This is a genomic window from Escherichia sp. E4742 (genome assembly GCF_005843885.1).
Taxonomy (GTDB): domain Bacteria; phylum Pseudomonadota; class Gammaproteobacteria; order Enterobacterales; family Enterobacteriaceae; genus Escherichia.
On record NZ_CP040443.1, the window covers coordinates 461,374 to 576,716 of the forward strand.

At 51.9% G+C, this 115,343-nt stretch carries 96 protein-coding genes and 2 pseudogenes (2 of these 98 only partly in view); 31 read left to right on the forward strand and 67 right to left on the reverse strand.

All coding sequences use genetic code 11. From position 1 onward, the window contains the following. From eutB to maeB, 14 genes and pseudogenes are all read right to left on the reverse strand, one after another. Positions 1-278: the start of an ethanolamine ammonia-lyase subunit alpha gene (eutB, locus tag FEM44_RS02260; protein ID WP_000769975.1), read on the reverse strand. It extends 1,084 nt beyond the left edge of the window; only the first 278 of its 1,362 coding nucleotides appear in the window; it begins with the start codon at positions 276-278; the stop codon falls past the left edge of the window. A gap of 11 nt (positions 279-289) precedes the next feature. Further along, positions 290-1,693 (reverse strand): ethanolamine ammonia-lyase reactivating factor EutA, encoded by a 1,404-nt coding sequence (gene eutA / locus FEM44_RS02265; protein WP_135521618.1) that lies wholly within the window; start codon positions 1,691-1,693, stop codon positions 290-292. Further along, the gene (gene eutH, locus FEM44_RS02270; RefSeq protein WP_135521616.1) at positions 1,690-2,916 is read right to left on the reverse strand and encodes an ethanolamine utilization protein EutH; all 1,227 of its coding nucleotides are present in this window, start codon (positions 2,914-2,916) and stop codon (positions 1,690-1,692) included. Before eutH ends, eutA begins: the two co-directional genes overlap by 4 nt. Before the next feature lie 116 nt (positions 2,917-3,032). Next, entirely contained in the window at positions 3,033-4,220 is a 1,188-nt protein-coding gene (gene eutG, locus FEM44_RS02275) for an ethanolamine utilization ethanol dehydrogenase EutG (protein WP_135521614.1), read from the reverse strand. Next, a pseudogene (gene eutJ / locus FEM44_RS02280) lies at positions 4,210-4,928 on the reverse strand (ethanolamine utilization protein EutJ). The gene eutG and the pseudogene eutJ overlap by 11 nt, the downstream one beginning before the upstream one ends. Before the next feature lie 10 nt (positions 4,929-4,938). After that, positions 4,939-6,342: an aldehyde dehydrogenase family protein gene (locus FEM44_RS02285; protein ID WP_135521612.1), complete on the reverse strand. Its 1,404-nt coding sequence runs from the start codon at positions 6,340-6,342 to the stop codon at positions 4,939-4,941. 11 nt (positions 6,343-6,353) lie between these two features. Then, a complete protein-coding gene (gene eutN, locus FEM44_RS02290) occupies positions 6,354-6,641 on the reverse strand; it encodes an ethanolamine utilization microcompartment protein EutN (protein WP_135521610.1) in 288 nt (95 codons plus the stop codon). 106 nt (positions 6,642-6,747) lie between these two features. After that, positions 6,748-7,041: an ethanolamine utilization microcompartment protein EutM gene (gene eutM, locus FEM44_RS02295; RefSeq protein WP_000387713.1), complete on the reverse strand. Its 294-nt coding sequence runs from the start codon at positions 7,039-7,041 to the stop codon at positions 6,748-6,750. A 38-nt stretch (positions 7,042-7,079) separates the two neighbouring features. After that, complete coding sequence (gene pta, locus FEM44_RS02300) at positions 7,080-8,096, reverse strand: phosphate acetyltransferase (RefSeq protein ID WP_135521608.1); 1,017 nt, start codon at positions 8,094-8,096, stop codon at positions 7,080-7,082. Further along, positions 8,093-8,896: an ethanolamine utilization cob(I)yrinic acid a,c-diamide adenosyltransferase EutT gene (gene eutT / locus FEM44_RS02305; RefSeq protein ID WP_135521606.1), complete on the reverse strand. Its 804-nt coding sequence runs from the start codon at positions 8,894-8,896 to the stop codon at positions 8,093-8,095. Before eutT ends, pta begins: the two co-directional genes overlap by 4 nt. Next, positions 8,893-9,594, reverse strand: a complete 702-nt coding sequence (gene eutQ / locus FEM44_RS02310) for an ethanolamine utilization acetate kinase EutQ (RefSeq protein WP_135521604.1) — start codon at positions 9,592-9,594, stop codon at positions 8,893-8,895. Before eutQ ends, eutT begins: the two co-directional genes overlap by 4 nt. Further along, complete coding sequence (gene eutP / locus FEM44_RS02315; RefSeq protein WP_135521602.1) at positions 9,569-10,048, reverse strand: ethanolamine utilization acetate kinase EutP; 480 nt, start codon at positions 10,046-10,048, stop codon at positions 9,569-9,571. The genes eutQ and eutP overlap by 26 nt, the downstream gene beginning before the upstream one ends. A 12-nt stretch (positions 10,049-10,060) precedes the next feature. After that, positions 10,061-10,396 carry an ethanolamine utilization microcompartment protein EutS gene (eutS, locus tag FEM44_RS02320; protein ID WP_000356956.1) on the reverse strand — a complete coding sequence of 112 codons (336 nt, stop codon included), beginning with the start codon at positions 10,394-10,396 and terminating at the stop codon, positions 10,061-10,063. A 287-nt stretch (positions 10,397-10,683) separates the two neighbouring features. Continuing rightward, positions 10,684-12,963 (reverse strand): NADP-dependent oxaloacetate-decarboxylating malate dehydrogenase, encoded by a 2,280-nt coding sequence (gene maeB, locus FEM44_RS02325; protein ID WP_135521600.1) that lies wholly within the window; start codon positions 12,961-12,963, stop codon positions 10,684-10,686. A gap of 286 nt (positions 12,964-13,249) precedes the next feature. On the opposite strand from maeB, the gene tal reads away from it, so the two are divergent. Beyond that, complete coding sequence (tal, locus tag FEM44_RS02330) at positions 13,250-14,200, forward strand: transaldolase (RefSeq protein ID WP_135521598.1); 951 nt, start codon at positions 13,250-13,252, stop codon at positions 14,198-14,200. A 20-nt stretch (positions 14,201-14,220) separates the two neighbouring features. Further along, positions 14,221-16,224 (forward strand): transketolase, encoded by a 2,004-nt coding sequence (gene tkt, locus FEM44_RS02335; RefSeq protein ID WP_135521596.1) that lies wholly within the window; start codon positions 14,221-14,223, stop codon positions 16,222-16,224. Between the two features lie 95 nt (positions 16,225-16,319). On the opposite strand, the gene FEM44_RS02340 is transcribed toward tkt, so the two are convergent. The 3 genes from FEM44_RS02340 to aegA all read right to left on the reverse strand — a co-directional run bounded on the left by FEM44_RS02340 (position 16,320) and on the right by aegA (position 20,111). Further along, the gene (locus FEM44_RS02340; RefSeq protein ID WP_135521594.1) at positions 16,320-17,363 is read right to left on the reverse strand and encodes a DUF1176 domain-containing protein; all 1,044 of its coding nucleotides are present in this window, start codon (positions 17,361-17,363) and stop codon (positions 16,320-16,322) included. 125 nt (positions 17,364-17,488) lie between these two features. Continuing rightward, positions 17,489-18,064, reverse strand: a complete 576-nt coding sequence (nudK, locus tag FEM44_RS02345) for a GDP-mannose pyrophosphatase NudK (RefSeq protein ID WP_000193711.1) — start codon at positions 18,062-18,064, stop codon at positions 17,489-17,491. Positions 18,065-18,131: 67 nt separating this feature from the next. Next, positions 18,132-20,111, reverse strand: a complete 1,980-nt coding sequence (aegA, locus tag FEM44_RS02350) for a formate-dependent uric acid utilization protein AegA (protein WP_135521592.1) — start codon at positions 20,109-20,111, stop codon at positions 18,132-18,134. 205 nt (positions 20,112-20,316) lie between these two features. Here aegA and narQ point away from each other — a divergent pair, with 205 nt between their 5' ends. Next, positions 20,317-22,017 (forward strand): nitrate/nitrite two-component system sensor histidine kinase NarQ, encoded by a 1,701-nt coding sequence (narQ, locus tag FEM44_RS02355; RefSeq protein WP_135521590.1) that lies wholly within the window; start codon positions 20,317-20,319, stop codon positions 22,015-22,017. Between the two features lie 163 nt (positions 22,018-22,180). Next, a complete protein-coding gene (gene acrD / locus FEM44_RS02360; protein WP_135521588.1) occupies positions 22,181-25,294 on the forward strand; it encodes a multidrug efflux RND transporter permease AcrD in 3,114 nt (1,037 codons plus the stop codon). 98 nt (positions 25,295-25,392) lie between these two features. Here the strand turns inward: acrD and ypfM are convergent, their stop codons facing one another. After that, positions 25,393-25,452, reverse strand: coding sequence for a protein YpfM (ypfM, locus tag FEM44_RS02365; protein WP_001386977.1), 60 nt, complete (start codon positions 25,450-25,452; stop codon positions 25,393-25,395). 378 nt (positions 25,453-25,830) lie between these two features. Here ypfM and FEM44_RS02370 point away from each other — a divergent pair, with 378 nt between their 5' ends. Genes FEM44_RS02370 through FEM44_RS02380 form a run of 3 tightly spaced genes read left to right on the forward strand, consistent with a single transcriptional unit; the run spans position 25,831 to position 27,546 of the window. Continuing rightward, positions 25,831-26,187 carry an ArsC family reductase gene (locus FEM44_RS02370; protein ID WP_135521586.1) on the forward strand — a complete coding sequence of 119 codons (357 nt, stop codon included), beginning with the start codon at positions 25,831-25,833 and terminating at the stop codon, positions 26,185-26,187. A gap of 3 nt (positions 26,188-26,190) precedes the next feature. Next, positions 26,191-27,318, forward strand: coding sequence for a succinyl-diaminopimelate desuccinylase (gene dapE / locus FEM44_RS02375; protein WP_130207439.1), 1,128 nt, complete (start codon positions 26,191-26,193; stop codon positions 27,316-27,318). Positions 27,319-27,345: 27 nt separating this feature from the next. Beyond that, complete coding sequence (locus FEM44_RS02380; RefSeq protein WP_000383836.1) at positions 27,346-27,546, forward strand: YpfN family protein; 201 nt, start codon at positions 27,346-27,348, stop codon at positions 27,544-27,546. A 127-nt stretch (positions 27,547-27,673) separates the two neighbouring features. Here the strand turns inward: FEM44_RS02380 and ypfH are convergent, their stop codons facing one another. The 8 genes from ypfH to dapA form a co-directional block, all read right to left on the reverse strand. Next, positions 27,674-28,372: an esterase gene (gene ypfH, locus FEM44_RS02385; protein WP_135521584.1), complete on the reverse strand. Its 699-nt coding sequence runs from the start codon at positions 28,370-28,372 to the stop codon at positions 27,674-27,676. Between the two features lie 73 nt (positions 28,373-28,445). Beyond that, positions 28,446-30,461: a tRNA cytosine(34) acetyltransferase TmcA gene (gene tmcA, locus FEM44_RS02390; protein WP_135521582.1), complete on the reverse strand. Its 2,016-nt coding sequence runs from the start codon at positions 30,459-30,461 to the stop codon at positions 28,446-28,448. A gap of 14 nt (positions 30,462-30,475) precedes the next feature. After that, positions 30,476-31,339 (reverse strand): KPN_02809 family neutral zinc metallopeptidase, encoded by an 864-nt coding sequence (gene ypfJ, locus FEM44_RS02395; protein WP_135521580.1) that lies wholly within the window; start codon positions 31,337-31,339, stop codon positions 30,476-30,478. Between the two features lie 146 nt (positions 31,340-31,485). Further along, positions 31,486-31,884 carry a type II toxin-antitoxin system tRNA(fMet)-specific endonuclease VapC gene (vapC, locus tag FEM44_RS02400; RefSeq protein ID WP_135521578.1) on the reverse strand — a complete coding sequence of 133 codons (399 nt, stop codon included), beginning with the start codon at positions 31,882-31,884 and terminating at the stop codon, positions 31,486-31,488. Further along, a complete protein-coding gene (gene vapB / locus FEM44_RS02405) occupies positions 31,884-32,111 on the reverse strand; it encodes a toxin-antitoxin system antitoxin VapB (RefSeq protein WP_000450525.1) in 228 nt (75 codons plus the stop codon). The genes vapC and vapB overlap by 1 nt, the downstream gene beginning before the upstream one ends. A 153-nt stretch (positions 32,112-32,264) precedes the next feature. After that, the gene (gene purC, locus FEM44_RS02410; RefSeq protein ID WP_001295467.1) at positions 32,265-32,978 is read right to left on the reverse strand and encodes a phosphoribosylaminoimidazolesuccinocarboxamide synthase; all 714 of its coding nucleotides are present in this window, start codon (positions 32,976-32,978) and stop codon (positions 32,265-32,267) included. 211 nt (positions 32,979-33,189) lie between these two features. Continuing rightward, positions 33,190-34,224: an outer membrane protein assembly factor BamC gene (bamC, locus tag FEM44_RS02415; RefSeq protein ID WP_130207447.1), complete on the reverse strand. Its 1,035-nt coding sequence runs from the start codon at positions 34,222-34,224 to the stop codon at positions 33,190-33,192. A gap of 16 nt (positions 34,225-34,240) precedes the next feature. After that, positions 34,241-35,119 carry a 4-hydroxy-tetrahydrodipicolinate synthase gene (gene dapA / locus FEM44_RS02420; RefSeq protein WP_135521576.1) on the reverse strand — a complete coding sequence of 293 codons (879 nt, stop codon included), beginning with the start codon at positions 35,117-35,119 and terminating at the stop codon, positions 34,241-34,243. Between the two features lie 146 nt (positions 35,120-35,265). Between dapA and FEM44_RS02425 the strand changes: the two genes are divergently transcribed. Together FEM44_RS02425 and bcp are read left to right on the forward strand one after the other, a co-directional pair. Then, positions 35,266-35,838 carry a glycine cleavage system transcriptional repressor gene (locus tag FEM44_RS02425; protein ID WP_130207451.1) on the forward strand — a complete coding sequence of 191 codons (573 nt, stop codon included), beginning with the start codon at positions 35,266-35,268 and terminating at the stop codon, positions 35,836-35,838. Further along, positions 35,838-36,308, forward strand: a complete 471-nt coding sequence (gene bcp / locus FEM44_RS02430; RefSeq protein WP_130207453.1) for a thioredoxin-dependent thiol peroxidase — start codon at positions 35,838-35,840, stop codon at positions 36,306-36,308. Before FEM44_RS02425 ends, bcp begins: the two co-directional genes overlap by 1 nt. Before the next feature lie 108 nt (positions 36,309-36,416). Here bcp and FEM44_RS02435 read toward each other — a convergent pair whose 3' ends face one another. Then, on the reverse strand, positions 36,417-37,478 hold the full coding sequence (locus FEM44_RS02435) for an AI-2E family transporter (protein ID WP_130214583.1): 1,062 nt from the start codon (positions 37,476-37,478) through the stop codon (positions 36,417-36,419). Between the two features lie 212 nt (positions 37,479-37,690). On the opposite strand from FEM44_RS02435, the gene bepA reads away from it, so the two are divergent. Continuing rightward, positions 37,691-39,154, forward strand: a complete 1,464-nt coding sequence (gene bepA / locus FEM44_RS02440; RefSeq protein ID WP_135521574.1) for a beta-barrel assembly-enhancing protease — start codon at positions 37,691-37,693, stop codon at positions 39,152-39,154. A 20-nt stretch (positions 39,155-39,174) separates the two neighbouring features. Continuing rightward, a complete protein-coding gene (gene arsC, locus FEM44_RS02445) occupies positions 39,175-39,534 on the forward strand; it encodes an arsenate reductase (glutaredoxin) (protein WP_130222014.1) in 360 nt (119 codons plus the stop codon). Between the two features lie 137 nt (positions 39,535-39,671). Here arsC and FEM44_RS02450 read toward each other — a convergent pair whose 3' ends face one another. The 3 genes from FEM44_RS02450 to upp all read right to left on the reverse strand — a co-directional run bounded on the left by FEM44_RS02450 (position 39,672) and on the right by upp (position 42,473). Then, positions 39,672-40,373 (reverse strand): DnaA inactivator Hda, encoded by a 702-nt coding sequence (locus FEM44_RS02450; protein WP_074399451.1) that lies wholly within the window; start codon positions 40,371-40,373, stop codon positions 39,672-39,674. A gap of 95 nt (positions 40,374-40,468) precedes the next feature. Next, the gene (gene uraA, locus FEM44_RS02455; RefSeq protein WP_135404531.1) at positions 40,469-41,758 is read right to left on the reverse strand and encodes a uracil permease; all 1,290 of its coding nucleotides are present in this window, start codon (positions 41,756-41,758) and stop codon (positions 40,469-40,471) included. 88 nt (positions 41,759-41,846) lie between these two features. Then, positions 41,847-42,473 (reverse strand): uracil phosphoribosyltransferase, encoded by a 627-nt coding sequence (gene upp, locus FEM44_RS02460; RefSeq protein ID WP_130207463.1) that lies wholly within the window; start codon positions 42,471-42,473, stop codon positions 41,847-41,849. 314 nt (positions 42,474-42,787) lie between these two features. Between upp and purM the strand changes: the two genes are divergently transcribed. From purM to ppx, 4 genes are all read left to right on the forward strand, one after another. After that, a complete protein-coding gene (gene purM, locus FEM44_RS02465; protein WP_135521572.1) occupies positions 42,788-43,825 on the forward strand; it encodes a phosphoribosylformylglycinamidine cyclo-ligase in 1,038 nt (345 codons plus the stop codon). Next, positions 43,825-44,466, forward strand: a complete 642-nt coding sequence (gene purN, locus FEM44_RS02470) for a phosphoribosylglycinamide formyltransferase (RefSeq protein ID WP_135521570.1) — start codon at positions 43,825-43,827, stop codon at positions 44,464-44,466. The genes purM and purN overlap by 1 nt, the downstream gene beginning before the upstream one ends. A gap of 172 nt (positions 44,467-44,638) precedes the next feature. Next, positions 44,639-46,705: a polyphosphate kinase 1 gene (gene ppk1 / locus FEM44_RS02475; RefSeq protein WP_130207473.1), complete on the forward strand. Its 2,067-nt coding sequence runs from the start codon at positions 44,639-44,641 to the stop codon at positions 46,703-46,705. Between the two features lie 3 nt (positions 46,706-46,708). After that, the gene (ppx, locus tag FEM44_RS02480; RefSeq protein ID WP_130207475.1) at positions 46,709-48,250 is read left to right on the forward strand and encodes an exopolyphosphatase; all 1,542 of its coding nucleotides are present in this window, start codon (positions 46,709-46,711) and stop codon (positions 48,248-48,250) included. Positions 48,251-48,294: 44 nt separating this feature from the next. Here the strand turns inward: ppx and FEM44_RS02485 are convergent, their stop codons facing one another. Continuing rightward, positions 48,295-50,538 carry a bifunctional diguanylate cyclase/phosphodiesterase gene (locus FEM44_RS02485; protein ID WP_135521568.1) on the reverse strand — a complete coding sequence of 748 codons (2,244 nt, stop codon included), beginning with the start codon at positions 50,536-50,538 and terminating at the stop codon, positions 48,295-48,297. Between the two features lie 190 nt (positions 50,539-50,728). After that, positions 50,729-50,860: pseudogene (locus FEM44_RS25395) on the reverse strand (hypothetical protein); the annotation flags it as partial. 28 nt (positions 50,861-50,888) lie between these two features. Here FEM44_RS25395 and FEM44_RS02495 point away from each other — a divergent pair. From FEM44_RS02495 to FEM44_RS02505, 3 genes are all read left to right on the forward strand, one after another. Continuing rightward, positions 50,889-51,080 (forward strand): YfgG family protein, encoded by a 192-nt coding sequence (locus FEM44_RS02495; RefSeq protein ID WP_165382789.1) that lies wholly within the window; start codon positions 50,889-50,891, stop codon positions 51,078-51,080. A 312-nt stretch (positions 51,081-51,392) separates the two neighbouring features. After that, on the forward strand, positions 51,393-51,911 hold the full coding sequence (locus FEM44_RS02500; protein ID WP_010344568.1) for a glycine zipper 2TM domain-containing protein: 519 nt from the start codon (positions 51,393-51,395) through the stop codon (positions 51,909-51,911). 15 nt (positions 51,912-51,926) lie between these two features. Continuing rightward, complete coding sequence (locus FEM44_RS02505; RefSeq protein ID WP_135521564.1) at positions 51,927-52,466, forward strand: DUF5384 family protein; 540 nt, start codon at positions 51,927-51,929, stop codon at positions 52,464-52,466. Positions 52,467-52,598: 132 nt separating this feature from the next. Here FEM44_RS02505 and guaA read toward each other — a convergent pair whose 3' ends face one another. Next, entirely contained in the window at positions 52,599-54,176 is a 1,578-nt protein-coding gene (guaA, locus tag FEM44_RS02510) for a glutamine-hydrolyzing GMP synthase (RefSeq protein ID WP_064526237.1), read from the reverse strand. A gap of 68 nt (positions 54,177-54,244) precedes the next feature. Beyond that, positions 54,245-55,711: an IMP dehydrogenase gene (gene guaB, locus FEM44_RS02515; RefSeq protein WP_001296289.1), complete on the reverse strand. Its 1,467-nt coding sequence runs from the start codon at positions 55,709-55,711 to the stop codon at positions 54,245-54,247. 161 nt (positions 55,712-55,872) lie between these two features. Between guaB and xseA the strand changes: the two genes are divergently transcribed. Further along, positions 55,873-57,240: an exodeoxyribonuclease VII large subunit gene (gene xseA, locus FEM44_RS02520; protein ID WP_135521562.1), complete on the forward strand. Its 1,368-nt coding sequence runs from the start codon at positions 55,873-55,875 to the stop codon at positions 57,238-57,240. Positions 57,241-57,299: 59 nt separating this feature from the next. On the opposite strand, the gene FEM44_RS02525 is transcribed toward xseA, so the two are convergent. The 14 genes from FEM44_RS02525 to yfhM form a co-directional block, all read right to left on the reverse strand. Further along, positions 57,300-64,550 carry an adhesion domain-containing protein gene (locus FEM44_RS02525; RefSeq protein ID WP_171022595.1) on the reverse strand — a complete coding sequence of 2,417 codons (7,251 nt, stop codon included), beginning with the start codon at positions 64,548-64,550 and terminating at the stop codon, positions 57,300-57,302. Between the two features lie 122 nt (positions 64,551-64,672). After that, positions 64,673-65,641: a SinI family autotransporter-associated protein gene (locus FEM44_RS02530; RefSeq protein ID WP_135521560.1), complete on the reverse strand. Its 969-nt coding sequence runs from the start codon at positions 65,639-65,641 to the stop codon at positions 64,673-64,675. 55 nt (positions 65,642-65,696) lie between these two features. Next, complete coding sequence (sinH, locus tag FEM44_RS02535; RefSeq protein ID WP_135521558.1) at positions 65,697-67,877, reverse strand: intimin-like inverse autotransporter SinH; 2,181 nt, start codon at positions 67,875-67,877, stop codon at positions 65,697-65,699. A 211-nt stretch (positions 67,878-68,088) separates the two neighbouring features. Beyond that, positions 68,089-68,304 carry a zinc ribbon domain-containing protein gene (locus FEM44_RS02540; RefSeq protein WP_135521556.1) on the reverse strand — a complete coding sequence of 72 codons (216 nt, stop codon included), beginning with the start codon at positions 68,302-68,304 and terminating at the stop codon, positions 68,089-68,091. A 62-nt stretch (positions 68,305-68,366) separates the two neighbouring features. After that, positions 68,367-69,842 (reverse strand): ribosome biogenesis GTPase Der, encoded by a 1,476-nt coding sequence (gene der / locus FEM44_RS02545; RefSeq protein ID WP_064526988.1) that lies wholly within the window; start codon positions 69,840-69,842, stop codon positions 68,367-68,369. 117 nt (positions 69,843-69,959) lie between these two features. Beyond that, the gene (gene bamB, locus FEM44_RS02550; protein WP_130214609.1) at positions 69,960-71,138 is read right to left on the reverse strand and encodes an outer membrane protein assembly factor BamB; all 1,179 of its coding nucleotides are present in this window, start codon (positions 71,136-71,138) and stop codon (positions 69,960-69,962) included. A 10-nt stretch (positions 71,139-71,148) separates the two neighbouring features. Beyond that, positions 71,149-71,769 carry an ancillary SecYEG translocon subunit YfgM gene (gene yfgM, locus FEM44_RS02555; protein WP_135521554.1) on the reverse strand — a complete coding sequence of 207 codons (621 nt, stop codon included), beginning with the start codon at positions 71,767-71,769 and terminating at the stop codon, positions 71,149-71,151. A gap of 17 nt (positions 71,770-71,786) precedes the next feature. Beyond that, a complete protein-coding gene (gene hisS, locus FEM44_RS02560) occupies positions 71,787-73,061 on the reverse strand; it encodes a histidine--tRNA ligase (RefSeq protein ID WP_135521552.1) in 1,275 nt (424 codons plus the stop codon). Between the two features lie 110 nt (positions 73,062-73,171). Further along, positions 73,172-74,290, reverse strand: coding sequence for a flavodoxin-dependent (E)-4-hydroxy-3-methylbut-2-enyl-diphosphate synthase (gene ispG, locus FEM44_RS02565; RefSeq protein WP_135521550.1), 1,119 nt, complete (start codon positions 74,288-74,290; stop codon positions 73,172-73,174). Positions 74,291-74,316: 26 nt separating this feature from the next. Further along, positions 74,317-75,327 (reverse strand): cytoskeleton protein RodZ, encoded by a 1,011-nt coding sequence (rodZ, locus tag FEM44_RS02570; RefSeq protein WP_135521548.1) that lies wholly within the window; start codon positions 75,325-75,327, stop codon positions 74,317-74,319. 284 nt (positions 75,328-75,611) lie between these two features. Next, positions 75,612-76,766 carry a bifunctional tRNA (adenosine(37)-C2)-methyltransferase TrmG/ribosomal RNA large subunit methyltransferase RlmN gene (locus FEM44_RS02575; protein ID WP_130207500.1) on the reverse strand — a complete coding sequence of 385 codons (1,155 nt, stop codon included), beginning with the start codon at positions 76,764-76,766 and terminating at the stop codon, positions 75,612-75,614. A 149-nt stretch (positions 76,767-76,915) separates the two neighbouring features. After that, complete coding sequence (ndk, locus tag FEM44_RS02580) at positions 76,916-77,347, reverse strand: nucleoside-diphosphate kinase (protein ID WP_000963837.1); 432 nt, start codon at positions 77,345-77,347, stop codon at positions 76,916-76,918. A 148-nt stretch (positions 77,348-77,495) separates the two neighbouring features. Beyond that, on the reverse strand, positions 77,496-79,808 hold the full coding sequence (pbpC, locus tag FEM44_RS02585) for a peptidoglycan glycosyltransferase PbpC (RefSeq protein WP_135521546.1): 2,313 nt from the start codon (positions 79,806-79,808) through the stop codon (positions 77,496-77,498). Then, a complete protein-coding gene (gene yfhM, locus FEM44_RS02590; RefSeq protein ID WP_135521544.1) occupies positions 79,809-84,767 on the reverse strand; it encodes an alpha2-macroglobulin in 4,959 nt (1,652 codons plus the stop codon). 206 nt (positions 84,768-84,973) lie between these two features. Here yfhM and sseA point away from each other — a divergent pair, with 206 nt between their 5' ends. Both sseA and timP read left to right on the forward strand, forming a co-directional pair. After that, entirely contained in the window at positions 84,974-85,819 is an 846-nt protein-coding gene (gene sseA / locus FEM44_RS02595; protein ID WP_135521542.1) for a 3-mercaptopyruvate sulfurtransferase, read from the forward strand. A 335-nt stretch (positions 85,820-86,154) separates the two neighbouring features. Next, the gene (gene timP, locus FEM44_RS25400) at positions 86,155-86,280 is read left to right on the forward strand and encodes a small toxic inner membrane protein TimP (protein ID WP_244578526.1); all 126 of its coding nucleotides are present in this window, start codon (positions 86,155-86,157) and stop codon (positions 86,278-86,280) included. A gap of 147 nt (positions 86,281-86,427) precedes the next feature. Here the strand turns inward: timP and sseB are convergent, their stop codons facing one another. The 11 genes from sseB to trmJ form a co-directional block, all read right to left on the reverse strand. Further along, positions 86,428-87,213 carry an enhanced serine sensitivity protein SseB gene (gene sseB / locus FEM44_RS02600; protein ID WP_135521541.1) on the reverse strand — a complete coding sequence of 262 codons (786 nt, stop codon included), beginning with the start codon at positions 87,211-87,213 and terminating at the stop codon, positions 86,428-86,430. Between the two features lie 117 nt (positions 87,214-87,330). Next, positions 87,331-88,614, reverse strand: a complete 1,284-nt coding sequence (pepB, locus tag FEM44_RS02605) for an aminopeptidase PepB (protein ID WP_135521539.1) — start codon at positions 88,612-88,614, stop codon at positions 87,331-87,333. A 58-nt stretch (positions 88,615-88,672) separates the two neighbouring features. Then, complete coding sequence (iscX, locus tag FEM44_RS02610) at positions 88,673-88,873, reverse strand: Fe-S cluster assembly protein IscX (RefSeq protein ID WP_000523616.1); 201 nt, start codon at positions 88,871-88,873, stop codon at positions 88,673-88,675. An 11-nt stretch (positions 88,874-88,884) separates the two neighbouring features. Continuing rightward, positions 88,885-89,220 carry an ISC system 2Fe-2S type ferredoxin gene (gene fdx, locus FEM44_RS02615; RefSeq protein WP_001124471.1) on the reverse strand — a complete coding sequence of 112 codons (336 nt, stop codon included), beginning with the start codon at positions 89,218-89,220 and terminating at the stop codon, positions 88,885-88,887. 1 nt (position 89,221) lies between these two features. Further along, complete coding sequence (gene hscA, locus FEM44_RS02620; RefSeq protein WP_001196613.1) at positions 89,222-91,072, reverse strand: Fe-S protein assembly chaperone HscA; 1,851 nt, start codon at positions 91,070-91,072, stop codon at positions 89,222-89,224. A gap of 16 nt (positions 91,073-91,088) precedes the next feature. Continuing rightward, positions 91,089-91,604, reverse strand: coding sequence for a co-chaperone HscB (gene hscB / locus FEM44_RS02625; RefSeq protein WP_000384413.1), 516 nt, complete (start codon positions 91,602-91,604; stop codon positions 91,089-91,091). 95 nt (positions 91,605-91,699) lie between these two features. Next, positions 91,700-92,023, reverse strand: a complete 324-nt coding sequence (iscA, locus tag FEM44_RS02630; RefSeq protein ID WP_000028953.1) for an iron-sulfur cluster assembly protein IscA — start codon at positions 92,021-92,023, stop codon at positions 91,700-91,702. Positions 92,024-92,039: 16 nt separating this feature from the next. Next, positions 92,040-92,426: a Fe-S cluster assembly scaffold IscU gene (gene iscU, locus FEM44_RS02635; RefSeq protein ID WP_000331707.1), complete on the reverse strand. Its 387-nt coding sequence runs from the start codon at positions 92,424-92,426 to the stop codon at positions 92,040-92,042. Between the two features lie 27 nt (positions 92,427-92,453). After that, entirely contained in the window at positions 92,454-93,668 is a 1,215-nt protein-coding gene (iscS, locus tag FEM44_RS02640) for a cysteine desulfurase (protein WP_001295373.1), read from the reverse strand. Between the two features lie 115 nt (positions 93,669-93,783). Beyond that, a complete protein-coding gene (iscR, locus tag FEM44_RS02645) occupies positions 93,784-94,272 on the reverse strand; it encodes a Fe-S cluster assembly transcriptional regulator IscR (protein ID WP_001241357.1) in 489 nt (162 codons plus the stop codon). A 268-nt stretch (positions 94,273-94,540) separates the two neighbouring features. After that, the gene (gene trmJ / locus FEM44_RS02650) at positions 94,541-95,281 is read right to left on the reverse strand and encodes a tRNA (cytosine(32)/uridine(32)-2'-O)-methyltransferase TrmJ (protein ID WP_000940019.1); all 741 of its coding nucleotides are present in this window, start codon (positions 95,279-95,281) and stop codon (positions 94,541-94,543) included. A gap of 118 nt (positions 95,282-95,399) precedes the next feature. On the opposite strand from trmJ, the gene suhB reads away from it, so the two are divergent. The 3 genes from suhB (at position 95,400) to csiE (ending at position 98,674) form a co-directional block, all read left to right on the forward strand. Beyond that, positions 95,400-96,203, forward strand: a complete 804-nt coding sequence (gene suhB / locus FEM44_RS02655; protein WP_135521537.1) for an inositol-1-monophosphatase — start codon at positions 95,400-95,402, stop codon at positions 96,201-96,203. Between the two features lie 145 nt (positions 96,204-96,348). After that, on the forward strand, positions 96,349-97,203 hold the full coding sequence (locus FEM44_RS02660; RefSeq protein ID WP_135521534.1) for an alpha/beta hydrolase: 855 nt from the start codon (positions 96,349-96,351) through the stop codon (positions 97,201-97,203). Positions 97,204-97,393: 190 nt separating this feature from the next. After that, the gene (csiE, locus tag FEM44_RS02665) at positions 97,394-98,674 is read left to right on the forward strand and encodes a stationary phase inducible protein CsiE (RefSeq protein ID WP_135521531.1); all 1,281 of its coding nucleotides are present in this window, start codon (positions 97,394-97,396) and stop codon (positions 98,672-98,674) included. Here csiE and FEM44_RS02670 read toward each other — a convergent pair. Continuing rightward, positions 98,666-99,805: a 3-phenylpropionate MFS transporter gene (locus FEM44_RS02670; protein WP_135488942.1), complete on the reverse strand. Its 1,140-nt coding sequence runs from the start codon at positions 99,803-99,805 to the stop codon at positions 98,666-98,668. The two genes, csiE and FEM44_RS02670, sit on opposite strands and share 9 nt — an antisense overlap. Positions 99,806-99,964: 159 nt before the next feature. Then, the gene (gene hcaR, locus FEM44_RS02675) at positions 99,965-100,855 is read right to left on the reverse strand and encodes a DNA-binding transcriptional regulator HcaR (protein ID WP_130214633.1); all 891 of its coding nucleotides are present in this window, start codon (positions 100,853-100,855) and stop codon (positions 99,965-99,967) included. Positions 100,856-100,990: 135 nt separating this feature from the next. Between hcaR and hcaE the strand changes: the two genes are divergently transcribed. The 6 genes from hcaE (at position 100,991) to FEM44_RS02705 (ending at position 105,727) form a co-directional block, all read left to right on the forward strand. Beyond that, on the forward strand, positions 100,991-102,352 hold the full coding sequence (hcaE, locus tag FEM44_RS02680; RefSeq protein ID WP_130258868.1) for a 3-phenylpropionate/cinnamic acid dioxygenase subunit alpha: 1,362 nt from the start codon (positions 100,991-100,993) through the stop codon (positions 102,350-102,352). Next, positions 102,349-102,867 (forward strand): 3-phenylpropionate/cinnamic acid dioxygenase subunit beta, encoded by a 519-nt coding sequence (hcaF, locus tag FEM44_RS02685; protein ID WP_135521528.1) that lies wholly within the window; start codon positions 102,349-102,351, stop codon positions 102,865-102,867. Before hcaE ends, hcaF begins: the two co-directional genes overlap by 4 nt. Continuing rightward, a complete protein-coding gene (locus tag FEM44_RS02690) occupies positions 102,867-103,187 on the forward strand; it encodes a bifunctional 3-phenylpropionate/cinnamic acid dioxygenase ferredoxin subunit (RefSeq protein ID WP_001080102.1) in 321 nt (106 codons plus the stop codon). The genes hcaF and FEM44_RS02690 overlap by 1 nt, the downstream gene beginning before the upstream one ends. Beyond that, a complete protein-coding gene (gene hcaB, locus FEM44_RS02695) occupies positions 103,184-103,996 on the forward strand; it encodes a 3-phenylpropionate-dihydrodiol/cinnamic acid-dihydrodiol dehydrogenase (RefSeq protein ID WP_135521526.1) in 813 nt (270 codons plus the stop codon). The genes FEM44_RS02690 and hcaB overlap by 4 nt, the downstream gene beginning before the upstream one ends. 9 nt (positions 103,997-104,005) lie before the next feature. Next, a complete protein-coding gene (gene hcaD / locus FEM44_RS02700; protein ID WP_135521523.1) occupies positions 104,006-105,208 on the forward strand; it encodes a phenylpropionate dioxygenase ferredoxin reductase subunit in 1,203 nt (400 codons plus the stop codon). 96 nt (positions 105,209-105,304) lie between these two features. Next, a complete protein-coding gene (locus FEM44_RS02705; RefSeq protein ID WP_135521520.1) occupies positions 105,305-105,727 on the forward strand; it encodes a DoxX family protein in 423 nt (140 codons plus the stop codon). A gap of 248 nt (positions 105,728-105,975) precedes the next feature. Here FEM44_RS02705 and FEM44_RS02710 read toward each other — a convergent pair whose 3' ends face one another. The 6 genes from FEM44_RS02710 to FEM44_RS02735 all read right to left on the reverse strand — a co-directional run bounded on the left by FEM44_RS02710 (position 105,976) and on the right by FEM44_RS02735 (position 114,905). Then, entirely contained in the window at positions 105,976-106,848 is an 873-nt protein-coding gene (locus FEM44_RS02710; RefSeq protein ID WP_135521516.1) for an aldose 1-epimerase, read from the reverse strand. A gap of 11 nt (positions 106,849-106,859) precedes the next feature. Further along, complete coding sequence (locus FEM44_RS02715; protein WP_167850648.1) at positions 106,860-107,954, reverse strand: zinc-dependent alcohol dehydrogenase family protein; 1,095 nt, start codon at positions 107,952-107,954, stop codon at positions 106,860-106,862. Positions 107,955-107,986: 32 nt separating this feature from the next. Next, positions 107,987-108,985, reverse strand: coding sequence for an ABC transporter permease (locus FEM44_RS02720; RefSeq protein WP_138158850.1), 999 nt, complete (start codon positions 108,983-108,985; stop codon positions 107,987-107,989). Positions 108,986-109,009: 24 nt separating this feature from the next. Beyond that, positions 109,010-110,521 (reverse strand): sugar ABC transporter ATP-binding protein, encoded by a 1,512-nt coding sequence (locus FEM44_RS02725; RefSeq protein ID WP_135521513.1) that lies wholly within the window; start codon positions 110,519-110,521, stop codon positions 109,010-109,012. A gap of 22 nt (positions 110,522-110,543) precedes the next feature. Then, the gene (locus FEM44_RS02730) at positions 110,544-111,527 is read right to left on the reverse strand and encodes a substrate-binding domain-containing protein (RefSeq protein ID WP_105268353.1); all 984 of its coding nucleotides are present in this window, start codon (positions 111,525-111,527) and stop codon (positions 110,544-110,546) included. A 96-nt stretch (positions 111,528-111,623) separates the two neighbouring features. Next, positions 111,624-114,905 (reverse strand): DUF5107 domain-containing protein, encoded by a 3,282-nt coding sequence (locus tag FEM44_RS02735; RefSeq protein WP_135521510.1) that lies wholly within the window; start codon positions 114,903-114,905, stop codon positions 111,624-111,626. 117 nt (positions 114,906-115,022) lie between these two features. On the opposite strand from FEM44_RS02735, the gene FEM44_RS02740 reads away from it, so the two are divergent. Further along, a protein-coding gene (locus FEM44_RS02740) for an ROK family protein (RefSeq protein ID WP_135521508.1) crosses the window boundary here: on the forward strand, positions 115,023-115,343 show its start. 873 nt of this gene lie beyond the right edge of the window; only the first 321 of its 1,194 coding nucleotides appear in the window; the start codon lies at positions 115,023-115,025; its stop codon lies beyond the right edge, outside the window.

Genomic DNA, 115,343 nt, shown 5'->3' on the forward strand with positions numbered 1-115,343 from the left:
ATGCTCCAGTTTTTAATCTGGTTGTAGGCCGTTTCGTTGACGTCGTCCTGAATCAGCCGCGTGACGCAGTCATCTTCATAGGCAATCACCGGATTATTGCGGATGTCCGCTACGGTCATTTCCGACAACACCTGCTTTGCCGCCACGCGCTCCTGCGAGCTTGCCGCTGCAACGCCCGCCAGCACATCCCCCGAACGCAGTTCGTTGGCTTTAGCCAGCACCTCTTTTACATCCTTAAACTGATATACATTGCCGAACAATGTGGTCTTTAGTTTCATAAGTCGTTCCCTCAGGAAGGAAATGCGAGTGATTTCACCGTCACCGGCACAACCGATCCGCCAAAAAGAGGCGTACCAATGTCGATATAGTCCCCCGCGCGGACAATCACTTCATCAATGACTGCCAACGGGAGTTGTTGTAGCTGTGGGCGCAACAACATGCCCAGAGCTTTACCAAAGTCCTGCCCGGCCACCACCAGCAGGGGATGCGGATTCGGAAAACGCGCGACGAAATCGACCAGCGCGTTGATGACCGTCAGTACCGCGGCGTAACGCACAGGCAGCGAGGCGGGAAGCGCCAGCACGTACGCATCAGTTTTGGGGCAAAGATCCAGTTGAATCAGTGCCTGTTGCCAGGCACTCACCAGATCCGTTTCATCAATTGGGATCGCCACCGGCAAATTACGCAGCGGCAGTTGTACGCCCTCCAGCCAGATTGTGCTGCCAGAGAGCGAAAGGGTATGTGCACCCGCGCCAATCACCGTGGCGCGCACGGTTTGCGCCGGAAACTGCACATTCATCTCACGCAGGCGCGGATGGTCATGCAGCGCCGTTGCCAGAAGCGGGCCAATATCGGCGAAACAGAACGGGTCAGCGGGCTGGTGGCGATAACATTCGCCCACGCCGCCAGAAAGCGTAATGATTTCGGGCGTAACACCTGCGGGCAGCAAACCGGTTTGCATTAATGCCTGCGCGAGCGGCGAGAGCGTTCCGTCAATCACTTCGACAATCAGTTCCGCCATCCGCCGGGTAACCTGCACCAGTTGCGCACCAGTCAGCGAACGGGCGTCGGTGCCTGCGCCGAAGCACTCATCCACAATCATCTGCCCCGGTTTATGGACGTACACCACGCGCCCCTGGCTGTCAGTTTCCAGCAGGCGACCGCCAACGTTGAGGCAGGCAGTACCACTGATTTTTCCGGCGTCGAACAGGGCGTAGTTCGCGGTGCCACCGCCGATGTCGATATTCAGTACCCGACACAGCCGTTGTTCTGAAAGGGTTTGCGCCCCGGCACCGTGACCCGCAATCACAGATTCGAGATGCGGTCCGGCGCTGGCGACGACAAAATCGCCCAGCGACTGGGAAAGCGTCATCACCGCCGGGCGAGCATTGCGGGTTTTCGCGCTTTCTCCGGTGATGATGATGGCACCGGAATCAACACTTTCCGGCGCAATGCCCGCAGCCTGATATTGCTCGAGGATTAAAGTTTTCAGCTCCGCTTCTTTTAAACCGCCCTGTTTATCGACAGGGGTAAAGAACACCGGACTTTGCCAGCTAATTTCGCGTTTGATAAATTCGTAGCGCGGCACCTGCGACACCGCCGCACGGTTAACCAGCTCCAGGTGGGAGAAGATCACCTGGGTGGTAGTGGTGCCGATATCGATACCGACGCTCAGTAGCTGGCGAGTGTTCACGATTGTGTCTCCGCTTCGGCTTTAGCTGTGGTCGCGTCTTCTTTTGGCACCAGCATCATCGCCACGCCAATCGCCGTTACGCCGCCGATCAACTTGCCGACAATCATCGGGAAGATCATGGCGTTCATGTTGGCAGCGGCGAAGCCTAAGTGGTCGCCCAGGGCGAAGGCTGCGGAAACGGCGAAGGCGCAGTTGATGACTTTGCCGCGGGTATCCATCTGCTTCATCATGCCGAACATCGGGATGTTGTTAGCAAGCGTTGCCACCATGCCTGCTGCCGCGATATTGTTCATATTCAGCACCTTACCGACGCTCATCAGCGGTTTTTCAAACCAGCGGGTCAGCAGCAGCACCATCGGATACGCACCTAACAGCACGCAGGAGATAGAGCCGATAACTTCAATGGCGCGCATCACCTCACCTGGTTTATCGCCAGGAGCCATAAAGATCGGATCAAGGCCCGGGATCAGTTCCCAGCCAAGCAAGAATTTCACCACCGCGGCAGCAAGGCCGAGGGTAATCAATGCAACGAGAAATTTGGCGAAGATCTGGAAGCCGTTGATCATTTTTTCCGGGATGAATTTCAGCCCCAGCGCCACCAGTACCGCGACGATAAGTACCGGGATCATGTTCATCAGGATCAGGGCAAAGGTGAATTCCACTGGCTGACCGTTGATTTGCACGCCGGAATACATAGCCACCAGACCACCAGCGATACAGCCAATCGGAATGGTCACAATGCCCGCCAGCACGCCGAGCGCCAGATAACGACGGTCAGAAGGTTCGATAATGCCGAGCGCCACCGGAATGGAAAACACAATCGTTGGCCCCATCATCGACCCGAGAATTAACCCAGAGTATAGCCACGCTGCCATATCACCGCCCGCCAGCTCTTTGGCGAGGAAGAAGCCGCCCATATCGCACGCCAGCAGCGTTCCGGCGAACATTGACGGGTTTGCGCCGAGCATTTCGTAAACCGGGATAATCAACGGCCCGAGTACGTGGGCCAGTACCGGTGCCAGCGCGGTCATACCCACCATCGCCAGGCCCAGTGCGCCCATTGCCATAAAGCCTTCTTCGAACTGCCCGCCGGATCCTTCGATACTTTTACCGAACTTACCGAGGAAACGAGCAGAACCGCCGAACTGCGACAGGATCCTGTCTACGGCAGCTATCAGCATAAAGAACATCATGATGTACATGATGATTTCGTTAATTCCCATCGCCTTTACTCCCTGTTAGTTGTTATTTATTGGCGGATGCGGCGTAAACGCCTTATCCGCCCTACATGTGCAATCCCGAAGGCCGGATAAGACGCGGCAAGCGTCGCATCCGGCATTTATTGCGCCGCTGCGTACAGGCCGACAATCTGTTCCAGGCTGGCGGTACGCGGGTTACTACGCAGACAAATATCTTCCTGCGTGGCCTGCGCCCATGCACCGTAATGCGCCGATGTCGCACCAACATCGCCCAGTCGTTTCCCGATCCCAACTTCCGCAATCAACTCGCTTACCGCATTAATAGCGTCACGATCGTCGGATTTTTTAGTTCGCAGCGCCCGACCAACCTGACTAAAGCGTTCACGACAAACCATCCGGTTAAATTCCATCACCGTTGGCAGCAGCATGGCGTTCGCCAGACCGTGCGGGATATGCAGCGCTGCGCCCGGCTGATGCGCCATCGCGTGGCATAACCCAAGCCCGGCGCTGGAAAACGCCATTCCCGCCATACATGAAGCCAGCAACATGCTCTCGCGGGCGGCAAGGTCGTGCCCGTAGCCCACCGCTTTCGGCAGTGATTGACCAATCATCGCAATGGCACCAATCGCCAGGCTGTCGGTAAATGGGGTGGCGTTCAGCGCGCTATACGCTTCAATGGCGTGAGTTAACGCATCGATGCCAGTCATCGCCGTCACATGCGACGGCACGCCTTCGGTTAGCGCAGCGTCGAGAATCGCGACATCCGGCATCAGCGAGGCATGTGCTAACACCTGTTTGCGCCCGCTTACCGCATCGATAATCACCGTCACGTTAGTCGTTTCAGAGCCGGTTCCGGCGGTCGTTGGAATGGCAATCAGCGGCAATCGTGGTTGCAGAACGCTGGTTTCTGACATTTTTGCCAGCGTGCTATCGGAATTCGTCACCAGCAACGCCACGGCTTTCGCTGCATCGAGCACCGAGCCACCGCCAAACGCGATGACACCATCGCAGCCTGATTCACGCAGCTGCGCCACGGCTGCGCACACGTCAGTAATGCACGGTTCGCCCACCGGACACGGCCAGAGCGTCATAGCGATACCTTTGACGGTCAGACTGCGAATCAGCCCGGCGGTCATCCCCGACTGATGCAAAAAGCCATCCGCCATCACAAACAAATGTTTCAGCCCGCGCGTTTGTGCTTCCTGCCCGCAACTGCTCACTGCGCCCAGACCACAGAGTGTGACAGGCGGGACGCTAAATGTTTTTACCCGTTGCAGATTCAGGGTGTCGAACGCCTTAAAGAGCGCGGTCTGCAATTCATTTTGCATATAGCCCCTCCGCTTTCTCTCGCCCGCTACTGGCGATCGCCAGCGGGGTCATAAACAAACTGTGCTGCGGTAAATGCACCTGTAATGTCGGGAATTGTTTGCGAAACAGTTCCGCCACGCCCGGTTGCATACAGGAGCCGCCCGCCAGCCATAAATCAGTAATGCTCTGCCCTTCAATATGCCGGGCAACAATGTCCGCCATTTTTTCGTACACCGGTTTCACCGCAGGCCAAATCTCGTCACCATGACCGCGCTTGTACTGCTCCGCCTCTTCCAGCGAAATACGACGATTTCCGGCGAGAGTCAGAGAGATGTGATGTCCGCCGGTGGCTTCATCCGCCGAGTAAGTCACCTTGCCCTGTTTCACGATGGCAATACCGGTGGTGCCGCCGCCGATATCCACGACGCCTGCGTTATCCAGTTGCAGCAGATCCGCAACTGCGGTTGGCTCATCCAGCACATGACTCACTTCCAGTCCGGCAGACTCCAGCACGTTGATGGAAATACGCGGGTCCGTACCAGGAGGAAATGAGGTCGCCGCATGGCTAAAACGGCGACCGAATTGCTGCTCAAGAGTGTCGAGATGGCGACGAACAATGGTGACAGCGCCGAAGAAATCCCAGACGATGCCGTCGCGGCATGCGTCTGGTTACACAACGTTGCCGCAGTTTGCAGTCGTGGGGCGAGCCATTGTTCGTCGTGCGCCATCGGTTACTCCTTAAACAATGCGAAACGCATCGACTAATACACAGCGACGCAGACGGACAAAAGTACGCGCGCTGGTTACACCTTCACCGGTTGGCGTGGTGATAGTCATCGTGGTCCAGCCTTCCCCGCCCAGCCCCAGCCCGGCAATGCACGGCCCGTTCTTGACGAAAATGCTGGTATCAATAGCGTTTGCCATCTGGTTCATGTTCTCGATATTGCGCGAGTGCATTGCCGCCGTGTGGTGGCAACCGCCTTCCAGTTTCACCGCCAGCGCAATGGCATCCGCCACGTTGGCGACGCGCACGACGGGCAGCACCGGCATCATCAGTTCTGTCACGGCAAACGGATGTTCTGCGGTGGTTTCCACAAACAGCAATCGCGTTTCTGACGGGACGTTCAGGCCGATTGCTGCCGCGATTTTGCCTGCATCACGACCAACCCAGTCACGGCTGACAGTGCCTTTTCCGCGCTCGTCGATATTTTTCAGCAACACAGGTTGCAGCTGCTGCGCCTGCTCTGCGGTCAGTTTCACCGCGTGCTGGCCTTCCATCAGACGCATCAGTTCATCGGCTACGCTATCAACAACAATCAGCACCTTTTCATCGGCACAGATGATGTTGTTATCGAAAGAAGCGCCTTTGACGATGGACTGAGCGGCACGGGCGAGGTCGGCGGTTTCATCCACCACCACTGGCGGGTTACCGGCACCTGCGGCAATCAGGCGTTTATTGGTGTGTTTACGCGCCGCTTCTACTACCGCTTCGCCGCCAGTCACCACCAGCAGGCCGATGCCCGGAAACTTAAACAAGCGTTGCGCGGTTTCGATATCCGGGTTTGCCACGGTAACCAGTAAGTTTTCCGGCCCGCCTGCGGCAACAATCGCCTGGTTGAGCAGCGTAATCGCGCGCTGGGAGACTTTTTTCGCCGCCGGATGCGGGGCAAAAATGACGCTGTTGCCCGCGGCAATCAGGCTGATGGCGTTGTTAATTACGGTTGCCGCCGGGTTAGTGGAAGGCGTCACCGAAGCCACTACGCCCCAGGGCGCGTTTTCAATTAAAGTCAGGCCGTTGTCACCCGTCAGCACCTGCGGAGAGAGACACTCAACGCCTGGTGTGCTGCGCGCCTGAGCGACATTTTTGGCAAATTTATCTTCGACGCGACCCATGCCGGTTTCACTGACGGCAAGTTCCGCTAAATCTCTGGCGTGTTTTTCGCCTGCTTCACGAATGGCAGCAATGGCTAACTGGCGCATTGCCACGCTCTTTAACCCTTGCTGGGCAACTTTGGCTGCCGCAACGGCGTCATCCAGGGACGCAAAAACGCCCATCTCATGAACGGCGGCGGGCGGCGTGTCACTGCTTTGCATTTTCAGCAGTACCGCTTTCACCACCTGTTCAATTTCCTGTTGATTCATGATGTTCTGCCTTATTTGTGGAAAATCACCTGACCGCCAGACACCACCTCATCGACGATGCCAATCACGCACAGATCGACCGGTGACGTTTCGCTTTTATGCGCCTGGCGGGCGGAACTGCCACTCACCAGCAACACCCACTCCCCGGTTCCCGCGCCAATATTGTCGATGGCAACGGCACACTGCCCGTCAGGTTTTCCCTGTGAATCAATCATTTCCACCATCAGCAATTTGTCATGCGCCAGTCCGTGATGGCGTACGGTACAAACAATTTGTCCAGTGACGACTGCCAGTTTCATACCCGCCTCCGTGGCGTATTTCAGGTAAAAGCTCCCCCCACCCTCCGTGGAAGGTAAAATGAAAAAGGAGAGAGCGTGACGCCCGAATCGACGTCACACAGGGTGATTACAGGTTGCTGCTGTCGCCTTTCAGGCCAATCGGGAAGACTTCTTCCAGGTCGCCGTGCGGACGCGGGATAACGTGTACGGATACCAACTCGCCAATACGCTGTGCCGCTGCGGCACCTGCATCGGTCGCGGCTTTACAGGCTGCAACATCACCGCGAACCATGGCAGTACACAGGCCGCCGCCAATCTGCTTCACGCCGACCAGTTTGACGCGCGCAGCTTTCACCATCGCGTCAGAAGCCTCAATCAGTGCAACCAGGCCCCGGGTTTCGATCATTCCTAATGCTTCCATTGTGTTTTCCTCTTTATAGGGGTCCAGAACGGGACCGTTCATTCAACCAATGTTTGTAAACTACTTTCGCGGTTCACTTCTGTCTGACGCGGTACGGCTGCCACCAACGCCAGTTCGATAATTTCCTGCACGCTACAGCCACGAGAGAGATCGTGCATCGGCGCGGCAAGTCCTTGTATCAATGGCCCGACGGCACGATATCCGCCAAGTCGTTGTGCGATTTTGTAGCCAATATTTCCGGCTTCCAGCGACGGAAAAACCATCACATTAGCTTTGCCCTGTAGCGGGCTGGTGGGCGCTTTTTGCGCCGCGACATCCGGCACGAAGGCGGCGTCAAACTGCAACTCGCCATCGACTACCAACTGCGGTGCGCGTTCACGGACGATTTCGGTCGCCTGCTGCACATTGGCAACGCAGGGGTGACGGGCGCTACCGTTGCTGGAAAACGACAGCATCGCCACGCGCGGCTCTTCTCCGGTGATGGCCTGCCAGGTTTCGGCGCTGGCAAGCGCGATATCCGCCAGTTGTGCCGCCGTCGGTTGCGGCACCACGCTGCAATCGGCAAAGCCCAACGCCGGACCGCTGTACTGTGGCAGCATCAGGAAAATGGAAGAGAGCGTTTTACAGCCAGGCTGCAAACCAATAATGCGTAATCCGGCACGCAGCACATTCGCCGTGGAAGAGAGGTTGCCCGCAATGCAGACATCTGCTTTACCGGCGCTGACCATTGCGGCGGCGAACATCAGCGGATCGGTGAGTTTTTCCAGCGCATCCGGCGGCGTTTTTTCGCCCGCACGGGCCAGCCAGCGATGGGCAAATTCTTCCCGCATTGCGAGGTTGCCATGTGGATCAATCACCTGTAGCCCATCCATCGCCACGCCGTGACTGAGCGCAAACTGGCGAAGTTCAAACGGGCTGGCGACCAGAATGGGCGTCGCCAGACCTTGTTGATACAGATATTGCGCGGCTTTCAGCACACGCTGGTCTAACGCATCTGGAAAAACCACTCTGGCGGACGCTCGCAACGCCAGTTCACGACAACGTTCAATAATCATTGCGTCTCCCCCAGTCGTAGTTGGATCTGCTTCACCGTTAGCGGCTGCTTCGTTACGCTCAGGATCATCATCACGTAAACCGTGCTGGAAAGGCGGTTCAGCGCCTGCAAGATGTCCGGGCGTAATACTTCAAAACTGCGGGTGATAAACACCTGCGCCGCTACGGTTTCGGTTTCCCGCACTTTGGTGCGTAGCAGATTCAGCAACGCCGCATCGCGTCCGTGGCTGGCTTCCGGCACCAGATGATCGTGGTCGAGATAGCGCAGCGGCTGGTGAGAAAGCCGATGCAGGTCTTCGTCAGAAAGCCCGACAATCGCCTGCCCGGCGAGCGGTTCATTCAACGCATCGGCGCGCATAATGTTGCCAAGACGCGAACGGATGTCCGCCAGCCACGGCTGCCACGGTTCCGCCAGTTCAATTTGCAGCCACACTGTCAGCGCAATGGTGCTGTCGAGAACAGCGCGAAAACCCAGGCGTGGATCACTTTTGGCAACCATTTTTTCCGCCGACAGATGAGTCAGCGTATCCGGCTTTTTTGCCACCGGCTGGCGGCACAGTTCGCAGCACGCCTGCGGATGCTCATCGCTACTGGTCAGCCCGTGAACGGGCTGCGGCTGCTGCTGTTCATCGTCAACAAACAGGCGGCCCTGCTCGTCAATAAACTTGATGCGCAGATGGCGGCTTTCCAGCAACTCCCGGGCAGAGGGCGTCAGGCGACTGTCCGCAGGGAGATGGATCTCTGCGCCTTCGCTGAGCGTATGGTTCGCTCTTAGCCATGCTTCGGTGATGAAATCTTTCATAGGGATTGCCAGTTAGCCGGCCAGGCGACATACAGGAATTTCACGCTGGATGTCGTACCAAATTCGATGCTGGATCCTTTCGGGATAAACATCACGTCGCCCGCTTTGGCGATCATGGTTTCGCCTTCGTGGCGAACATGCAGTTCCCCTTCCAGTACCATGTCGATTTCGTCGTAGTTCAGGGTCCACGGGAAGAAGGCGTTGTCCCACTGCATTAAACCAGCGGCCATACTGCTGCCGTCGTCTTCGGTCACAAGATCGGTCAAGCCCACGCAATGCGGCTCCGCGCCGTCGAAACGACCAAACTTCACGCTGCTGCCATCAATAACTTTGATGCCGCCTTTGCCCGTCACCGATTTGAAGCTCGGCTGCATTGCCCCCTGCTCCAGCGACTGCTTTTCCTTCATCACTTTTTCCATCAGTTGCGCGACCAGGCTTTCGGTAAACTGGCCTTCCGGTAGCTGGGCAATGATGGTTTCGCGGATGCGCTGGCTTTCGGTTTTATCGGCTGATGCACTGGCGGGAACGGATGACGTTACAGGCGTCGATTCATCGCACTCGGTGATGGTAAAACCCAGTAGATCCGCCACTTCGCGCGCTTCGGGGGTAATAATGCTGGCGCGCAGAACCACGGACATTGCCTGTTCGCCGCGCGCGTGTGCTTCACGAATATCATTCGCTGTGATGAGTTTTTTCACCTGCTTCCTCCTGTTCGGTGAGAGATGCCAGATAATCCACCAGTTGCTGCACGCTTTGCGGGTCATGGCTGTTTAGCGCGAAAATTGGCTCTTCAAAGCCAGTCTCAAGCAATAACTGTCGCGTTGCGGTGACGTCAGCATCCGGCATGTCCGTTTTACTGATGACGGCGATTTGCCGTTTACTGGCGCCAATATCCAGCAGCCCGGCAGGTAATCGGCTTTCTGGATCATTTGCGCCGTGGACATATATCAGCATGTCCACATCCTGTAGCGTGGTTATTAAGGCGTGATACCAACGGGGATGGCTAAAATATTCACCCGGAGTATCAATATCGCCATTATCATTAAATTCCACGGCCTGTGTTTTTCTGGCGAGGGTATAATCTCCCTGCAACGCATTAAATAACGTTGTTTTTCCTGCCCCGACGCTACCCACAAACGCAATTCGCTTCATGAATGCCTCGTATTAACTTTTGGTCATTTCACACAGCGTATAATTTAATAAACGCCCTAAACCGCTGACGGTTTGTGATAAAGCTTCTTCGACTGCGCCCACCGAGCCATAAATCACCAATGCGCCGCTGAAGCGGTCGAGAAAACCGATATGTACATCGGCAGCTTTTAATGCTAAATCACCGGCAATCATCGCTGTTTCGCCGGGAGTTAGCGTCATGATGCCAATTGCGCCAGCATCCGGAACGCCGATTTTCTTCGCCAGTTCTTCACCCGGATGCGCAATCAGATGCGCCAGCGTGACCTGTTTCCCGGGTACAAATTCCTGAATGATGCGTTCTTTGTCCATGAGTCGCCGCCTGTAAAAAACGTGCGTATATCGTGACAATTTTTCGTCAGAGTAAATAACAAAATTCGGCAAACGCGTTTAAAAGGTGAGGTGGATCACTAAGAATGGAGAGATATTTACCGTGATACATAAACTTTCATATGCAGAGCATGAATAAATATAAAGATATTACTTTATTTTTATGTCGGGTAATTTATTTGCTATTAGTAAAAGCAGTAAGACGTATTGATAATATAAAAATCGCTTACCCCGAATTACTCAGGGTAAGCGTAAGAGTTAAGAAAGAATTACAGCGGCTGGGTTTGGGCTTCAACCACGGCGAGCGCCACCATGTTGACGATACGACGCACTGACGCGATCGGCGTTAACACGTGAACCGGTTTCGCCACGCCCATCAGTACCGGGCCGACGGTGACACCTTCCGAGCTGGAAACGCGCAGTAAGTTGTAACTAATACGAGCAGCTTCCATGTTCGGCATCACCAGAATATTGGCGGAACCTTTCAGGGTACTGTCCGGCATACGGTCGTTGCGAATCGCTTCTACCAGCGCCGCATCACCGTGCATTTCGCCATCAATCATCAGCTCAGGCGCACGTTCCCTGACTAGCTCCAGCGCTTTACGCATTTTGCTCGACGACGGGCAGTCAGAAGAACCGAAGTTAGAGTGCGACAGTAAGGCAACGCGCGGCTCAATACCGAAACGACGGACAGTTTCTGCCGCCATCAGCGTGATCTCCGCCAGCTCTTCTGCGTCTGGGTCATCATTAACATAGGTATCAGCAATAAAGGTGTTACCACTCGGCAGCAACAGCGCGTTCATTGCGCCTGCGGTGTGAACGCCATCGCGATAACCAAAGACATTTTTCACTACGCTAAAGTGTTCGTGATAATCGCCCACCGTTCCGCAGATCATCGCATCGGCTTCACCACGCTGAACCATGATCGCACCGATCACCGTCGGGTTGCTGATCAGCGCACGTTGTGCCTGTTCCTGAGTGACACCACGGCGCTTCATGATCTGGAAGTATTCGCTCCAGTACTCTTTAAAACGTGGATCGGATTCGTTATTGACGATCTCAAAATCAACGCCCGCTTTGATCTGCAAGCCCAGTTTCTGAATGCGCATTTCGATCACGTTCGGACGACCAATAAGGATCGGTTTTGCCAGTCCCAGCGTTACCAGTTCCTGAGTCGCGTGCAAAACGCGCGCCTCTTCACCTTCCGGCAGCACCACGCGCTTCGGCGCTTTGCGAGCCTGGGAGAAGATCGGCTTCATAAACAGGTTGGTTTTGTAAACGAACTCGGTCAGTTTGTCGATGTAGGCGTCAAAGTCGGCAATCGGGCGCGTCGCCACGCCGGACTCCATTGCTGCTTTGGCGACCGCAGGGGCGATCTTAACGATCAAGCGCGGATCAAACGGTTTTGGAATGATGTATTCAGGGCCAAAGCTCAGATCCTGATCGCCATACGCAGAAGCCACCACTTCGCTCTGTTCCGCATGAGCCAGTTCAGCAATCGCACGTACCGCCGCCAGTTTCATCTCTTCATTAATAGCGGTTGCGCCAACGTCCAGCGCGCCACGGAAGATGAACGGGAAGCAAAGCACGTTGTTAACCTGGTTCGGATAGTCGGAACGACCGGTACAGATAATGGCATCCGGACGCACTTCTTTCGCCAGTGGCGGCAGAATTTCCGGTTCCGGGTTCGCCAACGCCAGGATCATCGGCGCGCGGGCCATTTTCTTCACCATTTCCTGAGTCAGCACTTTCGGGCCGGAACAACCAAGGAAAATATCCGCGCCTTCAATCACATCGTCGAGGCTACGTTTGCCGTCATCCACCACCGCGTAAGCCGCTTTGGTTTCCGCCATGTTCGGCTCACGCCCCTGATAAATAACGCCTTTTGAGTCGCACACCACGATGTTATGTTTTTGCAGACCCAGCGCCACCAGCAGGTTCATACAGGCAATTGCCGCTGCGCCCGCACCAGAAACTACCATCCGTACGTCGGAGATATTTTTCTCTACTACGCGTAATCCGTTGAGAATGGCGGCGGTGCTGATGATTGCCGTCCCGTGTTGGTCGTCATGGAATACCGGAATGTTCATCCGCTGGCGCAGTTTCTGTTCAATATAGAAACATTCTGGCGCTTTAATATCTTCGAGGTTGATACCGCCGAAGGTCGGTTCAAGTGCGGCGACCACTTCGATAAATTTGTCCGGGTCGAGTTCATCAACTTCGATGTCAAACACATCTATCCCGGCGAATTTCTTAAACAGAACGCCCTTACCTTCCATCACCGGTTTACCTGCCAGCGCGCCAATATTACCCAACCCCAGCACTGCAGTACCGTTAGAGATAACTGCCACCAGGTTACCGCGCGCGGTATATTTGTAGGCTTTTAACGGATCTTTTTCGATTTCAAGACAAGGCGCGGCGACACCCGGTGAATAGGCCAGCGCCAGATCGCGCTGCGTTGCCAGAGGTTTGGTCGGAGAAACCTGGATTTTTCCTGGTACAGGAAATTCATGGAAATCAAGTGCACTTTGTTTTAACTGCTCATCCATTTGGTTGTTCCTTTCACGTAACGTTCACAAAAATAGGTGTGGGCAACTGCCTCAGCCCACAACGTGGCGCACATTATTACCTTGCCGGAGCTTCGAGACTCTGAGCAAGCCCAAACTCTCCCCCATCAAATAATGTTTTGGTAATAATCCCATAACACCGATGTTACCTGCTTCATCCAGCAATACCATGCCTGTCTGCTATGCTTTTTTGATGCGTTTAGCGAAATTTCTCAGAAGTGTGAATTAACGCACTCATCTAACACTTTACTTTTCAAGGAGTATTTCCATGAACGAGTTAGACGGCATCAAACAGTTCACCACTGTCGTGGCAGACAGCGGTGATATTGAGTCCATTCGGCATTATCATCCCCAGGATGCCACCACCAATCCTTCGCTTTTACTCAAGGCTGCCGGTTTATCACAATATGAACATTTAATAGACGATGCTATTGCCTGGGGTAAAAAAAATGGCAAGACCCAGGAACAACAAGTCGTTGCGGCCTGCGACAAACTGGCAGTCAATTTCGGTACAGAAATTCTCAAAATCGTACCCGGTCGCGTGTCGACAGAAGTTGACGCACGCCTCTCTTTTGACAAAGAAAAGAGTATCGAAAAAGCGCGCCACCTGGTGGACTTGTATCAACAACAAGGCGTTGATAAATCACGAATTCTGATAAAACTGGCCTCAACCTGGGAAGGAATTCGCGCGGCAGAAGAACTGGAAAAAGAAGGCATTAATTGCAACCTGACGCTGCTGTTTTCCTTTGCTCAGGCACGGGCCTGTGCAGAAGCTGGCGTTTTTCTGATTTCGCCATTTGTCGGGCGTATTTATGACTGGTATCAGGCGCGCAAGCCGCTGGATCCGTATGTGGTGGAAGAAGATCCGGGCGTTAAGTCGGTGCGTAATATCTACGACTATTTCAAGCAGCACCGCTATGAAACCATTGTGATGGGCGCAAGTTTCCGCCGTACCGAGCAAATCCTCGCTTTAACCGGTTGCGATCGTCTGACTATCGCGCCGAACTTGCTGAAAGAGTTGCAGGAAAAAGTCTCGCCAGTCGTCCGCAAATTGATCCCGCCTTCTCAGACGTTCCCACGCCCTGCCCCCATGAGCGAAGCGGAGTTCCGTTGGGAGCACAATCAGGATGCGATGGCGGTAGAAAAACTGTCTGAAGGCATCCGCCTGTTCGCCGTTGATCAACGCAAACTGGAAGATCTTCTTGCCGCCAAATTCTAAAACCAGCCACGGAGTGTTTTATGTCCCGAAAAGACCTTGCCAATGCGATTCGCGCGCTCAGTATGGATGCGGTGCAAAAAGCCAATTCTGGTCATCCCGGCGCGCCGATGGGCATGGCCGATATTGCCGAAGTGCTGTGGAACGACTTTCTCAAACATAACCCCACCGATCCGACCTGGTATGACCGCGACCGCTTTATTCTTTCCAACGGTCACGCCTCGATGTTGCTCTACAGTTTGCTACATCTGACTGGTTATGACCTGCCGCTGGAAGAGCTGAAGAACTTCCGTCAGTTGCATTCGAAAACCCCAGGTCACCCGGAGATTGGCTATACGCCAGGTGTTGAAACCACCACCGGGCCGCTGGGGCAAGGTTTGGCGAACGCGGTTGGACTGGCGATAGCGGAGCGCACGCTGGCAGCGCAGTTTAACCAGCCAGATCATGAGATTGTCGATCACTTCACCTACGTGTTTATGGGCGACGGCTGTCTGATGGAAGGCATCTCTCATGAAGTCTGTTCGCTGGCAGGAACGTTGGGACTCGGCAAGTTGATTGGCTTTTACGATCACAACGGTATTTCGATTGATGGTGAAACCGAAGGCTGGTTTACCGACGATACGGCAAAACGGTTTGAAGCCTACCACTGGCATGTTGTCCACGAGATCGACGGCCACGATCCGCAGGCGGTTAAGGAAGCGATCCTTGAAGCACAAAGCGTGAAAGATAAACCATCGCTGATTATCTGCCGCACGGTGATTGGCTTTGGTTCGCCTAACAAAGCGGGTAAGGAGGAGGCGCACGGCGCACCACTGGGGGAAGAAGAAGTGGCGCTGGCACGGCAAAAACTGGGCTGGCACCATCCGCCCTTTGAGATCCCCAAAGAGATTTATCACGCCTGGGATGCCCGCGAAAAAGGTGAAAAAGCCCAGCAGAGCTGGAATGAGAAGTTTGCCGCTTATAAAAAGGCCCATCCACAGCTGGCTGAAGAGTTTACTCGCCGAATGAGCGGTGGTCTGCCGAAGGACTGGGAGAAAACGACTCAGAAATATATCAATGAGTTGCAGGCGAATCCGGCGAAAATCGCTACCCGTAAAGCGTCGCAAAATACGCTTAACGCCTACGGCCCTATGCTGCCGGAGCTGCTCGGTGGTTCGGCGGATCTGGCCCCAAGTAATCTCACTATCTGGAAAGGTTCTGTGTCGCTGAAGGAAGATCTGGCGGGGAATTATATTCACTACGGGGTGCGTGAATTTGGTATGACCGCCATCGCCAACGGCATCGCGCACCACGGTGGCTTTGTGCCGTATACCGCGACGTTCCTGATGTTTGTTGAATACGCCCGTAACGCCGCGCGGATGGCGGCGCTGATGAAAGCGCGGCAGATTATGGTTTATACCCACGACTCGATTGGTCTGGGGGAAGATGGCCCGACACACCAGGCGGTTGAGCAACTGGCCAGTCTGCGCTTAACGCCGAATTTCAGCACCTGGCGACCGTGCGATCAGGTGGAAGCAGCGGTGGGCTGGAAGCTGGCGGTTGAGCGCCACAACGGGCCGACGGCGCTGATCCTCTCAAGGCAGAATCTGGCCCAGGTGGAACGTACGCCGGATCAGGTTAAAGAGATTGCTCGTGGTGGTTATGTGTTGAAAGACAGCGGAGGCAAGCCGGATATTATTTTGATTGCCACCGGTTCAGAGATGGAAATTACCCTGCAAGCGGCAGAGAAACTGGCGGGCGAAGGGCGTAATGTTCGCGTGGTTTCCCTGCCCTCGACCGATATTTTCGACGCCCAGGATGAGGAATATCGCGAGTCGGTGTTGCCTTCTAACGTTGCGGCCCGCGTGGCGGTAGAAGCGGGTATAGCCGATTACTGGTACAAATATGTTGGTTTGAAAGGGGCGATTGTCGGGATGACGGGTTACGGGGAGTCTGCTCCGGCGGATAAGCTGTTCCCGTTCTTTGGCTTTACCGCCGAGAATATTGTGGCAAAAGCGCATAAGGTGCTGGGAGTAAAAGGTGCCTGATGCTGATTGCCGGATGCTGATTGCCGGATGCGACGCTGACGCGTCTTATCCGGCCTACAGCGTCTTATCCGGCCTACATGTCCACGCCATGATGTTTAACGGGTGATCCACAACGTGGGCCAGGCGTCTGGCCCATGCCAGTTATCGCAGGTCGGTTCTGCGGCGTAACGAACCAGGCGAAAACGCTGGCCGTCAAAACGCCAGCGCGCCTGAATGCCACAATCGCTTAATCCGCGACCTTTCGCTAAGGTCACCAGTTCACGCGTTTTTTCATCGAATGTTGCGTTCATCAGTTCCAGTTCATTCGTCTCCTGACCGTTGTTGAACGGCAAACGTAACCGTACCGGGCGCGAGGCCAGTGGCTTTTTACGCGATACAATCCATGCCAAATCAATGGTGTTATAGGCTCCTGCCTCACAGCTAATCATCATCAGCGCTTTATCATCGGTCAGTGCCGTAACGCTCACTTCACGACGCAACGGATCAAGCGAGCAGCGCAGACCATTCATCCGCCAGTTACCATAATCCAGCAAATCGTTACGTTCTTCGAGTGAGAGTGGCGTCGGCGTTGGGTTAACCACCGCGACCTCTTTCAGCGCAGGCGCGGGCGGTACGCTGAGCGGCGGTTCGTCCCCTTTCTTTATCCACGCGGTTTCACTGCCAACGCGCTTTTGCTGGGCATCAATAAACAACAACGCCGCTTTTAAGCCATTCAAAGAAATGGTCTGATCGCCATCGCGTAAGGTGATTGCCTTCCCTTCCTGAATCATCTGCAAAAACGCGGTAATGGTTGCCGTATCATCGGTTACTAATAACCATGGTGAAATCCGCCACTTGTCACCACTTAACGCCAGCGGCTCGCCATCTAACAGCAGCCGTGGCGCTATTTCCCCTTCCGACACATCCGGTGATTTCAACCCGCCGCGCTCAATACGTAAAACGGCGTCGGTATGCGCCCCGGCGCTGCGGCTCAGGGTCATCACCAGTCCATTATGTTCGCCAGTATTGCGCGCCACGCAGAAGTTTTGGTTATTACAAGTGACCTGCCAGTCGGAAAACGCCCGTTGCGCTGGTGCCGCCCACGCCAAAGACGTCGGCAACAAAGCGAAAAAAAAGAGAAGGAAAATGCGATAGCGCATGGACGGTACGACCCCAGAAGTTCAAACAAACAGCACAAGTCGTATCTTCGTTGCGCAGGTAGCGCGGCTCAATCGGATTTATCGGATTGAGCCAATAATAAACAACGAAATATTATTGTTATTTTTCAGTCCATTAAATGTGACGTTTGCAAATAGTTAAGCAATAACACCGTCTTACCGTCACGTATCTCGCCTGTTTTGATCATCTCCAGCGCCTGGCTGAACGGCAGCTCGAGCACTTCAATATCTTCATCTTCGACACCGCCACCGGCGTTAGCGCGCTGATTGTCACTGTATTCGGCGATAAAAAAGTGGATTAGCTCAGTCACACCGCCTGGCGACATATACAGTTCAAATAATTTGCGCACTTCGCCCACTTCATAGCCCGTCTCTTCAATCGCTTCTTTGCGAATACAGACTTCCGGTTCGTCGTTATCCAGCAGCCCGGCGCAGGTTTCAATCAGCTGCCCACTTTCATTGCCATTAACCCAGGTAGCGACACGGAACTGACGAATCAGAACCACGGTCTTTTTCTTCGCGTTGTACAGGAGGATCGTCGCACCATTGCCGCGATCGTACACTTCACGTTTATGGCGGATAACTTCGCCATCTTTGCGGGTAAGATCGTAGGTAATGTTGTGCAGAGTGAAATAGTTATCGGAGAGAATTTTGTCTTTAATGAGGGTGATTTGTTGCGTCATACCGACTCCACAGCGCGAAATGAACAATTATCTTACGCTGTGAAGTCGGGTTTGTCTGCGCAGGCTATCAGTGAGATTTGACTGATTTTACGCCTAGCCAGTCAATAATCCCCTGTGCCGCATGACGTCCTTCTGCCATTGCGGTAACCACCAGATCCGCACCACGCACGGCATCGCCACCGGCGAAGATTTTCGGATTGGTGGTCTGGTAACGGTACTGGCTTTCAACGTCCGCCACGATGCGGCCCCATTTATCCACCGTTACACCGTGCGACTCCAGCCACGGCATCCCGTGCGGGTTGAAGCCAAATGCCATGATCACCGCGTCGGCTGGCATCACAAATTCACTGCCCTCAATCGGTACAGGTCGCCGACGCCCTTGTGCATCAGCTTCGCCAAGACGCGTGCGCAGGAAACGAATCCCGCAGACGTGACCTTGTTCATTCAGCTCAATCGCCACTGGCTGAACATTAAACTCGAAGTTAGCCCCTTCTTCACGGGCGTTCTTCACCTCTTTTTTCGAACCTGGCATGTTGGCTTCATCACGACGGTAGGCACAGGTGACGTTGCTCGCGCCGTGGCGCAGCGCAGTACGCACACAATCCATCGCGGTATCCCCACCGCCCAGTACTACCACATTCATCCCGGCGGTATTAATAAATGGCTCTTCCGGTAACTCTTCAAGTCCCATCACCTGTTTAGTGTTGGCGATGAGGAACGGCAGCGCGTCATAAACGCCCGGCGCATCTTCATTGGGTAAACCCGCTTTCATGGAACGGTAAGTGCCTACGCCAACGAAGACCGCGTCGTATTGTTCCAAAAGCGAATCCAAAGAGACATCTTTACCCACTTCACAATTGAGTTCGAAGTGAATCCCCATCGCGCTGAAGATTTCCCGACGGCGTGCCAGCAGGGACTTATCCAGTTTGAAAGAAGGAATGCCGAAGGTGAGCAAGCCACCGATTTCGGGATGGCGATCGTACACCGTCACCGCCACGCCATTGCGGGTCAGAACATCCGCACAGGCCAGCCCTGCCGGACCCGCGCCAATAATCGCCACTCGCTTGTCGACTTTGGTGACATGGCTTAAGTCGGGACGCCAGCCTTTCGCCAGTGCCTGATCCGAAATGTAGCGTTCAATATTGCCGATAGTCACCGCACCGTGCTCATCGCGAATAGTACACGCGCCTTCGCACAAGCGGTCTTGCGGGCAAACACGCCCGGTAATTTCCGGCAGGGTGTTGGTCTGGTGAGAAAGCTCGACGGCAGCATCGATGTTTCCGGCTTTCACCAGTTCAATCCACTGCGGAATATGGTTATGCAGTGGGCAGGTCCATTCACAAACGCTATGCTCGCCGCACTTCAGGCAGCGCGAGGCTTCCCGTTGTGCCTGGTCGGCACGAAACGGCAGATAAATTTCATCAAAACCAGTTTTGCGCGCTTCAATCGCCAGTTTATCCGGCTCGCCGCGCGCGGGCGTTGCCTGCATTTGCTCGACTTTACTCATTACCAGCATTTCTTGTGCCGCGGTACTGGCATGCCACGGTTGATGTTCCTGCCGCGCGGTGCGCAGGCGGCGGGATTTCGCCATGCCGGAGAGTGCAGCGTCAGTGACCAGTTGCAGCGCGTCCGCCGGGCAATTCTCGACACAGGCAGGACCGTTTTCGCGCCCTGCACACAGGTCGCATTTATGCGCGGTGGCTTTAACTTTGCCCGCCGCGACGGGCGTCAGGACGATTTGCATCGTACCAAATGGACAGGCCACCACGCAGGATTTACAGCCAATACACTTTTGCTGATTGACCTGAATGCTGTCATCAACGTGGCTGATCGCGCCATTAGGGCAGCTACGGGCGCAGGGCGCATCTTCACAATGGTGACAAGTCACTGCGCTACGTTGCTGCTGATGTTTAATAACCGTAATTCGGGGGTGAAAATGGTGCTGACTCAACACGTGTTGCTCATCATTGTGAGCCATCACACAGGCCACTTCACAAGCATGGCACCCCAGGCATTGCTGACTGTTGGCCATAATAAAACGATTCATAACGACCTTCTTTTTTGGTTGTAAAAACCTTATTCTTTATATGAGTGTTGTTATTACCCGACTTACAGGGGAATCGGCAATGTTCATGTGCCCAGAAAAAGTAACTATTTCGCTATAAACTGTGGCAGATCAAATAATCCCATTGCTTATCAAATTGAGTTTCAGCGTTCTGGAACATTAATTATTTTATGTGGAGAAGACGCGTGTGATTGTTAAACGACCCGTCTCGGCCAGTCTAGCCCGGGCCTTTTTTTACATTGTGCTGCTGTCGATTCTTTCCACGGGTATCGCTCTGCTAACTCTGGCGAGCAGTTTGCGCGACGCCGAAGCCATCAATATTGCCGGATCGCTGCGTATGCAGAGTTATCGTCTGGGTTACGATCTACAACGCGGCAGTCCGCAGCTCAATGCGCATCGCCAGCTGTTCCAGCAGGCACTGCACTCACCGGTATTAACTAATCTCAACGTCTGGTATGTGCCTGAGGCAGTAAAAACCCGCTATGCGCATCTGAATGCCAACTGGCTGGAGATGAATAATCGGCTCAGCAAGGGTGATTTGCCGTGGTATCAGGCCAATATCAATAATTATGTCAATCAGATAGACCTCTTCGTGCTGGCTTTGCAACACTACGCCGAACGAAAAATGCTGCTGGTCGTCGCCATTTCTCTGGCTGGCGGTATCGGCATATTCACGCTGGTCTTTTTTACTCTGCGCCGCATTCGTCATCAGGTGGTTGCCCCGCTGAATCAACTGGTTACCGCCAGTCAGCGTATTGAACACGGGCAGTTCGACTCACCGCCGCTGGATACCAGCCTACCCAATGAACTGGGACTGCTTGCAAAAACCTTTAACCAGATGTCGAGCGAGCTGCATAAGTTGTACCGCTCGCTGGAAGCGTCAGTAGAAGAAAAAACCCGCGATCTCCACGAGGCCAAGCGTCGCCTGGAGGTTCTTTATCAGTGTTCGCAGGCACTGAACACCAGCCAGATTGATGTGCATTGTTTCCGCCATATTTTGCAGATTGTTCGCGACAATGAGGCTGCTGAATATCTGGAGCTGAACGTTGGGGATAACTGGCGGATTAGCGAAGGGAAGCCAAACCCTGAGCTGCCAATGCAGATTTTACCGGTCACCATGCAAGAGACGGTTTACGGCGAGCTGCACTGGCAAAACAGCCACGTGTCGTCATCAGAACCACTACTTAACAGCGTTTCATCGATGCTGGGACGCGGTTTGTACTTTAATCAGGCGCAGAAGCATTTTCAGCAGTTACTGTTGATGGAAGAACGTGCGACCATCGCCCGCGAACTGCACGACTCTCTGGCTCAGGTGCTTTCTTATTTACGTATCCAGTTGACGTTACTGAAACGTTCGATACCCGAAGATAATGCCACTGCACAAAGTATCATGGCCGATTTCTCCCAGGCGCTGAATGATGCTTATCGGCAGTTACGCGAGCTGTTAACCACTTTCCGACTGACGCTACAGCAGGCGGATCTCCCCTCTGCGCTGCGTGAAATGCTGGATACATTACAAAACCAAACCAGCGCCAAACTGACTCTCGACTGCCGTCTGCCAACCCTGGCGCTGGATGCGCAGATGCAGGTGCATTTGTTGCAAATTATTCGCGAAGCGGTGCTGAATGCGATGAAGCACGCCAACGCCAGCGAAATTGCCGTTAGCTGCGTCACCGCGCCGGATGGCAATCACACGGTCTATATCCGTGATAACGGTATTGGCATCGGTGAACCGAAAGAACCTGAAGGCCATTATGGTCTGAATATCATGCGCGAGCGCGCAGAACGACTGGGCGGAACGCTGACATTTTCGCAACCTTCCGGCGGCGGCACGTTAGTGAGTATTAGCTTTCGCACTGCGGAGAGCGAGGAAAGCCAGCAGATATGATGCTGCCTACTGTTCATTAAATACTGGCATTTTAGGTTCAGTATAAAAGGGCATGATAATTTACATTATCTCCTTTTTTTCTCCACGATTGGCTCGTACCTTGCCGCTACAGTGAAGCAAGGCATGCCCATAACGATACGCAGAACTACGAGGTCCTCTTTTAATGGCGAATTTCTTTATTGATCGCCCCATTTTTGCCTGGGTGCTGGCAATTCTGTTGTGTCTGACAGGAACCCTGGCCATTTTCTCATTGCCCGTTGAACAGTACCCGGATCTCGCGCCACCGAATGTGCGAGTGACCGCTAACTATCCTGGCGCGTCAGCCCAGACGCTGGAAAACACCGTAACCCAGGTTATCGAGCAGAATATGACTGGCCTCGATAACCTGATGTATATGTCGTCACAAAGCAGTGGCACCGGTCAGGCATCTGTCACCTTAAGTTTTAAAGCCGGAACCGACCCGGACGAGGCGGTGCAACAGGTGCAAAACCAGCTGCAATCGGCCATGCGTAAACTCCCACAGGCGGTACAAAACCAGGGCGTGACAGTACGTAAAACCGGCGATACTAACATCCTGACCATTGCTTTCGTCTCTACCGATGGTTCGATGGATAAACAAGATATTGCCGATTACGTTGCCAGTAATATTCAGGATCCGTTAAGCCGCGTTAACGGCGTTGGTGATATCGACGCCTATGGTTCACAGTACTCGATGCGTATCTGGCTTGATCCGGCAAAACTGAACAGCTTCCAGATGACGGCTAAAGATGTAACCGACGCCATTGAGTCACAGAACGCGCAGATTGCGGTCGGACAGCTTGGCGGTACGCCGTCGGTCGATAACCAGGCACTCAACGCCACCATTAACGCCCAATCACTGTTGCAAACGCCAGAACAGTTCCGTGATATCACTCTGCGGGTAAACCAGGACGGTTCGGAAGTGAAACTGGGTGATGTCGCCACCGTCGAAATGGGAGCGGAGAAATACGATTATCTTAGCCGTTTCAACGGTAAACCAGCCTCGGGGCTGGGGGTAAAACTGGCCTCCGGTGCGAACGAAATGGCAACGGCAGAACTGGTGATCAACCGTCTGGATGAACTGGCGCAGTATTTCCCGCCCGGACTGGAGTACAAGGTGGCGTATGAAACCACCTCGTTTGTTAAGGCCTCCATTGAAGACGTAGTGAAAACTCTGTTAGAAGCTATCGCGCTGGTTTTCCTCGTCATGTATCTGTTCCTGCAAAACTTCCGCGCTACGCTGATTCCAACTATCGCCGTGCCGGTAGTGTTGATGGGAACCTTCTCGGTGCTTTATGCCTTCGGCTATAGCGTCAACACCTTAACCATGTTCGCGATGGTGCTGGCTATCGGCCTGCTGGTGGATGACGCCATCGTGGTGGTGGAAAACGTCGAACGTATTATGAGTGAGGAAGGACTCACTCCACGCGAAGCCACACGTAAATCGATGGGGCAAATCCAGGGCGCACTGGTCGGGATTGCAATGGTGCTTTCTGCTGTATTTGTGCCAATGGCCTTCTTTGGCGGCACCACCGGGGCTATCTATCGCCAGTTCTCTATAACCATTGTTGCGGCAATGGTGCTGTCGGTGCTGGTGGCGATGATCCTGACTCCAGCATTGTGCGCCACGCTACTTAAGCCACTGAAAAAAGGTGAGCATCACGGGCAGAAAGGCTTTTTTGCCTGGTTTAACCAGATGTTCAACCGCAACGCCGAACGCTACGAAAAAGGGGTAGCGAAAATTCTCCACCGCAGCCTGCGCTGGATTTTGATTTACGTCCTGCTGTTAGGCGGCATGGTGTTCCTGTTTCTGCGTCTGCCGACGTCGTTTCTGCCTCTGGAAGACCGTGGCATGTTTACCACCTCGGTACAGTTACCCAGCGGTTCGACTCAGCAACAGACCCTGAAAGTGGTGGAACAGATCGAGAAGTATTACTTCACCCATGAGAAAGACAACATCATGTCGGTGTTTGCTACGGTCGGTTCAGGCCCTGGCGGTAACGGGCAAAACGTGGCACGAATGTTTGTCCGCCTGAAAGACTGGAGCGAACGCGACAGTAAAACAGGCACCTCGTTTGCCATTATCGAACGTGCAACAAAAGAATTTAATAAAATCAAAGAAGCTCGCGTTATCGCCAGTAGCCCGCCTGCTATCAGCGGTCTTGGCAGTTCCGCTGGATTTGATATGGAGTTGCAGGACCACGCCGGGGCTGGTCACGATGCGCTGATGGCTGCGCGTAATCAGCTGCTGGCGCTCGCGGCGGAAAACCCAGAACTTACTCGTGTGCGCCATAACGGTCTGGACGATAGCCCGCAATTGCAGATTGATATCGACCAGCGCAAAGCACAGGCACTGGGCGTTGCCATTGACGATATTAACGACACGCTGCAAACCGCGTGGGGCTCGAGCTATGTGAATGACTTTATGGATCGCGGTCGCGTGAAGAAAGTCTATGTGCAGGCTGCCGCGCCGTATCGCATGCTGCCAGATGACATTAACCTGTGGTATGTGCGTAACAAAGACGGCGGCATGGTGCCTTTCTCCGCCTTCGCGACCTCTCGCTGGGAAACAGGCTCGCCGCGTCTGGAACGCTATAACGGCTATTCTGCGGTAGAGATTGTCGGGGAAGCCGCCCCGGGCATCAGTACGGGTACCGCGATGGATATTATGGAATCGTTGGTGAAGCAATTGCCGAACGGCTTTGGACTGGAGTGGACAGCGATGTCGTACCAGGAACGACTTTCCGGTGCGCAAGCTCCGGCGCTGTATGCCATTTCATTGCTGGTGGTATTCCTGTGTCTGGCTGCACTTTATGAAAGTTGGTCAGTACCGTTCTCGGTAATGCTGGTTGTACCGCTGGGGGTTATCGGCGCACTGCTGGCAACCTGGATGCGTGGGCTAGAAAACGATGTGTACTTTCAGGTTGGCCTGCTAACAGTCATTGGTTTGTCGGCGAAAAACGCCATCCTGATTGTTGAGTTTGCCAACGAAATGAATCAAAAAGGCCACGACCTGTTTGAAGCGACGCTCTACGCCTGTCGTCAGCGTTTACGTCCGATTCTGATGACATCGCTGGCGTTTATCTTCGGCGTATTGCCGATGGCAATCAGCAACGGTGCCGGTTCCGGTGGTCAACATGCGGTGGGTACTGGCGTAATGGGCGGGATGATTTCTGCCACCATTCTGGCGATTTACTTCGTACCGCTGTTCTTTGTGCTGGTACGCCGTCGCTTCCCTCTTAAGCCACGTCCGGAATAAGCAATAAAAAAGGCGACATGCCAACGTGTCGCCTTTTTCAACTTTCTGATAAAGAACCTGTTCATCAGGTTCTTTCATTTTACCTTCTGTCCTGGTAATTACTTGCGAAGCATAACTTCGATAAAGTCTTTCCAGTTCCCCAGTTCACGTTCAATCATAACAACCTCTCTTATAATTATGGGTATTCTACGGAAACAATATACCGTGGTGAAGCTAATTTATTCGATTGCTGTGATTACTACCTCCGGGGCAAAACCTATGTAAATACTATGGCCCTGAGACAGGGATTTTTATGTGATGCAAAGCAACATTTCAACAGATTCATACGGATTCTAATACTTGCTTAATTCTGTTTGAAATACAGACAGATACCTAGGGGAATATTCTTAATAATTGCATTCAAAACGCTCACAATTATTTAATAATTGTTAAGTGAAACACCTTAATAATGTTATATTTTCTGGTATTCATTTGCAGGGGAAATGTATCGCCTGTTAAATGAGTATTTATTCTTATAAATCGAAAAAGGATTCATTATGCTTACACTTTACGGCATCAAAAATTGTGACACTATTAAAAAGGCTCGCCGTTGGCTGGAAGCCAATAACATCGACTATCGTTTTCACGATTACCGCGTTGATGGGCTGGACAGCGAATTATTGAACGGTTTTATCAACGAATTAGGCTGGGAAGCGTTACTCAACACCCGTGGCACCACCTGGCGCAAGCTGGACGAAGCCACCCGCAACAACATCACCGATGCGGCCTCTGCTATGGCATTAATGACTGAAATGCCTGCAATCATCAAACGCCCATTGCTCTGCGCGCCCGGGAAGCCTATGCTGCTGGGTTTCAGTGAATCCAGTTATCAGCAATTTTTCCATGAGGTGTAGTCTATGTCGTGTCCGGTTATTGAGCTGACACAGCAGCTTATTCGCCGCCCATCCTTAAGTCCTGATGATGCAGGATGTCAGGCAATCATGATCGACCGTCTGCAGGCAATCGGTTTTACCATTGAACGCATGGATTTTGCGGATACGCAGAATTTTTGGGCGTGGCGTGGACAAGGAGAAACCCTGGCCTTTGCCGGACATACTGACGTAGTCCCCCCTGGCGATGCCGACCGTTGGATCAATCCACCATTTGAACCGACCATTCGTGACGGTATGCTATTCGGGCGCGGTGCGGCAGATATGAAAGGGTCGCTGGCGGCAATGGTCGTGGCGGCAGAACGCTTTGTCGCGCAACATCCCAACCATAAAGGCCGACTGGCGTTTCTGATCACCTCAGACGAAGAGGCCAGCGCCCACAACGGCACGGTCAAAGTGGTCGAAGCTTTAATGGCGCGTAATGAACGGCTGGATTACTGCCTGGTTGGCGAACCGTCGAGTATCGAAGTGGTCGGTGATGTAGTGAAAAATGGCCGTCGCGGATCGTTGACCTGCAACCTCACCATTCATGGCGTGCAAGGGCATGTGGCCTACCCGCATCTGGCTGATAATCCAGTACATCGCGCAGCACCTTTCCTTAATGAATTAGTGGCTATTGAGTGGGATCAGGGCAATGAATTTTTCCCGGCAACCAGTATGCAAATAGCCAATATTCAGGCGGGAACGGGCAGTAACAACGTTATTCCTGGTGAACTGTTTGTGCAGTTTAACTTCCGCTTCAGTACCGAACTGACTGATGAGATGATCAAAGCGCAGGTACTTGCCCTGCTTGAAAAACATCAACTGCGTTATACAGTGGATTGGTGGCTTTCCGGGCAGCCATTTTTGACCGCGCGCGGTAAACTGGTGGATGCGGTCGTTAACGCGGTTGAGCACTATAATGAAATTAAACCGCAGCTACTGACCACAGGCGGAACGTCCGACGGGCGCTTTATTGCTCGCATGGGGGCGCAGGTGGTGGAACTCGGGCCGGTCAATGCTACCATTCATAAAATTAATGAATGTGTGAATGCTGCCGACCTGCAGCTACTTGCCCGTATGTATCAACGTATCATGGAACAGCTCGTCGCCTGATGAGTCGTTCTGTAAGAGGAAATAAGCATGGACTGGCTGGCTAAATATTGGTGGATTCTGGTGATTGTCTTTTTGGTGGGCGTCCTGCTGAACGTGATTAAAGATCTCAAGCGCGTCGACCATAAGAAATTTCTCGCCAACAAGCCGGAGCTTCCCCCGCATCGTGATTTCAACGATAAGTGGGACGATGACGACGACTGGCCGAAAAAGGATCAACCGAAGAAGTAAGCTGAGGGGCCGGATAATGTCTGGCGCTCAACCGTAGGCCTGATAAGACGCGTCAGCGTCGCATCAGGCATCATAGCCGGATCCGGCGTGAACGCCTTATCCGGCCTACGCGTCCGGCACCTGTCTTTTACATCATTTCAATCACATCATCATCGCCGGGCTTACCGCTGCTTAACGCTTCGTCGAAATAATGTTTCGGAATGGTATAACGCAAGTGATCCAGGGCGAATTGCATACTGCGATTGTCGATCGCATGGCCTAAATCCTCCACGATATCCAGCGTCACATCACCACCGGCACTGATTAACGCTTCCTGCGCCGCAACCGCATGCGCCAAATCGATAACCGGATCTTCACCACCATGAATCAAATGAATTGTCGTGGCTGTAGACGCGGTTTCCGGCAGGCTGGCATAGCGTCCGTTAAAAGCAATGACGCGTGAGGCAAGGCCGGGCTCGGCTTTAATACTCTCCAGCGCCATAATCGCGCCTTGTGAGAAACCGATTAGCGCCGTGGCGTTAGCCCCTACTCCGCTCTGTTTCTGCCAGTAGCGTACCGTCTCAATAAATGTCGGCATGATGGCATCTACCCGTGCCTGGCGATTCTCTTCTGTTACGCCCTGCACTGAAAACCACTGGCGCCCCGCCGGATTACCGCTCGGCTCCGCGCCACCGACACTCACCACCAGCGCATCCGGGAACAACGGTGCAAACCAACTGCCGATCTCCCCCATCGCTACCGGGTTATCGCCGACACCGTGAAAAAGCAGCAACAACTGTTGCGCAGGTTTATCCGGGCTTTGAACAACAAAATGGTCATGTTTCATGGCGAACTCCTTAACTAATGTCATTAATTTTACGCCGCTGACTCACAATGACCATGGGATAAAATTGAAGGAGTCAGTGAAAAAATTGCCATTGCGTTATGCGATCGCGCAGGCGTTCAGTGCGGGCATCATCAAGTGCGAATAGCGCCTGTGCCGCCTCTTCACGCTGATGGGCCAACAACGCCTTACGGCCTGAAAGTTTAAGTGTGGTACATAACTGCGCATCGCTGGCGTTTTTCTGTAAACGTCCGCGCAGCGCCGGTAATGCCAGTTCACTGGTTTGCAGCAGGCGTGTTAAACAGCCTAATGACGTTAAAAGCGGACGATGAGCGAAAGCAAAACCAGCCAGTTCCAGCCAGTCGCCGTCAGTAACCACGATATCGTTAAGCGGATCGACTGGAATAGTTTCGCCATTCCACTGCGCGATAATTTGCGCATCGCGGCGTAAACGAAAATGCTCACGTTCTGCCAGTTGTTTACCCGCTTCGCTAATCGGTAACAACGCCATCGCCGTATAGCAACCACTGCTGGCTTCGCGATGATTACCCATTCGCACCAGCACAAAACCACAGCGTTGCCAGAAACGCCATAATTCCTCGGTGTAGCCAAAGCTTACCGAAAGGTAGTCGAGGCCAGGCGTATATTGCAAAGCGCTGGCAATGAGCTGTTGCCCAACGCCTTCGCGCTGACGCGCCGGATGGACTGCAATCCGGCTGACCCGCCGTCCGCGCAATGTCGCCGCCTGTGGATTGCTGCCGTGCGCCGCCAGCGACTGGGCCACCAGATTACCCCGCGGGCGACGAAAACCCGCCCATACCGCCTGACTGAGTTCTTGAGATAATCCGCCCTCATCCACCAGCCACAGCGCCCCGGTGATCTCGTTTTCGCAAGCCGCCTTTAAGAAATGTTGCCCAGGCGCGTCCATCATCCGTCGCAAATCCAGTGGTGATGTCCGGTAGTGCGCACCAGATAATAACTGGTAAACCTTTAACGGCGTTTCCGGATCGCTTCGCCATAACGCCTGTTCAAAAGCGGAAATGACGATGTCACCTTGTGGTTTGTGAGTGAAGTTTTCATCGTCAAAAACCAGTGCCTCACTGACTATTTTTTCCAGTGGACAGCCCTGCGCCCAGCGGATCGGCTGCTGCAATTCAAAACGCTGAAGACGCGGGAAGCGAGCGCAAAATTTCAGCAAAAATCCTCGTCCGGTGCCTTCATAGCCCTGTACCGTTGTAGTTAACAAAGTGCGTGAGAAACGCGATACCAGCTGATGCAACAGTGGCGCAGGAATGGCTGCAGCTTCGTCAACCACCAGCCAGTCGGCTTTTTCATCACTGGCTAGTAAGGCATCTGGCGCCACAAAGCGATACTTCTCGCCCGCAAACTGCGACAGCACATCCGTTGCAGCCTTCGCAGGTGCAGTAACAATCGCACTGCCAGAGATACGGGAAATGAGTTGCCCCGCCAGCGCCGACTTACCGCGCCCGCGCGCAGCAGTTACCGCAGCCACGCCCGGCGGCATGCTCAGCAGTTGCTGTAATATGTGCTGTTGTTCTGGTTGCGGCTCGCCAGTAGCAGGACGCCAGTCTGAATAAGGAGCAAAATGCGCCAACTTGAACGGCTGATTTTGTCGCCAGAGGATAGCGTTGTTATCCGCCGCAAGTACGCGTTTGAGATGTTGGACAAAATGCGGAGTCGCAATAGGACCAGGGCAATCACTCCAGCGCAGCGAATCGACATCAGGATGGTTTTCCCATTCTTCCCACGCAGGGAGCAACAACACCAGCCAGCTTCCCGCTTTCAGCGTTCCGCTAAGTGCGGCAAAAGTGGCGGCATCAAAGCCCTGGCGGGCGTCGAATACCGCGTGCTGAAACTCGCGCCCAAGTAAAGTTTGTAGCGCTGATGGCGTACAGTGGTTTTCAGAAGCTGGCTGCGGCGAAACCCACAGCCAGTCGCCCGGTAATACGTCACGCAACTTAAGCGCATTCTCACCGCACCAGCTTCCTTCGCCGCTCAACACTAACAAGCGGCGAATCCCTTCGCGTTTCATTTGCGCTGTTAATGTGTGAAGCGCCGTCAGTTCAGCCATCCCTGCCCCGGAAGTTAAATGCTTTTACCAAAAGTATTGCATTGTGCCGGATCGCCGCTGTCGAAACCACGTTTAAACCAGCTATAGCGTTGTTGGGATGTACCATGGGTAAAGCTGTCTGGCACCACCTGCCCCTGACTTTGCTGTTGTAAACGGTCATCGCCGATGGCCTGCGCCGCGTTCAGCGCCTCTTCCAGATCGCCGGTTTCCAGAACGCCTTGCTGCTGCATGCTATGCCCCCAGACACCGGCAAAGCAGTCGGCCTGGAGTTCCATACGCACAGATAAGCGGTTGACTTCCGCTTGCGTCGCGTTTTGTTGCAGTTGACGGACTTTCGGCTCGATACCTAACAGTTTCTGCACGTGATGACCGACTTCATGGGCGATAACGTACCCTTGAGCAAAATCACCATCCGCGCCCAGTTTGTCTTTCATGTCATCATAGAAGGAGAGATCGATATAGACTGTGCCATCCGCCGGGCAATAAAACGGTCCCATAATGGACTGCCCCGCCCCGCAACCGGTGCGAGTCATTCCACGGTACATGACCAGCTTCGGTTGCTGGTAGGTCTTACCCATCTTCTCGAATTGCTGTCCCCAGGTGTCTTCCGTGGTTGCCAGAATCACCGAAGTGAATTTTGCCGCTTCGTCTTCATTTGGGCTAATTGAACGCGTTGATTGCTGTTGGGAAACGGGCTGCCCGGTCATCAATCCAGTTAAATCAACACCATAGTAGCCAGCGACCAACACAACCACCAGTAAAATTAACCCACCTTTACCGGTTGGTAAGCGAAAACCGGGACCGCCCATTGACGGACTACCGGAGCTGTTTCGCCTGTCTTCAACATTGTCACTTTCACGACGCCCTTGCCAGCGCATAGATACCTCAACAATATATTCATTATAGGAATGATCGTAGGTCGTTCAGAGGAAGATTACCACAGGAAAGCGGGAGGAAATGATGGAGGAATTAAGGCTTCATTCCACGTTATATAATTTACGAATGTTAGAAGTAAAAGAGAATGTTAGCTCCAGTCTTCTAGTCTGATTCCCGCTACTCGCTCAAACTCTCGGGTATTGTTGGTAACCACAATCAAACCGCGACTGCGAGCATGTCCCGCTATCATCTGGTCAAAAGGTCCAACAGGCCTTCCCTGCCAGGCAAGCTCGGCTCTGATTTGCCCAGTATGCGTCGCAGCAGCACTATCATAATCAAGCACTTCCAAACGAGATACGAAACCTTCAATCACCGCTAAATTGCGTTCTGGCATCTGACTTTTTTCTGCCCCATAGATAAGCTCCATCAATGTTACAGAACTTATACACATCCGGCCAGAATTCAGGTTAAAGCGATCCCTGACATGTACTGGTTTATTCTTAATAGTGAAAATACAGATATTGGTATCCAGCATGAATTTCAGCATCAGAATGATTCCCTTTCCTGCATTGCGGGTTGATCACGAATATCCATAAAATCCGCACTCACATTTTCGCCATCAAACCAACTGTCCCAGGACTCACCAACGGGAGTAATGATTCTTGTACGACCAATCGCAATAATTTCTACTTTCTTAACGTCTTCTGGCAGAGCGACCGCTTTAGGTAATCTGACAGCCTGACTGCGATTACTTAAAAATACAGTAGTTTCCATAGCCCCCCCTTCTTTGGGATATACGTTATGTATATACATATTGGCTTGGTATTGCTTTTCTGTCAAAGGGAGATAATGCGAAGTATTGTAGCGGGAGTAACGAAGACATTTAGCCGGAGCATCCTCCGGCTGAAAAATAAGCAATCAGAAAAATCAGTCCAGCTGTACACCCAGGCGGCGGGCGACGGCTTCATAGGCTTCGATCAGGCCACCGAGGCTCTGGCGGAAACGGTCTTTGTCCATTTTCTCCAGCGTTTCTTTGTCCCACAGGCGGCTGCCGTCCGGGGAGAACTCATCACCCAGCACGACTTCGCCTTTGTACAGACCAAACTCCAGCTTGAAGTCGACCAGAATCAGACCGGCATCATCGAACAGTTTTTTCAGCACGTCGTTCGCTTTGTAAGTCAGTTCTTTCATACGCGCCAGGTTCTCTTTGCTTACCCAGCCAAAGGTTTCGCAGTAAGATTCGTTGACCATCGGATCGTGCATGGCGTCGTTTTTCAGGAACAAATCGAACAGCGGTGGGTTCAGCTCAATACCTTCTTCGATTCCAAGACGTTTCACCAGAGAGCCAGCAGCACGGTTACGCACGACACACTCAACCGGCACCATATCCAGCTTTTTCACCAGACATTCGGTATCGGAGAGCAGACGCTCCATTTGAGTCGGGATACCCGCTTCAGCCAGTTTGCTCATAATGAAGTAGTTGAACTTGTTGTTCACCATACCTTTGCGATCAAACTGCTCAATGCGCGCGCCATCCCCTGCTGACGTATCATTGCGGAATTCGAGCACCAACAGGTCCGGGTTTTCCGTGCTGTATACGGTTTTCGCTTTACCACGATACAACTCAGCTTGCTTTTGCATCTTTATCACTCCTGGGTGTGAATTAACGTTTTAAAATCTTTTGCTGTCTGGTGTGCCTGTCGTTTTGTCGGCGGTGCCGTGAACGCCTTAACCGACCTACGCCGACAAACAAATTTCGTGCGAATTAACGCTAAAATCGCGTTTTTCTGCTGACGCACACGTTTGCGTATCATATCAGAAAAAAGGGCCGGATGACTCCAGCCCTGTATTTTTACTTGCTAAACGCAGCCTGGAAGACTGATACCAGTGCGTCGTTTTGGCTTTGTGTCAGCGTATGACCTTTTGGATCAATAAACTGTAAGCTGCTGCGGTTATCTAAATCACCGACCTGCAGTTTGTAGTCGCCGGATGCCAGTTCAGGATCACGGGCGCCCAGTTCCTGCCAGTCGCTGTCAGACAGTGGCTTGTAAGTTACGGCCATGCTGCCCTGTGAACGAGTGCTGTCGGTCACTTTCATGCCCACTTTTTCCAGCGCAGCAGGCAGACGTTGCCATACTACGTTGAACGGACCACGCACGACCAGCATCGGTAAACCAGTGTCGTCAGCGCCGCTTTGTACATCCATTGTTGTGGAAGCACGGTTTTGCGCCGCATTAGCCGCGTCAGTGACGGATTTATCCAGGCCAGCGGAAATGACGTTCATCATCTCAGCACTGTAACGCTGCATAGACGCCGCATCTGCAACCGGCTTGCCAGCCTGCTCCAGGTTCAGCAATTTCACCGTTACCGCCTGCTGATAACCCTGCGGTTTAACAGAGATTTGATAACGACCACGATACTGCTCGTCTTCGTCCAGACGGTTCCATTGTACCCAATCGGTGGTCAGCGTCTGACCGGCATCATCGCGTTGGGTAATGGTATAGTTTTTCGCCTGCAGCACGCTAACGACCTGCGGCCACAGAGTATTGCCACGACCATTTTCCACCAGCAGCGAAGCGGTATCGCCCGTAAACTGGGTACGCGCGCCTGAAACCAGCGCCAGCGGCTGGGCTGGTGGACGAATATCTAACGCTTTGCCAACTGCGCCACTACCGTTAGTTACCGGAATCGCATAGTCGCCGGAGGTCACCGGCAAAATCATTCCTGCCGGGGCGTGAAGTTCTGCAAGCGGTGCCGCTTCCAGGTAGGCTTCATCGCCGCTCACCTGACGCTTATAACGTGAGTCCGAACTACAGGCTGCGAGTAAAAGAACAAGCGAAACACCCGCAACCTTCGCCAGGCGCGACTTTTGTACAGAGTAAGCCATCAAATCTCCCTAAACTTTACAGCAAACCGGCATGCTTAAGCGCCGCTCTGACCGTCTCACGACCACTGTCGGTGATTGGCGTCATTGGCAGGCGCAGCGTATCGATCGCCACAAGACCCAGTTCCTTACATGCCCATTTCACAGGGATTGGATTGGGTTCGACAAATAGTTTGTTGTGTAATGGCATCAGACGCTGATTAATAACGCGTGCCTCGGCAAAATGCCCTTCTGCCGCCAGTTTGCACATCTGGGCCATATCTCGCGCTGCGACGTTAGCCGTAACGGAAATTACGCCATGACCGCCTAACTGCATGAAGTCCAGCGCGCTCGCATCATCGCCGCTCAGCAGAACAAAATCGTCTGAAACCAGCTCTTTGATCTGGTTTACCCGCGTTAAGTTCCCTGTTGCTTCTTTGATTCCGACAATATTTTTTACTTTCGCCAGACGGCCCACCGTTTCTGGTAGCAGATCGCAACCAGTACGGGACGGCACATTATACAGAATTTGCGGCAGGTCAGTATGTTCAGCGATGGCTTTGAAATGCTGATACAGACCTTCTTGCGATGGGCGGTTGTAGTAAGGGGTCACCGTCAGGCAGCCGACGACACCGCTGTTGTTGAAACGCTGCGTTAGGTTAATGGCTTCTGTGGTGGCGTTAGCACCGGTTCCGGCAATCACCGGAATGCGCCCATCAGCCAACTCCAGCGTCATCATCACGACATCGACATGCTCGTCATGGTTCAGAGTGGCGGACTCACCAGTAGTACCAACAGAAACGATCGCCGAAGTACCGCTGGCGACATGATAATCAATCAGTTTTTTTAAGCTAGCCCGACAGACATTACCTTTTTCATCCATCGGAGTAACAATCGCGACAATACTTCCCGTGAACATGGGCCATCCTCTGTGCAAACAAGTGTCTCAATGGTACGTTTGGTATGGCATTAAAAGCAAGCAAACAGAACCGTTCTGATTGTTGTATGCATGTTTTTTTTATGCTTTCCTTAGGAACATCTCACCCCCTTAAAGGAATAACCAGTTTGACACTGTCATCGCAACATTATCTGGTGATCACTGCGCTGGGTGCCGATCGCCCAGGAATTGTGAATACCATCACCCGTCATGTCAGTAGTTGCGGCTGTAATATCGAAGACAGTCGCCTGGCGATGTTGGGAGAAGAGTTCACGTTTATCATGCTGCTTTCCGGTTCATGGAACGCCATCACCTTGATTGAATCAACGTTACCGTTGAAAGGCGCCGAGCTGGATCTTTTAATCGTGATGAAACGAACGACCGCTCGCCCACGTCCACCGATGCCCGCATCTGTCTGGGTTCAGGTCGATGTGGCGGACTCCCCGCATTTAATTGAGCGCTTCACAGCACTTTTCGACGCGCACCATATGAACATTGCAGAACTGGTGTCACGCACGCAACCTGCTGAAAATGAAAGGGCTGCGCAGCTACATATTCAGATCACCGCCCACAGCCCGGCGTCTGCGGACTCAGCAAATATTGAGCAAGCGTTCAAAGCACTATGTACAGAACTCAATGCGCAAGGCAGTATTAACGTCGTCAACTATTCCCAACATGATGAACAGGATGGAGTTAATTAATGAATCCACTGAAAGCCGGTGACATCGCACCGAAATTTAGCTTGCCGGACCAAGACGGAGAACAAGTTAATTTGACCGACTTCCAGGGACAGCGTGTTCTGGTTTATTTCTACCCGAAAGCCATGACCCCCGGCTGTACCGTACAGGCCTGCGGCTTACGCGATAACATGGAAGAGTTAAAAAAAGCGGGCGTTGATGTGCTCGGTATCAGCACCGATAAACCTGAAAAACTTTCCCGTTTCGCAGATAAAGAACTGCTTAACTTTACGCTTCTGTCCGATGAAGACCACCAGGTATGCGAACAATTCGGCGTCTGGGGCGAGAAGTCTTTCATGGGCAAAACCTACGATGGTATTCACCGTATCAGCTTCCTGATCGATGCCAACGGCAAAATCGAACACGTATTTGACGATTTCAAAACCAGCAATCACCACGACGTAGTGCTTAACTGGCTAAAAGAACACGCCTGATTACTTTGCTCCATTCCGTGCTGGCTGCGCTTGCGGCCAGCACATTTCACATCCGGTGATGTAAATCACGCCCTGCGACACTCGTTTCAAAGCCCTTTTCGCTGAAGATTACTCTTGCGGGATTTGACCATCCGGCCAGGCATGGATTACTGCTTTGATTAGCGTTGCCAGTGGGATAGCGAAGAATACGCCCCAGAATCCCCACAGCCCGCCGAAAATCACCACCGATAAAATAATCACCAACGGATGCAGGTTCACGGCTTCAGAGAACAACACCGGTACGAGTAAGTTACCGTCCAGCGCCTGGATAATCAGATACACCGCGAAGCAGCTCCAGAACTCGGTGCCAGCGCCAAACTGGAATAGCGCCACGCCGACCACCGGAATGGTCACCACGAATGCGCCAATGTACGGAATAAGCACCGAGAAACCGACCAGCACCGCCAGCAGCAGCGAATAGTTCAGCCCGAAGAGTAAGAATCCCAGCCAGGTGGCGATCCCCACCACGATCATCTCCAGTACCTTGCCACGGATGTAGTTGGTGATTTGCTGGTTCATCTCCTTCCACACCTGCCCTGCCAGTCCACGGTTGCGCGGCAGCACCCGACGAACGGCATTCAGCATTTGCTCTTTGTCTTTCAGCAGGAAGAAGACCATCAATGGCACCAGCACCAGATAGACGGCAATGGTCAGCAAACCGACCAGCGAGGCGAGGGAGATTTTCACCACTGAATCGCCCATGGTAAGCATCCGGCTACGCATATTGTCAGCCATCGCATCAATAATGCCCGCGTCCATCAACGCCGGATAGCGGCGCGGCAACGTGGCGGCAAAATCAGAAAGCTTATTGAGCATGCCCGGCATATCGCGGATTAAATAAATGCCCTGTTGCCAGGCGATAGGCATGACCACAAATGCCATCAGTAGCAGGATGCCAACAAACAGGACCAGCACAATCGACGTCGCCCAACGGCGGGAACAGCCAATAGATTGCAGGCGCACAGTGGGCCATTCCAGCAAATAGGCCAGCACAATAGCCACCAGCAACGGCGCGAGTAATCCACTAAAGAAAAAGATAATGCCAAAACCGGCAACTAAAATAACCAGCAAGGCAATCGCTTCCGGGTCGCTAAAACGGCGGCGATACCATTGCATCAACATTTCGAGCATAAAGACCTTCCCTGAACCTCAAGAGGGGGATTGCGATCCGCAATTGTATCGAAATGTCACAAAAAAGACTTCGCTTTTTATGACGGATTAAGGAAACTGAAAAGCCATTTGAGTGGGCTAGTCTTCACCGTTACACTCAAAGGCGGCGCGGTGGGAACGATATTTCACAGTATCGGTCAAATGACTATCTCCAGAAATACAGGACAGAGGTTATGTTCAGGCAGTTGAAAAAAAACCTGGTTGCTACCCTCATTGCTGCTGTGACCCTCGGTCAGGTAGCCCCGGCGTTTGCCGACAGCGCAGACACCTTGCCGGATATGGGAACCTCCGCAGGAAGCACACTTTCCATTGGTCAGGAAATGCAGATGGGCGACTATTATGTTCGCCAGTTACGCGGCAGCGCGCCGTTAATTAATGATCCGCTATTAACGCAATACATTAACTCGCTGGGGATGCGTCTGGTTTCGCATGCCAATTCAGTTAAGACGCCATTCCATTTCTTTCTGATCAATAACGACGAAATTAACGCCTTTGCTTTCTTTGGCGGCAACGTAGTGCTGCATTCAGCCCTGTTCCGTTATTCCGATAACGAAAGCCAACTGGCTTCGGTTATGGCGCATGAAATCTCCCACGTCACCCAGCGCCACCTGGCGCGAGCGATGGAAGATCAGCAACGTAGCGCACCACTCACCTGGGTCGGGGCGTTAGGTTCTATTTTACTGGCGATGGCCAGCCCGCAGGCGGGAATGGCAGCGCTGACCGGTACGCTGGCGGGAACACGCCAGGGGATGATCAGCTTCACCCAGCAAAACGAACAGGAAGCAGACCGCATTGGGATTCAGGTGCTGCAACGCTCGGGGTTCGATCCGCAGGCGATGCCGACCTTCCTCGAAAAATTGCTCGATCAGGCGCGTTACTCTTCGCGTCCGCCGGAAATTTTGCTGACTCACCCGTTGCCGGAAAGCCGTCTGGCTGATGCTCGTAACCGTGCTAATCAGATGCGCCCGATGGTGGTGCAGTCGTCGGAGGATTTCTATCTGGCGAAAGCGCGCACACTGGGGATGTACAATTCCGGACGTAATCAGCTCACCAGTGATTTGCTGGATGAATGGGCGAAAGGTAACGTTCGTCAGCAACGGGCGGCGCAATATGGTCGTGCTTTACAGGCGATGGAAGCCAATAAATTCGATGAAGCACGGAAAACGCTTCAGCCATTATTAGCGGCAGAACCGGCTAATGCATGGTTTCTCGATCTGGCAACCGATATTGACCTTGGGCAACACAAAGCCAATGACGCGATCAATAGGCTGAAAAATGCCCGCGATTTACGCACCAGTCCGGTGTTGCAGCTCAACCTGGCAAACGCGTATCTGCAAGGCGGTCAACCGCAGGAAGCGGCCAATATTCTGAATCGCTATACTTTTAATAATAAAGATGACAGCAATGGCTGGGATTTGCTGGCACAGGCGGAGGCCGCGCTAAATAACCGCGATCAGGAACTGGCAGCGCGAGCAGAAGGTTATGCGCTGGCCGGGCGACTCGACCAGGCCATTTCTCTGTTAAGTAGCGCAAGTTCGCAGGTGAAATTAGGCAGCCTACAACAAGCGCGTTACGATGCGCGCATCGACCAGTTGCGCCAGTTGCAGGAACGCTTTAAGCCTTATACCAAGATGTAATTCGCATTAAAGGAAGAACAATGACCAAACAGGTAAAAATCTACCACAACCCACGCTGCTCAAAGAGCCGTGAAACGCTGAACCTGCTGAAAGAAAATGGTGTAGAGCCGGAAGTAGTGCTCTATCTTGAGACACCCGCCGATGCGGCAACGCTACGTAATTTGCTGAAAATGTTGGGTATGAATAGCGCCCGTGAACTGATGCGCCAGAAAGAGGATCTTTATAAAGAGCTGAATCTTGCAGACAGTTCGCTTAGCGAAGAAGTGCTGATTCAGGCGATGGTGGATAATCCGAAGCTGATGGAACGCCCGATTGTGGTCGTGAATGGCAAAGCGCGTATTGGTCGCCCGCCGGAGCAAGTGCTGGAAATCGTTGGTTAAGATGTACCCCTTCGGTAGCTAAGGCATATTGCCGGATGCGACGCTTGCCGCGTCTTATCCGGCCTACAAATACAATGAACTTGATTCGAGTAGGTCGGATAAGGCGCTCGCGCCGCATCCGACAATAAACGTCCTGTCTACAGCTTCAGGATCTCTTTCACAAACGGAATGGTCAACTTACGTTGTGCCGTAATCGATGCGCGATCCAGCTGATCCAACGTCATAAATAGCGTGCGCATCTCTCTGTCGAGCCGCTTCAGCAAGAAACGTCCCACATCTTCCGGCAGTTCAAAACCACGCAAACGGGCGCGTAACTGTAATGCCTGCAATTTGTCTTCATCAGAAAGTGGCTGCAACTTGTAGATTTGCCCCCAGTCGAGACGTGACGCAAGATCCGGTAACCCCAGATTCAACTGACGAGGTGGACGATCACCAGTGATCAGCAACCGTGTTTTACCTGACTCCAGAATCCGATTGTAGAGATCGAAAATCGCCATCTCCCACAACTCATCGCCAGCAATACACTCAATATTGTCGATGCAAACCAGCGACAGTTGTTCCATACCATCGAGCACTTCCGGAACAAACCAGGTGCGTTTATCCAGCGGGACATAACCTACCGCATCGCCACGCTGCGACAATTCCGCGCAAGCCGCGTGCAGCAGATGGCTGCGCCCCGCGCCTTCGCGTGCCCAGAGATAGATGTAACCGCTATGTTCCTGACGCAGCACGTTTTTCATCGCGGCCAGTAAAGAGGAGTTATCCCCCGGCCAGAAACTTGCAAAGGTTTCGTCGTCAGGAAGATAAAGTGGCAAAGAGAGCTGTGCCGGTGTGTTCAGAGATACCTCAACCAGGGATTTCACAAAATCACGAGAAGTTTACCACAGAATTCCATCATGTTTGAACCGGGCAGCATTACTGCCCGGCCGCGACATTATTTTTCTGTTATATCGGCGTCTTCTGCATCCAACACCACTTCTTCCGGACGGAGCACGCTAATCAATTTAAAGATCAGACTTAAGCCAATGCCGACGATGGTCGCCAACGCCATACCTTTCAGCTCTGCCGCACCGATGTTTACCTTCGCGCCGCTGACGCCGATGATCAGGATCACGGAAGTCAGGATCAAGTTCTGTGCTTTGTTGTAGTCCACTTTCGATTCAATAAGTACACGAATACCAGAAGCGCCGATGACACCGTAAAGCAGCAGCGAAACGCCGCCCATCACCGGCAGTGGGATCATCTGGATAGCAGCAGCCAGTTTACCAACACAGGAGAGCAGAATGGCGAAGATCGCCGCACCACCGATTACCCAGGTACTGTAGACGCGGGTGATCGCCATAACGCCGATGTTTTCCCCGTAAGTGGTGTTTGGCGTGGAACCAAAGAACCCGGAGATAACGGTCGACAGGCCGTTAGCGAACATGGAACGGTGCAGGCCCGGATCGCGCAGCAGATCTTTTTTCACGATGTTAGCCGTTACCACCAGATGCCCCACGTGTTCGGCAATAACCACCAGCGCCGCAGGCAGAATGGTCAAAATGGCAAACCACTCAAAGCGCGGCGTGTAAAAGGTCGGCAGAGCAAACCAGTGAGCGTTAATAATCGGCGTGGTATCGACAATACCCATTGCGAAGGAGAGCGCGTACCCCACCAACACGCCAATCAAAATCGGGATAATCGCCAGGAAACCGCGGAACAGAACGGAACCTAAAACCGTAACCGCAAGGGTAGTAATGGAGATAATGATGGTTTTGGAATCTGGCGTTTGCCCTTCAGCCGGGAGTAAGCCAGCCATGCCAGCGGCCACGCCCGCCAGCTCCAGACCGATGACAGCAACGATTGCCCCCATTGCCGCTGGAGGAAACAGCACATCCAGCCAGCCAGTCCCTGCTTTCTTCACAATAAAAGAAACCAGACAGAACAGCACGCCGCACATAATAAAGCCGCCCAGCGCGACTTCATAACCCAACGGCAACAGCAATAACACCGGAGAAATAAAGGCAAAGCTCGAACCAAGATAAGCCGGGATTTTCCCTTTACAGATGAAGAGATACAGCAGCGTTCCGATACCGTTAAATAACAGTACGGTCGCCGGGTTGATATGAAATAAGACGGGCACCAGGACGGTTGCACCAAACATGGCGAACAAATGTTGTAAACTAAGCGGGATTGTCTGTAAAAGTGGCGGTCTTTCACTCACCCCGATAGCACGGCGCGTCATAGTATTATCCTCTGTATATTATGTGTTATAGGCGCTTTACTCAAAAAAAAGCCGACTCTTAAAGTCGGCTTTAATTATTTTTTATTCGTTATTTCGTACCAAAGATTTTATCACCAGCATCGCCGAGGCCCGGGATAATGTATCCGTGCTCATTCAGCCCCTGGTCAATCGATGCGGTATACAGCTCGACGTCCGGATGCGCTTTTTCCAGCGCAGCGATACCTTCTGGCGCAGCCACCAGCACCAGCACTTTAATGCTGCTGCAGCCCGCTTTTTTCAGCAGGTCGATGGTCGCGATAACGGAACCACCGGTTGCCAACATTGGGTCAACGATCAGCGCCATACGCTCATCGATGTTAGAAACCAGTTTCTGGAAGTACGGTACCGGCTCCAGTGTTTCTTCATCACGGTACATACCGACTACGCTGATGCGCGCGCTCGGAACGTTTTCCAGAACACCGTCCATCATCCCCAGACCCGCACGCAGAATTGGCACCACGGTAATTTTCTTACCTTTGATCTGGTCGATTTCTACCGGGCCGTTCCAGCCTTCGATAGTGACTTTTTCCGTTTCAAGGTCGGCGGTCGCTTCGTAAGTCAGCAGGCTACCCACTTCGGAAGCGAGTTCGCGAAAGCGCTTGGTGCTGATATCTTGCTCACGCATCAGTCCCAGCTTGTGTTTGACGAGTGGGTGTTTGACTTCCACGATCTTCATACTCTTTCTCCTTTGAGGGCAGCCACAAAAAAAATCGACGGATTATACCGCCTTTTTTTAAGGCGGCAATATAATTTTCGTTGACTTTAGGCAAACCAACAACTGTTTGATAAAAAAATCACTTCACATTCAAATGGTTATTTATTTCCATTATCTCACAATACAATCATTCAATACGTTTATTTATGCGCTACTACGCTGCCTGGTAGGCAGAAAAAGGTTATGTAAAGCAGTCTCGCAAACGTTTGCTTTCCCTGTTAGAATTGCGCCGAATTTTATTTTTCTACCGCAAGTAACGCGTGGGGACCCAAGCAGTGACCGATAAAACCTCTCTTAGCTACAAAGATGCCGGTGTTGATATTGACGCGGGTAATGCTCTGGTTGGAAGAATCAAAGGCGTAGTGAAGAAAACGCGTCGTCCGGAAGTCATGGGCGGTCTGGGCGGCTTCGGTGCGCTGTGTGCATTGCCGCAAAAATATCGTGAACCTGTGCTGGTTTCCGGCACTGACGGTGTAGGCACCAAACTGCGTCTGGCGATGGACTTAAAACGTCACGACACCATTGGTATTGATCTGGTCGCCATGTGCGTTAATGACCTGGTGGTGCAAGGCGCAGAACCGCTGTTTTTCCTCGACTATTACGCAACCGGAAAACTGGATGTTGATACCGCTTCAGCGGTGATTAGCGGCATCGCGGAAGGTTGCCTGCAATCGGGCTGTTCACTGGTGGGTGGCGAAACGGCAGAAATGCCGGGGATGTATCACGGCGAAGATTACGATGTCGCTGGTTTCTGTGTTGGGGTGGTAGAAAAATCAGAAATCATCGATGGTTCTAAAGTTAGCGACGGCGATGTGCTTATTGCGCTCGGCTCCAGCGGCCCGCACTCGAACGGTTACTCGCTGGTACGCAAAATTCTCGAAGTCAGCGGTTGCGACCCGCAAACTACAGAGCTGGACGGAAAACCTTTAGCCGATCATCTGCTGGCGCCAACCCGTATTTATGTGAAGTCAGTGCTGGAATTGATTGAAAAGGTTGATGTTCACGCCATTGCGCACCTGACCGGCGGCGGTTTCTGGGAAAACATTCCTCGCGTATTACCTGAAAACACTCAGGCAGTGATTGATGAATCCTCCTGGCAGTGGCCGGCAGTGTTCAACTGGCTGCAAACAGCAGGTAACGTCAGCCGCCATGAAATGTATCGTACCTTCAACTGCGGCGTCGGGATGGTTATCGCCCTACCTGCTCCGGAAGTGGACAAAGCTCTCGCCCTGCTCAATGCCAACGGTGAAAACGCGTGGAAAATCGGTATCATCAAAGCTTCTGATTCCGAACAACGCGTGGTTATCGAATAATGAATATTGTGGTGCTTATTTCCGGCAACGGAAGTAATTTGCAGGCAATTATTGATGCCTGCAAAACCAACAAAATTAAAGGCACCCTACGGGCAGTTTTCAGCAATAAGGCCGACGCGTTCGGCCTTGAGCGCGCCCGCACAGCAGGGATCGCAACGCATACGCTTATTGCCAGTCAATTTGACAGTCGAGAAGACTATGATCGGGAATTGATGCACGAAATCGACGTGTACGCACCCGATGTTGTAGTTCTGGCCGGTTTTATGCGCATTCTCAGCCCAGCGTTTGTTTCCCACTACGCCGGGCGTTTGTTGAACATTCACCCTTCCCTGCTACCGAAATATCCCGGTTTGCATACCCATCGTCAGGCGCTGGAAAATGGCGATGAAGAACACGGTACATCAGTGCATTTCGTCACCGATGAGCTGGACGGCGGCCCGGTGATTTTGCAGGCTAAAGTTCCGGTTTTTGCCGGTGATACGGAAGATGAAATCACCGCTCGCGTGCAAACTCAGGAACATGCTATTTACCCGTTGGTCATTAGCTGGTTTGTTGATGGTCGTCTGAAGATGCATGAAAACGCCGCGTGGCTGGATGATCAGCGTCTTCCACCGCAGGGCTACGCCGCCGACGACGAGTAATCTTACGCATATTTAAAGCGCCAGCGCTACTGCTGGCCCTTCTCATTTATCCTGTAAATCGCAGGCTTCAGCAGTTTTTTTCCCCCTTTTCTGGCATAGTTGGACATCTGCCAACATTGCTCGCCATAATATCCAGGCAGTGTCCCGTGAATAAAACGGAGTAAAAGTGGTAATGGGTCAGGAAAAGCTATACATCGAGAAAGAGCTCAGTTGGTTATCGTTCAATGAACGCGTGCTTCAGGAAGCGGCGGACAAATCTAACCCGCTGATTGAAAGGATGCGTTTTCTTGGGATCTATTCCAATAACCTTGATGAGTTCTATAAAGTTCGCTTCGCTGAACTGAAGCGACGTATCATTATTAGCGAAGAACAAGGTTCTAACTCTCATTCCCGCCATTTGCTGGGCAAAATTCAATCCCGCGTGCTGAAAGCCGATCAGGAATTTGACGGCCTTTACAATGAACTGCTACTGGAGATGGCGCGTAACCAGATCTTCCTGATTAATGAACGCCAACTCTCCGTTAATCAACAAAACTGGCTGCGTCATTATTTTAAGCAGTATCTGCGCCAGCATATTACGCCGATTTTAATCAATCCTGACACTGACTTAGTGCAGTTTCTGAAAGATGATTATACCTATCTGGCGGTGGAAATTATTCGTGGCGATACAATCCGTTACGCGCTACTGGAGATCCCATCGGATAAAGTTCCGCGCTTTGTGAATTTGCCGCCGGAAGCACCGCGTCGACGCAAACCAATGATTTTATTGGATAATATCCTGCGTTACTGCCTTGATGATATCTTCAAAGGCTTCTTTGATTATGACGCGCTGAACGCTTATTCGATGAAGATGACCCGCGACGCCGAATACGATTTAGTACACGAGATGGAGGCCAGCCTGATGGAGCTGATGTCTTCCAGTCTGAAGCAGCGTCTAACCGCAGAACCCGTACGTTTTGTTTATCAGCGTGATATGCCTAACGCGCTGGTTGAAGTATTGCGTGAAAAACTGACTATTTCCCGTTACGACTCTATCGTCCCTGGCGGCCGTTACCACAATTTCAAAGACTTTATTAATTTCCCTAATGTCGGCAAAGCGAATCTGGTTAACAAACCACTGCCGCGTTTACGCCATATCTGGTTTGATAAAGCCCAGTTCCGCAACGGTTTTGATGCCATTCGCGAACGCGATGTTCTGCTCTATTACCCTTATCACACCTTTGAGCACGTACTGGAACTGTTGCGTCAGGCCTCGTTCGATCCGAGCGTGCTGGCGATTAAAATCAACATTTACCGTGTGGCAAAAGATTCACGCATCATCGACTCGATGATCCACGCTGCGCACAACGGCAAGAAAGTGACCGTGGTGGTTGAGCTACAGGCACGTTTTGACGAAGAAGCTAACATTCATTGGGCGAAGCGACTAACCGAAGCTGGCGTGCACGTTATCTTCTCTGCGCCGGGGCTGAAAATTCACGCCAAACTGTTCCTGATTTCACGTAAAGAAAACGGTGAAGTCGTGCGTTACGCGCATATTGGGACCGGGAACTTTAACGAAAAAACCGCACGTCTTTATACCGACTATTCGCTGCTGACCGCCGATGCGCGCATCACCAACGAAGTGCGGCGGGTGTTCAACTTTATTGAAAACCCATACCGTCCGGTGACATTTGATTATTTAATGGTGTCGCCGCAAAACTCCCGCCGTCTGTTGTATGAAATGGTGGATCGCGAGATCGCCAACGCACAACAAGGGCTGCCCAGCGGTATTACTCTGAAACTGAATAACCTGGTCGATAAAGGACTGGTCGATCGTCTGTATGCGGCATCCAGTTCCGGCGTGCCGGTAAATCTGCTGGTACGCGGGATGTGTTCGCTGATCCCCAATCTGGAAGGCATTAGCGACAATATTCGTGCTATCAGCATTGTTGACCGTTACCTTGAACATGATCGGGTATATATTTTTGAAAATGGTGGCGATAAAAAGGTTTACCTTTCTTCCGCCGACTGGATGACGCGCAACATTGATTATCGTATTGAAGTGGCTACGCCGCTGCTCGACCCGCGGCTGAAGCAGCGGGTACTGGATATCGTAGATATTCTGTTCAGCGATACGGTGAAAGCACGTTATATCGATAAAGAACTCAGTAATCGCTACGTTCCCCGCGGTAATCGCCGGAAAGTTCGGGCGCAGTTGGCGATCTACGACTACATAAAATCACTCGAACAACCAGAATAACCTATGCCAATACACGACAAATCCCCTCGCCCGCAGGAGTTTGCTGCGGTCGATCTTGGTTCAAACAGTTTCCACATGGTTATTGCCCGTGTGGTGGATGGCGCCATGCAGATTATTGGCCGCCTGAAACAACGGGTACACCTGGCAGATGGTCTGGGGCCAGATAATATGTTGAGTGAGGAGGCGATGACGCGCGGTTTAAGCTGTCTGTCGCTGTTTGCCGAACGCTTGCAAGGTTTCTCTCCCTCTAGTGTCTGCATTGTCGGGACACATACACTGCGTCAGGCGCTGAACGCTACTGATTTTCTGAAACGCGCCGAAAAGGTTATTCCCTATCCGATTGAAATTATTTCCGGCAACGAAGAAGCTCGTCTGATTTTTATGGGTGTGGAACATACCCAGCCGGAAAAAGGTCGCAAACTGGTTATTGATATTGGCGGCGGCTCAACGGAGTTGGTAATTGGAGAAAATTTCGAACCGATTCTCGTCGAAAGCCGCCGGATGGGTTGCGTTAGCTTTGCCCAGCTTTATTTTCCGGGCGGGGTCATCAATAAAGAGAATTTTCAGCGCGCACGCATGGCGGCTGCACAAAAACTGGAAACATTAACCTGGCAATTCCGTATTCAGGGCTGGAACGTTGCAATGGGGGCTTCCGGCACCATTAAAGCCGCCCATGAAGTGTTGCTGGAAATGGGCGAGAAAGACGGCATCATTACACCAGAGCGCCTCGATAAACTGGTGAAAGAAGTATTGCGTCATCGTAATTTCTCGGCGTTAAGTTTGCCGGGTCTGTCGGAAGAACGGAAAACGGTTTTTGTTCCTGGTCTGGCTATTTTGTGCGGTGTATTTGATGCATTAGCCATTCGTGAACTGCGGCTTTCTGACGGGGCGCTGCGAGAAGGCGTTTTGTATGAAATGGAAGGGCGTTTCCGCCATCAGGATGTGCGTAGCCGCACCGCCAGCAGCCTGGCCAACCAGTATCACATTGACAGTGAACAGGCCCGACGGGTGCTCGACACTACCATGCAAATGTACGAGCAATGGCGGGAGCAGCAACCGAAGTTGGCACATCCACAACTAGAAGCATTACTGCGCTGGGCCGCCATGCTGCATGAAGTCGGATTAAGCATTAATCATAGTGGCCTTCATCGCCATTCGGCGTATATCCTGCAAAACAGCGACTTGCCAGGATTTAATCAGGAACAACAACTGATGATGGCGACGCTGGTGCGTTATCATCGTAAAGCGATTAAGCTCGACGATCTGCCGCGCTTTACGCTGTTTAAGAAAAAACAGTTCCTGCCGTTAATTCAGCTGTTGCGCCTTGGCGTATTACTTAATAATCAACGTCAGGCAACCACGACACCGCCGACATTAACTCTGATTACTGATGACAGCCACTGGACGCTACGTTTTCCACATGACTGGTTTAGCCAGAACGCGCTGGTATTGCTTGATCTGGAAAAGGAGCAAGAATACTGGGAAGGCGTGAGTGGCTGGCGGTTAAAAATTGAAGAAGAAAGCACGCCGGAAATCGCGGCTTAATATGAAATGAAAACGGGCCAACCTGTTGCGTTGGCCCAAATGTATTACGCGCTTTCTCGAACAGGTTCCCTTTCAGCCGTAATCGCAATTAACGGCTGCGGTTCACCAATCAAAAAGCCTTGCAGGTAATCAATACCCAAAGAGTGTACGGCTTTGCGAATCTCTTCATTTTCAACATACTCCGCAACCACTTGCATTTTCTTCATTCGTGCCAGATGACAAATCGATGCCACTATCTGGTAATCCAGACTATTCGAGGCAATATTACGGATGAAGCTGCCATCAATTTTTAATAAATTGGCATTCACATTTTTTAGCCGCGCATAACTTGCGTATCCGGTGCCGAAATCATCAATAGCAATCTTGCATCCTAACTCCTGAAGATGCTGTAGTGTATTCTGTGCCTGCTTAACATTGGTAAGGGCATTACTTTCGGTGACTTCAAAGATAAGCTGCCACGCCTCTATTTGGTATTTCGCTAATAACTTACTAATTTTAACAGGAAAGCGGGCCTGACAAACTGAAGTTGGCGACAAATTAATCGCAAATCGTTGAGCGGGCATTTTCTCTTTATTTTCCGCCATAAATTGCAATGTATGTTCGATGACCCACATGTCGATACTGGACGATAAGCCAAATTCATGAGCAACCGGCAAGAAATTATCAGGATTGATGAGTTCATCATTCTCCCCTCTCATACGCAGCAAGATTTCATGATAGACATCGCCGCGCACTCCAGTAATTGGCTGGGCCATAAGGCAAAAATCGTCGTGCTCAAGCGCCTGCTGTAGCCGATTCATCATTGCCACTTTGTCTTTTAATTCTCGTTGCAGATACATTGCTCCGCGACGCTGCATATTTTCCGGGGCATTAGTCACTATAGAGAGTTCAGCAACCGTACTTAGCTCACCTAACAGCAAATAAATATGATTCACTGGCGAACGGACATAGCAATAGCTGACACCAATCTGTGGTTGCAATGGCATATCATCCCAAAAGAAACGAAACTGCTTAAGATGGTTATCCAATACGATAATGCGCTCCTGGTGAGACTCTGTATTCAGTCGCAGCGCGAGATCATTGCCAGAAAGCTGATAAACGTCTTCTCCGGGTTCCAGTAAAGGTGCCAGCCAATGTGAAAGCTTTTGTTTGTATTGGATACGCAGCATGATGCCATAGTTCTTTACCAGCATTTCCATACCGGGAATGCGTAAAAAACATAGCGCGGACCAGGGCGCATCACGCAGCGCACGATTCAAAGCGCGAACATTCGGCAGATGAACAACCGGGTCCACGTAAGCCAGCCGCTGAATGCGTCTGGTCACCGCTCGTTGACGCGTTGCCAGAACTGCCATGTAATTGACGATAAAAGAAAATACCAGATAGCTGGAGGAGGTTATGGTTAGTTGAGTGGTATACCCATGATAAAGGGGAATATAATTCTGGTAGCTATGGATACTGATCATCAGCACTATTGCCCAGAGCAACGAGATCAGCTTGTAGCCATAACGCATCGCTCCCCACATCATCAGCGGCAGCAATAACGACAAAGTATAGTTGGTGCTGAAAATTGTGCTTTTTTCATTTAAAGGCATACATAGCAGAAATAACAATGCGCCCAGAGCAAGCAACCACAGCGTGAACTCTTTTTTTGTAACCTTACTGTCAATCTGTTGTTTTAATTGAGAATAATAGCTTCGCAAATAAAATGGATTTCGTACAGAACGAATGATGAAGTAACAAAGCGGGACGCCTATCAGATTACCCACCAGCAAGGCCTGGTAATTGATTAAGGTTCCCAGATTTAAGGGCATGACGCCAACCAGATTTGTTCTGCTCGCCAGTAAACCTACAAACGCCGCAAACTGGAAGAGCACCAGAAACAACGTTGCAGGGAAAACAATCTGCCAAAAAATGCGCTGGGAAATTAAGCGGATATCACCATGTGAAACGTTGTTACGCCGGGGCGTAAACACCTTATAGCCCCCCCAACAAAGAATGATAATGATTATGAAATTAACCGTTAACGAGATCGTTTCATATAAACCAAGCTCGGCATACTTACGAACAAAAATCCCTAAAGCAATACCCGGTAATGCTGCCCAGCTAAAAAACATCATCAAGCTGATCATCAGCGCAAGCGGCAGATAAAAGAGAAAAACTTCGCCAGAAGAAATATGTGCGTAAGTATTTATATAGGCGAAAACAGGCAAGATTATAGACGGCAGGATCAGCGGAAGCCCCCACCATTTATCACGTATATTTATATAAGTTGCATTCAGTTTCATAGATGCTCAGCAGAACCCCCTACATCCTGAAAGGGTGTATTCAGACAGGCATCCCACCTGACTGCGATGGATGATTATTCATCGCTATTAAGGAGCATTGATTTTAAGTGTCATATGAAAGTTCCAATTGATATATATCAAACAAAATTACCCTAATTAATGAATTATTACGTTTATAATGTTGGCTCGTCATTATTACATCATTGTTGTAAATAATTAAATTAACTTCCATAACATTAAAACATGTATCAGCTAACGCTTTTTTACATAATGAACAATTGACCATTGCGCCCGGGTATGCCTTAATGTTAGTACCGTCCATGGCATGGACATACCTTGAGGAACCCTTTGTGAGTCAGCCAACCAGTATGCGAAAACGACACCGATTTAACAGTCGTATGACTCGTATCGTATTGCTTATCAGCTTTCTCTTCTTCTTTGGCCGCTTTATCTACTCCTCCGTTGGCGCCTGGCAGCATCATCAGAGCAAAAAAGAAGCTCAGCAATCCACACTCTCTATCGAATCCCCGGTACAACGTTAGCGGTTACCTTCGTCACCTTTACTGAACAAGACGGCTCAATGCTGTCAGACACGGTTGCTCTTTGTTGTTATCAAAGCGGCAGGCATTTATTTATCTAAATTTTTACCTCTTTGTCCTGATTTCGAATCATTCTGCAATAAGATGCAATGTATATTAGACACAATATATATGTTTCTATTATGCGTTAATGCAGATTTATTTATTCGATGAATTTAAATAAATTTAATCTATTCCTCCATAGTCTATACATTTACTTTCCTCTTTCGATGATCTTAAATGTCTTGTTTTTCGTAAAGTCTATAACAAGGAATAGTGATGAAATTTAAAAAATGTCTTCTGCCTGTGGCAATTTTAGCGTCATTCACCCTGGCAGGATGCCAGTCAAATGCTGACGACCATGCCGCCGATGTTTATCAAACTGATCAACTGAATACCAAACAAGAAACCAAAACCGTTAATATCATTTCCATTCTACCTGCGAAAGTAGCGGTAGATAACTCACAAAATAAACGGAACGCACAAGCCTTTGGCGCGCTTATTGGCGCTGTCGCAGGCGGTGTGATTGGACATAACGTAGGGTCTGGCAGCAATTCAGGTACTACTGCGGGTGCAGTTGGCGGCGGAGCCGTAGGTGCGGCTGCAGGTTCTATGGTGAATGATAAGACGTTAGTGGAAGGGGTTTCGTTAACCTATAAAGAAGGGACCAAGGTGTATACCTCTACTCAAGTGGGTAAAGAGTGCCAGTTCACAACGGGTTTAGCCGTTGTCATTACCACTACGTATAACGAAACGCGTATTCAGCCAAATACCAAATGTCCTGAAAAGAGCTAACTATCAGGAGGACTCATGAAGAAAGTTTTTCTTTGCGCCATTTTAGCCGCTGTTAGTAGCTCAGCTTTCGCCTCTTCATTACAGGATCAACTCTCTGCGGTCGCAGAAGCTGAGCAGCAAGGTAAAAATGAAGAGCAAAGACAGCATGACGAATGGGTAGCAGAGCGCAACAGGGAAATTCAGCAAGAGAAACAACGGCGCGCAAACGCTCAGGCCGCCGCCAATAAAAGAGCGGCGGCAGCAGCAGCGGATAAGAAAGCTCGCCAGGATAAACTGGACGCCGAAGTCACTGCGGATAAAAGACGCGATCAAAGTTATGAAGATGAGCTGCGCAGCTTAGAGATTCAGAAACAAAAACTGGCGCTGGCGAAAGAAGAAGCCCGCGTTAAGCGCGAGAACGAATTTATCGATCAGGAGCTGAAGCACAAAGCCGCGCAAACTGATGTCGTGCAATCTGAAGCTGACGCTAACAGGAATGTGACAGAAGGTGGCCGCGATTTGATGAAAAGCGTGGGTAAAGCAGAAGAGAATAAATCAGACGGTTGGTTTAATTAATTGATGTCAGTAACTTCAAGCCTATGATTCGTAAGGATTATGGGCTTTTTTATATTGCTGACTTTAGCCAGCAATATAAAAAACCCTCTGTAGCAACAGAGGGTTTTGTTCATTCATAGTGCAGGAATTAAATCATTCCCACTCAATAGTAGCTGGCGGCTTACCGCTGATGTCATACACCACGCGGGAAATACCGTTCACTTCATTGATAATACGGTTGGAAACGCGGCCGAGGAAGTCGTACGGCAGGTGCGCCCAGTGTGCGGTCATAAAGTCGATGGTTTCAACAGCACGCAGAGAGACAACCCAGTCATACTTACGACCATCGCCCATTACGCCAACGGAACGTACTGGCAGGAAGACGGTGAACGCCTGGCTGACCTTGTCGTACAGATCCGCTTTACGCAGCTCTTCAATGAAGATGGCGTCAGCACGGCGCAGCAGGTCACAGTACTCTTTCTTCACTTCGCCCAGCACACGAACGCCGAGGCCCGGCCCCGGGAACGGGTGACGGTACAGCATGTCGTACGGCAGGCCCAGCTCAAGGCCAATCTTACGCACTTCGTCTTTGAACAGCTCTTTCAGCGGTTCAACCAGGCCCATCTTCATCTCTTTCGGCAGGCCACCAACGTTGTGGTGAGATTTGATGACATGTGCTTTACCGGTTGCAGACGCGGCAGATTCGATAACGTCAGGGTAGATAGTGCCCTGCGCCAGCCACTTCACGTCTTCCAGTTTCAGCGCTTCCTCATCGAATACTTCAACGAAAACGCGACCGATGATTTTACGTTTCGCTTCTGGATCGTTTTCGCCAGCCAGCGCTGACAGGAAGCGATCTTCTGCCGGAACGTGAACAATGTTCAGACCAAAGTGATCGCCAAACATATCCAGAACCTGCTCTGCTTCATTGAGACGCAGCAGGCCGTTGTCGACGAATACGCAAGTCAGGTTTTTACCGATAGCGCGGTGCAGCAGCATTGCGGTTACGGAGGAATCCACGCCACCAGAAAGGCCGAGGATTACTTTATCGTCGCCCACCTGCTCGCGGATGCGGGCTACTGCGTCGTCGATAATTTTTGCCGGCGTCCACAGGGCTTCACACTGACAGATATCCAGTACAAAACGCTCCAGCATACGCATGCCCTGACGGGTGTGGGTCACTTCCGGATGGAACTGCACTCCGTAGAAGCGTTTTTCTTCGTTGGCCATAATGGCAAACGGGCAATTTTCGGTGCTGGCAACGGTGATGAAGTCGGACGGGATAGCGGTAACTTTATCGCCGTGGCTCATCCAGACGTCCAGCAGCGGTTTACCGTCTGCGGTCAGAGCATCTTCGATACCGCGAACCAGTGCGCTGTCGTTTACGACTTCAACCTGCGCGTAGCCAAATTCACGTTCGTTGGAGGCTTCAACGTGACCGCCCAACTGCATCGCCATGGTCTGCATACCATAGCAAACGCCGAATACCGGTACGCCTGCTTCAAAAACATACTGCGGCGCACGCGGGCTATTTTCTTCAGTGGTACTTTCCGGGCCGCCGGAAAGAATAATGCCGCTTGGGTTGAAGTCACGAATTTGTGCTTCTGTCACATCCCACGCCCACAGTTCGCAGTAAACGCCCAGCTCACGCACGCGGCGCGCAACCAGTTGAGTATACTGGGAACCGAAGTCCAGAATGAGGATGCGATGCTTATGAATGTTTTCCGTCATTGACGCTTATTCCGAGGCAAGTGAAACAGATAATATAAATCGCCCGACATGAAGTCGGGCGAAGAGAATCAGGAGCCCAGACGGTAGTTCGGGGACTCTTTGGTGATGGTCACGTCGTGAACGTGGCTTTCCTGAATACCCGCACCGCTGATACGTACAAACTCCGCTTTAGTACGCAGTTCGTCGATAGTACCACAGCCGGTCAGGCCCATACAGGAGCGCAGGCCGCCCATCTGCTGGTGAATGATCTCTTTCAGACGACCTTTGTAGGCTACGCGACCTTCGATGCCTTCCGGCACCAGTTTGTCGGCAGCGTTGTCGCTCTGGAAGTAACGGTCAGAGGAGCCTTTGGACATCGCGCCCAGAGAGCCCATCCCACGGTAAGATTTGTAAGAGCGGCCCTGGTAGAGTTCGATTTCACCCGGGGATTCTTCAGTACCTGCCAGCATGGAGCCGACCATCACCGCGCTTGCGCCAGCAGCGATAGCTTTCGCAATATCGCCGGAGAAGCGAATACCACCGTCAGCAATAACCGGAATACCGGTGCCTTCCAGCGCTTCAACTGCGTCAGCAACGGCAGTGATCTGCGGAACACCGACACCAGTAACGATACGAGTCGTACAGATAGAGCCAGGGCCGATACCGACTTTAACCGCGCTGCAACCTGCTTCTGCCAGAGCGCGTGCGCCCGCAGCTGTTGCCACGTTGCCGCCGATGATTTGCAGATCCGGATATTTAGCACGAGTTTCACGGATACGTTGCAGAACGCCTTCAGAATGACCGTGAGAGGAGTCGATCAGCAGAACGTCAACGCCTGCGGCAACCAGCGCATCAACACGCTCTTCGTTACCCGCACCCGCGCCAACCGCAGCACCAACACGCAAACGGCCTTGTTCATCTTTACAGGCGTTCGGTTTACGTTCCGCTTTCTGGAAATCTTTAACAGTGATCATGCCGATCAGGTGGAATTCATCATCAACCACCAGCGCCTTTTCAACGCGTTTTTCGTGCATTTTTGCCAGCACTACTTCACGGGCTTCACCTTCACGCACCGTTACCAGACGCTCTTTCGGCGTCATGTAAACGCTAACCGGCTGGCTCAGGTCGGTCACAAAACGCACGTCACGACCAGTGATGATGCCGACCAGTTCGTTTTCTTCGGTAACAACCGGGTAGCCAGCAAAGCCGTTACGCTCGGTCAGTTCTTTCACTTCACGCAGGGTGGTTGTCGGCAGCACGGTCTGCGGATCAGTTACCACGCCAGATTCGTGTTTTTTCACACGGCGAACTTCTTCAGCCTGGCGTTCAATGGACATGTTTTTGTGGATAAAGCCGATACCGCCTTCCTGAGCCAGAGCAATAGCCAGGCGCGCTTCCGTTACAGTATCCATTGCTGCGGAAAGCATAGGGATATTCAAACGAATAGTTTTCGTCAGCTGGGTGCTGAGGTCAGCAGTATTCGGCAGAACGGTAGAATGAGCAGGAACGAGGAGAACGTCGTCAAACGTCAGAGCTTCTTTAGCGATACGTAGCATGGGCAATATCTCGACCAGAGTGGTTAATAAATATTGCCGCGGCATTATACAGAGCGTAACCGATTGCATCTACCCCTTTTTGCAAATAATGCTTGCGCTCCCCGGTCAGCACGTTACTATCGATTGAATAACCTGCTGATTTAGAATTTGATCTCGCTCACATGTTACCATCTCAATCCCCCGCAATTTTTACGGTTAGTCGCCTGAATCAGACCGTCCGTTTGCTGCTTGAGCAGGAGATGGGGCAAGTGTGGATCAGCGGCGAAATCTCTAACTTTAGCCAGCCATCTTCCGGGCACTGGTACTTTACCCTCAAAGACGATACCGCTCAGGTCCGCTGTGCGATGTTCCGCAACAGCAATCGCCGGGTTACCTTTCGCCCACAGCACGGGCAACAGGTGCTGGTTCGCGCCAACATTACGCTGTATGAGCCGCGCGGTGATTATCAGATTATCGTCGAGAGTATGCAGCCAGCCGGTGAAGGCTTGTTGCAACAGAAATACGAACAGCTCAAAGCGAAATTGCAGGCTGAAGGCTTGTTCGATCAGCAGTTTAAGAAGCTACTTCCCTCTCCTGCCCACTGCGTTGGTGTGATCACCTCAAAAACCGGTGCCGCACTGCACGATATTTTGCATGTGTTAAAACGTCGCGATCCGTCTCTGCCGGTGATCATCTACCCCACAGCCGTTCAGGGCGATGATGCTCCGGGGCAAATTGTACGCGCCATTGAACTGGCGAATCTTCGCAACGAATGTGACGTGTTGATCGTCGGGCGCGGTGGTGGTTCGCTGGAAGATTTATGGAGCTTTAACGACGAGCGCGTGGCGCGGGCGATTTTTGCCAGCCGTATTCCGATTGTCAGCGCCGTCGGTCATGAAACCGATGTGACGATTGCTGATTTTGTTGCCGACCTGCGTGCGCCAACGCCATCTGCCGCAGCTGAAGTAGTAAGCCGCAATCAGCAGGAGTTACTGCGTCAGGTGCAGTCTGCGCAGCAGCGCCTCGAAATGGCGATGGATTACTATCTCGCTAACCGCACACGACGCTTTACGCAGATCCATCATCGGTTACAGCAGCAGCATCCACAACTCCGCCTTGCACGCCAGCAAACCATGCTGGAGCGCCTGCAAAAGCGGATGAGCTTTGCGCTGGAAAATCAGTTAAAACGCACGAGCCAGCAACAGCAGCGGTTAACACAGCGGCTGAATCAGCAAAACCCACAGCCGAAGATTCATCGCGCGCAAACGCGCATTCAGCAACTGGAATATCGTCTGGCTGAAACCCTGCGCGCACAGCTTAGCGCCACGCGCGAACGCTTTGGTAATGTGGTGACACATCTGGAAGCCGTGAGTCCACTGTCCACGCTGGCGCGCGGTTATAGCGTCACCAGCGCCGCCGATGGCACGGTGCTAAAGCAGGTTAAGCAGGTTAAAGCGGGTGATACGTTGACCACACGGCTGGGCGATGGTGTGGTAGTCAGTGAAGTGAGCGCCGTGACGAAAACACGCAAACCGCGTAAGAAAGTCTAAATCCCCGACCGGATGTGATGCAGCCAGCACACATCCGGTATTATTACCGCGACGAAAACTTACTGGAAGCAGGTGGCAAGGCCTGCTTTATTCATCACAGAAATACTACAATCCTGTCCCCCTGTCCCTTCATCCATTCCACATTCCCCGGCTGATAAATACGGGAAACTCGGCGAAGAAGGCCATCCCAGCGAACTAAAACCAGAATGAAGCACTGCTAAATCGTTATATGTCGGCGCGTTAGCTAAATTGCCGCACTGCTCCTCAATATCCCATTGTCGTGCATCAGCCACATGCGCAGTAGCCCAATTTTCGTAGTTCATTACCGGCGAAGAAACAGGGCTTTTCCCGGCGGGTAACTCCGTCGTCAACAAGGGCCGATGCAGTGATTTACCACTCACCATGACCATATCTGCCATATGCCCCCAGAAATGAGCCGAGGAGACGTTCGGGCTGGTGATAACGGTGAAAATAGCATCCATCGTCGCAGTGATGTTGATATTATCGTTCAGCGTTACCGTCAGTGGGGTTTTATAGCCCGGTGAATTATCCTGTTTAATCATAAACGTCGCGGTGCCGTCGGAACCAGTGGTTCCCTGAAGCAAATTACCACTATCGGTCAAGGTGACCGTAGCACCGGTTGGCGGCTGAACAGTCAGGTCATCCATTGCCGCCACATCGCCATATAAGGCCGCTCCGGCATTGCGCGGTGCTGCATCACCGCGTTTCAGGTTAAAGGTCACATTTGGCACCGGATTCCCGCCGCTGTCTTTCACGGTAACAATCAGCGGTAGTGCATCACCTTTCTTCACCATCGCCGCCTGTGTTCCTTCATCAAAAGAGGGTGAACTCAGAATTATACTGGAGACAGATACTCTCGGCGTGACCAGGCAAGCCTGATATGCTCGCGTGGCCGATGTCGATATATCGCCTGTGTTCATACTGATGGATTTATACGTTGATGTTGCCTTCTCCGTCGTAAACCAGTTATACGAATCTAATGGCCATCCTGTATTTTCAGTTAATTTACCTGCATCGTAACTATTAAAGAGAGATTGCAGGTCGCTTAATGTCGGCTGCCTTGCCATCTCGCAAGGAGCAAGTGTATTGCTATCTTTCGTACTCCAGAACAGTGCAGGCCAGTTCTCGCCATTGACGCTTCTTGATGTCAGATTTGTTGATGGTAGTACTTCATCAAACAGTTTCAGCCGCTCGAATACAACACCGTCTTTTGTGGTAACTGTCTCCGGCATATGCCCCCAATGCTGAGCTTTATCTGTATCCGGGCTGGTCATTACAGTAAACCGGGTATTCAGAGAAGAAACTTTGTCATAATCATCTGCCAATATTGCCCCAATAGATGTTTGGCTTCCCAGGGTATTATTCTGAGTTAACTCAAATTCAATCTTCCCATCATTCCCCGTGACCCCATACCATATGGACTGCCCGGTATTGCCAGAGGACGTATAAATTAATGGTATTGACGAAGAAACTGGCGATACAGGCGTTAACGCCAGATTACTCGATGCTGATGAATCTACAATATCGCCTGACCGTCCTCTTGAGAGTTCACGCATGAGCCGAACCGTGACATTTGCCGCAGCATTCCCACTCCCATCCGTAACGGTCACGGTGAGAGGTATCACCTCGCCTTTTTTCGCGACAGCTGTCGATTTATTCACATCCAGGGCGCTGGATGACAACGTCATATTTAAGTTAGCGCGTTTAACCAGACACATCTGTGCCGTTGCTTTGGCAGCATTTGTCGCAGTCGTACTCCCATTATTCAGATTTATATATTGGAAGTTATTGCTTCTGGCATCATTCGTTGGGATGGAATTACCACTCCCCCACGAACTATTGCTTCCAACAGGAAGCCCTAATGCCTGCGTTAACCCACCGCTTCCGACATAATCGTTATACAACGTTTTAAATTGTTCTAATGTCGGCATCCCCATACGGTCACACGGACTATTGCTCGATTGATAGAGATTCGGGTATTTCGTCCACGTATACCAGATTTCATTATTGACAGCATTCGCGGACGTATTGGTGGTAGAAGAAAGCTCAGCCTGCAATAACGGACGGAGGAATTCTGTACCATCGGAACTGGTAAAGGTATCCGGCATATGTCCCCAATAAGCTGCCTTGCTGGTATCCGGACTGGTCAGTACGGTAAAAACAACATCCAGTTCTGATTTTATGGCGCGGTTTCGTACCAGTTGAGCTGTAAGCGGGGTTGCCAGCCCCCAGCTTGTATCCTGATTGACAGTAAACGTTACAGAACCATTCGTACCTGTTGTCCCTGCCCATTGGCTTGAGTTAGACGTCATTGACATGCTACCTGCCACTGGTGTGATTTCCTGCAACAGGAGATCATCATGGGAAGCATTCATTATTGTACCGCTTCGGCTTGTCGCATTGCCGCGCGAAAGTGTAAAACGGGCATAGGGTACTGGATTGCCAGCACTGTCTTTTACCGTCACCGTTAACGGTATAAATTCACCTTTTTTAGCCACCGCAGAACGACGATCACCGTTTTTAGCCGTCATCTCATCACTCTGTGCAGACGACGTTAGCTCTATCGTTGCAGGTGCTGCGTGAGGTTCTGTCAGACACATCAATAAATTTTTCGCGGTTGTGCTGGTTTCTCTGGTTACGCCACCAGCACTCAAATTAACGGACTGATCGTACCATTTGTTAGATTCTGCAACTTGATCATACGCCCACCAGTTCATGCCCGCGCTAACAGGAAGCCCAAAAACGGTTGCCAAATCACCACCAGGATGATCGGCATACAATCCCTGAAGTTCATTGACCAATGGCTGCCAGGCTTCCCCGCAATGGGATTTCGAACTGTCCAGCCGTTCCGCTTTTGTCATCCAGCCCCAGGACTCATTATTAATCGTCGTCGAAGAAATCCCCATTAACTCTGCGGCAAGTTGAGGACGTTTAAATGTGATTCCCGCACTGCTGGTAAAGGTCTCCGGCATATGGCCCCATTGATTGGCCTTGCTGCTATCCGGGCTGGTGATTACCGTATAGATCAACGGTAATGTATTCGAACTGCCCCCTGTCGCATCCAGTGTTGCCGTAAGTACGGTTTTAAGCCCAATTGATGCATTTTGCCCAACACTAAAGGTCGTGCTGCCATCAACGCCAGTCACACCATACAGCGTCGTCGAGTAATCAAGATAGAATCCCGAATGCCCCCATGCATCATCAACCTGCAACATTCTCTGCTGATTATCACCAGATACTGCATTCTGGCGGTTCACACTCACTGGTCGTGTAATAGTAAATGCAGTGTTGCCAACAGGATTACCTTGTGCATCTTTCGTCGTTACACGAATAGCAAGTCTTTCACCTTTCGGGGTTTTCAACATACTTGTGCCGTCAATAGACACGACTTGCGATTGATCCGCTGGTTCAAGAATAATCTGGCTGGCCTGTATCACGGGTGTTACCTGACAAGTGAGATAATTCTGTTCTGTTTCAGTCACAGATGAACTGGTGCCATTGCTCAGATTTTCCGTCTTATACTTGCGCTGATTCATCCCAATATTATCAGGCGTTGAAGAATAGTAGTTTTTCAGCAACGGCCAGCCCTGCACATCTTTCATAGCATTGTTAGTATTACCGCTGTACAACAACTGAAGATTTTCCAGCGTTGGCAGCGCCCCCACCCCACAGCCATTATGACTGATGTTTTCAGCCTGGGTCTGATTAAACAGTGCCCATATTTCGTTATCTTCTTCCGGGCCTTTTCGACCATTACCCGCACCACTGTTTAACTCGGCAAACAGCAATGGGCGCTTAAACGTTATACCGTTAACGGATAACGTATCTGCCATGTGTCCCCACATTTTTGCTTTTGCGCTGTCCGGGCTGGTGACCACCGTAAAAATAGTATCCATCGCCGCATTGATCGTTGAGTCAGAATAAAGTGCTGCAGTAATCGCCGTTTTTGTTCCGTGCGTATCAGGACGAGTAATATTCAAATTTTTTGAGCCATCACTTCCTGTCATTGCGGTATAGAGGGTCGCAGAATCATTCAATGACGTACCCTCAACCACGACGGGAGCCACGATCCCATCGCCACTTCCTGCCGTGTGTTGTTCACCTGTACGGGTATATCCGTCACCACGTTTTAGAGTAAAAGGCATATCAGGCATTGGGTTACCTGAAGCATCTTTTACTGTTACTTTCACCTGTAACGTCTCGCCTTTCTTCAGTTTTGCGGCATTCAGCGTACTGTTCCACTGGCTGCTGTTAACAACGTCGAGAGTAATGGTGCTGGCCACGGGATTAGCTGTCGCCAGGCAACTTACATAGACAGGAGCTTCGTTATTATTTATCTGCAAGCCATTATTTAACCAAAGGGCAGAATAGTGCGGCACTTTATCGACGGGGGTACTACTCCAGTAAGGCTCTTCTCCCGTCGGCCAACCATGCTCACTGTTGATCGTGTTATTACTATTTGCCGAATACAACCCGGAAAGCTGAGTCCTGCGCGGTAACATATTGGCACCACAGCCTCCGGCATTGATATTTGCCATATTGGCCTGTGATACACGAACCCAGGTTTCGTTATTTTCATCCGAAGAAGCACCGGGACTGCTAACTTCTGCCATTAATTTAGGGCGATTGAAGATCAACGAATCGACTTTAATTGTCTCATCCATGTGTCCCCACATCTGTGCTGATGCAACATCCGGACTCGTGGGTACAGTAAAAATGACACTGTAATCAACATGGCTATCAATAATTCTGGAGCTTTCAGGCGCAACCACCAATGATGTATCCAGACCCGCACCTTGCGGCTGCTCAATCCTGATAGTTGCTATCCCCTGCGCATTTGTCGTTCCACTAAATACCATTGACGGCTGAGATGTACCATAGAGCACATCATTCATCTCTATTGCCCCGCTTGTAGCATCAGTAAAACCGGTCGCACTACCTTGTCTGTTACGGCTTGTGCCTTTGGTAATAGTGAAACTGGCATACGGAACAACGGCATTGTTGATGGCGTTGACGGTTCGAACCGTCATGACAATCGTGTCTCCAACTTTTGCTTTTGCCTGCAGTGAATCTGGCGCGGTATCTTTATCAGTATCAACCAAAAGACGAGTGACCAGCTCATTGCCAGAACAACTAAGATAGTTCGGCTTAAACCCTGGATAACTATCAACACTTCCGTTGCCCAGATTTACTGAAAAGTGAGTATCAACCTTCTCTGCGGCAGATAAGTAATCCTGACCGACGGTTGGCCAGCCATGCTCCTCTCCAATCTGATTGCCAGGATAAGTGGAATATAAGGTTTCCAGCGCAGTTTGGCGGGGAATATGCCCGAGCCCACACTCCGCCTGCATACTGGTGTTCTGGTCAAATAGCGCCCAGTCTTCATTGTTTTCGTGCCTTGACCCCAGTTTATGCGACGTTTCATCAGCCAGAACCGGACGCTTAAAGATGTTGCCTGACACAATAAAACCGCGCATATGCCCCCACATGTGAGCCTTATCGCTGTCCGGGCTGGTTACCGTTGTAAAGATGACATCTTTGGTATCGGTATTGGTAAAACCGGTACGCAAACTCCCCGTTATCCGGGTTTTAACCCCCTTTCCTCCCGGTTGAGTCAGTGTTAGCGTCGCCTGACCATTAGTATCGGTTACACCTTCATAGTTATGTGTGTCTATCTGTCTAAACCCTGAGCCACCAGCAATGTGTACCGGAGAGGCTTCCCATGCCGCATCCGTATCCCCTTTACGGCTTTGCCCATTATCGAGGTGCAGGGAAAAGTAGTAGTACGCCAGGGGTTGGTTGTTGTTTTTATTATCCGTTATCGATACCACGGTAGTGATGCTATCACCCACCATGACTTTCGCGGCTTTCAGCGTCGAATCATAGTTATCTGGCGTCAGGGTAATCTGAGGTTCGACATCAGGAGCGGCTTTATCAACACAGCTCACAAGGAACGTAGCACTATCTGATTTCGGTGCTTCACTGTTACTCGTCATATCAACGGCGTAATGCTGATTCTCAAGAGCCGCCAGGGATGACCAGTAATAATCACCCTGCACAGGCCAGCCCAGCTCCGCTTGTACTGAACTGCGGATTGCCGTTGCCAGAAAACCAAACTGCCGCATTCCGGGTAAAATGGCACAATGTTGATCAGCCCCCTCCCAGGTGAAGGTTGACCAGGTTTCATTATGGTCGACGACTGTAGCATTCTCGTTGCTAGCTTCTGCTGCCAGTTTTGGGCGACTAAAGGTGTAGCCATACGCTTCAAACGTATCAACCATATGCCCCCACATATTTGCCTCGGGAACATCCGGGCTGGTCAGCACAGTAAAAATCACGTCGGCACTACTGGTCTGAGAGATCCCTGGCAAACTCACCGTCAGTGGCGTTTTCACTCCAGGGCCATTAGGCTGTGTAACCTGAATTTTCGCCACGCCTTCTGCATTTGTTACACCGCGATATTCTGTGACCGTCGTCGTCAACTCTGTCGAATCCAGTACAACTGGAGCTACATTATTCACTCCATTCTGCCGATTTATTGCATCGCCGCGCTTGATGGTAAATGGAATATTCGCCGCCATATCCCCGCCACAATTTTTAGTTGTGACAGTTAGCGTAATGGTATTTGCAGTCGTGGTTTTCGATGCTTTTAACGTGTTGTCGTAGTGACTGGCGGTCATTGTCACCAGATCACTCTGGGCAGCAGCTATATTCAGCGTAACTTTCGGATAGGCAAGCGGTACTACACCATCATTTGGCACCCCGGTCATCGTCAATAGATGCAATAACGGTGCGACCTGCTGATCTGCACTTAACTCCGGCCATGCCACCAATGAGCGCCCCGCCATATTCTGCGAACAAAACGAACGATTACTAACAGGTTGTGGATTGAGAGGAGTATCGGGCGTGGCTGCATCTGCCCATATCAGCGAAACTGCAGGTAAGATTTGATCCTGCCAGTACATCATCGGTGTCGGTGAGACAAAAAGATCGCCTTCGGTATCACGAGGATTATTAAGAATTAATCTGGCAGCTGAACTATCAATACTGAATTCATTCGGCATTGCAGTAAATTCTACGTTATGGCTCTGAGCAGGGTCCAGCCGGATACTTCCCTGATAAACAGGTATACTGGCGTTATCAGCGACAGGGACAGTGCCATTAATGGCTTGTGTTGAGGGTACGTTATGCCATTGCCCCCCTTTTAATGCTGCAAAAGCCGGCATTGCCACCGTCAGCATGAGTAGTAGCGACGTGATGTACTTTATTAGTTTCTTGTACCCGTCCATGAGTGAAACCCGCCCGTTTAGTCTGATTAATGCTTTTGATTCGATACGTTTTGCTTAATGGCTGACATTAGGCAAAACGCACGGAAAACACCATTCCCCTTCGGGAATGGTGTTTGTCGCTTTTATTTGCGTTGGTAATCGATGGACAGACCATAACCCTGGACACCATCGTTGCCGAGAGTAAGGTTGCCTGTGTAGTCGAATGCCGTTTTCGCATCGGCGTTGGTAACCGGAATAACCAGATCCTGGTTGTTCTGGCTTGGGTTGACAAGGCCACCAGCAGTTCCCAACTGAAGGCTGGTTCCCGTGAAGCGCCAGCGATAGTTGTACTGCGAAGTAACGTCTTCCCCCGCCTCGTAAGTGCCATCACCGTTACTGTCTTTCCACAGCAACACTTTATAGGTGGTGCCTGTTTTGAGTTTGGTGGCTGAGCCCAACAGGTTAGTGGTTGTATCGGCTTCGTAAATTACCACTTTGACTGCATCGTCAAATACCGGACCTTCAGGAATATCATCGCTATCTGAACCACCACCGGCATTTGTTGACAAGTCGTACAGTTCAAGAAGAGGTGCGACGTTGGGATCACCCGTCGTGGTCGTTGGCGTAATTTTTAAACCGATATAACGATCCGCATCAGCAGCCGCAATGGTATAGGAATCGCTCCCGACCGTACCGATAGGTTTAGGATCACCACCTTGCTGATCGCTATAACTCATCCATTGAACAGTGGCTTTTGTCGCTGTATTGTCAGTATCCAGGTCTCCCTGAGTATCACCGATTGCCCAGTTAACGTTCAATTTATCGCCAATATGGAACTGCTTATCTGCATCTCCAGTGGCAGTACGACCATTACGATCAATGGTAATCGTGACATGTGCTTTATCCGCTTCTGCCACCTCCGTTGAACTACGTGTGATCCACGGAACAGTCCCCTGAATTGTGCCCGTAGATTCCGATACAGATTGCCACTGACCCGCTCTAAGATTATTACGCGCCTGATCGTCCGCCATCGCTACCGGCACAGCACAATACCCTGCTAATGCCAGCGCCAACGCAACTTTAGTCAGACCTTTACTTTTACCCTGTTGCATAAACACTCTCCTTGGTTAAACTTCAGCGGCAGGCCGATCGGCCATAGCGCCGATCTTATCTTTGGCTATACACTACGCGTAGACCATACCCCTGTACGCCGTCGCCAACCTGGGCGCCAAATTTCTTTGCGGCATCCAGGTTTGTCGCTGGAATCGTTAAATCTTCATTTTGTGTATTTGCTTGCGCTCCGGTTTCACCATGCGCACTCTGGCCGGTAAATTCCCACTCATATTCGTATTGCGTCATCTCTTCATCGGTTAATTTTTCCGATTGTTGAAACACGCCGTCTTTATTTTTGTCGTGCCACAGCACGAAGCGATAGGAAGCATCCACCGGAATATGTTCATCGGTTTTCCCAATCAAATTATGGGGAGATGGATCATTGATGCGATAAATGAAAGCATTCACTGTGCCAACAGTGTCACCGAGGAAAGTAATATCAACATAGTTACTGTCATCGTAGGGGGCAGCTTTGGCCTTCCAGCGAAAAATTCCCGGCTGTGTACTGGAAAGTGTGACAGTCCCTTTTTCTTTATCCTGTTTGGCAATAAACACACAGGGAATATCTGTGGTACAGGGCTTATTAGCCAGCGTCACTTTTTGATCGTTCACGTCGAAAAGCTGTGGTGACAAGTTATCTTCTGGTAGGGCATTGCCATTACGATCAGTATCATCGCCGAAGCTATCAGTGATACTGAGATCCAGGACAACCCCATCAACACCATCAGCCTGTGCGCTGGCTTCGTGGCTATGATTATTTTCCTGCGGTTCGTCTGCAATATTGTTGACGATCAATTCGATTTTACGATCCTGTTGAACAGTAATCTCCACTACACCAGAGTTCTGCCGATTCCCTTTCCCATCTTCCAGCGCCAGCCGAACTCGCCAGGTATTCAGTTTCAATTGCTCCACCTGATCTGAGCTGTATTGCCATGCGGGAAGTATCAGATTCCAGTGATTATTATTGCCCTCGGTGATGGTGTTGGCTTTGACTACTGGCATCACCAGCGTACGGGCGGCATTATTTTTTGCCTGCCAGGAGGCGGCGACAATTTTGTAATGGTGGTTGATCAGCGCGTTGATGGTCCATTTACATTTTTCCAGGCCAATCGCTTCCTCTGGCGTGTCTTTAATCACACATTCCGGGTGCTCATTGGTGGCGTCCGCTTTAAGCCACAAGGTGACATCTAGTGGGTCTTTTTCTTTGTATTCCAGGACGATAAAGTTATTACGTTCGACGAAGTCATGGCGGCTGCCCATCAGCGAGTGAGCGACTTTGACGTTATCGCTATTCAGTTGATCTTTTAGCGGAACACCGAACTGATAGTTAATCGTGGCGTTAACACTAAGATCACTGTTATCTCCGGTACCTGCTTTATAGTCCGTCCCGACCGTCAGTAACGGAACAGGTTGATAGTTCACGCCGAGCGTCACTGCAAAGGGATCTTTTTCTAAATTATCGGTGCCGAAGAGCGCCACTTCATCACCATAATATTGCTCGAAAACAATTTTGCCCCCCAGCTGCGGATAAGAAGGTAACCAGGCTTCCGCCCGGACATCCCAGCCACGAGCAGGTCGTTCTAAATAGAAGTCGAAATCTTTTGAATCTTTCCAGTCAGAAAGCGGATGATAATAGTTACCGGAAAACTTTAAATAATCTGTCCAGGCTTCAGTGCCTAAACCTAAACGACGATGTCCACGAGTGAAATCATAATCATAAAATATATTTCCACCCAATAACCATTTATCAAAATTATGTCTAACGCCGAAGCCAATATTACCTATCGTGCGTTCTTCTTTACGCTGGGCGGATAACTGGCTGAAATAAACACTTTTTTGAGAATCATATAGAGGAACAAAATAGTCGATTGAACTGCCTTCCAGCGAGCCATCCTGACTAATAGAAAGCGTCGAGCGGACTTTACCGTATGGAGAAAGCGCGCCTTCAATATAAGACTGTGCAGATGAGGTGATTTGCCCTTGCAGATAGCTTCTGGCTTGAGATTCCAGAGCTTCTGGGGTCAGGTTCTCAAAACCCTGCTGGGCGGATTCGGTGACGTAGTTGGCACCACGCTCTTTAAGAGATTTACCTTTGTTATTTTGTTCTTCCTGTAAGGCAGCTTCGCTTCCCAAATCGGGTAATGATGATTCACTTTGCTTAACATTTATCTCTGGTGCCGCATAAGCAGCACCAGAGATAAAAATTAACATAAAATAGCGTATCCATCGCAACATGCCTTTTCCCTGTAAAAATTTTATAATATGAAATTAGCTTCAATATTGTATTTCAGATAGTTCAGAGATTGCACGCCAGAAATGCTAAATATATTCTTAAAGTTATAAGAACGAGAGTTTACTCACTCTAATTAAGAGTTAAGCTAATAGAAAATAGCTCGTGGTGTTTTTGTTGTGAATATATAAAATAAAAACATATATTCCCGTGATATTACGCAACGATAAATTCAACGCGTTTTTTTGAAATTAAACCGTGTCCATTCTGGCAGAAATAATCCACCGCGCCGCAGGCTTTTAATACCTGTAACGGTTGGTGACAGTCAGGGCAAAGCGCCTGAACAGTGAAATCTTTATCGCAAGTTGTGCAGTGAGCCGTCTCACCATTGCGTTCGAGAGGTTTTTGGCAGACTGGGCAGTTGAGTTCCATATTTCTTCCTCGCGATTGGTTGGGTTTCCCTTCCTGGATGGCAAGGGAAACCCAATAAGTAATTACTTACTTTTCTTAATATGCTTCATTAAGCGTTTACGTTTACGCATCTGAGTCGGCGTCAGGGTGTTTCGCTTGTTCGCATACGGGTTTTCCCCTTCCTTGAACTGAATACGAATCGGCGTACCCATCACGTCCAGAGATTTGCGGAAGTAGTTCATCAGGTAACGTTTGTACGAATCCGGCAGGTCTTTTACCTGGTTACCGTGAATCACCACAATCGGCGGGTTGTAACCACCGGCGTGGGCATATTTCAGCTTCACACGACGCCCGCGAACCAGCGGCGGCTGGTGATCTTCAACAGCCATGGTCATGATACGTGTCAGCATAGACGTACCTACACGACGAGTGGAACTGTCATACGCTTCACGCACTGATTCAAACAGGTTACCAACACCACTGCCGTGCAATGCAGAGATAAAGTGCACGCGAGCAAAATCAATAAAGCCCAGACGGAAGTCCAGCGTCTCTTTCACCTGCTCTTTCACTTCCTGGCTCAGGCCATCCCACTTGTTCACCACAATCACAAGTGAGCGCCCACTATTGAGAATAAAGCCCAGCAGGGAGAGATCCTGATCGGAAATACCTTCGCGCGCATCAATCACCAGCATCACCACGTTGGCATCTTCAATTGCCTGCAACGTTTTGATTACTGAGAACTTCTCTACCGCATCGGTGATTTTTCCGCGTTTACGTACGCCTGCGGTGTCAATGAGTACATACTCACGTCCGTCACGTTCCATTGGAATGTAGATACTGTCACGCGTTGTGCCTGGCATGTCGTAAACCACAACGCGTTCTTCACCGAGAATACGGTTAGTGAGCGTAGACTTACCGACGTTCGGACGACCAACAATCGCCAGTTTGATCGGCAGACTTTGCGGATCGAAGTCGTCTTCCTCTTCTTCTTCCTCGCCGTTCTCTTGCGCTTCAAATTGCGCCCAGTATTCAGCGTCTTCGTCGACTTCTTCTTGCGGCGCGATATCTTCCATCCACGGCAGCAGCACGTGCTCCAGCAGACTTAATACGCCACGACCATGCGAAGCGGCAATTGGGTAGATTTCACCTAAACCGAGTGAATAAAAATCAACGATTGCTTGATCTGGGTCCAGTCCATCGGTCTTGTTCGCCACCAGGAAGGTTGGCTTTTCGCGGGAACGCAGATGTTTGGCAATGGCTTCATCCGCAGGCATCAGACCCGCGCGCGCATCCACCATAAACAGCACTACATCCGCCTCTTCAATCGCCAGCAGCGACTGTTCCGCCATGCGGGTTTCAACACCGTCTTCCGTACCGTCAATACCGCCGGTATCAATACAGATAAACTCGCGGCCTTCAATTTCTGCACGACCGTACTTACGGTCACGAGTCAGACCCGGGAAATCCGCAACCAGCGCATCTCGGGTGCGAGTTAGACGGTTAAATAACGTGGATTTTCCTACGTTAGGGCGCCCGACAAGCGCGACCACAGGTACCATGTTTAAAGCCTCATTTTTATAAATCATCAGACAACGATCGCTTTTTTTGCGTCGTTGTTAAAAACAGGAAAACGGCCCCTGTCCAGGAGCCGTTTTCAAAGTGAACGACAGAGACGATTAACGTGTAATGGAGTACACGGTCCCGTCTTTTGCCTGGATCAGCAGTTTGCCATCAGCGGCAACCGGGTCAGTCTGGAAACCGGAGCTATCAACTTTTTGTTGGGCAACGAAACGTCCATCTTCCACATTAATCCAGTGCAGATAGCCTTCACTGTCACCCACCACCAGGTTGCCATTATACAGCACCGGAGAAGTCAGCAGGCGATGCAACAGATCGCTTTGCGTCCACAGCGTAACGCCGCCATCAATGGTCAACGCCATCACCCGGTCATTTTGATCGACCAGATAGATGCGGTTGCCATCGACGATGAAATCATTCACCGAACCCAGTTCGCGTTTCCACATAATCTGACCGCTGCGCAGATCAAGCGCCGTCAGGTTACCATTATAGGCCAGTGCAAAAACAACGCCGTTAATGATTACTGGGGTTGTGTCAACATCGCTCAGACGGTCGATTTCAGTAGAGCCGGTCGCCTGGGAGATGCGCTGTTGCCAAATCATCTGACCCTGTTGCATCAGTACTGCGCTGACGCGGCCATTATCACCACCAACGACTGCTGCGCCAAACGCTGTGGCTGGCGCAGATTCGCCACGCAAAGAGAGCGAAGGCATATCGAGGTTAACTGTCCATTTAACAGCACCGTCTGCTTCGTTCAGCGCTTGTAACTGACCATTACTGGTGTGGATAAGTACCAGACCATCACTAACCACCGGGCGAGAAAGTGCTTCGCCTGCGACTTTAGTTTGCCATGCTACAGTACCATCGCTGGTATTCAGCGCGTAAACCTGCGCCTTTTCGCTGCCAATGTAAACGTGACCACCTGCTACGGTCACGCCGCCAGAAAGCAATGCTGGCTCTTTAGACAACCAGCCATCTTTCTCGGCCAGACTGACAGACCAGATTTCTTTACCGTCATCCGCATTCATCGCTTTTACTAAACCAGCGCGGTCCGCTGCATAGACAACGTTGTCCGCCAGTGCCGGATGAAGATTAGAATAGAAGTTGCCAATGCCGCTACCAACAGAGGTGCTCCACGCCGTGGTCGGCGTAAACTGGTTTTCAACGGTCGGCAATGGGGACATCTTTACCACATCTTCTTCGCTGTTAAACAGCGAACAGCCGCTTAAAAGAGTAACGGAAAGCAGTCCTGGCAGCAGTAATTTACGCAATTGCATCGGGTCCCTCTCAGATGGACAAATTATTAATTTTCATCTGCATCATTTCGCTCAGTGCCGGGGTAGCATCGCTTTTCACGCCTGCTTCCCATGCACTACGCGCACCTTGCTTATCACCTTTGCTCAGCAATGCTTCACCACGCAGATCGGCAACAATAGCAGCCCACCCTTCACCTTTAATGGTTTCAAGGGTTTTCAGCGCGGCATCAGCCTGCTTGAGCTGCACCTGAACTCGTGCAAGACGCAGATTTATCACGGCTTTGAGATTTTCATCGCTCGTGTCCGCCAACCCTTGTTGCAATTGGGCGGCAGCTTTCTCTAGTTCATTTTTGTCAACAAATTGCTGCGCAAGTTCCAAAGAAGCCAGCGCGCCATAAGTATTTTTATTTTCAGCAGCGAATTTTTCCGCCGCCGGAATGCTGTCTGGTTTGCCTTCGCTCACTGCGGTAACCGCATTTTGATAAGCAAGAGAAGTGGATCGTGAGGACTCAACCTGATGGCTGTTCCAGTAGCGCCAGCCAATCAGTGCGCCAACGCCTAAAATCACCCCAACAGCCAGTGCTTTGCCATTTTCAGCAAAAAAGCGTTTAACCGCTTCAACCTGGTCGTTTTCGTTCTCGTAAATTTCCACGCTGTCCTTCTCCTTCCTTAACCCAGTAACGTGCGCAAATGCGCGGCTACGCTATCCTGCGCAACTGCCATTTGCTCACCAGAGCGCAAATCCTTCACTACTGCCGTGCCGTTGGCCACTTCGGACTCACCCAGCACCACAGCAACGCGTGCGCCCCATTTATCAGCACGGGCAAACTGTTTCTTAAAGTTGCCGCCGCCGTGGTTGGTCATCAATTTCACACCCGGTAATTCATCACGCAGACGCTCAGCTAATGCCAGCGCCGCAGATTGCGTATCGGCGCCTGAAGCCACCAGGTATATATCGATAACGGGATCGGCTTTAAATTCCGGATTAACTGCCTGAACTAACAACACAAGACGTTCGAGGCCCATCGCAAAACCTACTGCCGGTGTTGCACGGCCACCCAGCTGTTCCACCAGACCGTCATAACGACCGCCTGCGCACACGGTTCCCTGGGAACCGAGGCTGTTAGTCACCCATTCGAAAACGGTACGATTGTAGTAATCCAGACCACGCACCAAACGCTGGTTGACGGTGTAGGCAATACCTGCGCTCTCCAGCAGTTTGCACAGACCAGCAAAATGCTCGCGAGACTCCTCGTCAAGATAATCGCCTAACGCCGGAGCGTCATTGAGTAACGCCTGCACTTCCGGATTTTTGGAATCCAGCACGCGCAGCGGGTTGGTGTACATGCGGCGTTTGCAGTCTTCGTCCAGCTTTTCTTTATGCTGTTCGAGGAATGCCACCAACGCATCGCGATAGTTCGCTCGCGCTTCCAGTGAACCGATTGAGTTCAACTCGAGGGTAACGTGTTCAGAGATACCCAGCGCACGCCACCAGCGGGCGGTGAGCATGATCAGTTCGGCATCAATATCCGGACCCTGCAGACCGAAGACTTCACAACCTAGCTGATGGAATTGACGATAACGGCCTTTTTGCGGACGCTCATGGCGGAACATCGGCCCGATATACCACAGACGCTGTTCCTGATTGTACAGAAGACCATGCTCGATGCCGGCGCGTACACAGCCCGCCGTCCCTTCAGGGCGCAAAGTCAGGCTGTCGCCATTGCGATCCTCAAAGGTATACATCTCTTTTTCAACCACGTCGGTGACTTCACCAATCGCACGTTTGAATAGCGGGGTCTGCTCTACAATCGGCAAGCGGATTTCACTGTAACCGTAGCTGCCGAGCACGTTTTTCAGTGTGCCTTCAATGCGCTGCCAAATGGCAGTTTCGCCAGGCAGGTAATCGTTCATGCCGCGAATGGCTTGAATGTTTTTTGCCACGTTTATTCTCTTTCTGAATATAAAAATGAACCCTCAACGCTTCCGTCAATGTTTCGGGAGCTATGCGGGTTCAATCATACACGGGAAGCGAGGCGCTTCCCATCACGTTATTATTTTTCAACCTGCTGAACGTCAATTCGACGCGCTTCGTCCAGTTGACTGGCTTTCGCGCGAATGCGCGCTTCCAGCTGATCGATCATGTCATTGTTGTCCAGACGGTCTTTACGCACGCCGTCTTCATAAAGGCCGCTTTTCTTGTTGCCGCCCGTGACGCCGAGTGTAGAAACCAGTGCCTCGCCAGGGCCATTCACCACGCAACCAATGATCGAAACGTCCATTGGGGTAATGATATCTTCCAGGCGCTGCTCAAGTGCATTAACCGTACCAATGACGTCAAACTCCTGACGAGAACAGGTCGGGCAGGCGATGAAGTTGATCCCGCGCGAACGGATTCGCAGCGATTTCAGGATATCGAAACCGACTTTGATCTCTTCAACCGGATCGGCAGCCAGCGAAACGCGCAGCGTGTCACCAATGCCTTCAGACAGCAACAGACCTAAACCGATGGCAGATTTCACCGCCCCGCTGCGCGCGCCACCGGCTTCGGTGATCCCAAGATGCAGCGGCTGATCGAGCTGTTTTGCCAGCAGACGATAAGATTCTACTGCCAGGAAAACGTCTGACGCTTTGACACTGACTTTAAACTGATCGAAGTTCAGACGATCAAGATGATCAACATGGCGCATGGCGGACTCAAGCAACGCCTGCGGCGTCGGTTCGCCATACTTTTCTTGCAGATCTTTTTCCAGCGATCCCGCGTTAACGCCAATACGGATCGGAATGTTTTTATCGCGCGCGCAGTCAACCACCATGCGAATGCGTTCTTCATTACCAATATTGCCAGGGTTAATGCGCAGACAGTCGACGCCGTATTCCGCCACTTTCAGCGCAATGCGATAGTCAAAGTGGATGTCGGCCACCAGCGGTACGTTAACCTGCTGTTTGATGAGTTTGAACGCTTCTGCCGCGTCCATCGTCGGTACTGAAACACGGACGATATCGGCACCAACACGTTCCAGCGCCTTGATTTGATTGACCGTCGCTTCGACGTCCGTCGTGCGCGTATTAGTCATGGACTGTACGGCGATGGGTGCACCATCGCCAATCGGCACATTCCCAACGTAAATACGTGTTGATTTTCTACGTTGAATTGGAGCCTGGTTATGCATGCAAAATCTCCCGCGTTACCCGTCTGTTACTGCGCCGGTGATTGTTCGGCATTGAGGGTCAGACGCGCAACCTGGTTAGTTCTGATAAAACGACTCAGATCGACAGGTTTCCCTTGATACTGGATCTGTACTGCGGCTGGCGCACCAATTTTCAGTTTATACGGTGCCTGGCCGGTTAAATTCAAATTACCGTCTTTACGCTGCATCCCGCTGAACAGTTTTTTACCGGTAGCATCGGTGACTTCCAGCCAGCAATCGGCAGTAAAGTTCATCACCAGTGCATTCGGGTCAGCCGCCGGCGTGGTCACACCAGCCTGATCGGTTGGCAGTGGTGCCGCGTCATTTGGCGTCGTTGCAGTTGGCGCGGTCGTAGCAGCGGTATCCACATTCGCCTGCGATGGCGGAACAACCGCGTTCTGCTGTGGTTCAACAGCAGGGGCTGGCGTGGTCACGTCTGACGTTTGCGTGTTTGCAGCGGTAGTATCCGCAGGTGCTGACGTCGTGGTGGAGTCACTCTGACTTGCGTTTGAGGAGGTATCTAACGGCACGCTCTGCGCCTGGCCGCTATTACCGTTCAGTTCCGCTGTGGTCTGATCGGCCATAGTCGTGATCTCTTCCTGCTGGGCTTTGTGATCTTGCCACCACCAGGCACCGCTCAGTCCAATCACCACAAATAACACCAGCCAGGTGAAGGTCATCAGCCAGCCATCGCGTTTTTTACGTCGCTTGCCGAGAGAGAAACTCTGCATGGGCGCAACTTTTGCGGCCCGTAACGGAGCCTGTTTTTCCAGCCCCGGCAGCAGTTCTTCTTCCGGAATATGCACCAGTCGTGCATAAGACCGGATATACCCGCGCAGGAATGTTGATGCAAGGTCGGCTGGCGCCTTATCTTCTTCAATATCGCGTACCGTGGAAACCTTCAGACAAAGTCGTTCGGCAACGGCTTGCTGGCTAAGTCCAAGTTGTTCGCGGGCATTACGCAAGCGAGCGCCGGTAGTAAGTGCTTCATTTTGGTCGTGCGTGGCTTCAGTATTCATTCGCTGCAGGTACGTTTAAATGAGAATTGAGATGCCGGTGAGTCATCATACTCACCCACACCGCGAGACATCCATTAAGTTAACCTTTATCATACAGTATAAGACTGTCTGTGTGCTCATGACAAAGCCCACATGAATCAAAGCTAACTCACTGTTGCATCGTTACATACTGCCTTAAAGTCAGCAAAAACGCACCGTTAATATTGATCAGACAATTGCAACTTAATGCTATATTCATAAAAGATTACGCCACGGTACAAAAAGTAACCGTGGCGCAAGAGACATCAAACCGTTTTCACGTCGATGGCTTCTCCCTGCATTCGTTTGCGCAGGGTACGTTTAGTACGGTCGATAACCTCGCCCGCTAATTGCCCGCAGGCTGCGTCGATATCATCCCCACGCGTTTTACGCACGATGGTTGTGAACCCATAGCTCATCAACACTTTTGAGAAGCGATCGATACGACTGTTCGAACTGCGGCCATACGGCGCGCCCGGGAACGGGTTCCACGGAATCAGGTTGATCTTACACGGCGTATCTTTCAGCAGCTCCGCCAGTTGATGCGCGTGCTCAGTACCGTCGTTAACATGGTCAAGCATCACGTATTCAATGGTGACGCGGCCCTGATTGGCATTGGACTTTTCCAGATAGCGGCGTACTGCAGCGAGGAAAGTTTCGATATTGTACTTTTTGTTGATCGGTACAATTTCGTCACGAATTTCGTCGTTCGGCGCATGCAGAGAGATAGCCAGCGCAACGTCAATCATATCGCCCAGTTTATCCAGTGCCGGAACAACACCCGATGTAGAGAGCGTCACGCGACGTTTAGACAAGCCAAAGCCAAAGTCGTCGAGCATGATTTCCATCGCCGGAACGACATTGTTCAGGTTGAGCAGCGGTTCGCCCATGCCCATCATCACTACGTTAGTGATCGGGCGCTGACCGGTGACTTTTGCTGCGCCGACGATTTTCGCCGCACGCCACACCTGGCCGATAATTTCCGACACCCGCAGGTTACGGTTGAAACCTTGCTGGGCAGTGGAACAAAATTTACACTCCAGCGCACAGCCGACCTGCGAGGAGACGCAAAGTGTGGCGCGGTCGTCTTCCGGAATGTACACCGTTTCAACGCGCTGATCGCCCACGGCAATTGCCCATTTAATGGTGCCGTCAGATGAACGCTGTTCTTCAACCACTTCCGGTGCGCGGATTTCCGCCACCTCTTTCAGCTTGCCGCGCAACACTTTGTTGATGTCGGTCATCTCATCAAAGTTGTCGCAGCAATAGTGATACATCCACTTCATCACCTGATCGGCGCGGAAGGGTTTTTCACCTAAATCTTTAAAAAACTCCCGCATCTGCTGACGGTTGAGATCCAGCAGGTTGATTTTTCCATCTTTTGTGGTGACGTTTTCAGGTGTGACTAATTGTTCAGACATATGCTATTCCGGCCTCGTTATTACACGTTATGGCCCCTGGAGGGTTGAAAAAAGAAACGCCCCGGTGAGCTGCTGCTCGTCCGGGGGCGCTGCATTGTACAAATTCTGGCGCATGGATGCCACGTTTGCACGCGGCATTTACGAAAATATTAACGTGTGCGCGGACACACTTCGCCTTCGCCAAAGAAGTAGGCGATTTCGCGAGCGGCAGATTCTACGGAATCAGAACCGTGGGTACCGTTTTCGGTCAAGCTGTCAGCATAATCAGCACGCAGAGTACCGGCCAGTGCGTTTGCCGGGTTGGTCGCGCCCAGCAGATCGCGGTGACGCTGAACGGCGTTTTCACCTTCCAGTACGGAAACCACGATCGGGCCAGAGGTCATGAACTCAACCAGACCATCAAAGAACGGTTTTCCATCGTGTTCAGCATAAAAGCCACGAGCCTGTTCAACGGTCAGGTGCAGCATTTTGGTGCCGACAATTTTGAATCCAGCAGCTTCAAAGCGAGCAAAGATATTACCAATAACGTTTTTTGCTACCGCGTTCGGTTTGATGATGGAAAAAGTACGTTCAATAGCCATTTTTACCTCTGTAAATTATTCTGTTGTTGTCTGTACCAGCGTACGAGATGGCGCGGATTATAATGAGCTACAGGGCCGTTGACTATTGATGAAGGTAACATTTTTTTAAAATAAACCGAGTTTAAGCAACAAAATCTGACAAAACAGACTACTGCATGGCAAATCTCACGGTCGCGACCTGTCCCATTTCATCCATCACCAGTAACTGATAATCGCCTTTTTCACTCAAACGCAACGTAATGTTACGCCCGCGTTCAGTTAACGGCGCACCATTAAGAAACCACCATCGTTCACCTGCGCCACCAGTGGTTTGCACAGGCAAAGAAGCATCAGCAGTGCCAGGTAAACGTTTAATAATCGCGCCATCGCGAACGCCTGTCAGCTGCAGCGGGAGCTGGGCATCGTGACCGTACGGCGGGCAACTTGTGGATGCCGATGGCAGGCGTGCGGCGCGGCGCTCCGATGCGGGCAGCCAGGGTTCCAGCGGTAGCGGCCAGACATTTATCATTTCTTGTCGCGCCTGAGGGCAATCAGCGGCAACACGTTTGCCGTTTTCATCCAGCCAGATGGGGAAACGAATGCCATTAATGCCTTCCTGCTCCGGTAGTAATAGAGTTGGCGGCTGGCTCCCGTCCAGCAGCCAGGTTGCCAGGCGGCGGCGACAGTTACCGTCATCTTCCGGCAAAGACTGTCCGCCAGGCCAGCAGATAACGCCACGGCTTACGGAGTCAGGACGCGGGTCTTCCGGCAGATTCGCACTGCGCGACAGTAAGATATTATTGACCTGATTCAACAGCGGTACGGCGCTGGCAAAACCAAACTGACCGACAACGGGCGTGCCGTCCGGCCTGCCGGTCCAGATACCGATCACATAGCGAGCGTTTATCCCTATTGCCCATGCATCGCGATAGCCATAACTGGTTCCTGTTTTCCACGCCAGTGGTACGACGCGTGGCAAGGCACCATCCGGAAGCGGCTGCGCTTCATCTGCCATAATACGGCGGATAATCCACGCGGCCCCCGGCGACATTAACGGTCGCTCAAGTAATGGGTCGCCCGGTTGTAAGCGCAACTTACCCGCCTTGCCGTGGCGAGCAAACGCGGTATACGCTGCAGCCATATCTTCCAGTTTTGCACCAGCGCCGCCAAGAATGAGCGAAAGATTGGGCGCAGCACCGTTGGGCAGATACAACGGCAATCCAACATTGCGTAATTTTGCCGCAAACCGTTTCGGGCCATAGGCTTCCAGCATCTGCACAGCAGGTAAGTTCAGCGAGCGCACCAGCGCCTCGCTCATGCTGATCGGGCCATGAAAACCGCTGTCAAAGTTACCAGGTCGATAATCACCGGTGCGTCGGGGGACGTCTTGCAATAGCGATGCCGGGTGGATCAAACCTTCATCCAGAGCCAGACCATAAACAAATGGTTTGAGCACCGATCCTGGCGATCGGATCGCATTAACCATATCAACATGACCAAAGCGTGAATCATCGTTGAGATCGACCGATCCTACCCAGCCGCGAACACGCATATCGGTATGATCAACCACGATCATCGCCAGTGAGCTGCGCGCCGGCAATCGTCCTTTCCAGTTTTGCGCCAGTTCTTCCAGACGTCGTTGAAGACCTGCATCCAGCGTAGTAACGATTTTGTCGCTTTTACTTTTACCGAGCATCATGCGCGAAAACAGCGGTGCCAGTTGCGGCATTTGTCGGGGGGCCAGCCAGATGGGCTCTTCACTAGATTCTTTTACCTGCTCACGGGACCACACACCTTGCGCAGCCATCCGATTGAGCACTTTATTACGTGCGGCCTCGGCACGTTCCGGCCAGCGATCCGGGCGTAGCCGACTGGGCGCTTGTGGTAACACCGCCAGCATTGCTGCCTCGGAATAACTCAAATTAGCAGGCGATTTTCCGAGATAAGCCCAGCTTGCCGCACCGCTCCCCTGTAACGTACCGCCAAACGGGGCGCGGTTAAGATACAAGGTCAGAATTTCACGTTTAGACAGGTGCCATTCCAGTTGAAATGCGCGCCAGAGTTGGCGAATTTTACCGCCAAAGGTTTTCGAATGTGGATCAAGCAGGCGAGCTACCTGCATAGTGAGCGTACTGCCGCCGGAGATAACCCGACCAGAAGTAAGATCCTGCCAGGCAGCACGAGCCACCGAGAATGGGTTCACGCCTGGATGCTTCCAGAACCAGCGATCTTCGTAATTGATCAGTGCTTCGAGATAACGCGGAGAAACATCTTCGATGGTTACTGGATAACGCCAGATGCCGTCAGCATCGGCAAAGCGCCAGAGCGGCGTCCCATCCTGCGCCACGACGACACGTGCGGGGTTAACTTCATGTAGCGGCAGAGGCCAGAGTTTATCTGCCCCCCACGCCGCCAGAATGATAATAAAGGGCGTGACTGCCAGCGTTATCCAGCAGCCACGTTTGGTTAACAGACGAGGCATTTACGGTCTGATAATCAGCAGATCTTCAGCCGCGCCGGTCGCCCGCCATTGAGGAACATACATCGATTCCACCATCGGCTGCGGCACCTGATACGTTCCCGGCGTCACCGCCTGCGCCAGATACACCAGCGTAACCGGCTGGTATTCATCAACGGCAACCGCCGCCACAAAGCGATCGTCACGAAACTCAATATGCTTAATGTTCGCTTGTTGCATTTGATTAAGCAGGTTTTGCACTTCGCTACCACTTTGCTCCAGACTGGCGCTGCCGTTAGCCAGGTTCTGGTTTTCCAGTTCCAGACCCGCTGGTAGCAAATCAACCACCAGCGCATCTGGCACGCTGTTAGTCGCTTTTACCTGCAACCAAACCAGCACCAGATCGCCGCTACGTAACGAGTCCAGCGATTTGCTCTTACCGTCAGTACCAAGAATATGACGCTCAATTTGCAGCACATTGCTCGCTGGTTGTGGTGCGGATTGCGGATAACCGCTGGCATCCACGCGCAGCCATAACGGCTGGTCACCACGGTTGGTCACCTGCAAGGTGGCAAGTTGATCGCTATTCAGATTGTTGGTTTGCGCTTTCTCGCCTGTCAGCGGCTCGGCAGACAAAGACGTTTGCGCTTGCCATTTACCCGGTAAATCCTGAAGAGTACGGGCAGCCAGGAACAGCGCGTTACTTTCCTGGGTCGAGAGCCAACGTTCGCCAAATGCCTGCTGTGAAAGAGTGTTAAGCAATGCCTGCTGTGCATCAGGCAGTAGCTTGTTCTCTTCAAGTAAAGAGAGCATCAGCGCGTTGTCGCGCAGTGGGCTACCGTAATCGCCCAGCCATTTCCGTTCATCGTTACGCGGCGTTTTCAGCGCCAGCGCAATCGCTTCTTCACCACGCGTCGCATCACCCATGGTTTTCAGCGCAACGCCAAGTTGCAGCAGCGGTAAGCCAGAAGCCGCATCTGCACGACGCTCCCAGATTTCACGTAGCGCACCCAGCGGCGCTTTTTGCTGCCGGGCCAGGACCAGTGCAGCGTAAGACTGAACGGCAAACTTACTGGCTTTAAGATTATCAGCGTACGGAATCGACATCATGCCCGGATCTTGTAAATAGCGCAGCAGACGCTCGTTTCCACGATTAATGGCTTCTGTCGGCACGCTGTAACCCTGTTCACCTGCGCGGACAAGGAAATCCATCACGTAGGCGGTCAACCAGTACTCTTCGTCACCGTTTTTATCCCACAGGGCAAAGCCGCCGTTATCCCGTTGCATTTGCAGCAAACGCGAAATGCCAATATCGACTGCCGCACGGCGTTTATCATCGCTGTCACCTTTTATACCCAACGCCTGCAGTTGGGCTGCATTGGTATAAAGTGACGGAAACAGGCCGCTGGTGGTTTGCTCCAGACAGCCGTATGGATACGCTCTTAACTCTTTAATATAACGTGCGATGTTCAGCGGTGGTTTGCCGCTCAATAACAACTGCCCTTCCAGCGTAACAGGAGAGAAGTTTTGCAAACCATCAGCCGGGAGCGCCCAGGTTTCACCAGGCTGTAACGCCGTACCGTAATTGACCGTTTGTGCCGGGAATGCCGGACGGACGCCGATTTTCCACTGCTTATGCTGATCGGCAACGGTTTCACCAGGTAACGCTAACCCGCTAATGGTGGCCTGAATTTCACCATCGCCAAACCCCGTCAGAGCACGCACCGGGATAAACAGCGTGGTTCGCACACCTGGCGCTAATTCAACAGGTGTGGGGGAATTACTCACCAGTTCAAGCAAGCCACTGGCGGTCAGAGCAACGTTAAGTTTTTGCGGTTTATCAGTAAGATTAGTGATATCCAGCGTCAGACGTGAGGTATCGCCGCTAGCCATAAAGCGCGGCATGTTCAGTTCCGCTATCACGGGTGCGGCAACAACCACTTTGCTTTCGTTACTGCCGAAATCATCTGCTGTCCATGCTTGCGCCATGACGCGCAATTCACCGTTAAAATCGCCAATCGGCAATGTAACCGTGCCTTCGCCCTGTTCATTGAGCGTTACCGGCAGCGCCTGTTGCGCGACAATATTGACGTGATTTACTGGCGGTTTGCCACCGCGTTTCAGTTCATCACCATCGCCACCAAAACGCAGTGCAGCCAGACGCCCCTGACCTTCAATAACCTGACCGTAAATATCGTAAATGTCTGCGCCATAGCGTTTCTGGCCAAAGAACGCCTGCCACGGATCTGGCGTGACGTAGTCAGTAATATTCAGCACACCACTATCAACGGCAGACACCAGCACATTCACCTGTTTAGGCTTCTCGCCATTTTTAGTGCTGGCTTTAATTTTCACGGTTAATGGTTGATTGGGACGCATTTTTGCTGGTGTTTCCAGCGCCAGATCGAGGCGACGGTTTTCATCACCAAGCGGCAAATGCAACACACCAACCGCGCGTTTTGGCGTCGCGGAGCGAGATTTATCGCCAGGACGCACCACCAGAGTACTCAAATAAAGATCATGACGATTCCAGGTTTTATCGACCGGAATCGTCAGATCCAGCCCTTGAGCCGGAACATCAATCTCTTGCCACCACAGCGGCCCTTCACTGGACTCGACCATCGCATAACCTTTACCCGCCGTTGGCGCGGCGATATGCAACTTAATGGTGTCGCCTGGGCGATAACTGGCTTTATCCAGTTTCAGCGTGACACGGTCCGGACGCACTGCGCCGCTACCGTCGCTACTGTCCTGCCAGCTATATCCGGCCCAAAAACGCACGCTACTGACCGCTTCATTCGGCGCTTTGACTTCCAGACGATAAGCGCCCCACTCTACCGGAAAACTTACCTTGCCGGTTTCGTCCGCTTTCAGATCCAGCGTTTGCTCATTTTCGATCAGATCTTTTTGATCGAACTGTGACTTCCAGCCTTCATCTTCCGACCAGTTCCAGTAGTAATCGCGACGTTCGCGAATCAGTCGTACCTGCAAGCCCGAAACTGCTTTTTTCACGCCCTGCGCATCGCTATAAACGATATCAAAAACAGCGTTACTGTCTTCATCAACAATGGGCTGTTTTACCATGCTATCAGTGCGATAATCGTAAACTGATTTTGAAGAGAACTGCGGACGGATCCCTGGCAGCACATCGGCAGGCCAGATAGCCTGTTCAGCACGGCGCGTCACCGGGCGACCGCCAGATTCCAGCAAGCTCCCCTGGAAAATAACCTGCAATGGGGAATGCGTTTCCTTCCACTGGCTTTCTGTAGAAACTTCGCCGCGCCCTTTATCATCCAGCGTCAACTGAACTTCATCCAGCGAGCGGGAAAGGTTTTCGGCCGCAATATCGCCAAATTCGAAACCAGGCAATGCAGAAACCGCTTCACGCAGCGGTCGCAGGAAAAGCTGTCCCTGCAAGGTATTGCCATTAGCGGGCGCACCGTACAGGTAGTACCCCACCACGGAGAATTTCACTTCGTCTTTTGGCGTTAATGGCGTTTTCTCGCCGGTCAGATTCAACGCCATGCGCTCCGGCATAAAATCTTCGACGTGGAAATCCCACATCCGATATTGGTTATCCCCAGTGTTGGCTCGGATATGCCACATTCCGGTTGCCGCAGTGCTATCCAGCGGCCAGGTAAAGTGGTAGAGGCCATTTTCCGGCTGGCTAACAACACTACGCAGTACCTGCCCGTCAGGTTTAATCACGTCCAGTTTGATGGGTTGATCCGGCAGAGCTTTACCGTCTGCATCACGCAGTAAGCCGTTGAGGATTACCGTTTCGCCAGGGCGATAAAGATCGCGCGGGCCAAACATAAAGAACTGTTTGCTGTAGCCTGGCGCGCCAGCAATGTTAAATTCCGCTAAGTCCAGTGCCGGTAGTTTTAAATCGAGCAGCGTTGTTTGACCGTCTTTACGCGCCAGCAGTAGCGCCGCGTTTTTATCATATTCCAACTGCACATGGCCCTGTGAATCACTGGTCGCCTGAGTCAGAGTCTGCCCTTTCTCATTTAATAGCGAGACTTCAATTCCTTGCTGGGCCGCGCCGTTTTCCAGGCTTTGAGTAAAGATATCCAGACGATTGTGATAACGGTGGGCCGATACGCCGATATCACTTAACGTAAATAACGTGGCTGGATTACTGTAATCGTAATGTCCGGCCTGATTCATTACAGCCAAATACACGCCCGCCTGCTGAAGCGGCTTGATATCGCCCAGCGGCAGCAATAATTTTTCGCGGGTGTTACGCGCAGGATTGAGATCAAACCGCCCGGTATAGACCAGGTCCGCCATCTCCAACAGTTTGTCCGATTGCCAGTTCGCCAGTGAGTTACGATATTCCCACTGGCTAATGAACGCTGGCAGCGATTCCGGCTTAACACGGAAGAAGTTAACATCGACATTGTTAACGTTGAGCGCCATTACCGGCAGTCCTTCCACGACTTTTCCAGGTAGCAGCGAACCACGGCTGGCAAAGCCGACGCTGGGTTGGATATCGCGGGTGGTGATGGTTTTTTCGTAATCTTTACTGAAGGTTGCGTTATTGAGTGCCTTAACTTCCTTGCCAATAGTGACGATCAAATCACGTTTCGGTTCGAGGTGGCGTAAACGCAGTTCTTTGAGATTATCTGACAACTCCCAGGCACCATCCACTTTGCCGCTCTTTTTATCGACGACATGAATAACACGCGAGAAGTCCTGATCCGGGTCGAGGGGGACAGAGAAAGTCAGTACCAGCGTGGCTGCGCCATCGAGTTGGACCTCAGAGAGATCCAGCAATGTCAGTGCCTTACCCGCACTCTGTTGTGCCAGTTTTTGTCGCGCCGGCGAGGAGAGTTTCGCAGAAGTCGCATTTGTCGAAGATGACTCTTTAGCAACTTCAGAAGACGTATCTTTTTTCACTGCAGTTGGCGCGTTATCGTTGTTGTCGCACCCTGCCAGCGCCAGCATCAACATACAGGCGGCTAAGCGTAACTTTTTCATCTCTCATCCCTGCCACAATGGCCCGTTAGCAACGTCGAATGATTATTATGCGTGAGAAATGACGTTATGTAATTCACTATCACAGCTACAAAATCCGAATTTTAGTGAGAAATGTGGCTCAGGCAGCCAAATCAGCCTCTTTTGCTTGTCGCTTTTCGGCAAACATCCGACAATTTAACTTAACCCCGGCAAAAATGGAGATGCCTATGTCCACGACATGGTTTGTAGGAGCCGACTGGCTCGCCGAACATATTGATGACCCGGAAATTCAGATTATTGATGCTCGTATGGCGCCGCCCGGGCAGGAAGAGCGTAACGTTGCCCAGGAGTATCTCAATGGGCATATCCCCGGTGCAGTATTTTTCGATATCGAAGCTCTTTCTGATCATACATCCCCACTTCCGCACATGCTGCCTCGCCCGGAAACGTTCGCCGTCGCGATGCGTGAACTGGGCGTTAATCAGGACAAGCATCTGATTGTCTATGATGAAGGAAACCTATTTTCTGCGCCGCGCGCGTGGTGGATGCTGCGCACTTTGGGTGTGGAGAAAGTGTCAATCCTTGGCGGTGGCTTAGCGGGCTGGCAACGTGATGATCTGCTGTTAGAAGAAGGCGCAGTGGAACTGCCGGAAGGAGAGTTTAACGTCGCGTTTACCCCGGAAGCCGTGGTGAAAGTGACCGATGTGTTATTGGCAAGTCATGAAAAAACGGCACAAATTATCGATGCCCGCCCGGCTGCGCGTTTTAACGCGGAAGTTGATGAACCTCGCGCAGGTTTACGTCGCGGACATATTCCCGGCGCGCTGAATGTTCCATGGACAGAACTGGTGCGCGAAGGCGAACTGAAAACGACCGATGAACTGGATGCGATATTTTTTGGTCGCGGCGTCAGCTATGACAAACCAATTATTGTCAGCTGCGGCTCTGGTGTAACGGCAGCCGTGGTTTTGTTGGCACTCGCAACGCTGGATGTGCCAAACGTAAAACTGTACGACGGCGCATGGAGTGAATGGGGCGCGCGAGCAGATTTACCGGTCGAGCCAGTGAAATAAGCTTTTTACAGGCAATAAAAAACCGCCGAATTTGGCGGTTTTTTATTGCTGGTCTGGTTCGCGGCCTTTCCAGCAGGTTGTATTACCGTAGTAATGCAAGCGCGTCTCAGCGAGAACAATACTCGCCAGTAACTCTCTTTTTGTCAAGCAAAAGAGAGTTATTATTGTTCTGTTAGTGTATTATCCACTGCGGCCCTTTCCGCCGTCTCGCAAGCGGGCGCTGGCTTTAGGAAAGGATGTTCCGCGACCGTTAGGGCAAGCGCGTCTCAGTGCTTGCTATCGCGGCAATATCGCCAGTGGTGCTGTCGTGATGCGGTCTTCGCATGGACCGCGCAATGAAGATACGGTGCTTTTGTATCGTACTTATTGTTTCTGGTGCGCTGTTTTCCGAAGTAAATAATAACCGGAGTCTCTCCGGTAACAATTTACTGGTGGTTAACAACCTTCAGAACAGCAGGTAAGCCCGAATGCCGCCCTTTTGGGCGGCATATTTTAAATACTCGTCATACTTCAAGTTGCATGTGCTGCGTCTGCGTTCGCTCACCCCAGTCACTTACTTATGTAAGCTCCTGGGGATTCACTCGCTTGCCGCCTTCCTGCAACTCGAATTATTTAGAGTAAATTATCCGATTCTGTTTAAAGTCACGCAAAAAACCACCCCAGCGACGTTCATAGAATGGCGCAATATGTTCGGTAATAAAGTGGCTAATTCCTTTTTCCCCTTTTTTCACCTGACAAATATCGATTGGTTCATCGCCAGGTAATGTATCGGTCGCTACACTTCCCGCCGCCTGAATAATTTCTTCGATATCACCATCGGCTTCAATGCCAATAAGTAAATTAGGCTGTGCCTCTTCGTTCTCTTTAATTGAACAAATAAAAGCACGCTTCACTGGCTTAATGGTTTTAAATAAGGTGGTGAGTGAATCAATCATTTGTGCTGGCGGCACTGCGACTTCCGATAATATCAGCGATTCACCGCCTTCCAGTACTTCCTGGCTACTCAGCGGATTCCCTTCTTCACCAATCAACAAACTGATTTCACGCGGCATAAATTCTTTACCGGTTGGCAGTTTGGCATTAAGGAAGAGCGTTTCGCCAAGGGTTATCTCAAACAATGTGCGAACGGGCATTACGACAAATGCCTGTTCGTCCTCAACCGCCTGTTGAAGTGCTTCTAACGAGGTAAAAAAAGGAATGACGCTGGTGCCGTCTTCTTTTTCCCAGTGCTGTAAATCAAGCGCGCTATCTTCAACCACAGCCTCGCCCTGCGCCGCCGTACCAGGCACCCAGACGGTGGATTCCAGTAGAGCACGGAAAAAGGCCGGACGGTGCGCCGGTTCGGTTGCTGCTTTTTCCAGCAGGTCTTCAAGTTCGTTTTTTGTTTCGGACATAAGAACCACAATTCATTCAACGTTCGGGGCGGAAGTGCCTGATGCGCTACGTTTATCAGGCCTACAAGGGAGTCGCAATCTATTGAATTTGCAAAATTTGTAGGCCGGATAAGGCGTTTACGCCGTTAACAGATTAGCAATCGTGCGCACACCCAGCCCGGTCGCGCCCGCAGACCACTGTTCAACCGGCGCTTTACGGTAAGTCGCCGAGCAGTCGATATGCAGCCAGCCTTGCTGATAGTTCTCAACAAAGTGCGACAGGAAGCCCGCCGCCGTGCTCGCGCCTGCCGGATACGCCGCGCTTCCGGTATTGTTCAGTTCGGCAAAGTTAGACGGCAGCTGGCTGCGGTGGAACTCCGCCAGCGGCAGACGCCAGAACGGTTCGTTCTCTTGCGCAGCACTCGCCAGCAAGCGACCGGCAAGCGCATCGTCGAAACTGAACAGCGCGTGATAATCATTACCCAGTGCGGTTTTCGCTGCCCCGGTCAGAGTCGCTGCATCAATAATCAGTTCCGGTTTCTGCGCACTGGCATCAATCAGGCCATCGGCCAGCACCAGACGCCCTTCGGCATCAGTGTTCATCACTTCAACTTTTTTACCGTTGCGATAGGTGATGATATCGCCCAGCTTGAACGCATTGCCGCTGATCAGATTATCCGCACAGCAGAGAAACAGCTTCACGCGCTTGTTCAATCCACGAGTAATGGCAAATGCCAGCGCCCCGGTAACCGTTGCCGCGCCGCCCATGTCCGACTTCATCGAGTCCATAAACGCAGTCTGTTTGATGCTGTAGCCGCCGGAATCAAAGGTGATACCTTTACCTACCAGGCACGCGTACACCGGCGCTTCTTTATCGCCAGTTGGGTTGTAATCCAGCGCCAGCAATACCGGAGAACGTTCTGAACCGCGCCCGACGGTGTGCAGCCCCATATAACCTTGCTCACGCAGATCTTCGCCTTTGGTGATCCGGTAAGTCACACGATCGCCTGCGACGTTGCTGATCAGATCAACAGCACGCTGTGCCAGTTGCGATGGCCCCAGTTCTTCAGCCGGTGCGTTGATGGTGTCACGCACCCAGTCGATGATCATCAGGCGGTTATCCAGTTCCTGACGCTGGGCATCGTCCAGATCCGGCCACTCCACTTTACGCGTACCTTTCGGGGCTTTGTAACCTTGCCAGAATGCCCAGCAACGATCCGCATCCCAGCCTTCACCGCTTAGCTGAACATGCTTGATGCCCAGACCGTCAATCTTGCGCGCCGCACGCTGGATCAGCCCCAGATCGTCTGTCCCGTTCAAATGCAGGGTAATGCCATCATTATTAATGCTGTAAGTTGCTTTTTCTCCCCAGCGCGCGTCGGCAGGTTGGGTAGAAAGGGTAATTTTCATCGCTTCTGTCATTTTAGTTATCCTTATTCGTTTAACAGCAAAACGGGCTACCCCCAGGCAGCCCGTTCATTTACTCGGCCTCGTCAAGCCAGACCAACAAAATCGCTTCGAGGATTTTCTCGTTCGATGCCTGCGGGTCGTCGTCGAAATCTTCCAGATCGCAAATCCACTGATGCATATCGGTGAATCGAACCGTTTTCGGATCAAGATCGGGATACGCATCGTACAGTGCTTCGCCAATTTCGCGGCTATCGGTCCACTTAAGTCCCATACTATCCTCTGTTAATGCTCACGCGCATGGTTGATAGTGTAACGCGGGATTTCGACCACTAAATCTTCGTCAGTGACGCGCGCCTGGCAGCTTAAACGGCTTTCTGGCTCCAGCCCCCAGGCTTTGTCCAGCATGTCGTCTTCCTGCTCAGAGCTTTCCGGCAGCGAGTCAAAACCTTCACGAACGATGCAGTGGCAGGTGGTGCAAGCACAGGATTTTTCACAGGCGTGTTCAATCTCGATACCGTTACGCAGCGCAACGTCGAGAATGGTTTCACCGCTATTCGCTTCCAGAACAGCGCCATCAGGACAGAGATCCTGATGAGGCAAAATAACAATCTTTGGCATATTAAACCTCGTCCACGGAATGGCCTTTCAGCGCACGACGAACCGACTGGTCCATGCGGCGAGCGGCGAAATCCTGGGTTTGTTTGTCTACGTTTTTAATCGCTTGTTCAATGGCATCAACATCATCGCCCTGCGCCACTTCACTCAGGTGAGCGGCAGCATCGTCAATAACCTGACGCTCTGCGGCACTTAACAGCGCGGCATCAGCAGCCAGCGCGCCATGCAAACTTTCCAGCACACGCGCCGCTTCTACTTTTTGTTCTGCCAGCATACGGGCTTTTACGTCCTGCTCGGCATAGCTCATTGAGTCTTTGATCATCGAGGCGATTTCGCTGTCGGTCAGACCATAAGACGGTTTGACCTGAATGGACGCCTCAACGCCGGTGGATTTCTCCATCGCCGTCACGCTCAAAAGACCGTCGGCATCGACCTGGAAAGTCACACGAATATGCGCGCCGCCAGCCGGTAGCGCCGGAATACCACGCAGCGCAAAACGCGCCAGCGAGCGGCAGTCCTGCACCAGTTCGCGCTCACCCTGCATTACATGGATAGACATCGCCGTCTGACCATCTTTAAAGGTGGTGAAATCCTGGGCGCGGGCCACCGGAATCGTGGTATTACGCGGGATAACTTTCTCCACCAGGCCGCCCATGGTCTCGAGGCCCAGCGACAGCGGGATCACATCCAGCAACAGCATTTCGCTGTCCGGCTTGTTACCCACCAGAATATCCGCCTGAATTGCCGCGCCAATAGCGACGACTTTATCCGGATCGATGGAAGTCAGCGGCGGACGACCGAAAAATTCACCTACCCGTTCACGCACCAGCGGCACACGGGTAGAACCGCCAACCATCACCACTTCCAGGACTTCATCAGCCTCAACACCCGCGTCTTTCAACGCGCGACGACAGGCCAGTAAGGTCCGTTTAACCAGCGGTGCGATCAGTTCGTTGAATTGTTCACGGCTGATTTCGCCCTGCCAGCCAGCGACGTTAACGGTCACAGAATCCGCATCGCTCAGCGCGATTTTGGCAGCAATGGCGGCATCCAGCAGTTCACGCTGAACGCGGTTATCGCTACGATCAGGAATGCCCGCCTGCTCGCGAATGTAATCCGCCAGCAGATGGTCGAAATCATCGCCGCCGAGCGCGGAATCACCGCCGGTCGCCAGCACTTCAAACACGCCGCGACTTAAGCGCAGAATGGAAATATCAAACGTCCCGCCACCGAGGTCATAAACGGCGATCACGCCTTCCTGACCGGAATCCAGCCCGTAGGCGATAGCCGCAGCGGTCGGTTCGTTAAGCAAGCGCAGAACATGCAGCCCCGCCAGGCGCGCCGCATCTTTGGTGCCCTGACGCTGGGCATCGTCAAAGTACGCCGGAACGGTGATAACCACACCATCCAGCTCGCCTGCCAGGGCTTCAGTTGCCCGCGCCGCCAGTGCTTTGAGGATGTCCGCAGAAACGCGCACCGGGTTCAGCAGCCCCGCCGCCGTTTCAATCATCGGCAGGCCGTTTTCGCTGGCCTGGAATTGATAAGGCAGATGCGGATAGCGTTGCTGGATATCAGCCAGCGAGCGCCCCATCAGGCGTTTAACAGAACTAATGGTGTTGGCGGTGTCAAGCGCAGCGTTAGTACGCGCGTCATAACCCACCGAATGCCCTTGCTGTTGATAGTGAACAACAGACGGCAGCAGGTGACGGCCTTCATGGTCGGCTAACGTTTCGGCCTGACCGCTGCGCACTGTCGCCACCAGTGAGTTGGTTGTGCCCAGGTCAATACCGGCCGCCAGACGACGCTGATGCGGCGCAGCACTCAAACCAGGTTCACTAATTTGTAATAAGGCCATGTTTAGCTTCCAGAAATTAAAAATCGAGCAGTTTTTCTTCGAGTTGTTCGGCACTGCTTCGCAGTTTATCGAGAAAACGCAGCTTACGCACGGTATCCGCCGCCGCGTCCCACGTCTCGTTGTCTAACTGTTCAACCATCAACTGATGGCGGGTATCAAACATCTTTTTCACACGTTTGATAAAGCTTTCCAGCCGCGCTTCATCTTTCGCCTGTTCGATCTCGTCCAGTTCTTCGCGCAGCTCCAGCTGTTCCATCAGGAACGCGGTATCTCGCACAGTATGCTGCTCGCTGGCGAGATCAAAACCGTGCAAAGAAAGCAAATATTCCGCGCGCATTAACGGATGACGCAGCGTTTGCCAGGCCTGGTTAATGGTTGCGGATTGCTGTACGGCGGCGAGTTGTTCCGCCTGGCTTCCGCTGGCGAATTTATCAGGATGATACTGACGTTGTAGATCCTGAAAACGCAGGCTCAGTGCCTGGGTATCGAGTTGATAACGGGCAGGCAAGCCAAAGAGGGTGAAGTAATCCATAACATTCTCAGGGCTGCGATCCGCCGCGATGGCGGCGAATCAGGTAAAACAAACCCCACGCGCAGGCGACCACGGTGGGGTTATCGGTATGCGCATCAGACGTGGAAGCTTTCGCCGCAACCACACTCATCTTTAACGTTCGGGTTGGTGAATTTAAACCCTTCGTTCAGGCCTTCTTTTACGAAGTCCAGCTGCGTACCGTCCAGAAATTGCAGGCTTTTGCCATCGACCACGACTTTCACGCCTTTGTCTTCAAACACGATGTCTTCCGGCGTCGGTTCGTCAACAAATTCCAGTACATAAGCCATACCTGAACATCCGGAGGTTCTCACGCCCAGACGCAGGCCAAACCCTTTGCCGCGGTTAGCCAGAAAGGTATTTACTCGCGCTGCTGCACTGTCGCTCAGTGTAATCGACATAACCAAACCTCAACTCTTATTTTGCTTCACGTTTGCTTTTATAGTCCGCAATGGCGGCTTTGATCGCGTCTTCTGCCAGAATAGAACAGTGAATTTTCACCGGCGGCAGTTCAAGTTCTTCAGCAATATCGGTGTTTTTGATCGCCTGCGCTTCGTCGAGAGACTTCCCTTTCACCCATTCGGTCACCAGGGAGCTGGAAGCGATAGCGGAACCGCAGCCGTAAGTTTTAAAACGCGCGTCTTCAATGATACCTTCATCGTTGACTTTAATCTGCAACTTCATCACGTCGCCACAGGCCGGTGCACCCACCATGCCGCTGCCCACGTTTTCGTCATTGTTGTCGAAGGAACCCACGTTACGCGGATTCTCGTAATGGTCGATAACTTTTTCGCTGTAAGCCATTATAAATTCTCCTGATTCCGATACCGATTAATGATGAGCCCATTCGATGCTGTTCAGATCCACGCCCTGCTTGTACATTTCCCACAGCGGAGAAAGGTCACGCAGACGACCGATGGATTTACGAACTAACTCGATGGTGTAGTCGATCTCTTCTTCAGTAGTAAAACGACCTAAAGAGAAACGGATAGAGCTATGTGCCAGCTCGTCGTTCAGCCCCAGCGCGCGCAGCACGTAGGACGGTTCGAGGCTTGCTGACGTACAGGCGGAACCTGAAGAAACTGCCAGGTCTTTCAGTGCCATAATCAGCGACTCACCTTCAACGTAGTTGAAGCTGACGTTGAGAATGTTCGGCGCACCGTGTTCCAGGTCACCGTTCAGGTAAACTTCTTCGATATCTTTGATGCCGTTCCACAGACGATTACGCAGGCCGCGCAGACGTTCCATCTCGGTCGCCATCTCTTCTTTTGCGATGCGATAGGCTTCGCCCATACCGACGATCTGGTGAACAGGCAGAGTGCCGGAACGCATACCGCGCTCGTGACCGCCGCCGTGCATTTGAGCTTCAATGCGTACGCGTGGTTTACGACGCACATACAGCGCGCCAATACCTTTCGGGCCATAGATTTTGTGGCCGGAGAAAGACATCAGGTCAACTTTCAACTGGCTCAGGTCGATAGGCAGTTTGCCCACGCTCTGGGTTGCATCAACGTGATAGATAATGCCACGAGCACGGCACATTTCGCCGATAGCCGCGATATCCTGCACCACGCCGATTTCGTTATTCACGTGCATGATAGAAACGAGGATGGTGTCGTCACGCATCGCTGCTTCAAGTTCTTTCAGGTCGATAATACCGTTACGCTGCGGCGCCAGGTAGGTGACTTCGAAACCTTCGCGCTCCAGCTGACGGCAGGTGTCCAGTACCGCTTTGTGCTCGGTTTTGCTGGTGATGATGTGCTTGCCTTTTTTCTGATAAAAGTTGGCTGCACCTTTGATCGCCAGGTTGTCAGATTCGGTTGCACCAGAGGTAAAGACGATTTCACGCGGGTCAGCGCCGACCAGATCGGCAATCTGATTACGGGCGATATCTACGGCTTCTTCAGCCTGCCAGCCGAAACGGTGAGAACGGGAGGCCGGGTTACCAAAGGTTCCGTCCATCGTCATAAACTGCATCATTTTCTCGGCAACACGCGGGTCCACCGGCGTGGTTGCGGAGTAGTCGAGATAAATCGGTAATTTCATTGCTCTATAAACTCCGTACATCACTCAATGCAAGGAATCAGGCTACCGGCTGGATGTACGACCGTGTTTACGGAGCATGATACGCCCCGGCCTGATTCTGAATACTTTTTATCTTTTATGCGCGCAACTTAACGTCGATCGCGTCTTGTGTGCGGGTGCGTGGCGCGTCGTGAGTATGCTGACGACCAGACACATCCAACACTTCCTGGTTATTAACCAGTTCGCCTAAAGTAATGTTGTTGAGAAAACCGGTGAGACGGTCGCTCAAATCACGCCACAGCGCGTGGGTCAGGCATTTATCCCCGCCCTGGCAGCCGCCTTTACCCTGACAACGGGTAGCATCTACAGATTCGTCAACGGCGCTAATCACTTCGCCAACGGCGATGCTGCTGGCATCTTTGCCTAACAGATAACCACCGCCTGGTCCACGTACACTGGAAACCAGACCATTTTTACGCAGACGGGAAAACAGTTGTTCCAGATAAGAAAGGGAAATTCCCTGTCGTTCGGAAATATCAGCCAACGGTACCGGGCCTGCTTCGGAGTTGAGCGCAACGTCAAGCATTGCGGTCACGGCATAGCGCCCTTTAGATGTCAGTCTCATGTCTTACTTCACCTCAAACTCGCCCCTGCCCGGGGTTTTTATTGTAAAAGTGGGGGTATTGCATAGCAGGGTCAAGTCTGACATTCCCGAGTAATTTGGTCAACTATTTACTTGACTGATTTAGTCAGGTATTTAACTTTCAGTGCCCTTTTTTATCGTGGCGTTTGTACCTGTTGTCGGATGCGGCGTGAACGCCTTATCCGACCTGGGATTACGTACACTTCCAGGCCTGATAAGACGCGATAAGCGTCGCATCAGGCAACCACTGTTATTCGGCCTTGTTACCTTTGTTCTGCTGCTCAATAGAAGCCAGAATCCCGCGCAGGATATTCAATTCCTGGCTTTCCGGGCGCGCACGGGTAAACAGACGGCGCAATTTATTCATCACCTGCCCCGGATGGTTTTCACGGATAAAACCGGTTGCCAGCAGCGTTTGTTCGAGATGACCATAAAAACGCTCCAGATCATCGACCAGCGGATACGGCGTCTCTTCATGCTCGACCTGCTCGCCATTTTCCTGAGTTGCCAGCCAGGCCATGCGCACTTCATAGGCAATAACCTGAACCGCCATCGCCAGGTTCAGCGAGCTGTATTCTGGGTTAGCGGCAATCGCGACATGATAATGGCACTTCTGCAACTCTTCATTGGTCAGGCCGACACGTTCGCGACCAAAAACCAGCGCCACCGGGGTATTTGCCGCTTCAGCGACGCTTTTCAGACCGCATTCGCGCGGGTCGAGCATCGGCCACGGCAGCGTGCGGGAGCGTGCACTGGTGCCCACTACCAGACTACAACCAGCTAATGCTTCGTCGAGCGTATCGACGATGTGAGCGTTACCAATCACATCGCTGGCACCTGCCGCCAGGGCAATCGCCTGGGAGTCGGGTTTCACCAGTGGATTAACCAACCACAGATTGGTTAATCCCATTGTTTTCATGGCACGGGCAACAGACCCCATATTGCCGGTGTGTGACGTCTCCACCAGCACAATTCGAATATTTTGCAGCATTGTCTTTCTTCATCTAAAGATTATTCACGCATCTTATCATAAAACGAAGACAGATGCCGATCTCGCTGCTATACTCTGCGCCGTTTTCCCGTTCTTTAACATCCAGTGAGAGAGACCGATGCATCCGATGCAGAACATCGCCGTGCGCGCAGCGCGCAAGGCGGGTAATTTAATTGCCAAAAACTATGAAACCCCGGACGCTGTAGAAGCGAGCCAGAAAGGCAGTAACGATTTCGTGACCAACGTAGATAAAGCTGCCGAAGCGGTGATTATCGACACGATTCGTAAATCTTACCCACAGCACACCATCATCACCGAAGAAAGCGGTGAACTTGAAGGTACTGATCAGGATGTTCAATGGGTTATCGATCCACTGGATGGCACTACCAACTTTATCAAACGTCTGCCGCACTTCGCGGTATCTATCGCCGTTCGTATCAAAGGCCGCACCGAAGTTGCTGTGGTTTACGATCCTATGCGTAACGAACTGTTCACCGCGACTCGCGGTCAGGGCGCACAGCTGAACGGCTACCGTCTGCGCGGCAGCACCGCTCGCGATCTCGACGGTACTATTCTGGCGACCGGCTTCCCGTTCAAAGCAAAACAGTACGCCACCACCTACATCAACATCGTTGGCAAACTGTTCAACGAATGTGCTGACTTCCGTCGTACTGGTTCCGCGGCGCTGGATCTGGCTTACGTCGCTGCGGGTCGTGTTGACGGTTTCTTTGAAATCGGTCTGCGTCCGTGGGACTTCGCGGCAGGCGAGCTGCTGGTTCGTGAAGCGGGCGGTATCGTCAGCGACTTCATCGGTGGCCATAACTACATGCTGACCGGTAACATCGTTGCCGGTAACCCGCGCGTTGTTAAAGCCATGCTGGCGAACATGCGTGACGAGTTAAGCGACGCACTGAAGCGTTAATTTCTCTGGCGGGTGACGTTCCTCACCCGCCCTTGCCTTTCAGGCGCTATTCCGAAATACTTTCGCACCGCTTTACTTTCCTGCGCCACTCTCCCACCATCCTTTCCCGATTAATGGATTACAATGCAAGTCGTAAGGAAAGGTCATGGTTCTGCCAGCGAACAAACGCGTTCTTAAGATTCTGTTTATTCTTTTTATTGCTGCTTTCTGCGTTTATTTAGTGCCGCGCATCGCCATCAACTTCTTTTATTATCCCGACGACAAAATTTACGGTCCTGATCCATGGTCTGCTGAATCTGTTGAATTTACTGCTAAAGATGGCACACGGCTACAAGGCTGGTTTATCCCCTCTTCCACTGGTCCCGCCGAAAACGCTATTGCTACCGTAATTCATGCTCATGGCAATGCCGGGAATATGTCCGCCCACTGGCCGCTGGTCAGTTGGTTACCAGAACGTAATTTCAATGTTTTTATGTTTGATTATCGCGGGTTTGGTAAATCTAAAGGCACTCCATCACAAGCCGGATTACTGGACGATACGCAAAGTGCCATTAATGTGGTGCGCCATCGTAGCGATGTAAACCCCAAGCGGCTGGTGCTGTTCGGGCAGAGTATTGGCGGAGCGAATATTCTTGACGTTATTGGGTCAGGAGATCGCGAGGGCATACGTGCGGTGATCCTCGACTCCACATTTGCCTCTTATTCGACCATCGCCAACCAGATGATACCCGGCAGCGGCTACTTACTTGATGAGAGTTACAGCGGCGAAAATTACATCGCCAGCGTCAGCCCGATCCCGCTTTTACTGATTCACGGCAAAGCTGATCATGTTATTCCATGGCAGCATAGCGAGAAATTATTTGCCCTGGCGAAAGAGCCAAAACGCCTGATTTTGATCCCCGATGGCGAACATCTTGATGCCTTTTCCGATCGTCACGGAGACGTTTATCGCGAGCAGATGGTGGACTTTATCCTTAGCGCATTGAATCCACAGAATTAACCTTATGGTCGAAACCAGATAAAACAGCAAGAAATCACCTTATGGGATGGCATTAAACTGCCAGAAAGTGTTTATATCGATAAAAATTCTGTGATATTTGTCATCATTTCTGATTAATAGCATTCCATTCACCGTATCCCTAAGCAAACTTTAGCTATTCTTATAAATTATGCTTATGGGAGATCTACAGATGATACCTACACTTGCCCCACCATCTGTACTTTCAGCTCCCCAGCGCCGTTGCCAGGTATTGCTGACGCTGTTCCAGCCGGGGTTGAGCGCCACCACGGCAACTTTCAGCGAGATTAATGGTGTGGATGATGAAATGGTGGGTCGCGATATCAGCGAAACAGGACGGGAGATCCAGCGCTATCATCAACTCACCATTACAACTGGATATGACGGGAGCTACCGGATTGAAGGCACAATACTTAATCAACGCTTATGTTTATTTCATTGGCTACGACGCGCTTTTCGTCTTTGTCCGTCATTTATCAGCAGCCATTTTACGCCCGCGTTAAAGGGGGAGCTAAAGCGTCGGGGGATTGCTCGTAATTTTTATGACGACACCAATCTACTGGCGTTAGTTAATCTCTGCTCGCGAAGGCTGCAAAAACGCTTTGACGCGCGTGATGTTCATTTCCTGTGTTTGTATCTGCAATATTGCTTATTGCAACACCATGCCGGAATCTCGCCTCTGTTTAACCCGCTGCAACGTCACTGGTTGGAATCTTGCATTGAATTTCAGGTTGCACAGGAAATTGGCCGCCACTGGCAACGGCGGGCGCGTCAACCTGTCCCCCCTGATGAGCCGCTATTTATGGCATTACTTTTTTCCATGTTGCGGGTTCCCGATCCACTGCGAGACACCCATCAGCATGGCAAACAGTTGCGCCTGTCAATTAACCGTCTGGTACAGCATTTTCGGCAGTTGAGTAATGTCCGTTTCTATGATGAACAGGGGTTGTGCTACCAGCTTTATACTCACCTCGCCCAGGCGTTAAACCGCTGTTTGTTTTCTATCGGCATTGATAACACTTTACCGGAAGAGTTCCGTCGACTTTATCCACGGCTCGTGCACACCACCCGCGAAGCGCTGGTCGGGTTTGAAAATGAGTACAACGTCAGTCTTTCCGATGAAGAAAGTTGTCTGGTGGCAGTGATTTTCGGTGCATGGCTGATGCAGGCAAATGAAATTCACGAAAAACAGATTATTTTGCTGACGGGCAATGACAGCGAACGAGAAGCAAATATTGAGCTGCAATTGCGTGAACTAACGATACTGCCGCTCAATATTAAACACATGTCTGTGAAGACATTTTTGCAGATTGGCGCGCCGCGCAACACCGCGCTTATTATTGCGCCTTATACCATGCCGCTACCGCTTTTTTCACCACCGCTGATTTATACGGATCTGACCCTGACGGCACATCAACAGGAACAGATCCGCAAAATACTTGAATCAACATGAGGGAACGACTTTCGGGCGCAAAAACATTGCCGGAAACGCCACCAATGCCATCACCCAGAACACGCCATGCCCCAGATATTGATACAGGAAACCGGCGAAGACGGTCATGATGGCGATACTGCCGCCCATAGCGACGGCAGAATAAACTGCCTGCAAGCGGATAACCTCACTTCCCTGACGAGCGGCAATGTAGCGCATGGCCGCCAGGTGGCACACGGTGAAGGTGCCGCAATGCAAAATTTGCACCATAATCAACCACGGTAGCTCAGTGGTTGCCCCCATAATTCCCCAACGCAATACCCCACATACTGCCGAGATCAGCAACATATCACGGGCGCTACAACGGCGGAAAAGTTTATTACTCAGCGCAAAGATAATGACTTCTGCCACCACGCCCAGCGACCACAAATAGCCCACCGCCGAGGCCGAGTAGCCAGCTGCCTGCCAGTAAATAGCGCTAAAACCGTAATAGGCCGCATGCGCCCCCTGCAATAAACAAACGCAGGCCAGAAAACGCCAGTTCTGGCGGACCAGCGCCAACCACGCTGGCCACCCCGTGCTCTCCTGCTGACGGCTTGCCCCTTGTGGCTGAATCGTCGGACGGATAAGAAAGCCGAGCAGCATGGATGCCACGCCCAACGTCAACAGCGCGAGGATCACCCGATAATCAAACATAGTGACCAGTTTGCCCGTCAGCGCCGAGCCAATGACAAAAGCCACCGAGCCCCAAAGTCGCACTTTGCCATAATCAAGCGGGAACTGCTTTTGCCACGTATTCGCCAGTGCATCGGTCAACGGTACCAGCGGTGAGAAAAAGAGGTTAAAACCAACCATCACCACCATCAACCACGCCACATGCGCACCCGCCCAGAAGGCGATGGCAAAGAGTAGCGTCAGCAACGCCAGCACACGCAGCGCAGAAATCAGGCGAGAAGGATCGCTGACGCGAGGCGCAATTATCAAACTACCGAGAAAACGGGCAACCAGCCCGGCCCCCAACAACAGGCCGATGGTTTCTGGCGTTAAGCCAATCCCCTTAAGCCAGACGCTCCAGAAAGGTAGAAAAATACCGTAGCTAAAAAAGTATGTGAAATAACCGAGCGCCAACCAGCGCGTGGATTGCAAAACCATGAGTCCCTCCCGTCAGGAGGCGTTAGTCTGGAGTTAATCGAATGTTGGTGCAAGTTGAAAAATAAGAATATTCGAGTCCGCTTCCCGCCAATTGTCATGCATATCAGGAAATGACAAAAAGATGCGACCTGCGACGCATCTTGCAAAAATAATGCGTAATTATGCCGTTACGCTTGCCAAACGTTCCTGCACAATGGCGATGAAATCACGTAACGCCGGTTTCATCCCCCCTTTCTTCCACGCCATCAGTAAAGCAATGGAAGGCACATTTCCGGCAATGGGCCGAAAAACAACCTGCCCGGTATTAAAATTATTCATATAACCGGGTATCAAAGTGACGCCCAGCCCCATCCCCACCAGATTCATGGTCACCAGAATATTAGTTGCCACCTGTACAATATTTGGCTGGCTGTTTTCTTGCGCAAACCAGGTTTTAACAATCGGTGCAAGCGAGCCGGAATACGCCGGATCGGTACTGACGAAATTAACGCCATTAAGCTGCGCGGCGGTGATCTCTTTTTCTTGTGCTAAAGGATGATCAACCGGCAACACCACCACTAATGGTTCGTCAAAAAGTTCCAGATAATCAATCTCCGGGCTATAGACAGGATGCCGCATTAAGCCGACGTCCAGTTCACCACGGCGAATTTTTTCTTCCTGTTCCGTGGTAATTAAACTCACCAACTCGATCAAGGTTTCTGGCTGCTTCAGTCGGAACATGGGCAATACTTTTGGCAGTAAATTCACTTCCGCCGATGGCACAAAACCGATGGTTAAATGCTTATCTTCCTGAACAATTTTCCGCGCCCGTTGTTTGGCATTTTCCGCTTGTTCGAGAATTGCCTGCGCGTCCTGGAGAAAACATTCTCCCGCCGCCGTCAACGCGACTTTGCGCTTATCCCTCACCAGTAACGGAACACCGACACAGTTTTCGAGATCGCGGATCTGGCTGCTTAACGAAGGTTGTGAGGTATGCAGTTTTTCCGCCGCACGAGTGAAGTTCAGCGCCTGAGCTACTGCGACGAAATAGCGTAAATGCCGTAGTTCCATCACCTTCCCCTTGTTATCGAAAAAACGTCTCAGTTGGTAGAAATTAACTATTTCACATATAAGCAACCAACCAGCAACATCCTTATGGCACAAAAATAGAAGGTCAATACATCTTATCTTTCAGGATTAAAAAATATGACCACCCCCTCAGATTTGAACATTTACCAACTGATTGACACCCAAAACGGTCGGGTCACTCCGCGTATTTATACCGACCCGGATATTTACCAACTGGAGCTTGAACGTATTTTCGGCCGTTGCTGGTTATTTCTCGCCCACGAAAGCCAGATCCCAAAACCCGGTGATTTCTTTAACACCTACATGGGGGAAGATGCGGTTGTCGTGGTGCGCCAGAAAGACGGCAGCATTAAGGCGTTTCTCAACCAGTGCCGCCACCGGGCCATGCGCGTGAGCTATGCCGATTGCGGCAATACTCGCGCCTTCACTTGCCCATATCACGGCTGGTCTTACGGCATTAATGGCGAGTTAATCGACGTACCGCTGGAACCTCGCGCCTACCCGCAAGGTCTGTGTAAATCCCACTGGGGATTAAACGAAGTTCCCTGCGTAGAAAGTTATAAAGGGTTGATTTTTGGCAACTGGGACACCACTGCACCGGGCCTGCGTGATTACCTTGGTGACATTGCCTGGTATCTGGATGGCATGCTGGATCGTCGCGAAGGCGGCACCGAAATTGTCGGCGGTGTACAGAAATGGGTTATCAACTGCAACTGGAAATTCCCGGCGGAGCAATTCGCCAGCGACCAATATCATGCTCTGTTCAGCCACGCTTCTGCCGTTCAGGTATTAGGAGCAAAAGATGATGGCAGTGATAAACGCCTCGGCGATGGGCAAACCGCTCGCCCGGTATGGGAAACCGCTAAAGATGCCCTGCAATTTGGTCAGGACGGTCACGGCAGCGGTTTCTTCTTTACTGAAAAACCGGATGCTAATGTCTGGGTTGATGGCGCAGTTTCCAGCTATTACCGCGAAACCTACGCCGAGGCGGAACAACGTTTAGGTGAAGTTCGCGCCCTGCGCCTGGCTGGTCATAACAACATCTTCCCGACACTTTCCTGGCTCAACGGCACTGCCACGCTCCGCGTCTGGCATCCGCGCGGCCCCGACCAGGTAGAAGTGTGGGCGTTCTGTATCACCGACAAAGCCGCCTCCGATGAAGTTAAAGCCGCTTTTGAAAACAGTGCCACCCGCGCTTTTGGTCCGGCTGGTTTTCTCGAGCAGGATGACTCCGAAAACTGGTGTGAAATCCAGAAACTGCTGAAAGGCCACCGCGCTCGCAACAGCAAACTGTGTCTGGAAATGGGGCTCGGTCAGGAAAAACGTCGCGACGACGGCATTCCTGGCATTACTAACTATATCTTCTCAGAAACGGCCGCCCGTGGAATGTACCAACGCTGGGCCGATCTCCTGAGTAGCGAAAGCTGGCAGGACGTGCTCGATAAAACCGCCGCTTACCAGCAGGAGGTGATGAAATGAGTGCCTTAGTTTCGCTGGAGTTACATCACCGTATTAGTCAGTTTCTCTTTCACGAAGCCAGCTTACTGGATGACTGGAAATTTCGTGACTGGCTTGCGCAGCTCGACGAAGAGATTCGTTACACCATGCGCACCACAGTTAACGCGCAAACACGCGACCGCCGCAAAGGCGTTCAGCCGCCGACAACCTGGATTTTTAATGACACCAAAGACCAGTTGGAGCGGCGAATCGCGCGACTGGAAACGGGCATGGCCTGGGCGGAAGAACCGCCGTCACGCACCCGCCACTTAATCAGCAACTGCCAGATAAGCGAAACCGACATCCCAAACGTATTCGCCGTGCGGGTGAATTATTTGCTCTACCGGGCACAAAAAGAGCGCGATGAAACGTTCTATGTTGGAACGCGTTTCGACAAAGTTCGCCGTCTGGAAGACGGGAACTGGCGCTTACTGGAACGGGATATCGTCCTGGATCAAGCGGTCATCTCCTCCCATAACCTGAGTGTACTGTTCTGATGAATCGAATTTATGCGTGTCCCGTTGCGGATGTGCCGGAGGGTGAGGCTCTCCGGATCGATACCTCGCCCGTCATCGCCCTGTTCAACGTCGGCGGCGAGTTTTATGCCATTAACGATCGTTGCAGTCATGGTAATGCGTCGATGTCAGAAGGGTATCTGGAAGACGACGCAACGGTGGAATGCCCACTGCACGCCGCCAGTTTTTGCCTGAAAACGGGCAAAGCATTATGTCTGCCCGCCACCGATCCGCTAACCACTTATCCAGTACACGTTGAAGGTGGTGACATCTTCATCGACTTACCGGAGGCGCAGCCATGAGCGATCTGCATAACGAATCCATTTTTATTACCGGCGGAGGCTCGGGATTAGGCCTGGCGCTGGTCGAGCGATTTATCGAAGAAGGCGCACAGGTTGCCACGCTGGAACTGTCGGCGGCGAAAGTCGCCAGTCTGCGTCAGCGATTTGGTGAACATATTCTGGCGGTGGAAGGCAACGTAACCTGTTATGCCGATTATCAACGCGCGGTCGATCAGATCCTGACCCGTTCCGGCAAGCTGGATTGTTTTATCGGCAATGCGGGCATCTGGGATCACAATGCCTCGCTGGTTAATACTCCCGCAGAGACGCTCGAAACCGGCTTCCATGAACTGTTTAACGTCAACGTACTCGGTTATCTGCTGGGCGCAAAAGCCTGCACTCCGGCGTTAATCGCCAGTGAAGGCAGCATGATTTTCACACTGTCAAATGCCGCCTGGTACCCCGGCGGCGGTGGCCCGCTGTACACCGCCAGTAAACATGCCGCAACCGGGCTTATTCGCCAACTGGCTTATGAACTGGCACCGAAAGTACGGGTGAATGGCGTCGGCCCGTGCGGTATGGCCAGCGATCTGCGCGGCCCACAGGCGCTCGGGCAAAGTGAAACCTCGATAATGCAGTCTCTGACGCCGGAGAAAATTGCCGCCATTTTACCGCTGCAATTTTTCCCGCAACCGATGGATTTTACCGGCCCGTACGTGATGCTGGCATCGCGGCGCAATAATCGCGCATTAAGTGGGGTGATGATCAACGCCGATGCCGGTTTAGCCATTCGCGGAATTCGCCACGTAGCGGCTGGGCTGGATCTTTAAGGACGTGCCATGAAAGAAAAAACAATCATTATTGTCGGCGGCGGGCAAGCGGCAGCTATGGCCGCCGCCTCGCTACGCCAGCAAGGATTCTCAGGTGAGCTGCGCCTGTTTTCCGATGAGCAACATCTTCCTTATGAACGACCACCGCTCTCGAAAACCATGTTACTGGAGGATTCCCCGCAGTTGCAGCCCGTGTTACCCGCTATCTGGTGGGAGGAAAACAACGTTCATCTGCATTCTGGCGTAACCATCAAAACATTGGGACGCGACACACGGCAGTTAGTGTTAGCCAACGGCGAAAGTTGGCACTGGGATCAGCTTTTTATAGCAACGGGCGCGGCAGCCCGACCACTGCCGTTACTTGATGCACTGGGAGAACGCTGCTTTACCCTGCGCCATGCCGGTGATGCCGCCAGACTACGGGAAGCACTACAAGCTGAACGGTCAGTAGTGATTGTCGGTGCCGGAACTATTGGTCTGGAACTGGCTGCCAGCGCCACGCAGCGCGGATGTAAGGTGACAGTGATTGAACTGGCAGCAACCGTCATGGGCCGCAATGCGCCACCACCCGTGCAACGCTATCTTTTGCAGCGCCATCAGCAGGCTGGTGTGCGCGTCTTGCTCAACAATGCCATTGAGCATGTGGTCAATGGTGAGAAAGTAGAGCTGACGCTGCTAAACGGCGAAACGCTTCAGGCCGATGTGGTGATTTACGGTATTGGTATCAGCGCCAACGACCAACTGGCACGCGAGGCCGACCTTGATACTGCCAATGGTATTGTCATTGACGAGGCTTGCCGCACCTGCGATCCCGCGATCTTTGCCGGTGGCGATGTGGCAATCACTCGTCTGGATAATGGTCTGCTGCACCGCTGCGAAAGCTGGGAAAACGCCAATAACCAGGCGCAAATTGCCGCAGCCGCAATGTTGGGGCTACCGCTTCCGCTACTGCCGCCGCCGTGGTTCTGGAGCGATCAGTACAGTGATAACTTACAGTTTATTGGCAATATGCGTGGCGATGACTGGATTTGTCGTGGCAACCCGGAAGCCCAGAAAGCGATTTGGTTTAATCTGCAAAGCGGTGTGCTTATCGGCGCGGTAACGCTGAATCAGGGGCGTGAGATTCGCCCAATCCGCAAATGGATCCAGAGCGGTAAAACGTTTGATGCGAAACGGCTGACAGATGAGAACATCGCGCTTAAATCACTGTAACCAGGATAATTAGCGAATATCTCAACGCCTGGGGCGTGGCGAGGTGCAAGAGTGTGTATTACGTTTAAATCACATTATCTTGCAAAGGGATTGGTTATGAACTCACTACGTTATTTTGATTTTGGTGCTGCCCGCCCCGTTTTGTTATTAATTGCCCGTATCGCTGTCATCTTAATTTTCATTATTTTTGGTTTTCCCAAAATGATGGGCTTTGACGGAACGGTACAATATATGGCCTCGCTGGGCGCACCGATGCCGATGCTGGCGGCAGTTATTACGGTGATTATGGAAGTACCCGCCGCGATATTAATCATACTTGGCTTTTTCACCCGTCCGCTGGCGGTGCTGTTTATTTTCTACACGCTGGGAACTGCGGTGATTGGTCATCATTACTGGGATATGACTGGCGATGCGGTTGGGCCAAATATGATTAATTTCTGGAAGAATATCAGCATTGCTGGCGCATTCCTGCTGCTGGCAATTACCGGGCCGGGGGCAATTTCTCTCGATCGGCGTTAGGAAAGATGCCGGATGCGGCGTGAACGCCTTATCCTGCCGACCGTTCCGGCACCGATTGTAGGCCTGATAAGACGCGGCAAGCGTCGCATCAGGCATCGTGCGCCGAGTGTCGGATGCGGCGTGAACGCCTTATCCGCCTACCGTTCCAACACCGATTGTAGGCCTGATAAGACGCGATAAGCGTCGCATCAGGCAGGGTGCACCGAGTGCTACAAAATCGAAATTACCCGCATCCGGCATTTTATAAATTACAGCCACTCTACCCGCAACGACATCTCTGAAGTTGTTGATTCCCCCGGCGCAAGCGCAATGAGGTCACCACCTTCCGGGCGATGATGGTCATCCGGCGCATGGCTCATCGGCTCCAGACAGAAGAAATCAAACGCATATCCTTTATCAAACGCGGGATCGGAGACAAAGATGAAATAGCACGGCGCAGGCGGCGTCGTTTCCATGATAATGGCGTAACCCTCCTGCGGCTGCTCAATGCGTGCCTGACCATTCCATCCGGCAAAACCATTGTTCACCCACTGGCGCGGCAACGGCGCGAGCTGGTTGAAATCCAGTTCCTGCGGTAGCTGCTCGCAAAACTCACCCGCCAGCCACTGCTCCCGCTCCAGCCAGTAACCGCTCGCCTGTGCCTGAATCCGCGTTTGCGGCGACAACGGAAAATAAGGATGCCAGCCGGTACCAAATGGCAGCGTCTCTGCCCCTTGATTGGTGACAGAGAGCGTGACCGTCAGCGTATCCGCCGTCAAATGAAACGCCTGACTCGCCCGATAGTGATAAACCCCCGTGCGATGTTCATACACCAGACACAAGCTATCATCGCTGCGCGAGACACATTGCCACTCGCCCAACCAGCCATCGCCGTGCAGATAGTGCGCATCCCACTCAACATTCGGTTGCAGTTGATGCTCACGCCCCTGCCAGACAAAACGGTTACCGCTCACCCTGTTTGCAAACGGCACCAGCGGAAAACAGGAGGCATCGGTTGCCACACTGCTTTTTTTACCAGGACGTAGCAGCGGCGTCGTATCACGCCAGAAGCCTTCGATTACGCCGCCCTGGTCAGAAACGTCCAGCTTTAGCGGCCCGTGAGATAAGGTATAGATGGTCATCCGCTAACTCCTTAATCCGGGAAATTAATCACAACTTTCCCGCATTTGCCGCTCGCCATCAGCGCATAGGCATCTCCAGCCTGTTCCAGCGAGAAACGATGGGTAATGGCGTTACGCGGCCACAGTTTCCAGTCAGTCAAATCGTGGGCGCATTTTTCCATATGGAACAAACTGGTCACCCAGGAGCCAATAATCCGCCGTTGATGGTGCATCAGATCGGCGCTGACCTCGAATTCCACTTTTCCGGTTTCACCAATGTAAACCACCCGTCCCCAGTCAGCAGTGGATTGCAGTGCCAGCAAGCGACCTGCGGCATTACCGGAACAATCGAGCGCAACATCCGCGCCACCGTGGGTAAGTTCAGCAATTATCTGCGGCAGACCTTCGGTCGTCGCTAAATAACCGTGATCCATCACCCCTAACTGTTTCGCCATCGTCAGACGTTCCGGCAACATATCAACGCCGATGATCCGTTTTGCACCGCGACCTTTCGCCAGCATCATCGCCATCATCCCGACCGGTCCCAGACCGACCACCAGCACGTTATCGCTGCCAGAAACTTCGCCGCGCAAAACCCCTTCATAGGCCGTGCCAACGCCGCAACTGATAAACGCACCATCTTCGTAACTCAGTGCATCCGGCAGGAGGATCAGATCTTTTTCTTCCGCCAGCAGATATTCGGCATGACCGCCGTCACGCTGCCAGCCGTAAGCCGCTTTTCCTTTGCCAGTACAAGAGATAGGAAAGCCGCGGCGGCAGTTCGGGCAAAAACCACAGCCAGAAATGTGATACACCAGCACGCGGTCACCCTCTTTAAAATGGCGACAGCCTTGCCCCATCGCCACAATTTGCCCGCACGGTTCATGACCGTTGATAAAGCCCTGGTATAACGGTTTATCGGGCGCCGCCGCCGTGGCGCGGTGTTGATGGTAGATATAGTGGACATCGCTTCCGCATATCCCGGAGGATTTCATTTTGATCAGTACCTGGTTAATCCCCGGCGTCGGCACCGCAACTTCCCGCAGATCGACGGTCGAATTTCCTGGTAAATAAGCTGCCAGCATCGTTTTCATAAATCCCTCATTAACAATACGATTAATTTTCATCCCTGCCGCACCCGCGCCAGGGGCGTTAAGGTTTAGCGTTTCGCTTTACTGCTTCGCTGGGTCAGCAAGATATTCGCCAGGACTGCCACCACGATGATGACGCCGCGTACCACCTGCTGGAAAAAGGAGTTAATCCCGAGCAATACCAGACCGTTACCGATTAGCGTAATCACCAGCACACCAAGCAATGTACCGAACAGGGAACCGCGACCGCCGGAAAGTGCCGTACCGCCGACCACGACCGCGGCGATGACGTCAAACTCCAGACCGTTTGCCGCACCTGCGTTACCAGAACCGAGGCGCGCCGCCAACAAAATGCCGGTCACCGCCGCTAATAATCCCGAAAGGGTAAAGATAAGAATGCGCACCCGACGAACGTTGATGCCGCACAACTGCGCCGCCGTAGCATTACCGCCAACGGCAAAAACCGAGCGCCCGAAGGCGGTTTTGCGGCTGATGAACACAAACAGCGCAAACAACACCATCATGATCAGCGCGGATACCGGCACCCCGAGAAATTGTCCACCCAGCCACTCCAGTACCTCGTTTTCGTCAATCGGCACTGGCAGGGCGTTAGTCATAAACAGCCCCATTCCGCGCAGGGCGCTCCACAGCCCCAGCGTGGCAACGAAACTTGGTACGTTAAACACACCGCGCAGCACCCCAGCCAGCGTTCCCATCAGCGCGCCTAACAGCAACACCAGCAGACAAGCAATCGCCAGCGGAACTTCAAATTGCAGCAAAAATGCCAGGCACACCGAGACAAAAGCCACCATCGGCCCAACGCTGACATCAATTTCCCCGGAGATAATAATCAGCGTCATCGCCCAGGCGGCGATCCCAATGGTGGCGGCATCGCGCAGCACGTTCATTTGGTTATTCAATGAGATAAAGCCAGGCGCGTTCAGGGAGAAGACCAGATACAAAATGGCAATCACCACCAGCAAACCGATCTCATTAATATGGCGACTGACAAATTGTTTGAGCGAGACGCTCTTGCCCTGCGGCAATGGTAATGACGAAGCAGACATCTTCAGGTTCCTCGGTAAAATTCATCAGTGCACAGACAGAATGGCGGACATCAGCTCATCCACATTGACCGGAGAGTGAAATTCCTGCGAGAACGTACCGTGCTGTAACAACAGAATGCGGTCGCACACCAACGGTAACTCCTCCACTTCACTGGAGATAAACACCACGCTTTTTCCTTCGGCAGCCAGCTCGCGGACAATACGGTAAATCTGCTGTTTGGCTTCGATATCGACGCCACGCGTTGGCTCGTCGAGCAACAAAATCTGGCTGGCGGCATAGACCCAACGACCGATCACCACTTTTTGCTGATTACCGCCAGAAAGCGTGCCGATGTGTGTTTCACTACTGGCGGCCTTGACCGTCATCCGCTGCATCACCTCTTCGGTCAGGCGGCGGATGGTGGACCATTGCAGCACACCGTTGGCGCTGATTTTTTGCCGATTGGTCAGCACTGTATTTTCGTCAACGCCCAGCCAGGGAATGATCCCCGCTTCTTTGCGGTTTTCTGGCGTATAGCCAATGCCGCGTTTCAGCATGTCGCCGTAATCAGGGCGCGTGATTTTCTCGCCGTTGATAACAATTTCGCCCTGTTCATACGCTTCCAGCCCAACTATCGCTTTCAGCAATTCACTGCGCCCTGCCCCCAGCAGGCCAGCAATGCCGAGCACTTCGCCACGACGCAGGGAAAAACTGATCTCCGTAAGTTTTGGTCTGTGGCGTAACGCGCGAACTTCCAGTACGGTCTGGTCCGCAATCTCCTGAGCTGCAACCGGCGCAATATCAACGTGATCGCGCCCGAGCATCAACGACACAATATGGCGAGTTGAGGTGTTTTCGAGCATCACATCGCCCGCCACCTGCCCGTCGCGCATGACGGTGGCACAAGAGGCGATACGGCGGATTTCTTCCATCCGGTGGCTGACATAAATCACCGCCACGCCCAGTGCCGACATTTTTTTCACAGCACTGATCACCAGTTCAACTTCCGCACTGGCAAGCGAGCTGGTGGGTTCATCAAGGATGACCACGCGCGGCTCGCCCTTCATCACCCGCGCAATTTCCACCAGTTGCTTTTGCGCCGGGCTTAGTGTTGAAACAAGTTGTTCAGGGCTAACGTCAACGCCCAGCGCCTGTAAGCAACGTTGGGCATCCTGCGCCATTTGCGGGTAATCAATCATGCCGTTGCGGCGGGGCCATTGACCAAGGCAGAGGTTTTCTGCCACCGTCAGCCCTTCCACCAGACTTAACTCCTGATAAACCGCGCGTACTCCCAGTTCAGCGGCACGGCGAGTCAGCGTAGCTTCGTCGCCTTCCAGTCGCGTCTCGCCAATCCAGATATCACCGCTATCCGGACGTTCGCTACCGGTAAGCATTCGAATGAGGGTCGATTTTCCCGCACCGTTTTTGCCTAACAGCGCGCGAACTTCGCCTTTATTGAGCGTGAAGTTAACGTTATCCAGCGCAACGACGCCGGGGTAACGCTTATTTCCTGCCACCACTTTTGCTACCGGGACTGCCTCTGTTGCCGTGAACATAGGGACCTCTGCGAATCAGCTATTAGGGCAGACCATCAACGTGCGTTGCCAGCCACTGTTTACCGTCTTCAGTTTTGGTATAGAGATCGATTGGCACCTGAATCACTTTTTCACCGTCGGCTTGTTTATTGATAACCTTCAATGTTTGCGCGAAAACAGCATTGCCCATTTTCTTACCGGAAATATCCACTACCGCTTTCAGCACCTGATTGTTTTCCAGCTCCTGAGCAATTTCAGTGGTCATGTCCGAACCGAAAACGGCAATTTTTCCGGCCTGATTTTGATTGCGCACCGCTTTTACCGCACCGAGTGTCGCTCCGCCCGATTCCCCCATAATGGCGTTGAGATCTGGCGTGGAGATAATCAGTTTTTCACCGACAGAAATCGCTTTATCTAAAACAGTCCCTTCCTGATTAGCGACAATTTGCGCGCCGGGAACGCGGGCTTTTAATACTTCTTCAAACCCTTTACGTCGTTGCACACAAACTTCAAAGGCTTCGCAATTGATAACGGCAATTTTCGGCTGGTCAATTTTGTTGGCAATAAAATAATCGGCGGCAGCGTTACCCAGTTTTTTACCAAATTCCAGCGGATCGCCCACCAAATACGCCGAGACATATTTATCGACACCCTTTTGATTAATACAGGTGTTGTAGCAAATCACCGGAATACCCGCCTCACTGGCGCGACGAACGGTACGGCTACTGCCATTTTCAGAAACAGCTGACAAAATAATGGCATCGACATTACGCGCCACGAGGGTATCTACAAAAGTACTTTCTTTTGAAATATCGCCCTGAGCGTTGGTTTCTATTAACTGTACCTGTACTGAGGAATCTTTTGCCGCATCCTGAACACCCTGACGCACACCAGCGTAATATCCCTGAGTATCAAGGTATATTGCGCCAATGGTCATTTCTTTATCCGCAGCGTTGGCAAATAGTGCGCTACCTAATAGCGTAGCCATTAATAATAGATTACGGGTTGTTCTCATTTTTTTAGGCATAGTGCCTCCTGTAGGGTTTTTATTTACAACGGCTTATTTTAATTATTTGAGCGTGAGCGGCAGCGCGTGCCGCTCAAATATTACAGTTAATAGGGTTTAGTGAACGCGGTTAAAAATAAAAGGCATCACGGTGGTGAATAATGCCGCTTTAGGCCAGGCTGGATTAATCGCCGTCAATTCAGCGCGAGCAGATTCATAGTGCGCAATCTCCCCTAATCCCGCTGCCGCCAGCATCGCCACCATTAGGCATTTTTCTTTATGCTGCTGTTGTAAATCGCCATACAGCGACAACAAGTCAGGTTGCGAGACGGCAAAGAAATCCGCTTCGATACTGGTTTTCGCCATCTCTTGCGCCCACTGTTTCATTTCACTAAACAGTTGCTGTGCGGTTTGCTGTTCGCCCAGCAGTCGCAGCGCCATTCCTTGCCAGAAGAGATAATCAACCGGCTGATCGTTGTAATAACTGTGGATGTTAATGGTACGATCGCCGGTCGCCGCCAGACGTAAACAACGCGTCGCTTCAGTTTCATCGCCCAGGGCTTTGGCGCATATCGCCTGCCAGAACCAGATGTCGTTGTCAGTTTGCCCCGGTAAACGGCCTTCGCTTAAATTCTCCGGATAATGCAGCGCGGCATGAAGCAGTTCGCTGGCCTGCTGCGGCTGTCTGGCATCAAGATGCTGCCAGGCGCGTAACAATTGGTTAAGGATAAACTGACTGGTGACCTTCCCTTCCCCGCCTTCCCACGGGTGGAATTTGCGCGTAGCGAGAATGTCCGCCGCTTTGTCGGCCTGACCTGTGAGATGCCACAAATTGAGCAGTTCTGCGGTCATGTCGTCGCGTTTCAGAGCAATTTCCAGATTATTTTCCAGACGCGCCAGTCGTTTCTCCGGTGTGGCTCCGCTTAACTTATCCAGCAAATCCCGTTCGAAAAGCAGACGTGCATCCTGCGGCGCAAGCTGATAAGCACTATCAAGATAACGGGCGGCCAGCTCATAATCGTGTTGCTTATTCCACGCATGGATCGCTAACCCGCGCCAGCCGTCGGCAAACTCCGGCGACATCTCTACGCAACGTTGCCATAAGGCTATTGCTTTGCCGTAGCGGCGCTTGTTGTAGTAGAAACAGGCCAGTAAATGCCGGGCAAACCAGCACTCTTCGATACTCTCCAGCGCCGCCACTTCTTCCAGCGTATTCGGGAAACGGACAAACTGCGGAAAGACATCAATGGCTTTCGCAATCAATTCGCCGCGTTCAGCTTTCGGCAACAAACTGGCTTGCAGGTAAAGTGACAGCGTGCGCTGGCAGTCCAGTGCGTTCAGCATCTCTGCCGCCAGAGCGGGCATGCCCCAGTTAATTAACTGCCCGGCGGTCATCAGGGCGTTAACGTCGCGTCCCTGACACAGGCCTCGCCATTGTGCGAATGCAGATTCGCTACGACCATCGAACCAGTTCAGCCACCATAGAGTGGCGTTCAGCGGATAATCACGCAGCAGTTTCTCGCGCTGCAAACGCGCATTGTCCTGACGACCACTTAACACCAGCAGCAGGTTATGCAGGCAAAGCACTTCCTGATTGGTTGGGCAGGCGCGAAGACTTTGTTGGCAAAAATCCAGACCAGCGTCGAAGTTACCATTACGCGCCGCCAGCCGTGCCAGACCGTAATAGCCCCCCGCTTTACTGTTGCCGCTCCAGACCGCTCGCCAGAAATCCTCTTCGGCGTGTTGATATTGTCCCTGACGTTCGTAAGCACTGGCGCGAATCAAACTTGCCTGTCCGCACTGCGGGTTTTTGTTCAGCGCATGTGCGCGTTTCAGCGCCTGACTGGCATACGCCACCGCTTGCGGGAAATTTGCGCGGTTATATTCCAGCATCGCCAGCGCCAGGTTGCAGCGATAATCCAGCGGGTCCAGCGCCACGCCGCGCAGGTAGTAATCGAACGGTGAACGGCTGGCGTGATGGTATTGCTCCAGATGCTGACCGATAAACCAGGCTTCATCTGTACTGGTAATGTCTTGCGCTGCCAGTGGCGCTTTGGCGACGTCCGGCAGCGGTAACTCTTGTGGCTGATGTTCCTGATAACTCAGCACAATATTGCCATCCGCATCGGAAAGTTCGATAGTCAGTCTGCCCGGATCGATACCGTGCAACACGCCCTGGATGGCGGTCGCTGGCGTCAGGGCCACGGCATCATCGAGCAACGCGTTGCATTTGCCGATTTCACGGATCGCCAGGCGATATCCACTCAACGGGGAGATGGCATACAGTCCCCACTCAATCCCCCGCTCACTACGCTGTAATTTAATCACCGCATCGCGGGAGGCGTTTTGCACCATGCCCAGAGAATGATAAGGCAGGAAATACTGCTCGAAACGCTTCTCTTCGTAAGCATCAAGCCAGGTAAAATCGGGTTGGTTATCGGCAAAAATGCCGGTCATCAGCTCGATATACGGGCCGTTATTGTCGGTCAGACTCTTATCCCACGCCTGGCCAAATTCACTGTGCCCCCAGCTCCACTGTTTTTTACCTGGCGCAATATGGTGGTTGGCAACGTGCAGCAAACCGCCATCTTCATCGTGACACCACGCGCCAACAAAATCGTACTGCGATTTTTCGGCCATATATGAGGTAGGAACAGGCACATTTTTATAGCGAGAAATGTCCACTCCGGCGGAGTAGTCCACTTTATAGTAAGTGCCGGTAGCGATAGGGAAAGCTGAAACAGCCCGTTTGCCGTGATCAAACACCGCAGTCACATCCGGCGGGAAAACGCTCTGATGCCCTTCACCACCTTTCACTGCCGGGTTGGCCCACCACAAGAAATGACGCGGCGTGGCGTTGCCGTTATAGACGCGGCTGGCGATTTCCAGCGCCGCCCGGTCAGGGCGCAGGGTGAAACCAGTCATCACTTGTAAACCGTGCATCGGCTCCGTTTCGCCGACCCACACCGTCTGTGCGCCGTCGTCATGGGCTTCGATGGTGAAATCAACGGGCATAAAGGTGGTCGGGCGATGGTGTTGTGGCCAGTTAAACTCAATCCCGCCCGAAATCCACGGCCCCAGCAGCCCCACCAGCGCAGGTTTAATGACTTCATTGTGATAGACAAAATCGCGCTGTTTCACTTTATCCCATGCGCGATGCACGCGACCGCCCAGCTCCGGCAGGATCATCACTTTGATGTAGTCGTTTTCCAGCCACACCGCCTGCCAGGATTTCAGGGTTTTCTGCTCACTCAGCGTATCGGTCACGCCATAGGGATAAACCGCGCCGGACGATCCCTGATAAACGCGATTTTCCAGGAACATGGGATGTATATCCTGCGGCCCGGTTTCATAGGTCGGGATCTCAACGCGCTCTTGCCACACTTTTACTGGAGTCATGGTGCCCTCAATATTAACAAGACATACTGAATTAAAAGATTTGTGGCAGTGTATTGAACAATCTGGCAATGTTTTCGCGGAATAATCACGCAATTAACTAAACAAGGTTTAGTGAAGATGAGAGCCTGCATTAACAATCAACAGATCCGCCACCATAACAAATGTGTGATTCTGGAACTGCTGTACCGGCAAAAACGTGCCAATAAATCGACGCTCGCCCGGCTGGCGCAAATTTCGATTCCAGCGGTCAGTAACATTTTGCAGGAGCTGGCAAACGAAAAGCGGGTGGTGAATATCGACGATGAAAGCCAGACGCGCGGGCATAGCAGCGGCACATGGCTGATTGCGCCGGAAGGTGACTGGACGCTATGCCTGAACGTGACGCCCACCAGCATTGAGTGCCAGGTCGCTAACGCTTGTTTAAGTCCGAAAGGCGAA

What these genes read in the sequence shown, in the direction of transcription:
- eutH (WP_135521616.1), bottom strand. Translation starts at nt 2,916, where the DNA reads ATGGGAATTAACGAAATCATCATGTACATCATGATGTTCTTTATGCTG.
- eutG (WP_135521614.1), bottom strand. Translation starts at nt 4,220, where the DNA reads ATGCAAAATGAATTGCAGACCGCGCTCTTTAAGGCGTTCGACACCCTG.
- FEM44_RS02285 (WP_135521612.1), bottom strand. Translation starts at nt 6,342, where the DNA reads ATGAATCAACAGGAAATTGAACAGGTGGTGAAAGCGGTACTGCTGAAA.
- eutN (WP_135521610.1), bottom strand. Translation starts at nt 6,641, where the DNA reads ATGAAACTGGCAGTCGTCACTGGACAAATTGTTTGTACCGTACGCCAT.
- eutM (WP_000387713.1), bottom strand. Translation starts at nt 7,041, where the DNA reads ATGGAAGCATTAGGAATGATCGAAACCCGGGGCCTGGTTGCACTGATT.
- pta (WP_135521608.1), bottom strand. Translation starts at nt 8,096, where the DNA reads ATGATTATTGAACGTTGTCGTGAACTGGCGTTGCGAGCGTCCGCCAGA.
- eutT (WP_135521606.1), bottom strand. Translation starts at nt 8,896, where the DNA reads ATGAAAGATTTCATCACCGAAGCATGGCTAAGAGCGAACCATACGCTC.
- eutP (WP_135521602.1), bottom strand. Translation starts at nt 10,048, where the DNA reads ATGAAGCGAATTGCGTTTGTGGGTAGCGTCGGGGCAGGAAAAACAACG.
- eutS (WP_000356956.1), bottom strand. Translation starts at nt 10,396, where the DNA reads ATGGACAAAGAACGCATCATTCAGGAATTTGTACCCGGGAAACAGGTC.
- maeB (WP_135521600.1), bottom strand. Translation starts at nt 12,963, where the DNA reads ATGGATGAGCAGTTAAAACAAAGTGCACTTGATTTCCATGAATTTCCT.
- tal (WP_135521598.1), top strand. Translation starts at nt 13,250, where the DNA reads ATGAACGAGTTAGACGGCATCAAACAGTTCACCACTGTCGTGGCAGAC.
- tkt (WP_135521596.1), top strand. Translation starts at nt 14,221, where the DNA reads ATGTCCCGAAAAGACCTTGCCAATGCGATTCGCGCGCTCAGTATGGAT.
- FEM44_RS02340 (WP_135521594.1), bottom strand. Translation starts at nt 17,363, where the DNA reads ATGCGCTATCGCATTTTCCTTCTCTTTTTTTTCGCTTTGTTGCCGACG.
- nudK (WP_000193711.1), bottom strand. Translation starts at nt 18,064, where the DNA reads ATGACGCAACAAATCACCCTCATTAAAGACAAAATTCTCTCCGATAAC.
- aegA (WP_135521592.1), bottom strand. Translation starts at nt 20,111, where the DNA reads ATGAATCGTTTTATTATGGCCAACAGTCAGCAATGCCTGGGGTGCCAT.
- acrD (WP_135521588.1), top strand. Translation starts at nt 22,181, where the DNA reads ATGGCGAATTTCTTTATTGATCGCCCCATTTTTGCCTGGGTGCTGGCA.
- FEM44_RS02370 (WP_135521586.1), top strand. Translation starts at nt 25,831, where the DNA reads ATGCTTACACTTTACGGCATCAAAAATTGTGACACTATTAAAAAGGCT.
- dapE (WP_130207439.1), top strand. Translation starts at nt 26,191, where the DNA reads ATGTCGTGTCCGGTTATTGAGCTGACACAGCAGCTTATTCGCCGCCCA.
- FEM44_RS02380 (WP_000383836.1), top strand. Translation starts at nt 27,346, where the DNA reads ATGGACTGGCTGGCTAAATATTGGTGGATTCTGGTGATTGTCTTTTTG.
- ypfH (WP_135521584.1), bottom strand. Translation starts at nt 28,372, where the DNA reads ATGAAACATGACCATTTTGTTGTTCAAAGCCCGGATAAACCTGCGCAA.
- tmcA (WP_135521582.1), bottom strand. Translation starts at nt 30,461, where the DNA reads ATGGCTGAACTGACGGCGCTTCACACATTAACAGCGCAAATGAAACGC.
- ypfJ (WP_135521580.1), bottom strand. Translation starts at nt 31,339, where the DNA reads ATGCGCTGGCAAGGGCGTCGTGAAAGTGACAATGTTGAAGACAGGCGA.
- vapC (WP_135521578.1), bottom strand. Translation starts at nt 31,884, where the DNA reads ATGCTGAAATTCATGCTGGATACCAATATCTGTATTTTCACTATTAAG.
- vapB (WP_000450525.1), bottom strand. Translation starts at nt 32,111, where the DNA reads ATGGAAACTACTGTATTTTTAAGTAATCGCAGTCAGGCTGTCAGATTA.
- purC (WP_001295467.1), bottom strand. Translation starts at nt 32,978, where the DNA reads ATGCAAAAGCAAGCTGAGTTGTATCGTGGTAAAGCGAAAACCGTATAC.
- bamC (WP_130207447.1), bottom strand. Translation starts at nt 34,224, where the DNA reads ATGGCTTACTCTGTACAAAAGTCGCGCCTGGCGAAGGTTGCGGGTGTT.
- dapA (WP_135521576.1), bottom strand. Translation starts at nt 35,119, where the DNA reads ATGTTCACGGGAAGTATTGTCGCGATTGTTACTCCGATGGATGAAAAA.
- bcp (WP_130207453.1), top strand. Translation starts at nt 35,838, where the DNA reads ATGAATCCACTGAAAGCCGGTGACATCGCACCGAAATTTAGCTTGCCG.
- FEM44_RS02435 (WP_130214583.1), bottom strand. Translation starts at nt 37,478, where the DNA reads ATGCTCGAAATGTTGATGCAATGGTATCGCCGCCGTTTTAGCGACCCG.
- bepA (WP_135521574.1), top strand. Translation starts at nt 37,691, where the DNA reads ATGTTCAGGCAGTTGAAAAAAAACCTGGTTGCTACCCTCATTGCTGCT.
- arsC (WP_130222014.1), top strand. Translation starts at nt 39,175, where the DNA reads ATGACCAAACAGGTAAAAATCTACCACAACCCACGCTGCTCAAAGAGC.
- uraA (WP_135404531.1), bottom strand. Translation starts at nt 41,758, where the DNA reads ATGACGCGCCGTGCTATCGGGGTGAGTGAAAGACCGCCACTTTTACAG.
- upp (WP_130207463.1), bottom strand. Translation starts at nt 42,473, where the DNA reads ATGAAGATCGTGGAAGTCAAACACCCACTCGTCAAACACAAGCTGGGA.
- purN (WP_135521570.1), top strand. Translation starts at nt 43,825, where the DNA reads ATGAATATTGTGGTGCTTATTTCCGGCAACGGAAGTAATTTGCAGGCA.
- ppk1 (WP_130207473.1), top strand. Translation starts at nt 44,639, where the DNA reads ATGGGTCAGGAAAAGCTATACATCGAGAAAGAGCTCAGTTGGTTATCG.
- ppx (WP_130207475.1), top strand. Translation starts at nt 46,709, where the DNA reads ATGCCAATACACGACAAATCCCCTCGCCCGCAGGAGTTTGCTGCGGTC.
- FEM44_RS02485 (WP_135521568.1), bottom strand. Translation starts at nt 50,538, where the DNA reads ATGAAACTGAATGCAACTTATATAAATATACGTGATAAATGGTGGGGG.
- FEM44_RS02505 (WP_135521564.1), top strand. Translation starts at nt 51,927, where the DNA reads ATGAAGAAAGTTTTTCTTTGCGCCATTTTAGCCGCTGTTAGTAGCTCA.
- guaA (WP_064526237.1), bottom strand. Translation starts at nt 54,176, where the DNA reads ATGACGGAAAACATTCATAAGCATCGCATCCTCATTCTGGACTTCGGT.
- guaB (WP_001296289.1), bottom strand. Translation starts at nt 55,711, where the DNA reads ATGCTACGTATCGCTAAAGAAGCTCTGACGTTTGACGACGTTCTCCTC.
- xseA (WP_135521562.1), top strand. Translation starts at nt 55,873, where the DNA reads ATGTTACCATCTCAATCCCCCGCAATTTTTACGGTTAGTCGCCTGAAT.
- FEM44_RS02525 (WP_171022595.1), bottom strand. Translation starts at nt 64,550, where the DNA reads ATGGACGGGTACAAGAAACTAATAAAGTACATCACGTCGCTACTACTC.
- FEM44_RS02530 (WP_135521560.1), bottom strand. Translation starts at nt 65,641, where the DNA reads ATGCAACAGGGTAAAAGTAAAGGTCTGACTAAAGTTGCGTTGGCGCTG.
- sinH (WP_135521558.1), bottom strand. Translation starts at nt 67,877, where the DNA reads ATGTTGCGATGGATACGCTATTTTATGTTAATTTTTATCTCTGGTGCT.
- FEM44_RS02540 (WP_135521556.1), bottom strand. Translation starts at nt 68,304, where the DNA reads ATGGAACTCAACTGCCCAGTCTGCCAAAAACCTCTCGAACGCAATGGT.
- der (WP_064526988.1), bottom strand. Translation starts at nt 69,842, where the DNA reads ATGGTACCTGTGGTCGCGCTTGTCGGGCGCCCTAACGTAGGAAAATCC.
- bamB (WP_130214609.1), bottom strand. Translation starts at nt 71,138, where the DNA reads ATGCAATTGCGTAAATTACTGCTGCCAGGACTGCTTTCCGTTACTCTT.
- ispG (WP_135521550.1), bottom strand. Translation starts at nt 74,290, where the DNA reads ATGCATAACCAGGCTCCAATTCAACGTAGAAAATCAACACGTATTTAC.
- rodZ (WP_135521548.1), bottom strand. Translation starts at nt 75,327, where the DNA reads ATGAATACTGAAGCCACGCACGACCAAAATGAAGCACTTACTACCGGC.
- FEM44_RS02575 (WP_130207500.1), bottom strand. Translation starts at nt 76,766, where the DNA reads ATGTCTGAACAATTAGTCACACCTGAAAACGTCACCACAAAAGATGGA.
- ndk (WP_000963837.1), bottom strand. Translation starts at nt 77,347, where the DNA reads ATGGCTATTGAACGTACTTTTTCCATCATCAAACCGAACGCGGTAGCA.
- pbpC (WP_135521546.1), bottom strand. Translation starts at nt 79,808, where the DNA reads ATGCCTCGTCTGTTAACCAAACGTGGCTGCTGGATAACGCTGGCAGTC.
- yfhM (WP_135521544.1), bottom strand. Translation starts at nt 84,767, where the DNA reads ATGAAAAAGTTACGCTTAGCCGCCTGTATGTTGATGCTGGCGCTGGCA.
- sseA (WP_135521542.1), top strand. Translation starts at nt 84,974, where the DNA reads ATGTCCACGACATGGTTTGTAGGAGCCGACTGGCTCGCCGAACATATT.
- timP (WP_244578526.1), top strand. Translation starts at nt 86,155, where the DNA reads ATGAAGATACGGTGCTTTTGTATCGTACTTATTGTTTCTGGTGCGCTG.
- sseB (WP_135521541.1), bottom strand. Translation starts at nt 87,213, where the DNA reads ATGTCCGAAACAAAAAACGAACTTGAAGACCTGCTGGAAAAAGCAGCA.
- pepB (WP_135521539.1), bottom strand. Translation starts at nt 88,614, where the DNA reads ATGACAGAAGCGATGAAAATTACCCTTTCTACCCAACCTGCCGACGCG.
- iscX (WP_000523616.1), bottom strand. Translation starts at nt 88,873, where the DNA reads ATGGGACTTAAGTGGACCGATAGCCGCGAAATTGGCGAAGCACTGTAC.
- fdx (WP_001124471.1), bottom strand. Translation starts at nt 89,220, where the DNA reads ATGCCAAAGATTGTTATTTTGCCTCATCAGGATCTCTGTCCTGATGGC.
- hscA (WP_001196613.1), bottom strand. Translation starts at nt 91,072, where the DNA reads ATGGCCTTATTACAAATTAGTGAACCTGGTTTGAGTGCTGCGCCGCAT.
- hscB (WP_000384413.1), bottom strand. Translation starts at nt 91,604, where the DNA reads ATGGATTACTTCACCCTCTTTGGCTTGCCTGCCCGTTATCAACTCGAT.
- iscA (WP_000028953.1), bottom strand. Translation starts at nt 92,023, where the DNA reads ATGTCGATTACACTGAGCGACAGTGCAGCAGCGCGAGTAAATACCTTT.
- iscU (WP_000331707.1), bottom strand. Translation starts at nt 92,426, where the DNA reads ATGGCTTACAGCGAAAAAGTTATCGACCATTACGAGAATCCGCGTAAC.
- iscS (WP_001295373.1), bottom strand. Translation starts at nt 93,668, where the DNA reads ATGAAATTACCGATTTATCTCGACTACTCCGCAACCACGCCGGTGGAC.
- iscR (WP_001241357.1), bottom strand. Translation starts at nt 94,272, where the DNA reads ATGAGACTGACATCTAAAGGGCGCTATGCCGTGACCGCAATGCTTGAC.
- trmJ (WP_000940019.1), bottom strand. Translation starts at nt 95,281, where the DNA reads ATGCTGCAAAATATTCGAATTGTGCTGGTGGAGACGTCACACACCGGC.
- suhB (WP_135521537.1), top strand. Translation starts at nt 95,400, where the DNA reads ATGCATCCGATGCAGAACATCGCCGTGCGCGCAGCGCGCAAGGCGGGT.
- FEM44_RS02660 (WP_135521534.1), top strand. Translation starts at nt 96,349, where the DNA reads ATGGTTCTGCCAGCGAACAAACGCGTTCTTAAGATTCTGTTTATTCTT.
- csiE (WP_135521531.1), top strand. Translation starts at nt 97,394, where the DNA reads ATGATACCTACACTTGCCCCACCATCTGTACTTTCAGCTCCCCAGCGC.
- FEM44_RS02670 (WP_135488942.1), bottom strand. Translation starts at nt 99,805, where the DNA reads ATGGTTTTGCAATCCACGCGCTGGTTGGCGCTCGGTTATTTCACATAC.
- hcaR (WP_130214633.1), bottom strand. Translation starts at nt 100,855, where the DNA reads ATGGAACTACGGCATTTACGCTATTTCGTCGCAGTAGCTCAGGCGCTG.
- hcaE (WP_130258868.1), top strand. Translation starts at nt 100,991, where the DNA reads ATGACCACCCCCTCAGATTTGAACATTTACCAACTGATTGACACCCAA.
- hcaF (WP_135521528.1), top strand. Translation starts at nt 102,349, where the DNA reads ATGAGTGCCTTAGTTTCGCTGGAGTTACATCACCGTATTAGTCAGTTT.
- FEM44_RS02690 (WP_001080102.1), top strand. Translation starts at nt 102,867, where the DNA reads ATGAATCGAATTTATGCGTGTCCCGTTGCGGATGTGCCGGAGGGTGAG.
- hcaB (WP_135521526.1), top strand. Translation starts at nt 103,184, where the DNA reads ATGAGCGATCTGCATAACGAATCCATTTTTATTACCGGCGGAGGCTCG.
- hcaD (WP_135521523.1), top strand. Translation starts at nt 104,006, where the DNA reads ATGAAAGAAAAAACAATCATTATTGTCGGCGGCGGGCAAGCGGCAGCT.
- FEM44_RS02705 (WP_135521520.1), top strand. Translation starts at nt 105,305, where the DNA reads ATGAACTCACTACGTTATTTTGATTTTGGTGCTGCCCGCCCCGTTTTG.
- FEM44_RS02710 (WP_135521516.1), bottom strand. Translation starts at nt 106,848, where the DNA reads ATGACCATCTATACCTTATCTCACGGGCCGCTAAAGCTGGACGTTTCT.
- FEM44_RS02715 (WP_167850648.1), bottom strand. Translation starts at nt 107,954, where the DNA reads ATGAAAATTAATCGTATTGTTAATGAGGGATTTATGAAAACGATGCTG.
- FEM44_RS02720 (WP_138158850.1), bottom strand. Translation starts at nt 108,985, where the DNA reads ATGTCTGCTTCGTCATTACCATTGCCGCAGGGCAAGAGCGTCTCGCTC.
- FEM44_RS02725 (WP_135521513.1), bottom strand. Translation starts at nt 110,521, where the DNA reads ATGTTCACGGCAACAGAGGCAGTCCCGGTAGCAAAAGTGGTGGCAGGA.
- FEM44_RS02730 (WP_105268353.1), bottom strand. Translation starts at nt 111,527, where the DNA reads ATGCCTAAAAAAATGAGAACAACCCGTAATCTATTATTAATGGCTACG.
- FEM44_RS02735 (WP_135521510.1), bottom strand. Translation starts at nt 114,905, where the DNA reads ATGACTCCAGTAAAAGTGTGGCAAGAGCGCGTTGAGATCCCGACCTAT.